The following is a 115,343-nucleotide window of genomic DNA, read 5'->3' as shown; positions in this document are numbered from 1 at the left end:
CTCGGTGAGAAACAAACAGTTTCAAGGCATGAAACAACTAGCTCGCTTAAAAGGATTGAAAAAGAGCTCATGCTTGAAGAGAAAAATCTCTACCGATAAGAAATAATTAAAGCAATAAATCCCTGCTCCAACATTGTGGAACAGGGATTTATTACATTATTATGAGTTGTTTTCTATGATAACTCTGATTACAACCGTTCAATCAATTGTTTACTGGAAAGTTGGTGTATAACTTGAAGCTATTAGCAGGTATAACAACAGGCTGTTCAGAACTGTTAGTCACATTCAATGTTTCACCATTCAATTCATACCAATCTCCCGTGTTACCAAAGTACACACCTGTATTAATCTGTTCATTCTTGAAATTGCCTACTACAACCAGTTTCTTTGTAGTGGATTCCAATCTTAGATAACGACCTTTATCCCAATCGGAAACACTTACTTTCCAGTCTTTGAATGCGTTGTCGCTGAATAAGTCCGGATTATCATTGCGTAATTTCAGCAAAGTGCTATAAGTGTCGTATAATCCTTTCCGATATTGGTCAGTAAGATAATCCCATTTCACAGGCTTGGCATCAGTATTCTTTTCAGTTCCCATTGTTCCATCGTACTTATACATTATGGAATAATCATATCCTAGTTCGCCAAACTGCCAAATCATTTTCGGTCCTGGAACGGTCAGGAAGAAGGCTGCATTTGTTCCCAGTTGTTTCATGCGGATATCAAGACTTGCATTTTGAAGATTGCCAAAAGCAGTTTGCTTGTATGCAACTCTTTCTTCATCATGGCTTTCCATGAAATTAACCCATCCTTCGGCAGGCATTCCGCTATTTCGCATGTATGAAAAATCAGAATTGCTTGATTCTCCCATTCCGGATTGGCAATAGCTTTCATTCATATTATGCCATAGTTTCATCCCTGCTTTAGCCAATTCTGACTCTTCATCCAAATTGCAGAAGTGTTCGAGAATCATCACTGCATTAGGATTGGTCGTATTCACTGTTTTATAGTAATCTTTCAAGATAACAATACGGGAGTCATCTTTGTTGCTTGCCGTTGATTCATTGCTCTTGTTTTGAGTAAATCCTTTGGTTAAGTCAAAACGGAAACCGTCAAACTTATACTCTTCCAACAAGAACTTCAAGTTACGTTTTACAAATTCACGTACAAGCGGCGATTCGTGATTGAAGTCATGGAATACGCTGAATGGATGCGGAGCATCGACATTGAACCACGGATTATTCTTGGCTGTCTTGCTTTCTTTCGAATTCCAATAAAGTTTAGCAAATGGATGACTGCCAGTAGCATGGTTGTAGACTACATCCAGTAATACTGCAATGCCTTGTTTATGACATTCATCAATGAATTGCTTATATTCCTCTTTCGTTCCATATGCTTTGTCCATTGCAAAATAATAACATGGATTGTATCCCCAGCTATTATTCCCGTCGAATTCTTGTATAGGCATCAGTTCAATCGCATTCACTCCCAGACTCTTGATGTAGTCCAAATGTTTAGTAGCCTCTTTGATTGTACCCGTAGCAAGTTCGGAACCTACTTGTGTGAAGTCACGGAATAGTAACTCATAGATTACCATATTGTCAGGATTATCAATCTTGAAGTCGGATACTTGCCAATTGTAGGATGCCGGTTTTGTTTGGAATACGGAGACAATGCCTGTTGTCTTTCCATTCGGATACTGTATGGCACTAGCCGGATAAACTCCTTGTTCTACAAGATATTTATCGTTCGAGCCATCCAGCACTTTTTCACAATAGGGGTCGCCAATACGAACATTGCCGTCTTTTTCACTACCCATGTAATATTGGAAACCATACTCTTTGGCGGGGTCGATGCCTGTAACGGTGTACCACCAGAAGTGTTTGTCGTTATCACGCTTCATCTGATATTCAGTACTAAGTTCCCAATCATTGAAGTCGCCAATGAGACAAGCATAATCCTTGTAATTGTTATCCGTATCCAAATCGTATAGTGCGAAAGTCACAGACGTTCCGTCAGCCGATGGATGGATACCCGCTTCTTCTACTGGGCAGGCAGCTATCTCTACCGGAGCCGGTGTGAAAGTCTTGTCTCCTGTTACTGTGATAAAAAAGTCGCTGGTTTTCTTTTCGTCAGTCAACGCTTCATCATTGCGGAAGAGGATGCAGACATTTTGAATGTTTGCTGCATTTTCCGCGCCAAACCATTCGCGTACTGTCGGGGCAAGTGTAAAGCACCAAATATTATCCGCCACTTTCTCTGCCTTGTATTTATCTTCATTTACCCCCCATTCCGTAGGAACATACATCCAGTCATTGATACCGATGTGAACATATACATCACCTTCATAGCCGTACAAGTCGTCGCCGGCTGCTGCTTTATACCAGATTTTACCTTGCTTGTCGCCCTTGAATTTAGTGGGGTAATTATTGATTCCTTCTACCAATTCTTCGATAGACGGCTCGTGATCCAGTTCGGGGATTTCCGGACCGGTGATTAACATCTCATGGTTTTCGTCGGAACATGCTACTATCGTGAATAGACAGAGCAGCATCCAGAATATATGTTTTATATCTTTTTTCATAATGTATTTTCCATTTATTATTCTTTGATGAGGACTAGTCTACCGTTCAGATAGAATTTGATGGTATAGTTACCGGTTGCGTCCATTGAAATATTATCTCCAGCAAAAGGACTGGGTGTATCTAATGTTCCCCCGAAACTAACACCGGAGTCCCAACTGGAATTGACGCGGAGTTTAAATTCACCCACTGCCATTTCAGTCTTTGCAGTCCAGCATTTTTCTGTTGCATCATAAGTTAATTCTTTGCCGTTTTCCCATCCTCCTGTGGCTGTACCTATAATATCCATAGATGTTATTTCTGTTGCAGAGACGTACTTGTCGTCCAAATTGACTACAATGTAATAAATACCCTGTGGTAAAGATAAGTTTCCACCATCATTTGTCATACCTTCTTTCGAGGTAAAATAGTCATATCCATAATCAAGTCCGCCATTCGAACTATCCGGCCAATAGGGCTGTGCGGTAAACTTAAAGCCACCGTTCAATTCCGACATTCCCCAATAAGCATTGTTTCCTTCTGGCTTATATAAAGTCGGTGCTTGTGAAGGCTTCCATTCCTGATGATTTCCTGGTATCCATAAATGAGGTGCATCCATTGTTTTCTCAATCTTGTAAGTGCCTTCCATCATGTTGATAGAGATTCTAACTGATTTATAATCACCACCGGATATTTTGATAGGATTTGCTGTTTCTGATAAAATGAGATTACCTTCTGGAGCATCGTTGTCAGCATCAACCGCGCCAAGTGATTTGCCTGAGTTGGATTTAATCAGGAAATAGGCATCTTTGGCACCGGTGTTATCTGTAACCAGAGCAGGAACTGTTGTTGTAAAGACTGAATTGGTATAAGGATCACCACTTGTATTAACAAATGCTACATTCTGTTCCCAAGTCAGAGAGCCATTAATATAATAAGCGCTTTCAATAACCGGTGCTTCCGGAGTAACTTTCAACTCATAGCTTTCAGCCGGTGCCGCATATACTGTCTTTCCGACAGCCACGTATGACGTTAATACTGCATTCATGGTACGTTCTACCGGACGGATACCATATATTTGCGCCACTGCATTCTGCAAATCTTCCGTTGCTACGTATCCTTTGTCGTCTACAATTAAAGTCACTTTATTATCTAACTTCATTTTATAGGATAAAGTGGCTTCTTCTTCAACGGCAGGAGCTGTAAATACGGCAACCGCTACGGATTCTTCCTCGACATTTCCAATATTAATCGGGGCTACACCTGTAGCTGTAAAAGTTATTTTGCTGGCAGCTTCTTCCTGTCCGTAAGACTGTGGGGAAGCTACCCCTTCATTAAAATCTTCGTTGCAGGCTGTTAGTGCGGCAGCCAGTAACACGGTTATATATATTGATAATTTTTTCATATCTATCTGCATTTAAGATTAATCTATTTTGCTTTGAAGTAATAGCACTCGTCCAGTTCGTTGAACAGTACAGTATAATCACCCGGTTTGCAACTGATGGTAGCTCCATCAACAAATGAGCCGAATGGGAATACCTCTCCACCCCAAGTCTTGTCGCCGGAAGTAAATTTGGCTTTGCAGCTTGCCGCGATTGTTATGTCGGCATACCATACATGTGAATGCTCCATGGTAACTTTGGTCATGTTTACAGATTCCGAACCATAAATCAATGTGACGGCATCATATTCTGTCGGTTGAGTTTCAAAAGTAGTAGCTTTCATTGTCAGTTTATTTTCAAGCGTATTGAGATGAAGTGTGTACCAGCCGGCCGCATTCACTTTAATATTTTGAGAGTTCTTGTCATTTACCAAATTGGTGAATCCTTCGCTGTCAGCATTTCCCCATTGGTCGTCCCATGCACCGGGAGTAGCCACTACCTTAAATCCTTTATCTGCTGGGATATATCCTGTGTAGGTAAATTCTCCTTTACCAGTATTGGCATCATACGCATATCCTTTTACCAGTGACATCGGGAAATAAGCGGTACCTGCTGCCATTGTCGGATTTCCCCAGGGAACTTCACCGATGAAATCGCCCAGTAAATAATAAGTGGCAGGAACGGCATCAGATATATCCATATAATAAGGTATAACTTTCAATTCAATCGAATTGGAATGTATAGGATACCCTTTATCTCCGATATGTGCGTACAAACGTACAAATACACTCATCGGTTCGCCGTCATAATCATTCTCCGATGTCCAGCCGGCAAGTTTTACGATTGCCTTATTCAATTCCTGTGTGTTGGCATCCACTTTGGCTGATGTAGATATGGAAGGTAGTGTCAGATAAGAGGCGTTTGCCGTTTCCGTTTCATCAGTCCATTTGTCTGTTAAATCCGCTTGCATGGTGTAAGTCACTACGGCAGGGTAGCCATAGTCCGGTTGCGTACAAGTCAACTCGATATTCTTGGATTGATTTAGGTCATAGACGTTGTACGTTGCATTGGCAGGGGTGTTCAATACAAAAGTAGTAGGTTCCTGTATGGTAGGATTTGAGTCCCTGTCATCCTCGCAGGCGGTCAGCAGGGCTGTCGCTACTAGTATGGACGTCAATATATTTATTTTTTTCATATTACTCTGTTTATTTAAAAGTATAACTTCGGTCTGATTTAATACTCGGGATTCTGATCCAGATTTGTATTCGCATTGATATCATTGGCAGGAATAGGATAAATGTTGCGGAACTCTTTTATTTCAGTACCTTGTTTTTCTCCACCTTTCCAATCCCAGTTATAGTCGGTGTGTCCGCCGAAATCGCCGAAACGAATCAAGTCAATGCGGCGGCGACCTTCAAACCAGAACTCACGTGCCCATTCGTCACGGATGTCCGTCAATGTATATGAATCAGATTCGGCGGCGTTCGCACGCTTACGGATTTCATGCATAGCGTCTATGGTCTCCTGAGTAGAAACACCATTGTTGGCACGGATGCTGGCTTCTGCTACAATCAGATAAGCTTCTGCCATACGAAGAAGAGGTATATCCATATCAGGATTATCCGTATCGCTTGTCAGTCCGTTGTCTGCACGGATGTTCGAGAATTTGGCACATGCGAATCCGTCCGTAAAGCTCATATTGTCTCCTGTTGACGTACTTCTCTGCACTCCGCACATCAAGGCACGGTCATCTTTTGCTGCCACTACCATCTGGTCTTCCAATACGGAAGGAGCATCATTTACGTTCGGGAAGAATTTGGCTACCATTGCCTGACGACAATGCGGGCCGCCCCATCCTTGCTTACTTCCCCAGGGATTCATGCCTGTGTCACTTTTGTGCGTACCTGCAATCAAGAACAGCGAACCACCCCAACTCTTGGTTCTCACACCATCCTGCAAAATGGGAAGTATCACTTCCTGTCTTGCCTTGTTGACATTGCTGCCATCATTATCTGCCATGAACAGGTGTTTGTAGACGGGAGCCAGTTTATAGCCGGAACCAATCACTTTTTGGGCATATTCCTTGGCTTTTCCCCATTGAGGCGTGCCGGTATAGACTTCTGCGTTGAGATACATACGTGCCAGCAATAACCAGGCGGCAACACGGTCTACACGGCCGTAAGTCGTTTGAAGCGGCTGTGCCAGTGTGGCGGTGGCGTCGTCACCGATTTCTTTCAACTCTTCTTCAATCTTCGCGAAGAGATCCGCACGTTGTATTTGCTGAGGCTTCTCTGTCGATACTTTATCGCAATAAGGCGGATTGCCGAACATATCCATCAGGTAATAGTTATTCAAAGCACGGATAAAACGTACTTCTGCACGTTGGCGTGTCGTTTCATCATCTGTCAGTCCTTCCGTTTGTTCCAGGAAGTAGTTGCACAATGTGATGTCAAATGTCAGACGGTAATAGAGTCCTGTCACGATTTCATTGGAAGAACTCCAACTGCAATCGGCAATAGTAGCGACACCGGCATCGTTCCATGAATTGACAATCGCTTCATCTGTCATCAATTGGTTGGCACACCAAGTCATACGGTAGAAAGAGGAAGTACCTTCGTCGATGTCGTCCAAGTCACCGCTTCCGTCGGGGCCTTTCTGACCTGTCAGTCCGAGGGTTCCATATATCTTGTTAAAAACGCTTGCCTGGTCGAATGTCATCACTATATTCGGGTCGATAGGAGTCGCATCCAGGTCACCGATACATGAAGTCACGCTGACTGCCAGTAATAGTGAAGCAGCCGATAGGATTGATTTTATATATCTGAATTTCATAATTGGTATTTTTAGTAGGTTTAGAAATTAAGGCTTAAACCGATTAATGTAGTCAGAGGACGCGGATAAATATTGTTATCCAATCCCTTTTCTACTTCAGGGTCAAGTCCTTTGTATTTGGTGATAGTGAATACGTTCTGTACGGCTGCATATACGCGTCCGCCAATCGGAGCGCCGAACAGCTTTTTGAACGAGTATCCCAAAGTGATGTTGTCACATTTCATGAAGGAAGCATTCTGTACGAAGTAATCGGATAATAAGGTGTTGTCTTTCAGGTTCTGGATATTATTTGCCACTCCCATCAACGGACGGTTGTTGAGTGCGCCGAATGAATAGACAGAGGTTGGGTTGCAGTCGGAACCACCTGCTTCGACAGAGTTGTACACATAGTTGTTCAGGCTGGCGCGCAGTGAGAAACTGAAATCCCATGACTTGTATGAAAGACGGGAAGTAAGTCCCATAAGTACGTCGGCTGTCGGCTTTTTGTAGAAGTAGCGGTCGTCGCCGTTAATCGTTCCGTCTCCGTTGCGGTCTACAAATTCGTTCTCGATAGGCTTTCCATTCTCGTCATACACTTGCTGGTAAACATAGAAGGAAGAAGCCGGATGCCCTACGGCATGCGCCATTGCTTTCATATCACGTCCGCCACCGATATTGTCTCCGGCAGCAACATAATAATTTTCGCTATCTCCGGTAGTTAATTTGGTGATTTCGTTTTTGTTGTAAGTGATATTGAAGCCAAGGTCCCATGTCCAGTCGGTAGTTACAACCGGTTTTGAATTAATAGAGAATTCGATACCTGAATTTTCTAATGAACCGACGTTGGACAATACCTTGTTTTTGAAGTTCGTTCCGGCAGAAACGAATACGCTGTTCAGCAAATCGGTGGTCTTGCGATAGTAATAATCCACAGCACCGTTGATGCGGTTGTTCAGGAATCCGAAGTCCGAACCTACATTATAAGTGGTCGTCTTTTCCCATTTCAAGTCCGGGTTGTATGCATTCGGGCGGTAAGTGGTTCCTTCTCCCAGGATAGGATAGTAAGCCCCGTCTTTGTTTGTCTCATAAACAGCCAGATACGGATAGTCGCCCGAATTGATATTCTGCTGACCGGTAATACCATAGCCAAGACGAAGTTTTAAATCAGAAAGTACATCAACGTCTTTCAGGAAAGCTTCTTCTTTCAACTTCCATCCCAAGGCAAAAGACGGGAACAATCCCCAACGGTTGTTTTTGTGGAAACGGGAAGAACCATCCTGGCGTACGGTTGCCGTAAACAGGTAACGGTCCAACAGTGTGTAATTGACACGACCGAAGAAAGATACCAGATAACTTTCCGTAGCCGAACCACTTGAGGTATTGTTGTAACGCTGACCTCTGTTCTCTACCACGTTGTTCGACAGCGGATAGAGTCCCCAATATTCCTGGTCGGACGTATCATGGAAGTGCTGCCATTCATAGCCTGCCATTACATCGAAACGATGTTTGTCGGTAAAATCTTTGCTGTATTGCAGGTAAGCATTCAAAGAGAGGTTGTACTTGTCTTTCTGTTCCCAGCCATAGCTGCCATAATAGTTGTTGGTCGAAGAATAGGGAGAGACATCCGTATATTGCTTACCCGTAGAGAGGTCCATACCACCGTTCACGTGTGCGTGCAAGTCCGGCAAGAAATGAAACTTATAATCCAGTTCCAGATTACCGATTAAAGATTTGGAGATGGCACGGTCGTCCTTTTCTTCCAACAAGGCAACCGGATTACCCGGAGCATTGCTGTTGAAAGTACGTTTCCATGTGTCGTCATTCAAAGAAGAAGCGTCCGTATTCCATTGGAAATATCCGTCGAAATAATATTGATGGTAAGGATCGTCGGAGCGGACGGACTGTGTAGGGTCAAAGCTGACCGCAGAACCTACCGCACTACCGTCAGCGTAGCGGTTCTTGGCAATCATACCTTTCAGGTTGGCATTTACTTTCAGATGGTCTTCAAAGAAAGAAGGAGCCAAGCTGACAGAAGCCGTATAACGTTCGAACTTGGATGTTTTCACAATACCGTTCTGGTTGGTATAACCGAACGATACACGGTAAGGCATATTCTTCAATCCACCGGAAATGGTGAGGTTATGGTCTGTACTTACGGCTGGGCGGAATATTTCTTTCTGCCAGTCGGTGTTGGCATTTCCTAATTTGCTATAAGCTTCGCTGTCTTCTCCCCAAATGTCTTTGATGAAAGAACGGAACTGGTCTCCGTCCATTACGTCGACGGTAGATTTTACAGTGCTGACAGATACATTGCCGTCATAAGAAATGGTAGGACGTGCGCCTGCCTGACCTTTCTTCGTTGTAATGATGATAACGCCATTAGAAGCACGCGAACCGTAGATGGCGGTAGCCGAAGCATCTTTTAATACGGTAAAGCTTTCAATATCATTCGGATTGACCATAGACAGAGGATTGGCCAAACCTTTCACTCCCTTATTATCCATTGCCAGACCGTCGATTACAATCAGCGGGTCGTTTTCTGCAGTCAGTGAAGAACCGCCACGAATACGAATCGTTGCGCCCTCGCCCGGAGCTCCGCCTTTGCTGATAACGCTTACACCGGCAATCTTACCAGTCATCATATCCTGTGCGTTGGTAATCAAACCTTTGTTTAGTTTGTCCGGTTTGATGGCCGTAACCGAACCGGTCATATCGTTCTTTTTCACCGAGCCGTAGCCGATAACGACTACTGCGTCCAGTACTTGAGAATCATCTTCCAATGTAACCATAACAGTAGAAGCCGCTTTCACTTCTGCTGATTTATAGCCGACGAATGAAATGGAAAGAATGGCATCTTTCGGTACATTCAACATAAAGTTACCATCGAAATCAGTTATTGTTCCATTGGTTGTACCTTTCACCAGTACGTTAGCACCGATGACAGGCTCACCCGTTGTGTCTTTCACATGCCCCTTGACAGCTATTTGCTGAGCAAATGCTCCAATGGAAAGGAAGAGTCCCACCAATAATGTGAGCAGGGCTTTTAGTCTTAAGCTCTTTTTCATGTCTCTAATTTAAAGTTATTTTATCAAAATCAAATATATCTCTCTAAAAAATACCTACTGAAAACTATATTCTCCCAATCTTATTCCCTAAAATTTCTTTAGTCCTTTTACTTCCGCTTTATCCTTTACTTCCTTGATACTGATGGCATAACCGCCACCGTTGGCAGCGCGCAAGTTCAGTTTGCTTTTGTTTGTCAGGATACCTTTTTTGATGGTATAAGCTTGCGGATTTTCTTTCCAGTCGGCATCTTTAGCATCCGCATAAACAGTGGCAATGTATTGTTTTCCCGGTGTGAGGAAGTCGAATACCAGTTTGGAAGTATGACCGTTCTCACCGGCTGTACAACCTACATACCAGTCGCCTGTACCTTTTGCCTTACGGGCGATAGTGATATATTCTCCCGGTTCTGCTTCCAGATAGTTTGTTTCGTCCCAGTCGATTGCCACGTCTTTGATGAATTGGAAAGCATCCATGAAACGTTCGTAGTTTTCAGGAATATCGGCAGCCATTTGCAGCGGGCTGTACATGGTCACGTACAAGGCTAACTGGCGGGCGATGGTAGAACGTACCTGTGAATTGTTTGCAGGATTCATCTTGTTACAATGAGTTTCGAAGATACCCGGAGTGTAATCCATCGGGCCGCCGACCAAACGGGTGAAAGGAAGTATAGTTGTGTGATATACTTTGTTTCCGCCGAATGATTCGTATTCGGTTCCGCGTGCGGATTCGTTGCCGATTAAGTTAGGATACGTGCGGCAGATACCTGTCGGGCGGGTTGCTTCGTGAGCATTTACCATGATTTTGTAGTCGGCTGCTTTCGTCACTGCATACAGGTAGTGGTTGTTCATCCATTGTCCGTAGTGGTGTTCGCCGCGCGGAATGATATTGCCTACATAACCGCTCTTTACAGAATTGTAACCGTTGTCTACCATAAACTGGTAAGCCTTGTCCATATGGCGTTCGTAGTTGCGGACAGATGCGGAAGTTTCGTGGTGCATCATCATCTTGATACCTTTGCTCGCTGCGTAACGATGTACTTCTTTTACATCGAAATCCGGATACGGAGTGACGAAGTCGAATACATAGTCCTTGCTATTGCCGAACCAGTCTTCCCAACCTTCATTCCAGCCTTCTACCAATACAGCGTCGAACCCGTTTGCTGCGGCGAAGTCAATATAGCGTTTCACGTTGGCAGTGTTGGCAGAATGTTTGCCGTTCGGTTTGGTTTTAGAGTAATCCGTTTCTCCCAGTTTTACGCTAGTCAGTTCGTCGGTATAAGCCCATGAACCTTTTCCGGTAATCATATCCCACCATACGCCGATATATTTCACAGGCTTCACCCATGAAGCGGCATCTGCGATTTTGCATGGCTCATTCAGGTTCAGAGTGATGCGGGATGCAAGAATATTGCGGGCATCATCGCTGACGATAACGGTACGCCACGGAGTATTACAGGGAGTTTGCAGATAACCTTTGTCTCCTTTAGCATCCGGAGTCAGCCAGGATTCGAATACCATATTTTTGTCGTCCAGATTCAGGTGCATACATGAGTAATCGATGAGAGCAGCTTCGTGAAGATTGATATATAAACCGTCATCCGTTTTCATCATCAGTGCAGTCTGTACGCCTGTCTGTGAGAAAGGAGTCTGAGAAGAGTTCGGAGTAATGGCTTCTTTCATCAAACCTCTGATTTCTGACAGGCGGGAGATAGTGTAATCATATTCCTGAGTGTCATAGTCGCCCGGTATCCAGTAAGCGATGTGGTCGCCTGCCATTGCAAACTGGGAATGTTCTTCTTTGATGATGAAGTAGTTCAGAGATTTCTGCTGCGGGAATTCGTAGCGGAATCCTAAACCATCGTTGAACAACCGGAAACGGATAAGGATAGAACGGTCGTTCATGGGCTGATACAGCGTGGCTGCCAGTTCGTTATAATGATTGTGGATTTCTTTTTCTTCTCCCCATACCGGTTGCCAAGTTTCGTTGAATGTGGAAGTCTTGACGTCTTTCACTTCGAATCCGTTATAAAGATTAGTCTTTGAATCAAGTTTTGTCAGATCCCGGCGGTCTACCCAGTCGAAATCTGTGCGGGTATTATCTTCTTTCTTTAATTCCAGTCCCAGGGTACTTGGTTTGATAACCGTTTTGCCTTTATAAATCAAGTCGTACGTTGGAGCACCTTCTTTGTTAACCTGGAAGGTCATTACTAGATTTCCATCCGGCGAAGTGAGTTTCTGTTGTGCATTCGCTATAAACGAGATACAGAAAAATGCGATAAGCAAAAGATTCTTTTTCATTTTATTTTTATGGTATTAAATTGTGAGCTAACCTATGTTTTTATTCCTTTTGTTTCGGATATTGCAAATGTAGCGACCGTCTGAACTGAGTTTTCCAATTAGAATAAAAATACAAGTTAGTATAAACTTTATTATTTTGATTTATAGCTAAATAACTGCTTGGGTACTTCGGATAAATATAAGTCGTAGTGAACTTCTTTAAAAGGATAAAAGGTATATCCCACGGCTCGGAAGTGTTAAATCCTTTCCTAATTCTACTTTTTTATCTTCCAATACATTGTATGCAGAAGTATCAGGCAGTATTTCCCGGTAAGTATCCAAACTGATAGTCTGTTCCCGGTCTGTTCCATTCAGGAGAACAACGACTGATTTATCACCCTGTTTCCTTTCGTACGCATAGATACCTTTACTCGGTGCGAAGTGTTTCAGTTTTCCTTTGGCTATAACTTCGTTTCCTTTTCTCCATTGGAGCAGTTTCTTCAGATAAGAGAAAGCTTCATTTTGTAGCGGAGTGTGGTTTGCCGCATCGAAGTAATTATGAGTATCATTTTGCCAGCCGCCCGGAAAGTCACAGCGAAGTAATCCGTCACCGTTGGCTTTATCGGCAGCCATCAGGATTTCTGTTCCGTAATATATTTGTGGAATTCCGCGTGTTGTCAGAAGGAACACTAATGCTTGTTTGTATCGGTTCAGGTTTTTAGTATCCGCTTCCGAACGATAAAAACGGGAAGTGTCGTGATTATCCAGGAAAGTCAATAGATTCATCGGGTTGGCAAAGACGATATCTTGCGACAGGTATTCGTAAAGTCGGCACAGTCCGCCGTTCCAGTCGGTTGTTTCCTCATCGAAAGCTTTGTTCATATGTTCCATCAATGGGAAGTCCATAACAGTGGGCAGGTAGGTGTTTTTAGGATAGGTCAGTTTGCTGTCTTTCTGCCAATAAGAGATAAGTACATTGCTGCCTAACCAAGTTTCGCCTACAATATTGAATTTGGGATATTCTTCGTTCACTGCCTTGCACCAATGAGCCATCATGTCAAAGTCCGCATAAGGGTGCGTATCCTGGCGGATTCCGTTAATACCGGCATACTCTATCCACCAGATACTGCTCTGAATCAGATAAGTAGCTACATGGCGGTTCCGTTGGTTGAAATCTGGCATAACCTGGCTGAACCAACCGTCAACTGCTATTTTCTTTTCGTAATCAGAAGCATACGGGTCTAGTTGGGTGGCAGTCTTAAAAGTTGTCTGCACATAGTTGCCTTTGAAGTTGAACCAGTCTTTGGATGGCATATCCTTATATAGATAGTTTTCACTACCGCAGTGGTTGAAAATCATATCCATGACTACTTTCATCCCTTTGGCATGTGCCTGGTCTACAAGGTTCCGGAATTCTTCATTATTCCCAAAGCGGCGGTCTGCCTGATAATAATCAGTGATGGCATAACCGTGGTAAGAGCCTTCCTTCATGTCATTCTCCTGAATCGGATTCAGCCATATGCTCGTCACACCTAAGTCCGCGATATAATCCAGATGCTTTTCTATCCCTTTGAAATCACCGCCATGGCGGGCGAAGGAGTCGTTACGGTCTACTCTGGCTTCCAACATTCCGGAAATTATATCATTAGAAGAATCACCGTTAGCAAAACGATCCGGCATAATGAGATAAAGCACATCGCTAGAGTTGAAACCTTCTATCTGAGAAGAATCCGGCTTTCTTTCTTTGAGTTCATAAGGAATTACAGTCTGTTTTTTACCTTGTTTCAGAATCATGTTGAATGTCTGCGGGGCTGCTTCCGAGATATTCAGATAGACAATCAGATAATTTGGATTTTCTAGCTTGACAACCTCTTGCAAGGTGATGTCTTCGGAAGAGATACTGACTTCTGCAAATGCTATATGTTCTCCATATAGCAAAACCTGCAACTCCGGATTTTTCATACCTGCCCACCAAAAAGCAGGGGCTACTTTTTTTATGACAGTTGCGGCATATACCGGGCTGCAACCAAATAGTAGTACAAGTAAGATTACAAATAGAAAATTCTTTTTCATGGTAACATAGATTTTAAATGTTTGCTCGGCGAACCGATGTTGCAAATGTAGGGGGATAGGGGAAAGCATTTGGGGACTAGAATATAAATATAAATACTTGTGATGCTCATTTTGTTGAAAATGAATGCATTGCTTGTGAAAAGACTATGAGAAAATACAACTAGGAATTAAAATTATTTTGACCGTCTGTTTCATAATCATTACTATATTCATTATATTTGTGACATCTTTAAAAAGTAACCTATGAGAAATATAGCCTATATCTTAGCTTTTCTTTTAGTTTGTCCGACTTTACTGTTTGCGACACAGACGGATGATAATGCGGCAGTCCTTAAAAGACTGGATGATATTATAAATAAGAAAGAGACTTTTCAGGTTCAGAAAGAGAAAGCTATTGATGCGCTGAAAATGCAGCTCGCTCATTCGGTTGCTCCTGCTGATAAATATCGCTTGTATGGTTCTTTGTTCGATGCTTATCTTCATTATCAGGCAGATTCTGCACTTTATTATATAAACAGGAGACAACAGCTTCTCCCCCAACTGACCCGTCCAGAATTGGCAGATGAGATAATAATTGACCGTGCAACAGTATTGGGAGTGATGGGAATGTATATTGAAGCCATGAAAGAACTGGAGAGCATAAATTCGGAGAAGCTGGACAAACAAACATTACTATCCTATTATCAGACTTATCGTGCCTGTTATGGTTGGCTTGCAGACTATACCACTAATAAAGAGGAAAAGAAGAAATACCTGACAAAGACAGATTTATACAGGGACTCTATCATTGGTATAATGCCGCCCGAAATAAACCGTACGATTGTACTGGCTGAGAAATGTATCGTTACAGGTAAGGCTGATACAGCTTTGGTGATGCTCAGCGACGCGTTGAAGGATGCGGTTGACGAACGTCAGAAAGTCTATATCTACTATACGCTGTCCGAAGCATATGGCATGAAAGGCGATATGGAAAAAGAAGTATATTATCTGATATTGACAGCTATTGCCGATTTGGAATCTTCGGTCAGGGAATATGCTTCATTGCAGAAACTGGCACACTTGATGTATGAACTGGGCGATGTAGACCGCGCTTACAAATATCTGAGCTGTTCGATGGAAGACGCCGTAGCTTGCAATGCCCGCCTGCGTTTTATTGAGGTGACGGAGTTCTTTCCTATTATCGACAAGGCTTATAAACTGAAGGAAGAAAAAGAACGTGTGGTTTCACAGGCAATGCTTGTCAGCGTCAGTCTGTTGTCTTTCTTTCTCCTTATTGCTGTTTTCTATTTGTATCGTTGGATGAAGAAACTGTCTGCCATGCGGCGTGACTTAAGCTTGGCGAACAAACAAATGCAGGCAGTAAACAAAGAACTGGAACAGACGGGGAAAATTAAAGAGGTGTATATCGCCCGCTATCTGGACAGATGCGTCAACTATCTGGATAAGCTGGAAACTTACCGTCGTTCACTGGCGAAGCTGGCTATGGCGTCACGTATTGAAGACTTGTTCAAAGCCATCAAGTCCGAGCAGTTTATCCGTGACGAGCGGAATGAATTCTATAATGAGTTTGATAAGTCTTTCCTGAAACTGTTCCCGAACTTTATTACCGCCTTTAATGAACTGCTGGTAGAAGAAGGGCGCATATACCCGAAATCCGATGAACTGCTGACAACGGAACTCCGCATTTTTGCCCTTATTCGCCTGGGAGTGATAGATAGTAACAAGATAGCCCATTTTCTGGGCTACTCTTTGGCGACTATCTATAATTATCGTAGCCGGATGCGTAACAAGGCTGCCGGTGATAAGGACAGGTTTGAGCAAGATGTGATGAATTTGTAATATGGCATCCGGATAATTTCTTCTTTTTTTTCCTACCTTTGTAGACGACTAATCTAATAATAAACTTACTAAAAAATGAAAAAGTTAATCTACACACTGTTCTTTGTTCTTATCTCCGTTGTTGCAAACGGTCAGGCAAAGTACGTATTCTATTTCATCGGGGATGGGATGGGAGTGAACCAAGTAAATGGTACGGAGATGTATCAGGCGGAAATTCAAAATGGCCGTATTGGTGTTGAACCTTTGTTATTTACTCAATTCCCGGTTGCTACTATGGCAACTACTTTCTCAGCTAAAAATTCAGTAACCGACTCTGCTGCTGCAGGTACTGCATTAGCAACAGGCAAGAAGACTTATAATCATGCAATTTCTGTGGGAGAGGACAAGAATGCTATTCAGACTGTAGCTGAAAAGGCAAAGAAAGCTGGTAAGAAAGTTGGTGTAACTACTTCTGTTAGTGTAGATCATGCTACTCCTGCCGCATTCTATGCACATCAACCCGATCGTAATAGATATTATGAAATAGCTTTGGATTTGCCAAAAGCAAATTTTGATTTTTATGCAGGTGGTGGTTTTCTTAAACCGACTACATCTTTTGACAAGAAAGAAGCTCCAAGTATTTTCCCTATTTTTGAAGAAGCCGGATATACAGTAGCACGTGGCTACAATGACTATAAGGCAAAAGCTGCAAAAGCAGAAAAGATGATCCTGATTCAGGAAGAAGGTGCTAATCCATCTTGTTTACCTTATGCTATCGATCGTAAAGAAGGTGATTTGACTTTAGCACAGATTACAGAAAGTGCCATTGATTTTCTTACTAAAGATAATAAGAAAGGGTTTTTCTTGATGGTAGAAGGTGGCAAAATAGACTGGGCGTGTCATGCGAATGATGCTGCTACAGTGTTCAACGAAGTAAAGGATATGGATAATGCTATCAAGGTAGCTTATGAGTTTTATAAAAAGCATCCGAAAGAAACCCTTATTGTCGTTACTGCCGACCATGAAACAGGTGGTATCGTGCTGGGTACAGGAAAATATGAATTGAACCTGAAAGCATTGCAGCATCAGAAACATTCTGCTGACGGACTTTCACAACGTATCAGCGAATTGAGAAAATCAAAAGGCAATAAAGTGACTTGGGAAGATATGAAAACATTCTTGGGCGAAGAAATGGGTTTCTGGAAACAATTCCCTATTTCTTGGGAACAGGAAAAGAAATTACGTGATGAGTTTGAAAAATCATTTGTGAAGAATAAAGTCGTATTTGCTGAAAGTATGTACTCTAAGAGTGAACCGATGGCTGCACGTGCTAAGGAAGTGATGGATGAGATTGCTATGGTAGGTTGGGTAAGTGGCGGTCACTCTGCCGGTTATGTACCTGTATTCGCTATCGGCGCAGGTTCTCAACTGTTTGGAGAAAAGATTGATAACACGGAGATTCCTAAAAGAATTGCGAAAGCAGCCGGATACAAATAAATATTGGTAAAGACATAAAAAACCGGGAGTCCAAAAACTTCCGGTTTTTATATATGTTCTTGTCAATTATGCTTTTACACGTCCTACGTAAGAACCATCGCGAGTGTCGATTTCAATTGTTTCACCTTCGTTGATGAACAACGGAACACGTACGGTTGCTCCTGATTCTACAGTGGCAGGTTTCAGCGTGTTGGTAGCTGTATCACCTTTCACGCCCGGTTCTGTATAAGTCACTTTCATTTGAACCTTGATCGGCATGTCTGCATAAAGTACAGTTTCAGTAGAAGCATCAGAAACAACTTCCAATACTGAACCTTCGAGCAGGAAGTCAACACCATTAATCAGATCGTGAGCGATAGGATGTTGGTCGAATGTTTCCTGGTTCATAAAGATATAATCTTCTCCTTCTTTATACAAAAATTGGTATGGACGACGTTCTACACGTACATCTTCCAACTTTTCACCGATGTTGAAACGGCGTTCGAGAACGTATCCGCTAACTACATCTTTCAGTTTAGTACGCATAAAAGTGTTACCTTTACCTGGTTTTACATGCAGGAATTCTACACAGAAATAGAGCTTTCCGTCCATACGGATACAAGTTCCGTTTTTGATGTCTTGAGCATTAATCATACTGCTATTTTTCTTATTATATTATTGTTATTTAATTGTTTTCGCAGGAATTCGACTGCAAAAGTAATCTAAATCGGTAAAAAACACAAAAACTTTTGAGCAAAAATGAGTTATCTCTTGGTTAATTTAAAAAAAGTGCCTATTTTTGCAGCCCGATTACGTAGAATAATAACATAAAAACAAGATACAGTAATGAAAAGAACATTTCAACCCTCTAACAGAAAGAGAAAGAACAAACACGGTTTCCGTGAGAGAATGGCATCGGCTAATGGTCGTAGAGTATTAGCTGCTCGTCGTGCGAAAGGCAGAAAGAAACTGACTGTTTCTGATGAGTACAACGGACAAAAGTGATAATCACTTGTCATCAGGAAACAAAAAAGGCGGAGAATTTAATCTTCGCCTTTTTTGTTTCTCTGTTTTTCAAGGGGATAGTATGTTAAAAAGCGGTATTGTTTGCTCTTATTTATGACTTTTTGCTTTTCTTTGTGAGATTAAATAAAACTCATAAACGAACATACGCGATGGTAGAGTATATCCGGGACATGAAACCCCGTATCATTATAATAAGGTTGTTGAAATCTATAGGAGTGGGGATTATAGTTGCAGCAATTCTGGCGATGATAAGCGTCTTTGCATAATAGGTAGGGACATTTTTCATCGCCTACTTTTTAAAAGTTCAACTATTTTGTCGTATCTTTGGCGCATATTAACAGCAATGCGTATGACTATTAAAGAATTCTTTTCTTTTAAAACCAATAAATATTTCTGGGTGAATATTATCGCCATGATTGTGGTGATGGTAGTGATGATATTTGGTGTGTTGAAATGGCTTGATATACATACACATCATGGTGAAAGCGTGGTAGTTCCCGATGTGAAGGGAATGACAGTGGAAGAAGCTACGAAGATGTTCCGGAATCACGGTTTGGTATATGTGATTTCTGATACCAAATATGTCAAAGATAAAGCAGCGGGTATCATTCTTGAACTGAAACCGGGAGCCGGTGAAAAAGTGAAGGAAGGACGTACAGTATACCTGACAGTCAATACCCTGGATGTCCCTTTACGTGCCATTCCCGATGTGGCGGACAACAGCTCGCTCCGCCAGGCACAGGCCAAGTTACTGAATGCCGGTTTTAAACTGAATCAGATTCAATTGGTAAATGGTGAGAAAGACTGGGTGTACGGCGTGAAGTATCAGGGACGTCAGTTGGCTGCCGGAGAAAAGATTCCTTTGGGAGCTTCTTTGACATTGATGGTGGGAGACGGCTCCGGTGATATGTCGGAAGAAGAGGACTCGGTTGATGTTTCCGTGGATACGGAGAAACCGGTTACGTCGGAATCATCACCTGCTCAAGATGATAGTTGGTTTTAATAGATAAATAACAGAAACGGACTCGCATGATAGAGGAAGAACTTCCGGATGAACTGGAGAATGATTTGGATGATATAGAACCTGTCGGTGACGAATCCCAGCTTTACGAACACTTCCGCGTGGTTGTAGACAAGGGACAGGCGATGGTCAGAGTCGACAAATATCTGTTCGAACGTATTGTCAATGCTTCGCGCAACCGTATTCAGAAGGCTGCCGAAGACGGATTCGTTATGGCCAATGGCAAACCGGTGAAGAGTAGCTACAAAGTGAAACCGCTGGATGTCATTACGGTAATGATGGACCGTCCCCGTTATGAAAATGAAATTATTCCTGAAAATATTCCCCTTACTATCGTTTATGAAGACCCTTATCTGATGGTTGTGAATAAACCGGCGGGATTGGTCGTGCATCCGGGACACGGAAACTATCACGGCACGCTGGTCAATGCGCTGGCCTGGCACATGAAGGATATACCGGATTATGATGCCAATGACCCGCACGTGGGACTTGTTCATCGCATCGATAAAGATACTTCAGGCTTACTGGTGATTGCCAAGACACCGGATGCCAAAACAAATCTGGGACTCCAATTTTTTAATAAGACTACCAAACGCAGATATCGTGCTTTGGTGTGGGGCGTTGTGGAACAGGATGAAGGAACGATTGTCGGTAATATCGCCCGCAATCCGAAAGACCGGATGCAGATGGCGGTGATGTCCGACCCGACGGTGGGCAAGCATGCCGTTACGCACTACCGTGTATTGGAAAGACTGGGATACGTAACCCTTGTGGAATGTATACTTGAAACAGGACGTACCCATCAGATTCGTGTCCACATGAAGCATATCGGCCATGTATTGTTCAATGACGAACGCTATGGCGGGCATGAGATACTGAAAGGAACTCATTTTAGTAAATACAAACAGTTTGTAAATAATTGCTTTGACACTTGTCCCCGACAGGCTTTGCATGCTATGACGTTGGGGTTTGTGCATCCCGTCACAGGTGAGGAGATGTACTTTACTTCCGAACTTCCGGATGACATGACCCGGCTTATCGAGAAGTGGAGAGGCTATATAAGTAATAGAGAATTAGAATGAAACGCAACATCGCTATCGTAGCAGGAGGGGATACCTCTGAAATCGTAGTTTCCCTGCGTAGTGCACAGGGCATTTATTCCTTTATTGATAAGGAAAAGTATAATTTGTATATCGTGGAGATGGAAGGCCGTCGCTGGGAAGTACAATTGCCGGACGGAAATAAAGTGCCGGTAGATAGAAATGACTTTAGTTTTACGAACGGAACGGAAAAGGTTGTGTTCGACTTTGCTTATATTACCATCCATGGTACGCCCGGTGAGGATGGTCGCCTGCAAGGCTATTTTGATATGATGCGTATACCGTATTCCTGTTGTGGAGTATTGGCAGCTGCCATTACATACGACAAGTTTACCTGCAATCAATATCTGAAAGCTTTTGGAGTGCGCATTGCCGAATCATTGTTGCTGCGCCAGGGACAATCGATTTCTGACGAGGAAGTAGTGGAAAAGATCGGTCTGCCTTGTTTTATCAAGCCTAGTCTGGGAGGTTCGAGCTTCGGAGTTACGAAAGTAAAAACAAAAGAACAAATACAGCCGGCCATTGTTAAAGCTTTCGGAGAGGCGCAAGAAGTACTTGTAGAAGCGTTTATGGATGGAACGGAACTGACTTGCGGCTGCTATAAGACCAAAGAGAAGACAGTTATCTTCCCGCCTACGGAAGTGGTGACGCACAATGAGTTTTTTGATTATGATGCTAAATATAATGGACAGGTAGATGAAATCACTCCTGCGCGTATCTCGGACGAACTGACCAAGCGTGTGCAGATGTTGACTTCGGCTATCTATGATATATTAGGTTGCTCCGGCATTATCCGTGTAGATTATATTGTGACTGCCGGTGAAAAACTGAATCTTCTCGAAGTAAACACTACTCCGGGAATGACTACTACCAGCTTTATTCCCCAGCAGGTGCGTGCAGCCGGACTGGATATAAAGGATGTGATGACCGATATTATTGAAAACAAATTTTAATCACGTGATGGATCTGACAGAGTTTAATGAAATTCGTCCTTACAATGATGAGGAACTTCCTCAAATCTTTGAGGAACTGATTGCCGATCCGGCTTTTCAGAAAGCTGCTACCGGGGCTATACCGAACGTTCCATTTGAACTTCTGGCGCAGAAAATGCGTGCCTGTAAGACTAAACTTGATTTTCAGGAGGCATTTTGTTATGGCATTTTGTGGAAGATAGCGGCAGATCATACCGCCGGGCTGACTCTGGATCATACCGCCATACCGGATAAAAGTAAAGCTTATACGTATATATCGAATCATAGAGACATTATTCTCGATTCGGGCTTTCTCTCTATTTTGTTGATTGACCAGGGAATGGATACGGTAGAAATAGCGATTGGAGATAATTTGCTGATTTATCCCTGGATTAAGAAACTGGTACGTGTCAATAAATCATTCATTGTGCAGCGGGCATTGACCATGCGGCAAATGTTGGAATCTTCAGCGCGTATGTCCCGTTATATGCATTACACCATTTCGGAGAAAAAACAGTCTATTTGGATTGCGCAGCGTGAAGGACGTGCAAAAGATTCGAATGACCGTACGCAAGACAGTGTGTTGAAAATGCTGGCAATGGGTGGTGAAGGTGATTTGATAGACCGTTTGATGGAAATGAATATTGCTCCGCTTGCTATTTCATACGAATATGACCCGTGTGATTTTCTGAAAGCGCAGGAGTTTCAGTTGAAGAGAGACATCGAAGGGTATAAGAAGACGACGCAGGACGATTTGATTAATATGCAAACCGGTCTTTTCGGATATAAAGGCAGGGTACATTTTCAGGTTGCCCCTTGTCTGAATGATGATCTGAAAGAGTTGGACCGTTCGTTGCCGAAACCGGATTTGTTTGCCCGTATCTCTGCTTGTATTGACCGCCGCATTCATCGTAATTACCGGATATATCCGGGAAATTATGTGGCGTACGATTGGCTGAATGGCACGACGGAATTCGGGTCCAATTACACGGAAGAAGAGAAACAACAGTTTATGAACTATATTGAACAACAATTGGCAAAGATCAAGATTCCGAATAAGGATGAGGACTTTTTGCGTGAGAAGTTGTTATTAATGTATTCCAATCCGTTAGTTAATTATTTAGCAGCTTGCCGATGAAAAGAAGAAAATTACATGTTATTTGGTTGTGGGGATTGCTTTTCCTGATGACTGCCTGTGGAGATGATGATTATTATTATCCTTCGGTGAAACTGGAATTTGTGACTGTAGAGGCCGGGGAAGACGGTCGTATACAAACGCTTATTCCTGATAAGGGAGAGGCTTTGCCTGTGGCGGAAGACCGTACGGGTTCTACTATTGCCGCAAATACCTCCAGACGTGTAATGAGTAACTATGAAGTGCTTCCGGATGGAAGTGCGGCTACTATATATTCTTTGCAATCGCTCATTGTGCCGGTGCCTAAGCCGGAAGATGATCCTGTGTATAAAGACGGTATAAAGCAAGACCCGGTAGAGGTGGTCAGTATCTGGCTGGGGAGGGATTATCTGAATATGATTCTGAATCTAAAAGTCAGTACAGGCAAAGGACATACTTTCGGCATAGTGGAAGATGTGTCTGAACTTAAAACAAATGGTATTGTGAATATGTTATTATACCATGATGCGAACAGTGATGAAGAATACTATAATCGGCGTGCTTACATCTCTGTTCCTTTGGCGCAATATATTGATGAAGAGCATCCTGGCCGGACTATGAATATTAAGTTTAAATATTGTACGTACGATAAGGATGGATCTGCGGTAGTATCTGAAAAGTATTGTGATCCCGGGTTTGACTATACTCCTGGGCAGAATTGAATAATAGAGTATATATGTTTAAATTGAATCAATTAATCGTGGGGATATTTTTATTTCTCTCTTCCCTTTTCTCTTGTCAGCAGAAAGGAGATTTTCAATCCATGAATGTAGAGGAATTTGATTCTCTTATTCAGAATGAGGATATACAACGTCTGGATGTCCGCACACTTGCGGAATATTCGGAGGGGCACATCACGAAGACAATCAACATCAATGTGATGGATGATTCTTTTGCTTCAATGGCTGATTCATTATTACAGAAGGATAAACCGGTGGCTGTGTATTGCCGTAGTGGTAATCGGAGCAAGAAGGCTGCGGCAATTTTGAGTGAGAAGGGCTATAAGGTCTTTGAGCTTGATAAAGGATTTAATTCCTGGCAGGAGGCTGGCAAAGAAATAGAGAAATAAGGTAAAGTAAAGAGCGGGCGGTAAGTAATAGCCTGCTTTTATTTTAAATACAATAAGAACAAAAGAACATCTCAATTTTCAAATCCTGTTTTTATATTTATAAGTAGGATTTTAAGGAGATGTTCTTTTGTTCTTATGCGTTGATGGAAAAGGCTTTTCGGCCTCTTTATTTTTCGGTTATTTTAGTCCTTCCAATAGTCTCTTCAGAACGACAGTTGCCGAGATTTCACGATTAGCAGCTTCCGGAATAACGATTGATTGCGGGCTTTCGATCACATCGTCTGTCACAATCATATTTCTGCGAACCGGAAGACAATGCATGAAATAAGCGTTGTTGGTAACTGCCATTTGACGGTCGCTGACTGTCCAATCACGATCTTTACTTAATATCTGTCCGTAATTGTCGCCAGAATAAGCTGCCCAGTTCTTGGCATATATAAAGTCGGCTCCTTCGAAAGCCTTCATCTGGTCGTATTCTACTTTTGCGTTGCCTACAAATTGCGGGGCAAGTTCATAACCTTCGGGGTGGGTGATGACAAATTCGTAATCCGTTGCGTTCATCCATTCGGCAAAAGAATTGGGAACAGCTTGTGGCAATGGACGTGGATGTGGAGCCCAGGTCATGACCACTTTAGGACGTGCTGTTTTCTTGTATTCTTCAATGGTAATCAAGTCGGCAAAGCTCTGCAATGGGTGGCGTGTTGCCGCTTCCATCGAAAAGACGGGACGTCCGGAGTATTGGATAAATTGATTGATAATCGTTTCCTGATAGTCAAAGTCGCGGTTTTCGAAACGGGCGAAAGAACGTACTCCGATGAGATCACAATAACAGCCCATCACCGGAATGGCTTCTAAGATATGTTCCGGTTTATCGCCATCCATAATTACGCCACGTTCGGTTTCCAATTTCCATGCACCTTGATTGATATCTAGTACCATTACATTCATTCCCAAGTTGATTGCAGCTTTCTGTGTGCTAAGGCGGGTGCGCAGACTGGAGTTGAAGAAGATCATCATCAAAGTCTTGTTTCGTCCCAGTTCTACATATTTGAAACGATCTTTTTTAATTTCGAATGCTTCTGCAAGGGCTGATTTTAAATCGCCGATGTCCTGTACGCAAGTAAATTTCTTCATATCATTTATCTTTTAATTCTTAATTTTCAATTAGTTTCGTTCAATACCTTGTTTGATTTTTAACGATAACGGTATCGTCTCAATTTCTTCTCGTTTGCCCGTCTCCTTCGATGACCCATTTGTAAGAGGTGATCTCTTCCAGTCCCATCGGACCGCGCGCATGTAGTTTTTGCGTACTGATTCCGATTTCTGCTCCTAATCCGAATTGCGCTCCGTCAGTGAAGGCAGTAGATACATTGGTGTATACGCAAGCTGCATCCACAATCTTTGTGAATAAGGCTGCACGTTCCTTGTTTTCGGTAACAATACACTCGCTATGTTTGGAGCTGTTTTCCTGAATATGGTCTAAGGCATCTTCGAAGCTTTTTACGGTCTTGACAGCCATTTTATAATCCAGAAACTCTGTGCCGAAACTTTCTGCTTTGGCGTGTTCCAGAAGTTCGGCAGGATAGCGGCCTTCTAATGCTTGATAAGCCTGTGCGTCAGCATAGATAATGACATGGCTGTCTTTTAGTTTCTCGCAAAGCATAGGGAGATCGGTCAGTCTTTTCTCATGTATAATGGTGCAGTCCAGCGCATTACATACGCTAACCCTGCGTGTCTTCGCATTGTGAATAATAGCTGCCCCCTTGTTTACATCTCCAAATTCATCAAAGTAAGTGTGACAGATACCTGCCCCTGTTTCAATAACGGGAATTTTTGCATTCTCGCGTACGAAATGAATCAGGCTGCTGCTGCCTCTGGGGATAATCAGGTCTACGTAACCCACAGCATTCAGCAATGCTGCCGTAGCTTCTCTATCAGCCGGAAGTAGTTCTACAATGTGTGGATTGATATTGAATTTCTTCAATACTTCGTGAATCACACTGATGATAGCCCGGTTGGAACAATCGGCATCACTTCCTCCTTTCAATATGCAGGCATTTCCACTCTTTAGACAAAGGGAGAAAACATCAAAACTGACATTCGGACGGGCTTCATAAATAATTCCTATCACTCCGAAAGGAACGCTGACTTTTGTCAATCTCATCCCATTGGGGCGAACACTTTCTTTCAACACTTTACCCAAAGGAGAGGGGAGTGTCGCTACATTGCGTGTGTCGGCAGCAATGCCTTTTAAACGTTCTTCCGTCAATTTCAACCGGTCGTACTTCGGATCATTTTTGTCCATCCGTGCGAGGTCTTTTTCATTCTCTGCAAGAATGAAAGGTGTTTCTGCAATTGCTGCGTCAGCTACTGCATTTAAAATCTGATTGATGATGTCATCATTCAGCAAGGCTAATTCCCGACTTGCCACCTGTACGGCAGCAAAGGTCTCGTTTAAATTTGTAGTCATTTGCTCCTTTTTTGCATTAAATGGAAAGATAAACTATGCAAATATAGTGAATGATGTGAATAAAACTTGTTGAAAACAGAAATAAATGTTGCTTTTGTGATGGTATATAGATTGTAGAGACATATAGTTCTAATTTCGTATCTCTTTTTCTGATTAGTTGAAAATTCATTTCGGTATAGAAATGAGGTAAACTCATACAATTATAATTCAAAAAAACTTCCGTAAACATTCTCAAGTATACTTATCCCTATGAGAAAAAATACTCATAGGTATGAGAAGAAATACTCATTATAATGAGAACTTTTTCTCATTGCAGTGAGAATATACCCTTGTTAGAATAGGCTGAAACAGTTCATTGCTGTTTCAGAAACAAGCTAATTTTAGTCTAAAATCGGATAAAACAGAAATTCTTATTATTAATTATTCAATGTATAGATAGTCATAATGTACTACCGGTTTCTTTCCATGCTTACCGATTGCTTCTTGCACCTGTTTGGAATCGCAGTTCACCTTTCCAACGCCCACTTGATTTCCTTGAAAGTCCATGATACGCACAATGTCATCTTTCTCAAATTCACCTTCAACGTGAGTAATTCCGATGGGGAGGATGCTGACAGCCTTTTCAGAGTTTAGAACTTCTGTCGCACATTCGTTGATGTGAATTTCTCCTTTGGCAAACCCCTCGCTATGAGCAATCCATTTTTTTACACTGGATACCGGTTCGTTTGAAGGGATAAAACGTGTACAAAGCGTTTCTTTTGGATGCTGAAGCAAATCTACCAGAATATTATCCCGTTTCCCATTGGCAATAATCACTGTAATTCCTTCATCAGCTATTTTGCGGGCAATATTTGTTTTCGTCAACATTCCCCCCCGTCCGAAACTGGACTTCGTTGCCTGAATATAATTGGATAAATCTTTTCCGTGATCGATCTCCCGGATAACAGAAGAACCCGGATCGGCAGGAGAACCATTGTAAATTCCGTCAATGTTGCTTAGGATAATGAGAGCCTGTGCATCCATCATGGAAGCGATGAGCCCGGACAATTCATCATTATCAGTGAACATAAGCTCGCTGACGGAAATTGTATCATTCTCGTTGACAATAGGAATAACATTGTTTTCAAGCATTACCGTCATACAGTTTTTCTGATTCAGATAATGGCGGCGGGTACCAAAACTTTCTTTCGTGGTTAACACCTGACCAACAGGAATACTATGCTCGCGGAAAAGTTCGTAGTAACGGTTGATGAGCTTAGCCTGACCTACGGCAGAAAACAACTGGCGTTGGTCTACACTATCGAGTTTTTTCAGTGGATGCACTTCACTGCGCCCGGAAGCAACAGCTCCCGAAGAAATCAGAATGATTTCCACCCCGGATTTATGTAATTCCGCTATCTGGTCAACAAGTGCCGACATACGGGTAACGTCCAGCGTTCCGTCGCGGCGTGTCAATACATTGCTTCCTACTTTTACTGCGATTCGTGTAAATTCCTGTTTCATTCTTACTAACGATTTGAAAGCACAAATATAGAGCTTTTTGCCGATATGTTACCAAAACAGGCTAAAAAGAATTATCTTTGCAGTCAGATAGAGAAAAGATAAGCAATGAAACATACAAACCCACAAGTAGAACAGATGACCTCTTTCATCGTAATGGATGTGTTGGAGAGGGCGAACGAATTGCAAAAACAAGGCATTGATATTATTCATCTGGAAGTTGGCGAACCCGATTTTGATGTGCCGGCCTGTGTGGCGGAAGCGGCAAAAGCGGCTTATGATCGTCATCTGACTCATTATACACATTCTTTGGGTGATCCGGAACTGCGACGGGAAATTGCCGCTTTTTATCTGCGCGAATATGGGGTAACGGTAGATCCGGATTGTATTGTCGTGACTTCCGGGTCTTCTCCTTCTATTCTTCTTGCATTGATGTTGCTCTGCAATCCGGATAGTGAAGTGATTCTTTCCAATCCGGGGTACGCTTGCTATCGCAATTTTGTGTTGGCTACGCAAGCCAAACCTGTTTTGGTTCCTTTGTCTAAAGAATATCTGCAATACGACATAGAGGCTATCCGTAAGTGTGTGAATCCGCATACTGCAGCTATCTTTATCAATTCTCCGATGAATCCGACCGGAATGTTGTTGGATGAAAAATTCTTGAAGGACGTAGCTGCATTGGGAGTTCCTGTCATTTCAGATGAAATTTATCACGGCCTTGTGTATGAAGGGCGTGCGCACAGCATCCTTGAATATACGGATCAGGCTTTTGTCCTGAACGGATTCTCTAAACGTTTTGCGATGACGGGGCTTCGGTTGGGTTATTTGATCGCACCTAAATCTTGTATGCGATCTTTGCAAAAGTTACAGCAAAATCTGTTTATCTGTGCGTCCAGTGTTGCCCAGCAGGCGGGGATTGCCGCATTGCGGCAGGCTGAACCGGACGTGGAACGGATGAGGCAGGTTTATGATGAGCGTCGCCGATATATGATTGCCCGCCTTCGGGAAATGGGTTTTGAAATAAAAGTAGAACCTCAAGGGGCATTTTACATTTTTGCTGACGCACACAAATTTACTACCGACTCTTATCGTTTTGCATTCGATGTACTCGAACATGCACACGTCGGCATTACTCCCGGGGTGGATTTTGGTACGGGAGGCGAAGGATATGTACGTTTCTCCTATGCAAACTCATTGGAGAATATCCGCGAAGGGCTCGACCGCATCAGTCGTTATCTTTCTCGGCCCGGCTCCTGATAAGTGCGGTGGCCGCTTCGTATTGATCCTCGGTGACAAGAACGGATACGGAAGGAGCGATATAGGGTGCCAGTGTACCCATAATCCCATCTTTGATTACGCAACGGATGTCATTGCTTTCTAGTAGCCCTTTGATGATCTCGGCTTCCCATGGGGATCCGGAGAATACTTCTATTGCTTTGCTATAATCTTCTTCTTTCATGATCTTGCTTATTAGGGGTTATCTACAAATATAACAAAAAAGAGAGAGAATCGGTTACTTTTTTCTTAATTTTTATTCGAGCGTGATGTGTTTTACGCTAATCTGCTGTTTCAGGAAAGTAGAGGCCGATTCTGAAAACTTTTCTTCCGCTTCGGTCGTGTAAAACTGGCAGTTCCCATTCTTCGTGCATTTTGCATCCATTTCGGGATGTCTTTTCAGATAGTCTTTCAGACTTTCCGCAACATACTCGCCTTGCGCAATTACACTGATATGCTCCGGAATATATTGCCGAATTTTGGGTAGAAGTATGGGGAAATGAGTACATCCGAGAATGACGGTATCTATTTGAGGATCCTTCGATAGCAATTGGTTGATGTACTTCCGGATAAAATAGTCTGCTCCTTCGTCCTGTGATTCATTGTTTTCAACTAGTGATACCCACATCGGACAGGCTGTGCCGCTGACCTGGATTTCAGGAAACAACTTGTGTATTTCCAACGGATACGATTCGGATTTGATGGTGCCTGCTGTTGCCAGTACACCGATATGCTGGTTTTTGCTTATCTCTCCGACACACTCTACGGTAGGGCGGATGACTCCGAGCACACGGCGAGCCGGATCGATGCCTGGTAAATCATTCATCTGAATACTGCGCAAAGCTTTTGCGGAAGCTGTATTGCAAGCTAATATAACCAGGTGGCAGCCCATATCAAATAGTTTGTTGACTGCTTGCCGGGTAAATTCGTATACGACCTCAAAAGAACGTGTTCCGTAAGGAGCACGTGCATTATCTCCCAAATAGATATAATCATATTCCGGTAATACTTCTCTTATTTTGTCTAAGATGGTCAGACCTCCGTAACCGGAGTCAAATACTCCGATCGGGCCGGGCGTATTGGATAGATGTTGCTTCATGACACACTTGATTTATATACGCAAATGTACGCCAAAAAAAGGGAAAGAGAAAGAAGTTGATCCTTCTTTCTCTTTCCCTTTTGGTATTTCTTTATTCTTGCTCAGTTCCTATTTGATACCAAGATTTGCTTTTACCTTGCTAGTCAAGTTGATGCTCTGTGATTCGTTTACGTATGGAATCGAAGTTCTTGCCAGGTCGAAGATGTAGATTACCCCTTCAGCAGCGCCTACGGCTTTGATAGCATTGTCCAACTTCTGATAGATAGGAGCCATGGCATCATTTTGTGCTTTCGCCATTTGCTGTTGAGCATCTTGTTGGAATTGCTCTTGTCTTTGCATCATATCTTGCAATTCTTTTTGTCTTCTTTCAGCGATGTTGGGAGGAAGAGAATCCTTAGCGATAGCTTGTTGGAATTCCTGATATTTCTTGTTGAATTCTTCCTGCGTTCTCTGAAGTTCAGCAGTAAGTTGTTTTTCTAAAGTCTGAATGTCATTTTGAGCTTTGGTGAATTCGGGCATCACAGTGATGATTTCCTGTGCATTAATGTGGCCGAATTTCAGGTTCTGTGCAAATACACCCATTGGGAGTGCAAGCAACATTACAAGTGCAATTTTTTTTAACATAGTTCTATAATTTATTTGAATGATTTTTAGTTATTTCCAGCTGCAAATGTATGAAATTAATTTGAATATCCTAATTTTCTTAGGATTTCATCACTAATATCTATGCGTGGATTTGCAAATATTATACCTGTAGCAGAGGCTCTGTCGATAATCAAATCATATCCATGTTGCTGTGATATAGCTTTCACGGCTTCATAAATATCGTCCTGAATTGGAGTAATCAACTTGTCTCTCATCTTGGCTAATTCGCCTTCCGGACCGAAGTAGTTACGCTTCAACTCGGCTGCCGCTTTTTCTTTAGCTACGATTGCATCTTCTGTCTTTGTCTTTTGTGCGGCAGAAAGAGTGGAAGATTTTGCCTGGTAGTCCTGGAACATCTTCTGTGCTTCTTTTGCCAGGGCTTCTACTTCGCTCTGGTATTTCTTCGTAGCTTCTTGCATTTGCTCATTAGCGCTTTGAGCTGCCGGAATATTCTTCATGATATATTCCGTATCGATCAGTGCAAACTTCTGTGCATTTGCCGCCATGCTGACAGCAAACAGCATCATGATTAATAGAACAGACTTTCTCATAACGTTTAGTTTTTGATGATACATTAGAATTCTTGTCCTAAGATAAAGTGGAATTGACTTCCTCCGTATTGTTTAGAACCAAATACTTTATCGAAACCGTAACCCCAGTCAATACCCATCATACCAATCATCGGCAGGAAGATACGAACACCGACACCGGCAGAACGTTTCAACTCGAATGGATTGAATTTCTTGATATCGTGCCATGCGTTACCAGCTTCTAGGAAACCTAACACATAAATGTTAGTACTTGTTTCCAGCATCAACGGATATCTTAATTCAATGCCGAGGCGTGCGTAAGCATAACCTTCAGATCCGTATGGAGTTAATGAGCTGTTTTCGTAACCGCGCAAAGCGATACTTTCAGTTGCATAAGTTGAATAACCGGTCATACCGTCACCACCCACGTCGAATGTTCCGAACGGAGATTTTTTGTATTGGTTGTAGTGACCTAACAAACCGAATTCAGTACGTGTCATTAACACCAGACATTTCGGATGTGCAATCGGGTCCATCAACGGAGTATACGTTTTGCCTTTGAATTTCCATTTGTGGTATTCTATCCATTTATGAAGTTTATTCATGTTGTCCTGGGTAATGCTACCTGTTTCAGGGTTACTATAATATCCCTTATAGTCTTTACCGTCCATCAATGAGTAAGGCGGTGTAAGCTGAACTGACAATGAGAAATCTGAACCTGAACGGGGGAAGATCGGGTTGTCAATAGAGTTACGTGCCAAAGTCAATGAAATGCTAAGGTCATTACATTTTCCATTGGTTACCGGGAAGTATTGCCAGTCGCTCAAGTTGTAGCGTTGGTAAGCTAATTCGGCAGAAAGAGTGAAATAGTCATCCGGCCATTTCAGACGTTTACCCCAACCTACGGAAAGTCCCCACATCTTGATAGACTTGTCCGGGTCATAATAGTTTTCGTAGTTGTTATAGTTACCGTAATTGTACATACCATAACCACCGTAACCACTATACATGCTGTTGTAGTAGTTGTTGAAATAGCTGGAATTGTAGTAACGGCTACTGATGTCTGTTTGTACAGAGAAGAAAGCCGATACAGAGAATGAGTTCGGACGTTTACCGCCAAACCATGGATCGAAGAATGAAATACTGTATGATTGGTAGTATTTAGCATTCGTCTGTCCGCTGATGGTCAATGTCTGTCCGTCACCTTGCGGCAGGATACCACGGTAGTTTTCACCCGGGTGTAACAGGTTGGCTACGGAGAAGTTGGTAAACTTCAAACTCAACTTACCAATGATACCCGTTTGTCCCCAACCGGCAGAGAACTCTACCTGGTCGTTGGCTTTGGAAGTCAAAGGCAAGCCTATGTCAACAGTTCCGTTCATCGGATCCGGTTGAATATCCGGTTGCAGTTTTTCCGGGTCAAAGTGGCCCATTTGCTGGATTTCACGCAAAGAACGCATCAAGTCTTCTTTGCTGAACAGCTGTCCCGGGCGGATACGAAGTTCACGGCGAACGACGTTTTCATACAAACGGTCGTTACCACTGATCTTAATCTTATTGATAGTAGCCTGACGGCCTTCATAGATTCTCATTTCGAGGTCGATAGAGTCGCCTACGATATTTACTTCTACCGGATCAAGGTTGTAGAAGAGGTAACCGTTATTGTAATATAAGTTACCGATAGCATCGTCGTCTGTAGAAACACGCTCATTCAACAACTTCTGGTTGTATACATCGCCTTTCTTCATACGAAGCAGGAAGTTCAACTGTTCCGACGGATAAAGAGTATTACCTACCCATGTCACGTTACGAAGATAGTATTTCTGACCTTCGTCTATATCCAAATATACATCTACTGTCTTTTCATCATATTGTGAAACGCTGTCTTTAACGATCATTGCATCACGATATCCCAGCTCATTATACTTGTCGATGATAAGTTGTTTATCTGCTTCAAAGTTTTCCGGCACGAATTTCTTGGTGCGGAACAAGTTTAGAAGTTTACCTTTCTCATTGGTTTTCTTCATTACTTTTTTCAGCTTGGAAGCCTTGATTGCAGTGTTTCCTGCAATGGTGATTTTGTGTACTTTGATTTTCTCCTTTTTGTCTATATCAATATCCACAATCACCTGATTCTCGCTGGAAGGATCGTCTTTCTGTGCGATGATTACTTCGGCATTTTTGAATCCCTTGTCATCAAAATAACGTTTGATCAATGTTTTGGCACGGTCTACGGTATTCGGAGTAATCTGCATACCTTTTACCATTCCTAGCTTGGCCTCAAGGTCGGTACGTTCTGACTTTTTCACACCGTGGTAGCGTACATCTGCGATACGTGGGCGTTGTGTCAGACTGATTTTTAACCAGATTTTGTTGCCTTCTATTTTCTCGGCTGTGATTTGTACATTTGAGAACAAACCATGACGCCAATAACGTTTGATTGCTCCAGTGATTTCGTCACCCGGCACAGTAATTGTTTGTCCTACCGATAGTCCGGATAGTCCAATCAATACATAGTCTTCATAATTCTTTACGCCTTCGACTTTAATATCTGCTATCTCATACTTTTTGGGTGTTCCGGAGTATAAGATGACAGGTTTTGAGTCTTCATCAGTGTTAGCATTTTGCGCAACGCCTGTTGTCGCAAAGCAGCACAGGCAGACAAACGTTATGAATATAAAGGAAATACGATAATGCATTTATGTTATAATTTGATGTTTCGAGTTATATTAGCTGATCTGTTCACTGGTTTTGCCGAATCGGCGTTCCCTTTGTTGGTATTCCCAAATGGCTTTGTAGAGTTCTTCTTTGTCGAAGTCCGGCCAGAAGGTATCACAAAAATAAAGCTCCGAATAAGCACATTGCCATAAGAGATAATTGCTTAACCGGATTTCTCCTCCCGTGCGGATCAGTAAATCCGGGTCGGGCATAAAATTAGTATCCAGATGAGATGAGATACACTCATCGGTTATTTGCTCGGGAGATATTTCTCCCGTTTTTACCTGCGTTGCTATTTGCCGTACCGCTTCTGTTATTTCCCAACGGGATGAGTAACTAAGAGCTAGTACCATATACATTCCACTATTCTTGGATGTGCGTTCTATACATGACGTCAAACTTTTCTGAACTTCAACCGGTAACTTCTTGAAATCACCGATTACGTTGAAGCGAATATTGTTCTTCATCAGTGTCTCTTCTTCAATAGATTCTAGCAATAGATTCATCAAAGCCGCTATCTCGTCTTGCGGCCGATTCCAGTTCTCGGTTGAGAAGGTATAAAGTGTCAGGTACTTAATCCCCAGTCTGGCAGCATCTTCAGTAATATTCTGTACCGTTTCTGCGCCAGCACGGTGACCGTAAGTACGTTCTTCCCCTCGTTGTTTTGCCCATCGTCCGTTTCCATCCATAATGATGGCTACGTGTTGTGGTATCCGAGTTTTGTCTATTTGTTCTATATAGGACATCTTTTTATTTTAAACGTATACGTTTTTATTTCTTGGCATTTGCCAAATCAAACCATAGCTGATTAAGACGACCACGCCATACCTCTGAATCATGCTCATATGTGCGTGGTTCAGTTGTGGTTGCCTTTGTACTTTCTTCTTTCTCTACCTCTTCTTCAAAACTTGCACTTCCTTTACTAAAGATAATCCATAGATTTTGAGTGTCAGGATCTAGTACCATTGAATAGTTGGTTTTGCCTCTGAATTCAGGATCTACATCGGGATCTGGAGTTCCTCCTTTGCTCCAATCTCTATGGGGGAAAGAGAACTTAGGATTCGCCTTTTTCCAGAATAATCCTTGATTGGAAACATAAATAGAACTGAAGTCTTGACCAAATATGTATACTAAGTCATTATAATATATAATAGATGGTTGAGTGTATTTAGGGCAGTATGCAACAGAGGAAGTAGTTGAGAACTCAACCCATTTGTTTCCGTCATATGCCCATACAATGGTCGTTTCTAATTTACTGTCATCAGCCAAAGTCGCAGTTTCTGTATCTCCTACTAGAAGGACTGAATTAATATTTGTCGAAGACTTATATACTGTATAGGATATATTTTTAGTTGGAAATTTAGATGGCACTTTTCCTCCATTTTCAGCTTTATCCAAAGTCTCTTTTGGTACATCATTTGTTTGATAATAGAAATAGCGTTGGTTATCTGCTCCTTTCTTTATATAACAAATTCTGCTGACATCGTTATTAGTCAATGTGGCTAGTAGCAATTCCACTCCCTCGCCAAACATCGTTGATTCATTCCATTTTTCTCCATCTGCAGATTCATATACTTTACCATCACCATTGGAGGTGGCATATAACATGGTTCTGCTTCTGTTGAATTGGAAGGCAATGATAGAAGTCGGAAGTTTGCCTTTTGGTAATCCCTCTATTTCTTTATACTCCCAACTGCCAAAGTTTGTTAAAGAGTTTTTGTATGCATATAACTTTGTGCCAACTACAGAGTATGTGAGAACTTCACTTCCAAAAATAATAGATTTTTGTTCTCCTACAATTTGGTCATCTATTTTATTCATATATTTCCACCTTAACGAATCCGGATCATAGTCATGCACATTTACTTTGATCTTGTATTCCTTAGTTTGATTAGGAGATATACCCGCTAATGCTTCTGTTGACCATACTTTTATAATAAGTTCTTTCCGAAGATCGATTGAATCATTAATGTTTAAGACAGAATCGTTTCCGCTTTTGTCCTTCATCGTAACGACACCTGATGCCGTTGTTAATGTTTTGATTAAAATCTTGTCAATGATGGTATCGGCATGAACAGGAAGAGAGTCTTCGTTATAGATTTCACGTGATAATTGGTCAATAGTGAATTTATAACTCCCAAGGCCTGCTGTGTCAAGTGCAAACGCATGTATAGTTGCATCCGGGCTATATTCGATGTTATTATCGTCATCAAGACATGACGTTATAACAAATGACACCATGAAAAAACTCGCAATGAATGATAAAAACTTTATTTTCATTTGAAAGATTGTGTTTATTTACAAGTTGCAAAAATAGAAACATTTTTTCCGATAATGAACATTACAGGTAAGTTTTATATAAAATTATAGATAATAACACTGTTTTTATCGACGTAAAACCCCCTGAATAGAACTATCTTAGCTATAATCGACGAACATAATGCCAAATTTGTCTTTCGAAGTGTTCTTCTATCGAATAACTAAAATTATCGTCCATTTGAGGTGCTTTAACACCGGAGTGTAACCGGCTGGGGCACTTTTCGATATAGGCTTCATCCCATAGCTCATTATCAATGAATGATTGCAGCAATTGCCTGCCTCCTTCCACCAATAATGATTGTATCTTTCGTTGATACAATGCTTCCATGATCTGTTTCAATGGGTTATGGTTAAAGTTGATGGTGATATATGTGATGTTCTTTTTTTCTGGCTGTTCCTTTTCAGTAAAGATAAATGTAGGCACGTTGCCATCGAATATTTGTAAATCATTAGGGAGGGATAGCGTGCGATCTAACACAACGCGTATCGGGTTGTGCCCATACCAGTTGCGTACCGTAAGTGACGGATTATCCAATAAAGCAGTTCGCCTGCCTACCATAATCGCATCCGCCTCCGCTCTTTTTTTATGCACTAGCATGGAAGTAAGAGGAGAGGAGAGGACTACCGGTTTTCCGTCTGTACGTTCTATATCAATAAAGTGGTCGGCTGATTCTGCCCATTTCAGTGTAATGAAAGGACGGTGAAGCGTATTAAAAGTGATAAAACGGCGAATCAGCGATTTACATTCTTCCTCTAATACACCGACTGTCACTTCTCGTCCGGCATCCCGTAATTTCTGAATTCCCCGTCCCGCCACTTCTGAAAAAGGGTCTTGACAACCGATAACAATGCGTGGAATCTGCTTCTCTATAATAAGATCGGCACAAGGAGGCGTTTTCCCATAGTGGGAACAAGGCTCCAGACTGACATAAATCGTGGAACGTTTCAATAATGACTCATCTTTGACAGAACGGATCGCATTAACCTCCGCATGCGCCTCTCCACAGCGAATGTGGTAACCTTCGCCGATAATTCGCCCGTCACATACGATAACGGCCCCTACCATCGGGTTTGGAGATACGTTGCATAACCCATTCTTTGCAAGCTCAATGCAACGTCTCATGTATTTTTCTTCTTCCATTTTGGTGCTCTTCGCCATATTATTCTTACTTTTGCACTCCGAAATTGTGAAAATATGAATCGTATCACCGCTTACATTCGCCAATCTTTGCAGGAAATCTATCCACCGGAGGAGGTAAAAGCCCTTTCGATGCTGATTTGTTGCGACATGTTAGGTTTAGATGCGCTCGATATTTACATGGGCAAAGATAAATTTTATCCGAATGCAAACAGCGTGAATTAGAAAACATTATATTCCGTTTACAGAAAAATGAACCTATACAGTACATTCGTGGTATTGCGGAGTTTTGTGGAAGGAATTTTAAGGTTGCTTCCAGCGTGCTGATTCCCCGGCCGGAGACTGCGGAGCTTGTAGAACTAATAGTAGAGGAGAATCCGAATGCTCGTCGTCTATTAGATATAGGTACGGGAAGCGGATGCATTGCGATCTCTTTGGATAAAAAACTTCCGGATGCAGAAGTAGAAGCTTGGGATATTTCCGAAGAAGCATTAGCTATTGCTCGTAAAAACAATGACGCCTTGGAAGCTCGGGTGAGATTTCTACAAAGAGATGTTCTGGCCGATGACTGGGAAAAGATACCGTCTTTTGATGTTATTGTCAGCAATCCGCCTTATGTGACCGAAACGGAAAAGAACGAAATGGACGCTAATGTCCTTGATTGGGAACCGGGGCTGGCCCTGTTTGTTCCTGACGAGGATCCTTTACGGTTTTATAATCGTATTGCCCGTCTAGGAAGTGAATTACTCTTGCCGGGTGGGAAACTTTATTTTGAAATCAACCAGGCCTATGGCCGGGAGACAGCACACATACTTGAAATGAACCAATATCGTGATGTTCGTGTTATAAGAGACATATTTGGAAAAGATAGAATAGTTACAGCTAACCGATGAGTGCACAATTAACTGATGAAGAGGCTTTAAATCGCGTAGCCTCTTACTGCTCCACTGCCGAGCATTGTCGGGCAGAAATAAATGAGAAGTTACAACGTTGGGGAATTGCCTATGATACCATTGCGCGTATTCTTGACCGACTGGAATCAGAGAAGTTTATCGATGATGAACGTTTCTGCAGAGCTTTTGTGAATGACAAGTTCCGCTTTGCCAAGTGGGGGAAAATGAAAATAGCCCAAGGGCTTTATATGAAGAAGATCCCATCTGATGTGGCATGGCGTTATCTGAACGAGATTGATGAAGAAGAATACCTTTCTATTCTGCGTGACCTGCTGGCTTCCAAACGGAAAAGTATCCATGCAGCAGACGATTATGAATTGAATGGAAAGCTGATGCGATTCGCTATGAGTCGTGGTTTTGAACTGAAAGATATTAAGCGTTGTATCGACATTCCCGATGAAGAGGAACAAATTGACTGAAAAAATAAACGGATTCTTCTTTTTATTCTCGTTCAATTTCTGTACTTTTGCGGCAAATAATTAATAGTTAGTTTAGTTATGAAAAACTTAGAGAGACTATTTGCGGAGAAACTGTTGAAGATTAAAGCTATTAAACTTCAACCCGCTAACCCTTTTACATGGGCTTCTGGATGGAAATCCCCCTTTTACTGTGACAACCGTAAAACTCTGTCCTATCCTTCTCTTCGTAATTTTGTGAAGATTGAAATTACACGTCTGATATTGGAACGATTCGGACAGGTGGATGCGATTGCTGGTGTGGCTACAGGTGCTATCCCGCAGGGAGCTTTAGTGGCTGATGCATTGAATCTACCGTTCGTGTATGTTCGTTCTACCCCCAAAGATCATGGATTGGAGAACCTGATTGAAGGTGAACTTCGTCCGGGTATGAAAGTCGTAGTCGTCGAGGATTTGATTTCTACAGGTGGTAGTAGTTTGAAGGCTGTTGAAGCAATTCGTCGCGATGGTTGCGAAGTGATCGGTATGGTTGCAGCTTATACGTATGGATTCCCGGTAGCAGAAGAGGCATTCAAAAATGCGAAGGTGACTTTGGTAACGTTGACCAATTATGAAGCAGTGCTTGATGTTGCTCTTCGTACAGGTTATATTGAAAAAGAAGACATACAGACATTGAACGAATGGCGTAAAGACCCTGCTCATTGGGATGCTGGAAAATAAGATTCATTTTTTGATCAAACATATTTGGTAAAAAGAACTGTTCGGACAATATTTGGCCGGATTGTTCTTTTTTTGTTTTATACTAATAGAAGTTTATGAGTAATTTTGAGAGTAGTGTCAAGGTAATACCTTACAGCCAGGAGCGCGTATATAATAAACTTTCGGATTTAAGTAATCTGGAAGCAGTCAAAGACCGTTTGCCAAAAGATAAGGTGCAGGATTTGAGTTTTGATTCGGACACGTTGAGTTTTAGTGTTTCCCCTATTGGACAATTGACTTTGCAAATTGTAGAGCGCGATCCTTGTAAATGTATAAAGTTGGCAACAACTAACTCTCCTCTTCCCTTTAATATGTGGATTCAACTGGTTGAAACTGCAGAAGAAGAGTGTAAAGTGAAGGTTACTATCGGAATGGATCTTAATCCATTTATGAAAGCAATGGTGCAGAAACCTCTCCAGGAAGGTTTGGAGAAGATGGTTGATATGTTGGCAGTTATTGAATATTAAACTTTTTTTTATGGCACAGAAACTTTGGGAGAAGTCCGTACAGGTAAATAAGGATATCGAACGTTTCACGGTAGGTCGTGATCGTGAGATGGATCTTTATTTGGCCAAGCATGATGTGCTTGGTTCTATGGCTCATATTACGATGCTTGAAAGCATTGGGTTGTTGACAAAAGAAGAACTGGACCAGTTGCTGGTGGAATTGAAGAGTATTTATGCCTCGGCCGAAAAAGGTGAATTTGTGATAGAAGACGGGGTGGAAGATGTACATTCGCAGGTAGAATTGATGTTGACCCGTCGTTTGGGTGATATCGGAAAGAAAATACATAGTGGCCGTTCCAGAAATGATCAGGTTCTGTTGGACTTGAAACTTTTTACCCGTACGCAAATTAAAGAGGTTGCCGAGGCAGTAGAACAACTTTTTCATGTCTTGATCCGTCAGAGCGAACGATATAAAAACGTTTTGATGCCGGGATATACACACCTGCAGATTGCAATGCCTTCTTCTTTTGGCTTGTGGTTTGGTGCCTATGCCGAGAGTCTTATGGACGATATGCTGTTTTTGCAGGCAGCATTTAAAATGTGTAATCGTAATCCGTTAGGTTCAGCAGCTGGATATGGTTCGTCTTTTCCTTTGAACCGTACCATGACGACTGACTTATTAGGTTTTGATTCAATGAATTACAATGTTGTATATGCTCAAATGGGGCGTGGGAAGATGGAGCGCAATGTTGCTTTTGCATTGGCTACGATTGCCGGAACAATCTCCAAATTAGCTTTTGACGCCTGTATGTTTAACAGTCAAAACTTCGGTTTCGTCAAGTTGCCCGATGACTGCACCACAGGATCCAGCATTATGCCTCATAAGAAGAATCCTGATGTGTTTGAACTGACACGTGCTAAATGCAATAAATTGCAATCGCTTCCCCAACAGATTATGATGATTGCGAACAATCTGCCTTCCGGCTATTTTCGTGATTTGCAGATTATCAAAGAAGTTTTCCTTCCTGCTTTTCAGGAACTGAAAGACTGTTTGCAGATGACAACCTATATCATGAATGAAATAAAGGTAAATGAACATATTCTTGATGATGACAAATACCTTCTTATTTTTAGTGTGGAAGAGGTAAATCGTTTGGCACGTGAAGGTATGCCTTTCCGTGATGCATATAAAAAGGTAGGTTTGGATATTGAAGCAGGTAAATTCTCGCATACTAAAGAAGTACACCATACTCATGAAGGTAGTATTGGTAACCTTTGTAATGCAGAAATCTCCGCATTGATGCAGCAAGTGATTGATGGATTCAACTTTTGTGGAATGGAGAAAGCGGAGAAAGCACTGCTTGGAAGATAAAATAAACTTTCGGAGGATAGTTTTTTAAACTTTCCTCCGAAAAGATTTGGCAGAAACAAGTAAACTACTTATCTTTGCACCCGTTGAAAAAACGCGGAAATAGCTCAGTTGGTAGAGCATAACCTTGCCAAGGTTAGGGTCGCGAGTTCGAGTCTCGTTTTCCGCTCTTTCTTTGAAAGGATGCTCGAATGGTGGAATGGTAGACACGAAGGACTTAAAATCCTTTGGCCATTGCGGCTGTGCGGGTTCAAGTCCCGCTTCGAGTACGAGTATTCTTTATAAGGCTTCATGAATCATTGATTCATGAAGCCTTTTTATTTTTATGGGTGTATAATATACATTTTATTTATTTTCTGGAAAGCTCTATATGATAGCTGCTTGGAAGAAATAAACCAAAAAAGAGTTATAATATTTTTTTATTGTGTTATTAATCTTTTATTTTGCTTTTAGATTATGATTTAATGTATAATATTATATTGAATCATTCCTTAGACCTAAATATATGTAATATTTGATTTAACCGCTAACACTGAAAAATACTAGAGAGATGGAGAATAATGACAGGCAGATTGAATTAAAGTTTCAGAGGTTTTTCACTGTAAATTTTCCAAAGGTAAAGAACTTTGCTCAAATGCTGCTAAAATCGGAAGCGGATGCAGAAGATGTGGCTCAAGATGTTTTCTGTAAGCTCTGGTTGCAGCCTGAGTTGTGGCTGGATAATGATAAAGAACTAGACAATTATATTTTTATAATGACTAGAAATATAGTTCTGAATATCTTTAAACATCAACAGGTAGAACAGGAATATCAGTCGGAAGTTATAGAGAAGACTCTTCTTTATGAATTAACAGAAAAGGAAGAGATCTTGAATAACGTATATTATAAGGAGATGTTGATGATTATTCAACTCACCCTGGAGAAAATGCCGAAGCGTCGGAGGTTGATATTCGAACTTAGTCGTTTCAGGGGATTAAGTCATAAAGAAATAGCTGATAAACTCGATGTTTCTATCCGAACAATAGAGCATCAGGTTTATTTGGCATTGATCGAATTAAAGAAGGTACTCCTCTTTTTTATTTTTTTTCTTCTAATATTTTTAAGTAGTATGTATGTAGTAGTTGTATTTAGTGTATAAAGCCCAAAAAAGAAAGAAAAAGATTCATGAAAAATTATATTCAACAACTCGTAGAATTATTCGGCCATAATAGCTATTCAGCCGGAACACAGAAGAAAGTACAACAGTGGTTGGCTGACGAGGATCATGTTGATGAAAAGAATGAGGCTCTTCGTGAGCTATGGAAACAAGCCGGAGAGCAGAAAGTGCCTGATGGCATGCAACAATCAATACAACGAATGCGGCAGAATCTGGGAATGCAGTCTATCACTTCACGTAGAAATTACCAGTTGCTTATATGGAGAGCTGCAGCTATTTTCTTGTTAGCAGTCTCATCCGTTTCTATTTATTTGATGTTGGAAAAGGAACGGCCGGAAAAAGATTTAGTTGAATGCTATATACCGACAGCGGAAATTCGTGAACTTACATTACCGGATGGTACAAATGTCATGCTGAATTCGAAGAGTATACTACTATATCCGGAAAAATTTACAGGAGAGACTAGAAGCGTATATTTGATTGGTGAGGCCAACTTTAAAGTGAAACCGGATAAGAAGCATCCTTTCATTGTAAAGGCCAATGATTATCAAGTTACTGCTTTAGGTACTGAATTTAATGTAAATGCTTATCCGGAAAATAGCGAACTGATGGCTACTTTGCTGGAAGGTAGTGTGAAAGTTGAATTCAATAACTTGCTGTCCAATATTATTTTAAAGCCTAATGAACAGTTGGTATATGACAAACATACGAAAGCGCACAATCTGCGGATGCCTGAGATAGATGATGTGACAGCATGGCAACGTGGGGAATTGGTTTTTAGTAATATGTATCTGGAGGATATTTTTACAAGTCTTGAACGCAAATTTCCTTATGCTTTTGTATATAGCCTTCATAGCTTGAAAAAGAATACATATAGTTTCCGCTTCTCCAAACAGGCGAATCTGGAGGAAGTTATGAAGATTATATCGCAAGTTGTAGGAAATGTAAACTATGTTATCAAGGGAAATAAGTGCTATGTAACTAGTAAAGAATAAATATATTGTAGAACCTTTTAAATTTAATACGTAATGCAAAAAAATACCCGGAAGGAATGGCCGTTCCTCCCGGATATGAAATCAATCTCTTTTAATATTAGCGTAATATTGACGCTATTCTGAATGATCCTAGAATAATAACCAATTAACTAATACTAAAGATGCTACAAATCTACGAAAAAATAGCAGAAAAAATAGCTCATAAGCGGGTCTTTCTCACTTTTTTAAGTCTTATTCTTATACAGACTTTCGCTTTGGCTCAAAATGATAGTAAAATAACTATCCAGCAAAAGAACATCACTGTCATTGATGCCTTAAAAACTGTGGAAAAACAGTCTAAAAAGTCTATAAATTATAGTGATTCCGAATTAAAAGGAAAAGTAATAGCCCAGTTAAACTTGCGGAACGCATCCCTCGAAACCGCACTTGATACCATCTTAAAAGGGACGGGCTTTTCATTCCAGATTCAAGGTAACTACATCATAATAGCTGAAAAGAAGCCTGTAGTTGCACAAACCCTTAAAAATATCAAAGGAAAGGTTACTGATGAAAGCGGTGAACCGTTGATTGGAGTAAATATATCTGTGGATGGTAGTTCTACAGGTACGATTACCGATTTCGATGGTAACTTTACGATCAAGGCGGCAGAGAAATCTATTCTCAAAGTATCTTATATCGGATATGCTGCACAGATAATTCCTGTTTCCAAGAAAGATTTCTATCCGGTTGTAATGAAGCAGGATACAGAAGTGCTCGATGAAGTTGTTGTGACGGCATTGGGTATCAAACGTGCAGAAAAGGCGTTGTCTTACAATGTACAACAAGTCAAGGGAGATGCTCTGACTACGGTAAAAGATGCTAACTTCGTAAACTCGCTGAACGGTAAGATAGCCGGAGTGAGTATAAACAAAAGTGCTAGTGGAGTTGGTGGTGCGACACGTGTTGTAATGCGTGGTGCAAAATCTATTGAAGGTGATAATAATGCTTTGTATGTGGTGGACGGTATTCCTTTGTTCAATACCAATATGGGAAATACCGACAGTGGTATTATGGGTGAAGGTAAGGCCGGAACAGAAGGAATCGCCGACTTCAATCCCGAAGATATTGAAAGTCTTTCTGTTTTGAGTGGTCCTTCGGCTGCTGCGTTGTATGGTAGTAGTGCCGCTAACGGTGTAATTTTGATTACCACTAAAAAAGGAAAAGAAGGAAAACTTTCAGTGCAGTTCTCTTCTTCTTCAGAGTTCAGCAAAGCTTATATGACTCCTGAGTTTCAAAATACGTATGGTAACAAAAAAGATATGTATGAAAGCTGGGGTGAGAAACTGTTGACTCCTACAAGTTATGATCCTAAGAAGGATTTCTTTAATACCGGAACAAACTTTATTAATTCGGTTACGTTGACCACCGGTACGAAATCGAATCAGACTTTTGCTTCTGTTTCTTCTACCAATTCCAAAGGTATTGTGCCTAATAATGAATATGATCGTTTGAATTTCACAATCCGTAATACGGCAACTTTCCTTAATGATAAATTACAACTCGATTTAGGTGCGTCGTATGTGAAACAGAAAGACAAGAATATGGTATCGCAAGGACAATATTGGAATCCGGTGATGGCCGCCTATTTGTTCCCTCGTGGTGAAGACTTTGATGGAATTAAGTCATTCGAACATTTCGATGAAAGCCGTCAACTTCCGGTTCAGTATTGGCCGGTGGCAGATCCGGTATATGCTTCACAGAACCCTTACTGGACTGCTTATCGCAATGTAGCTACGAATGAAAAGAGTCGTTATATGTTCAACGTAGGGTTGACTTATAATATTACCGATTGGTTGAATGCGACAGCCCGTTTCAGAATGGATGACACACATGTATTGTTTGAACGCAAGATTTACGCTTCATCCGACGATAAATTTGCGGAAGGAAAGAAAGGACTGTATGGATACAATAACTATGAAGACCGTCAGGAATATGCCGACTTTATGTTGAACGTAAATAAACATATAGCTGATTTCAGTATTTCTGCCAATGCGGGTTGGAACTATTCTAACTATTGGGCATTGGAGAGAGGATACAAAGGGACATTATTGGGAGTGCCCAATAAATTTGCGGCTTCTAATATCGATCCGGCTAATGGTCGTATCTCAGAAAAGGGTGGTGATAGTCGTGTACGTAATCATGCTGTTTTTGCCAATTTGGAACTTGGTTGGAAGAGTATGCTTTATTTGACGCTGACCGGACGTAATGACTGGAATTCACGTTTGGTGAATACCGATGAAGAATCTTTCTTCTATCCCTCAATCGGTCTGTCCGGGATTATTTCCGAGATGGTCAAATTGCCCGAATTTATCTCTTACCTGAAAGTTCGTGGTTCGTATACGGAAGTCGGTGCGCCTGTATCCCGTTCGGGACTGACTCCGGGTACGGTAACTACCCCTATTGTGGGTGGTGCATTAGATCCTACCGGTATCTATCCGTTTACTGATTTCAAGGCAGAGCGTACAAAGTCATACGAATTTGGATTAAGTCTGAAGTTGTGGAATAAATTAAGTGCGGAGGTAACCTACTATCATTCTAATACATACAATCAGACCTTCTTGGGTGATCTTCCGGAATATACCGGATACAAGCAGATTTATTTGCAGGCCGGTAATGTGGAAAATCGTGGTTGGGAGGCTTCATTAAGCTATTCCGATCAGTTTAAGTTCGGATTAGGAATCTCTTCAACATTGACATTCTCTCGAAATATAAACGAGATTAAGGAGATGGTTGAAAACTATCATACGGATTTGATGGATGAACCGATTAATATTCCGGAGGTTTTGAAGGATGGTGGTCGTGTCATCTTGAAAGAAGGCGGAAGTATCCACGATATTTATGCCAACACCTTCTTGAAGAAAGACCACCTGGGATATGTTGAGGTAAAGAGCGACGGAACCTTTGGAATGGAAAAGGGGGAACCTGTTTATTTGGGAAAAACTTCTCCTGACTTTAATCTGGGATGGAGTAATATGTTGACATACAAAGGCTTTGGACTCGGATTCCAAATCAACGGACGTTTTGGTGGCGTGGTGACCTCTTCTACAGAGGCATTGCTTGATCGTTTCGGTGTGTCCAAACGTTCGGCTGAGGCTCGTGAAGCGGGAGGCGTATTGTTGAAGGGACAAGGTCTGGTAGATGCGAAGTCTTATTATCAGATGACAGGTACGGGAAATTATGAAACTTCCGGTTACTATGTATACAGTGCCACCAATATTCGTTTGCAAGAACTTACCTTTAGCTATACTATGCCTAATAAGTGGTTTGGTAACGTGTTGAAAGATGTTACAGTTTCGTTTATAGCCAACAATCCTTGGATGTTGTATTGCGAAGCTCCGTTCGATCCGGAACTGACTCCTTCCACTAGTACTTACGGACAAGGTAATGATTATTTTATGCAACCGAGTGTTCGTAGCTTTGGCTTCGGTATTAAATTTAAATTATAATACACCTTCTTTATTATGAGAAAAATGAATCATTTTAAACTATTAGCGGTGATATGCGCAATGACGCTATTTGCCTCATGCAATTTTGAAGAAATCAATACCAACCAATTTGAGATGAGCGACGGAGAAGGTGCGATGGATGGTTTTGAAGTCGGAGGGCTGATTACAGCTATGCAACGGACAGTGATTCCCGTAGGCACACAGGCTGATGATACAGATGTTATCAATGAATATCAAATAGCTTATCATCTGTCGGCCGATAATTGGAGTGGATTTTTTGGCGAGAACAACAGTAACGGTTGGAACGCAGGTAGTAACAATACTACTTATTATTTGTTGGACAATTGGATAAAAGCGACCTATACACAGTCTTATACCAATGCTCTTGATCCTTGGAAGAAATTGAAAATAGCGTCCGAGAAAAATGGTACGCCCGAAGTCTTTGCTTTGGCTCAAATTCTGAAGATTTCCGCTTGGCACAAGACACTTGAAAGTTTCGGTCCGATGCCTTATTCTCATGCGGCGGACGCTACAATGAACATTCCGTTCGATTCGGAGAAAGAGGTATATACGGCGATGTTTGAAGAATTGACCTCAGCCATTGAAGAATTAACAGAAAAGGCGGAAAATGGGGTGAATGTAATGGGTGCTTATGATGCGGTATATGCCGGAGATGCTACCAAATGGGTGAAATACGGCAATTCGCTGATGCTTCGTTTGGCTATGCGTGTCCGCTTCGCTGATGCGGAACTGGCGAAAAAGTATGCTACTCAAGCAGTGAATCATTCTATTGGCGTGATGACGGCTAAGGATGATGCGGCTCAAATGAGTCAAGGAGCGGGTATGACTTTCCGCAACAACATTGAATGGTTGGCAGGCAACTATAATGAAGCTCGTATGGGTTCTTCCATCTTTTCTTATCTGATGGGATATGAAGACCCGCGTTTGAGCGTTTATTTTTTGCCGATGGATGGTAATGCCTCTTATGGTGTTGAGGCTTTCGACGGAAAAACGTATCAAGCGGTGCCGGCAGGGCATGCCAATGCGCAGAATGACATCTACAAATCTTGCTCAAAGCCCAATATTCAAAGTGGAACTCCTACATATTGGCTGCGTGCATCGGAAGTTTATTTTTTGCGTGCGGAAGCAGCTTTAGTGTGGGAAGGTTTCGGCAGTGCGGATTCATGGTATAAACAGGGCATTGATATGTCTTTTCAGGAGAATGGTGTGACCGATCCTGTAGACGATTATATGAATTCCAATTTGTCACCTCGGGCATATGTTTTTTCCCATTATCAGTATGGGCAAACACTTTCTGCTCCGTGTGAGACTACTGCCAAGTTTGAAGGAACAACAGAGCAGAAGTTGGAAAAAATTATGATTCAGAAGTGGATTGCTTTGTTTCCTAACGGACAGGAAGCGTGGACGGAATGGAGAAGAACCGGTTATCCGAAGTTGAATGTCATTAAGACTTTGAAAGGAGCAGTGCAAGGCGCAACTCTTGAGGGCGGTATTCGCCGTATGATTTATCCCACCAGTTTTTCTCAGACTAACGAGGGAAAGGCTATTTATGAAGCAGCCTTGAAGTTGTTCAATAACGGTGCAGGTGGCGAAGATAAGTCTTCTACCCGTTTGTGGTGGGATTGTAAGAGATAACCTACATGTATCATTTTAATACAGATGAAGAATATGAAATCATTAAGAAAATTGTTATATATTATTCCATTGACAGGCATGATGGTAACTTCTTGCATGGATGTGGAGAATATTGAGATAGACCATATAGGCGGGTATGCCACAATGAACAATGCGGAGAGTGAGGCATATTATGCCAATCTGCGCGCCTATAAGGCGACTGCTTGGAATTACAATCGTCCCGTAGCTTTCGGATGGTATTCCAATTGGGCGCCTGCTGGAGCTTATCGAAGAGGATATCTCTCTGCTATGCCCGATAGTATGGATTTTGTTTCAATGTGGAGTGGCGCTCCAGGACGTTATGAAATCACTCCGGAGCAGAAGGCAGATAAAGAGTTTGTGCAAAAGGTGAAAGGAACGAAACTGTTGCAGGTAAGTCTGCTTTCTTATCTTGGTAAGGGTGCGACACCAAATTCGGTATACCTCGAAGTGGAAAAACAAGCGGAGGAAGAAGGCTGGTCGGCGGCTCAATTGGAAACGGCGAAGAAACAAGCCCGTTGGAAATATTGGGGATTTGAAGGTCAGTTTGAAAGTGAAAACCATTATGCATGTCTGGCGAAGTTTGCCAAAGCTCTGTGCGATTCTTTGTATGCAAACGAATGGGACGGTTATGATGTAGACTGGGAAATCGGTAGTGGTGTGTTTGATATGGATGGCACATTGAGTCAGAATAAGCATTTGATTCATTTGGTTAAAGAAATGAATAATTACATTGGCCCGAAAAGCGATCCGGAAGGTAAAGGACATAAAATGATCTGTATTGATGGAAATATTTATGGGCTTACCCATGAATTGGATGAGTATGTCGATTATTGGATTATACAAAGTTATGGTAGTTCCAATCCCGGTTTTGATGGTTATGGCGTTGATCCTAAGAAAATAATCTGCACAGAGAACTTTGAAAAGTATGCCACTAATGGAGGTCAATTGCTGAAGCAGGCAGCTGCTATGCCGCGAGAAGGTTATAAAGGTGGAGTAGGAGCTTATCGCTTCGATAATGATTATGACAATACGCCAAATTATAAATGGATGCGTCAGGCTATTCAAATCAATCAGCGGGTTTTCAATGAATGGAAAGCGAAACAAAACGAAGCGGAAAATAAACCGCAGGAATAAGTGGACTTATAAAATTCTAAAACAGTAAAAAGATGATGAATAAACATATATTCTATTATTTGATGGTAGGTAGTATGGCGTTATTGTTGGGCGCTTGCAACGACAGCATGAATGACCTGCTGGAGCCTAAGGTTTATTTCGAAAGCAAGGAATATAATTTCTCGGTGGAAGATGAAATGGATGTAATGACATTTGATCTGGTTTCAAGACTCTCGTCAGCAACCTCCTCTCAGGTAGACGTATCATATAGTGTAGCCGAACCAAGTGTAGTAGCCGAATACAATGCAAAGTATGGCACAAATTATGAGATGCTTGATGTTTCGCAGGTAAAGCTAAGCAGTACGACATCTTCTATTTCGAGTGGAAAATTGTATGCGGATAATGTAGAAGTCGAACTTTCCGGGTTAGAAGCCTTGAAAGCCGGGAACTCGTATGTTTTGCCTATGCGGGTGCATTCGTCTTCGGTGTCGACTCTTTCCGGAACAAACATTGCATATTTCTTTTTCTCCAAACCGTTGAAAATTACCAAAGCTGGTAACTTCAGTAATCACTATATTTCTGTGAAGTTCCCTGTCGGTACTTTCTTCTCGTCATTCACTTACGAAGCATTGATTAATGTGGATTATTTCCTCGATAATAATACGATTATGGGAACTGAAGGTGTGATGATCCTCCGTATCGGTGATGCGGGAGGAGGAATTACTCCTAAAGATTATTTGGAAGTGGCCGGAAGACAGAACTACCGTGTAACGAAACCGTTGTTAACAAATCGTTGGTATCATGTAGCGTTGACTTATGATCAACCGACAGGAAAAACAGGCATTTATGTAAATGGTGAGAAATGGGCTGGTTCAGATTGGGGGATTGACGGTTTTGATCCGAATTCGGATATGGGTTTTTATATTGGTAGAATCTATGGTTTTAAATGGGGTGAACGTCCATTCCATGGTAAAATGAGTGAAGTCCGTGTTTGGAGTGTAGCCCGTACGGAAAATCAACTTAAGCAGAATATGCTGGGTGTTGACCCTGCTTCAGAAGGCTTGGCACTTTATTATAAACTAGACGGATCGGAGACTCAGGAAGGTGGAGTTATCAAAGATGCCACAGGGCGTATAAACGGTACTACAAATGGAATTACTATTAAGACGTTGGATGCTCCGATAGCTATCAATTAATGGAACACACAAATTTGTGAGAGATTTTGCTCTTTGCATTTTTGAATATGAGTGAAAGCCTGCTTACTGAAAAGATAATATTCTTTGGGTAAGCAGGTTTCTTTTATTTATGTTTGTTTTATGAAGAAGTTACTATTTCCCCTGTTTATATCTTTTCCATCTAAATGTTTTTGCCAGTACCTTTATACATATAATTTATGCGGTTCATGTAAACCAATATGTAAACCGGAAAAATACGAATAAAATCTGTTGAATCCATAAAGCGAAGATATTACGGAGAAAGCTTTCTACTGTAATTATGATCTTTTTAGGGAACTTCTCAGATAATGATTGGCGCTGCTTCCAATGACATAAGATTACAGACGAAGGTGGAGATAAAATAGGAGATATTATCTTTGGCAGTTCGATATGTTCTAAGTACATTTGTTTCTGATAAAAGAAATGAATGTTCAAGATGAATATGGAAGAAAGTAATAACGGAAGCAAGAAACTGCAAATACGCAATAGTACGGCTGAATTTCTTATTTTTCAGATAGAGAATAAAGAAGAAGGCATTGAAGTGCTTTATCAGGACGAAACTTTGTGGCTGACGCAGAAGACGATGTCGATATTGTTCGATGTTGATATACGCACAATTAATGAACATTTGAAAAATATATATTCGCAAGGAGAAGTAGATAAGAATACAACTATCCGGAAAAACCGGATAGTTCAAAAAGAAGGTAATCGGAATATTTCTCGTGAAGTTTTTATTTATAGTCTTGATGCCATCATTTCAGTCGGCTATCGCGTCAACTCCGTGCGCGCCACTCAATTTCGGCAATGGTGTACATTTATACTTCGGCAGTTTGCCATTCGTGGATATGTCATTGATAAAAAGCGAATGGAGAACGGATCATTCATCAATGAAGATTACTTTGAACATTTGCTTGCTGAAATCCGGGAAATACGATTGAGTGAGCGACGTTTCTACCAAAAGCTAACAGATATTTATGCTACCAGCATAGACTATAACCTCAATGCCCCGACCACACGTTTGTTTTTCAAAAAAGTCCAGAACAAAATGCACTATGCAGTTCATGGACACACGGCGGCAGAACTTATTGTAGAGCGTGCCGATGCAGAGAAGGAACACATGGGACTAACTACCTGGGAGAAAGCTCCTAACGGAAAGATTGTAAAAACAGATGTGTCGATAGCAAAGAATTATTTGAAAGAAGAAGAACTGGAGTCAATGGGACGGTTGGTCAATGCTTTTCTGGATTTGGCAGAAGACCGGGCAAAGCGGCATATTCCTATGACAATGGAAGATTGGGCAAAACGTATAGATAAATTCTTGGATAGCGATGACCGCCCCATATTAAATGATTCAGGAAAGATGTCTGCCGAACAAGCGAAAGATTATGCAGAAACCGAATTTGAGAAATACCGTATCTTTCAGGACCGTGTGTTTCAGTCTGATTTCGACAAGTTGAATACAACTCGAAGTAATACAAAGTAAGATTTACGACATACGCGGGTAAAAGGTGATGTTAGACTTTGATTTGGCGGAAATGTACGGAATAGAAAACAGGGTGCTAAAACAAGCTGTTAGACGTAATTTAAAAAGGTTCGAAGGTGAGGACTTTATGTTTGAACTCACGAGGGACGAACTTTCAAGATCACAAATTGTGACCTTGAACAAAGGAAGAGGCAGCAATTTTAAATATATGCCTTTTGCTTTTACGGAACTAGGCGTAGCAATGCTTAGTAGTGTTCTAAACTCTGATACTGCTATTGGAATAAACAGGGGTATAATGCGTGCTTTCGTTGCGGTTCGTCAGTTACTGTTAAACCCGCCGACCGATCCAGTATATGAACTTCAAAACGAAGTCAAGGAACTAAAGGAGTACATAGAGGAAGTATTTGCAGACTATAACGACATCAATGACGACACTCGGACGCAGTTAGAATTAATAAATCAGACGTTAGCCGAATTGCAGGCGCAAAAGGCTTTAGCAGATAAGCCGCGTAATCCTATCGGCTTCGTTACTCCCAAGAAGAAAGAGTAAATAGGCGGTCCGGTTGTTCCGTTGGCTATTCGTTGGTTGCTCTATTGGTTACATGGAGAGTTGGATGCAAATACAACTATTTAGAAAAACTTAATAGCTCAACAGAAAGGTGGAAGACAAGTATCCTGGAAATTTGAATCTCATAATGATTTGTACCTGTTTTATTGTCATACTGTCAGGAATACATTCAAGTGAATGAATATCAACGTTCTATCACCTGACAATAACCATTGATAATAGGCTGACAATAAAATATCCCGACTTTTATTGTCAGCCTTACTTTTATCTCTTATGATAGCTTTATTACCTGATAAACAGTACCTTTATAAGTATGCTTCGAAGGAATACCGCATTTTTGCAGCAATCTCCCGAAGTGGTATACTTTGTTATCAGACAATGACATACCGCTTTTCTTCTTCAGATAATTCAATATTTCGACCGGAGTAAGAAATTCCCCTTCCTCTTTCGTTTGCGCAGTCTTGAAATACTGGTAAAACAATTGCAACATAGCCGGTGTCTGCTCAAACTCACGGTTGTTTTCCGTCATAATCTGCTCATCCTCACTGTCAAACCAGTAGCGTTCGCCATGATGAATCTCGTGCATGGCTTGTGCATAAAGCTGTTCATAATCTATCGGCTGTGTAGTGTCGATGTTTCCCGTCACTTCAATACAAATGAAACGGCGGCTTCCCGAAGGATCAGTCAACAAATCCTTCTGATTGCTTGTGCCGATAAATGAAGCATACCGTTGCAATTCAAGTACCGAGCGACCGTGCGGTTTCCGTAGATTGACCACAGGCTTTTGAAGAATATGTTTCAGAAATCCCTGTTGTGGCAGAGTTATCTGGTCAAACTCATCGATATTGATGAGCGCAAACCGATTCAGATACAGTTCTGCATCCCGTTTATGGCTGAAATCAATGCTGTCTGTATAGTAAGCGCGAAGCGCAGGCGGAATCATTTCACGGCAGAAAGTTGATTTATGAGTTCCTTGTCGGCCCACTAATATGGGCGACGTATTGTTTGCGTGCATTTTATCTACTCCTCTCCAATGTGAAACCATATTCAGGAACCAACGGTGGAATAGCAATTCCCAATGCGGATTTTTGCAAGGAACCCTGTTTGCCAAAGCATGAATACGGTCTTTGCCGTCCCAATGAGGCAGATGAAACAGGAATTCTTCCAACGGATTGTAGATCGGCACACGGTTGGAATGTAAGTATCGGTCTATGTCCCTGTCCCATACGCCAATACCTTCGGATTGGGCATCAAGCATGATACTGTTTTGTGCCCGTTTGTCAATAGGATGAAAATAAAACTGAAACGAGAAACGCTCCCGGTATTCCACTTCCCCGATCTGCGTATTATAACGGAACTCATAACGACGGTTCATAAATTCGTCCATCTGCAGGCTAAGGCGTTGCTCTTTAGTCAGGCAGCTGCTTTTGGGCACTCCCTTACATTCTTTGTATACGTTTCTTATCATCTCGCGTATCAGCATCGGATTTTTTCTTTTGTAATAACGCATGATGGTTCGTCGGGTTACCTCCTCTTCCGGGATGCCGGAGTAGTAACAATTTTCGGCAAGCGGGACTACTAACGTTTGCAAATCATGATCGTTCCGATGCCAGTCTGTTTCTATTTCTTCGAATGTCTTCCGCAATGCCGCTTCATAAAGCAATGCTACTGTATCTTCCGTGTCATACCCCGGCAGTGCTCGATTCAGTGGAGATGCTTCAGTGCTCGATTTCTCATGATAAGTCATCTCGCCGGGCATACCGATGGGTTGTGAAAGATAGAAAGGGACAGGGGTGGGACGGTAAATCAAGTCCGGATCATAGCTAAGACGTGAGAATTGTTCCAGTTTCGGCTCTTTCAATAGAATGTTGAAGGGAAGTTGAGGCTGATAACATTTAATGGCAAGCCGGTAAGCATGTGCCTGAAACACTTCGGCTTCTTCCGTTGTTTGCGGTAAAGTGCCGTCCGGACGGGTGAAGCAAGTCCATATCTTGACGCTTTTACCACTTGCTCCCATAAAAGCCAGCATTGTTTGGGGAAGTTCGGCTGCCTTTTGCTTCACGATTTCCACTTCTGTCTTTCCGGCTAGCGGACCGATGGTCAGTTCTACAATGCCATTGTAGGTTTTCATTCGCTTCACTCCGTTCACTCGTCCGAAGGCTGCTGCGGGAATCACTCGTGGTAGTTTGTTGGCGAGGGAACAAGGCTCGTCGGGTAGAACAAAATGCAGGGCCTGACGTAATCCGGTTACCGGGCGGAGCTTGGTTTCTTTTTTCATTTTTTCTATCAGCAGGTCGATGTCTGTCACGCTTAGTGCCTCCGTATCTCCGTTTTCCCTGATTTGTGTAATCTTCATTTTTCTTCTCTTGATATTTAATGAGAGTAAGTGTTTGTTATTGGTTTCAAAGGTACGGATAAGGTACTTGTAAAACAAACTATTTGCGCTTTATCGCGATAAAGAATGTGCTTTCTTGTTATACTCTATTCAAGAAGGCGGACTTGAAACATTAACAAGTAAGTAAAGATATGCTCGCCACTGTGTATTGTTGCATAAAGACACCGTTATTCGTACGTTAACTTACCGGTATTGGTAGTTCGCCACGGCCGTGACGAGATCTTCCCACGGCCGTGGTAGGAATTCGTCACGGCTGTGGAAAGAAGTTACCACGGCCGTGGGAAGGTAAAGATACCGTAGCTTTAGCTGAACAATACTGCTGCTTTAGCCGAACAATACTGCTGCCTTAGCTGAACAATACTGTTACTTTAGCAGAACAATACCTGCTTCTTTAGTGAAAGATACCAGATGCGCAGCATTCATTTAACGGGGGCGACATTCGCTTCGTAGCGAGTTTATATTTCTTATACGCTCTTTGCTAATATTGAACTTCTTCTCTTTCAATACAAAACTTCCTGTATTTATTTCCGTATTTCCACTTTGTTTCGAAAAAAAAGCATATCTTTGTCATACGCTTTCTGTTCATCAGCGTGGTGAAAACAGGTAAGAAGCGTTATTTATTTTGAAATAGGAATATTATTGCATTATCCCTCGTCCTTGAAATCTAGCAAGTTTCTGTCCGTAGAGGGGTGGTTCAACAGATATTCCACGTGAACGGTCGTATATCAACATATTGATGGAAGATGTGTTATATATAAACGATTAGCGTGGATGTCTGTTGTTATCATTATCTTATGGACGGGTTTGCTAGGCCTCAAGGACAGATAATGATTCAACAGCATTCACGCTTTTATTGTACCCGGTTGGTTTCATGATCCTTATAAATCCCCAACCCCAATCTCCTGTCCGCCCGGAATACAAAAAGCGCGAATGTTTGTTGAATCAACATCAACAGAGCACTATTTATTCCTTGTTGTATAACAAATTAAAAACAAACACTATGTCACAATGGATTAGCATAGAAGCGGCAGCCGAGAAATACCGACTCGAAAAAGAGTATATCTGGCTCTGGGTGGAAATGAAAAAAATCACAGTGTCTTATGAGAACGATACAGTTTCCATAGATGATGATAGTATTCAGCAATTCATAAAACGGACTAAGCTGGGAATTACGTCTGAATATATCGATGAGTTAGAGCAACTTTGCATGGAAAAAAACAAAACCAGCAGATTGTATGCTTCACTTTTGAATATGCGGGATCAGGAATTAATGGCAATTAGAGGACAAAGTTCGCGACTGGACGGTTTATGGAAAATGGTGGAGGAACAATACGAAAGACTGCGCTCCTTCGAGAAGAATTCTATGTCGGACAACGCTATTTGTAGCAACTGCTGGATCAGAAAGATATGCAGGAGATTGAAACGAATTCTATAATTCTGCCGTGAATTTAATCTATTAAATAACAGGCTGACAATAAAAGTACGATCTTTTTATTGTCAGCCTATTGTCATAGCTTATTGTCAGGGTGCAATGAGTTACTAGTCACCGTATTATCCAGCGAAAACTCCTGCTGACAATAAGAACCCTCCAATTTATATGTAAACCTAAAACCTATGAAACTTTTCTGTTATTAATTACACGCATGGCCGCAGTATAGTATTCGCAAGGAACAGAAATCAAAATACTGTTTAAACCATTGTCTTTCATTGAAACCTGGATATAGGCTGCATTCAATAAACTTTTTACGCTGGCTACCTCCCAAGGACTACCAGCAAAAACATTGACTTGAGAAATCTTTCTACTTGTAATCATGATCTTTATAGTGTGTTTTTGTTTTTACTGCGACAAAGATAAGAGAGAAAAGCAACATAGAGGTGTAATATTGTTTCATATATAGTATACAAATGATTCATTGAATCAGGATTTGTATTAATTGACCAGTTTGTAGTATGATTCACATAAGAAATCCTCCTTCGGTTGCCAAAAGACAAGTGAAGGAGGATTTTATCGATAAATAGGTGCTTTTTTACTTATTTCTTATCGTTTTCGCGAATCTCCACCCGGCGGATCTTGCCGCTGATTGTCTTAGGTAGCTCTTCTACGAACTCGATGACACGCGGATATTTATAAGGAGCAGTCACTTTCTTCACATGATTCTGTAATTCCTTAATCAGTTCTTCTCCGGCACGTGCTTTATAGTCTTTGGATAGAACAATCGTAGCTTTTACTACCTGACCGCGAATCTCATCGGGTACTCCGGTAATAGCACATTCCACAACAGCCGGATGAGTCATCAACGCACTTTCCACTTCGAATGGGCCGATGCGGTAACCGGAGCTCTTGATTACGTCGTCTGCGCGACCGACAAACCAAAGGTAGCCGTCCTCGTCTTTCCAGGCAACATCGCCGGTGTAATAAATACCATCGTGCCAAGCTTCGTGAGTGCGTTCCGCATCCCGGTAGTATTCTTTGAAAAGTCCGAGAGGTTTACCTTTGCTGGTGCGGATTACAATTTGTCCTTGCTCACCGGCTTCAACAGAGCGGCCTTCATGGTCGATCAAGTCTACATCATATTGAGGATTCGGCAGCCCCATGCTTCCCGGTTTCGGTTCCATCCAAGGCATGGTGGCGATGGTGAGGGTTGTTTCTGTTTGTCCGAAACCTTCCATCAGTTTGATACCCGTCAGTTTCTTGAAAGTTTCGAATACGGCGGGGTTCAATGCTTCTCCGGCAATGGTGCAGTATTTTAGTGAAGATAAATCAAACTTTGTCAGGTCTTCGTGAATCAAGAACCGGAAGATGGTAGGAGGCGCACAGAGAGAGGTGACATGGTATTCCTGGATTTTTTCCAGAATAGCTGCCGGGGTAAACTTCTCGTGGTCGTAGACGAAGATATTGGCTCCGGCAATCCACTGTCCGTAGAGTTTTCCCCATACCGCTTTTCCCCAGCCGGTATCGGCAATGGTGAGGTGAAGACTGTTCTCGTTCAGGTTGTGCCAAAAACTACCGGTAACGATATGACCTAACGGATAAGTAAAGTCATGTGCCACCATCTTAGGTTCGCCGGTAGTGCCGGAAGTAAAATACATCAGAGAGATGTCATCATTAGTATTCGCATGGCGCGGACGTACAAACGGAGCAGCATTTTCGATACCCTGATGGAAATCTTCGAAGCCTTCCGGGATTTCCGGACCGACACTGACTAACTTTTCAACAGTGGGACATTCGGAAAGGGCCTCTTTGATATGTTGCAGGATGATTCCTTCGCCGGCAGCTACGATCATTTTGATGTCGGCAGCGTTGCAGCGATAGATAATATCCTTCTTGGTCAGCAAGTGAGTAGCCGGAATAACGGTTGCTCCTAGTTTGTGAAGAGCGATGGTGCTATACCAGAACTCATAACGGCGTTTCAGAATCAGCATCACCATGTCGCCACGGCCGATACCCAGGCTCTGGAAGTAAGAAGCGGTCATGTCCGTAGATCGTTTCATGTCGGCAAATGAGAATTGGCGACTTTCGCCTTTGTCATTTGTCCAAAGTAAAGCGTTCTTGTCAGGTTGTTCGGCAGCCCAGGCGTCTACTACGTCATAGCCGAAGTTGAAGTTCTCCGGGACGTTTATTTTCAAGTTTTTGATAAAATCCTCTTGTGAACTGAAAGAGGTCTGTGATAAAAATCTTTCTACCATGATGTTATGGATTATGTGAATGAAGAATGAAGAATGAAAAATGAAGAATTTTTCCATGCGTATTATTTATACAGTGCAACATAATTCTTCATTCTTCATTTTTCATTCTTCATTTTTTTATTATTACATAATTACTGCCAGAAAACGTACTGTTTTGCCATCGAGCGCTTTCATGCCATGTGGAAGTTTAGAGTTAAAATAGATACTGTCGCCTTGGTTGAGGATGATTTCTTTGCCTTCGATGTTGATAAGCATACGTCCTTCGATGACAAGGTTGAATTCTTGTCCGTTATGTTGGTTATAATGGATTGGTTCGTCGTTTGCTTTCGGTTCAACAGTGACGATGAACGGATCGGCGGTACGGTTCATGAATCCTGAAGCCAGTGATTGGTATTTATAAGCTTTGGTACGTTCGATGCTGACTCCTTTGCCGGCACGGGTCACGAAGTAGCTGCTCATTTTAGGCTCTTCACCAAACATCAGGGCGTCGAGAGCTATATTATACGTGCGGGCTATTTTTTGTAACATGCTGACAGAGATATCGTAGTCTCCGGTTTCTGCAAGTCGGTATTCTTCGGCAGAGATGTCGCTGTCGCGGGCGATATCCTCTGCGGTCAGTTCCAGTACATCACGTAATCCGCGGAGGCGTTCTGCGATCTGTTTAATTTGTTCATTCATACAAGTGGTTCGTATTTTTATGATTAATAATTCTATGGTATTATTTGGAGGCTTTCATGGCTTTGATGATAGCGGAGGTGAATCCGTTGTGTTCCAGTTCATTGATCCCCTTGATTGTGATTCCGCCCGGAGTGGTGACCTTGTCGATTTCTACGCTGGGGTGGGTGTCGTTGTTCTGAATCAGTGCGGCTGCTCCTTTTAAGGATTGTGCTATCATTTGCATGGCATCTTTGGGACGAAGTCCCATTTCGATTCCGGCTTGCATGGCTGCCTGAACGTATTTCAATACGTAAGCGATACCGCAGGAGGTCAATGCGGTGGCTGCCGCTATTTTATCTTCGGGGATAAGCATCACTGTTCCCATCTCGCTAAATAACCGGAGGATGAAGTTGTCTTGTTCATCATTCGTGTTGCGCGCGGCAACAAGCGTCATGCTTTCCAGTTCGCTGATAGCGGTGTTCGGAATCAGACGGAACATGGGCATTTCCGGTGCTACGACATAATGAGCCAGTTCTTCAAAACTGATGCCGGCAGCTACGGAGATGAGTATCTGTTTGCTTTTTAATTTCAACTCGCGCATCACCGATTCCATAAACCACGGTTTGACGGCAAGGATGACAATGTCTGCTCCTGTGGCTGCTTCCAGATTATTGTTGGTGGTGGAGATACCCGGAAATTCTTTTTTCAGTTTCTCTAGTTTTCCGGCACTGGGATTGGATACAATGATATCCGAATCGTCTATCAGACTTCCTTTTGCCAGGCCACGGGCTATTGAACCGCCCATGTTTCCTGCACCGATAATGGCTATTTTCATATACGCTTGTTTTTAATGAGTTGTTACAGACAAAGGTAACAGTTAATTACGAAAAAACAAAAAGCAGCCAGAATAAGAAATAAATTTCTAATAAAGGCTGCTTTTATCGTTGGCTGTTTATTAATCAAATGAGCGGTTAGAGTACTTTTTTGAACCGGGCGAGGAACTCTTTCGCTTCCTCCATGCTGAGACAGAGAGGAGGTAACAGGCGAAGTACATTCGTGCCGCTTGCTCCGGTAAATACATGCTCGTCATAGATGAGACGGCTGCGTAGTTCCTTGATCGGTTCTTCAAATTCGAGGCCGATCATTAGTCCGCGTCCGCGCACTTCTTTGATTTGCGGGAATTTTTTCAGCTCTTCCAGTAAGTAATCACCTACTGCCTTAGCATTTTCTACCAGATTTTCCTGTTCAATGACATCCATCACAGCGAGAGCTGCCGAACATGCCAGGTGATTTCCTCCAAAAGTAGTTCCCAACTGGCCATATACCGGTTTAAACATCGGGCTGATTAAGACACCTGCCATTGGAAAGCCGTTACCGATTCCTTTGGCTACAGTGATGATATCCGGCTTAATGTCATTATATTGATGAGCGAAGAATTTACCGCTACGCCCGTATCCGCTCTGAATTTCATCGAGAATCAGGATCGTTCCTGTTTCGCTGCAAGCTTTGCGGAGTTCCTGCATAAATTCGGTGGTTGGTATCTTGATACCGCCTACACCTTGTATTCCTTCAATGATAACAGCGCATGTGTCTCCTTTAGACAATTCTTGTTTCATCGCTTCCATATCGTTGAGCGGGAGATAGGTGACATGACCGTTATTGTTGATAGGGGCGATAATGGAAGGATTGTGGGTCGCTTCTACCGCCAGAGACGTCCGTCCGTGAAACGCCTTATTGAAAGATACGATTTTGGTACGTCCGTTATAGAAGGAAGCCAGCTTCAAAGCGTTTTCGTTCGCTTCGGCTCCACTGTTAATCAGAAACAGGCTGTAGTCTTCGTAACCGGAAATCTTGCCCAGTCGTTCGGCTACCTCTTGTTGGAGCTTGTTGATGACGGAGTTTGAGTAGAAACCAAGTTTAGCCACCTGGTTACTTATCATTGCTGTATAGTGAGGGTGTGCATGTCCGATAGAGATAACGGCATGGCCTCCGTAGAGATCCAGATATTCCGTTCCGTTCTCATCCCATACTTTGCAACCGTTGCCCTTGACAATGTTGATGTTATATAAAGGATATACGTCGAATAATTTCATAATTCTTTGTTTTTAAAAAGCTGAAGGCTTCAGACGTAGTCCTACGGTTTCTTCCAGATTGAACATCAGGTTCATGTTATGAACCGCTTGTCCGCTGGCGCCTTTCAGCAAATTGTCGATACAAGAGATAATCAATAGTTTGTCACCGTGTTTCTCCAGATGTATCAGGCACTTATTAGTATTAACGACTTGTTTCAAGTCAATATTCTTGTCTACGATGTGTACAAAGGAGTCTTTTGCATAATATTCCTCGTACATACGAACGATTTCTTCCAGTGCTACTTTGGTTTTGACTACCATCGTTGCAAAGATACCACGGGCGAAATCTCCACGGTATGGAATGAAGTCGATCTCCGCATCGAAACTGTTTTGCAGCTGTTTCAGTGATTGCTTGATTTCCGGAACATGCTGGTGCTCGAATGCTTTGTACACACTCATATTGTTGTTTCTCCAACTAAAATGACTGGTAGCACCCGGTTTCACTCCGGCTCCCGTACTTCCTGTAATGGCATTTACCATTACATCATCCGTCAGCATCAGATTCTTGGCAAGCGGAAGCAAACCGAGCTGGATGCAGGTTGCAAAACAACCGGGATTGGCTACGTGCTTTGCCGTACAAGTGGCACGGCGGTTCAGTTCCGGCAGGCCGTAGATAAAGTCGTGGTCGTCGCTCATAATGCGGTAGTCCATCGAGAGGTCGATAATCTTCAGGTCTTCCGGTATGTTGTGACTTTCCATGAATTTCTTTGTATCGCCGTGGGCGGTGCAGAAAAAGAGAACGTCGATTTCGTCCAGAGGTAACTGGTCGGTGAATCTTAGATCTGTTTCTCCATACAAGCCTTCGTGTACGTCGGTAATTCTGTTTCCGGCATTACTGCTGCTGTTGATAAATACGATTTCAGTTTCCGGATGGTTGAGCAGCAGACGGATTAATTCGCCTGCTGTATATCCTGCGCCACCAATGATTCCTGCTTTAATCATATCTCTTCGTCTTTGTGGTTATTATAGTAAACACGTAGCGGAGTAGAAGTGACTTTGATAAAGCCTTTGGCGTCTTCGGCTGTCCAGCCTTTCTGCATTTCACCGTATTCTCCGAATTTAGTCTTCACCAGATCGTCTTCCGATTCTACACCTACGGTAGAGAAGGAGAGAGGGCGAAGCTCGAGGATAGCCGTACCGTTTACGTTACGCTGGCTTTCCTGCAACATCGCTTCGATGTCACGCATCACCGGTTCGAGGTATTGGCTTTCGTGGAGGAACATACCGTACCAGTTGGCAACCTGGTCTTTCCAGTATTGCTGCCATTTGCTCAATGTATATTTCTCAAGGAAGCGATGGGCGCCGATAATCAACATCGGGGCTGCTGCTTCGAATCCTACACGGCCTTTGATACCGATAATTGTATCACCCACGTGCATATCACGGCCGATACCGTATGCTGCACCAATCTCTTCCACTTTCTGGATGGCTTTGATCGGGTCGTCAAACTTCTCGTCGTTGACAGCTTTCAGTTCCCCTTTTTCGAAAGTCAGGCGGAGCTGTTCGCTGCCTTCTTTTTCAACATGTTTGAGGTAGGCTGTTTCCGGGAGTCCTTGCGCAGAGTCGAGGATTTCGCCGCCACAGATAGAAGTACCCCACAAACCTACATTATAAGAGTATTTCAGTTTGGTGAAGTCCGCGCTGAAACCATGTTTGTTCAGATAATCAATTTCTTCCTGACGGCTCAATGCCATGTCACGGGTCAATGTGATGATTTCTACATTGGGAGCCAGTACGAGGAAAGTCATGTCGAAACGGATCTGGTCGTTACCTGCTCCGGTAGAACCGTGTGCGATGGCATCCGCACCGATTTCATTGGCATATCGTGCGATGGCCAGTGCCTGGAAAATACGTTCGGAACTAACAGAAATAGGATAAGTACCGTTACGCAGCACATTTCCGAAAACCATGTATTTCAGGCTCTTTTCGTAGTATTCCTGGGTAACGTCCAGCGTCACGTATTTCACTGCTCCCAGTTTATAAGCATTTTCTTCGTTTGTTTTCAGTTGTTCTTCGCTGAAACCACCCGTATTGGCACAAGCTGCATATACTTCGTAACCTTTTTCTTTGGCGAGGTACATGACGGTGAACGATGTGTCCAGTCCGCCGCTGAATGCCACCACTACTTTTTTCTTCTTTTCTTCCATAGTGCTGTATCTTTTAAATGTTATTTCTTTCTTGTTCTTTTTTGATGTTCCGCGGCTCTGTCGGATCGTACAGCATGGCTGTGCAGATGCAGAACTTGCGGTTTTTCGCTACCAGAATATCATGGTTGATACATCCTTCGCATCCTTTCCAGAAAGCTTCGTCGTCTGTCAGTTCGTTGAAGGTGACAGGTACATAACCCAGTTCGGTGTTCATTTTCATGACAGCTGCTCCGGAGGTCAGACTGAATATTTTTGCTTTCGGCCATCGGAGACGTGCCAGTTGGAAAGAAGCCTGTTTGATACGTTTTGCCAGTCCTAATCCACGGAAATCGGGATGAACGATCAGACCGGAAGTAGCCACGTACTGCTTGTTTCCCCATGATTCGATGTAGGTGAACCCGGCAAAAGTATCGCCACAAAGAGCAATAATCGCCTTACCTTCTTTCATCTTTGTCGCTACGTATTCGTGTGTGCGTTCCGCAATTCCTGTTCCTCGTACGGCGGCAGCATTTCTGATAGTTTCCAAAATAGTGTCAACGTAAACCTCATGTGAGGCGTCGGCTACCATAACATCTATTTGTTGAGTGTCCATTTCTTTATTATATAATAATAGGTATAATTATTCGATATTGGGAATGATGAGTGACAGAAGCTGACGTATTTTGCTGATGGCAACTCCTTCACGCAACACCAACATGATTGTATCGTCACCGGCAATGGTTCCGAGAATTTCGGTGAACTCATTGTTGTCGATGTCATAAGCCATGCTGCTGGCATAACCGGGACGGGTGCGGATAACGGCGATGTTACCGGAGAACTGCAAAGAGATAAATCCGTTATTGCGTAACATGTCGCCGGCACTCTGGTCGGTAGAACGTTTATACATAATGTTATTCGGCAGTACATATACATACTTTCCGTTCATACTGGCAGCCTTGGCTACTTTCAATTGTTTCAAGTCGCGGGAGAGGGTGGCCTGTGTCAGTTCGAAGCCTTCGCGGTTCAGCTCTTGCAACAGTTCTTCCTGCGAACCGACCTCCTTGCTCGAGATAATCATTTTGATGGCGTCTAACCGATTTGCTTTCTTCTTCATTGTATAATTATTCTAAGAATGGCGCAAAAGTATGCATTATTTTGGAAAAAAGATGCATAAAACCAAAGTTTTTTTGCATAAAAGTGAAAATACTTTAGAAAGGGATAGTGATATAATCAGGATATATGTGGGTATATGTAACAAAGTTGTTTCTTTATTGCTTCATTTTGTGCTGACTTTTTTTATTGTCTATTAAAAAAGATGCAATTGTTTGTTTAGGGATTTTTAAATATATAAATTTGTAAAGTGAATAAGGAGACAAATCGTATGATAGATGAAGATATTGAGCTTTATTCTCTTTTTAGAAAAGGAGATAGAAAGGCTTTTGATACTTTATTTTTGAAGTATTATTCCATACTATGTGCCTTCGGGAAGTACTATATTCCTATAGAAGATGCTGAAGAAGTTGTTTTGGATATCATGACATGGCTATGGGAAAACAGAGAATTCCAGATCATAGAAACTTCTTTGCGAAGTTATTTGTTTATGGCGGTCAGAAACAGATGCTTGGATTTAATAAGTAAGAATCAGACAAAAAGACGTTGTTATGAGCATATGTTTGCTAAAGAAATGCAGACAAGTTTTGAAGATCCTGATTTTTATGTAGTGGAGGAATTGATGGCGAAAATAGAAAAGGCCGTGATGCGATTGCCGGACTCCTATCGTATAACTTTTGAGATGAGCCGTTATCAAGATAAAACATATAAAGAGATTGCGAAAGAATTAAACGTTTCCATAAAATTAGTGGAGTATCGTATCCAGCAAGCATTGAGACTTTTACGTGTAGAACTAAAAGACTATTTACCGTTGATTACAATCATATTCCCTTATTTTCTCTAAGGATAGCCGATTCGTTTTTGAGTCTTAAAATAAAAATGCAGCTTTTAATTAAAAAAGTTGCATTTTTGTTTAGGGGCTAATTGAAGTATTCCGTCTTCTTAATAAAATGAACATAAAAGATGATGGAATTACATGAAAATATAGATGAGGCTCTTTTACTCCTTTATTTTTCCGGTACACTAGGAGAGAAAGAAAAAGAAGAGGTAGAAAATTGGATTTCCCTCTCTGAAGAGAACAGAAAAATAGCTAAACAGATTTGTTACATACACCACGTAACAGATATAATAGATACCGTGAAGCAGATAGATCCTAAACAGGCATTGGTGAAGCTGGATAAGAGATTGTCAAAAAGGAAGAAAATAAACTGGTGGGAATGGGGGATAAGAGCAGCAGCTGTGTTATTTATTCCTTTATTCTTATCTTTCTTCTATTTTGTATTTAATCAAGATAAAAATTATGATCGTTATGTCGAAATTCGGTCTAATCCGGGGATGATGACAAAAGTGGAGTTACCGGATGGTACTTGGGTATGGCTGAATTCTGCTTCTTATCTAAAATATCCAGTGTCTTTTGAAGGAGAATATCGAAAGGTTGAATTGCTCGGAGAAGCTTATTTTTCAGTACAAAAGGATAATGGACGGAAATTCTTAGTCGATGTAGGAAAGGGGATTGAATTAGAGGTTTTAGGTACTGAATTTAACGTGGATGCTTATCCGGATGATAAGTTTGTAGCTGCTACTTTGGTGACAGGTAGAGTAAAATTCCATTGTCAGCAGAAAGGCAGGGAGGTTACTTATAGTATGCAACCCGGACAGAAGGTGATTTATAATTTATTGGATGAGAAACTTTTGTGTACAACTACTTTTGTTGAATCTGATATTGCTTGGAAAAGTGGAAGGATCATTTATCGAGATACTCCTCTTGAAGATGCTTTAAGAACTTTGAGCAAGCGTTTTGACGTAGAGTTCCGTATTGTTAATCCATTATTAAAGAAATATTGCTTTACAGGTACTTTTATTAATCAACGTCTGGATAAGATCTTGGAACACTTCAAAATAGCTTCAGGGGTGAGATACAGATATCTTGAATCGGCATTGGACAACGGTGTTGTGAAAGAGAAAACAATAATAGAAATTTATTAAACAAAAAAGAACTATGAAAACACTCCCTCCTTAAACAAAAAATATGGGAAAAATATAGCACTATTCTTCCCATATAAAAAATCATTTAGCCTTACTTGTTTGCCGACAAGTGTAGTTAACTTTATTTTTAATTTAAATCACAACAAATTTATGCAAAAACATTGTAGTATCCAAATTCTTGGGATTAAAAGGCTACTGAAAGCAACTTTAAAAGGAATTCCATTGCCTATGAGATTATTAATTATTATGCTATGTGTTTCGATAGGATGCATTCGTGCGACAAATACTTATGCGCAAAATGCGATCCTTGACTTGAAAGTCAATAATCAAACGATTGAAACCGTCTTGAAAATAATAGAATCGCGGACTGACTTTGTATTCTTCTTTAACAGTCAGCAGGTTAATGTACATAAACGTGTCTCTATTAATGTCAATAAACAGAATATTTTTAAAATTCTAGATGAGGTTTTTAAGGGAAGTGACGTTGTTTATTCAGTGCTTGATAAAAGCATAATTTTGTCTAGTAAAAGATTTGCGCCTGATGGAAATTTGAAGAAGATTACAGGTAAGGTCGTTGATACGAACGGTGAACCGTTGATTGGTGTTACAATTGCTCTGAAAGGAAGCAATAGAGGAACGGTGAGTGATGTAAACGGAAATTTTTCTTTAAACGGAGAAGAAGGAAAGCTTAATGTGTTGAATATCTCATATATTGGTTATAAAGACCAACAGGTAAAAGTTGAGGATGGTAAAACTTTGATTATTACATTGGAAGAGGATACCAAGGTTTTGGAAGAAGTAGTTGTTGTGGGATATGGTACACAGAAAAAAATCAATTTGACGGGTGCTGTTGCTGTGGTTGACGATAAACAAGTAATCGGACGTTCGGCCGATAATTTGTCTAAACTACTTCAAGGAGCTGTTCCTAATATGAATGTTACTGTTTCTAACGGTCGTCCGGGACAGGGTGGTAGCATAAATATTCGTGGTATCAATTCTATCAGTAGTAGTGCCACGCCTTTGATATTAGTTGATGGTGTAGAAGGTACTATCGATGCAGTGAATCCCAATGATGTGGAGTCTATTAGTGTATTGAAAGATGCTTCTTCTGCTGCTGTATATGGGGCTCGTGCAGCTTATGGAGTAATTTTGGTTACAACAAAATCTGGTAATGATGATAAAACACGTGTTTCTTATAACGGACGTTATAGCTTTGGCTCACCTACAGTTTCCAGAGATTTTGAGACTCGCGGTTATTATTCGGCGGCTATCAATGATATGTTTTATTCTACCTATCAAGGTTCTAACTATACGAATTATAATGATGAAGATTATTATGAAATGTGGATCCGGCGTAATGATAAAACGGAAAATCCGGAACGACCGTGGGTGGTTATCAAAGATGGTGAATATAAATATTATGGTAACTTTGATTGGTATAACTACTTCATGGATGAGTCTCGTCCTACATGGGAACACAATATTAGTGTCAGTGGTGGCAATAAGAAAGTGCACTATTTCCTTTCCGGTGCTTATTATGATCAGAAAGGAGTTATTCGGAAAAATATGGATAGTTTCACTAAATACAATTTCCGTTCCAAGGTAAGTATTGAGATTGCTCCATGGTTGAAGATAAGTAATAATACGTCATACAAAAAGGATTCTTATCCATTTCCGGGGCCAGGTGCTATTAACAATCTTTTTGATGCGATAAGTAAGCATGCCTTAGCTTCTATTGTTCCAATCAATCCGGATGGTACATATATGGGGAATGCAACAGTTATTACAGGAGGATATCGCCCTGCTAATGATCTTAGTGCAATTCTTGAATACGGTAAACACAAGAATGAGGATACTAATTACTTTTTTAATACCACCTTTGAGGCGGTAATGACACCTGTTAAGAATGTAACGGTGACGGCTAATTATTCGTTTGCTCAACATGAATATACGGCAATGAATCGTAGTGCTAATTATCCATATTCACGTGTACCCGGAGAAGTTCTTTGGAAAACAGATGGTTATGGCCTTAATACTCTTTATGAACGTTCTAATCATGATTGGTTTCATTCATACAATATTTATGGAAATTATACAAATACATTTGCCGATGTGCACCATGTAAGTGCAACTGCCGGTGTCAATTATGAAACTAAATTTTTTAAAGACATCAAAATACAACGTAATGATTTATTGTCCGAAGATTTAACTGATTTTAATTTAGCTAATGGTGATGAAATGAGTATTGCGGGTGGTAAAAATAGATATGCTCTTTTCGGTCTTTTTTATCGTTTGAATTATGACTATAAAAATAGATATTTATTTGAATTTAGCGGACGCTATGATGGTAGTTCACGGTTTGCCCGGGGACATCGCTATGGCTTTTTTCCTTCAGTTTCTGCCGGGTGGAGAATTAATGAAGAAAAGTTCTTTGCACCATTACGTAAACAAATTAGTAATTTGAAATTACGCTTTTCTTTGGGAGCATTAGGAAACCAACAAGTCGGATATTATGACTATTTGCAGACTATATCTTCTGGTGGTACAATTTCTTATGCTTTTGGTGATAAAAATAAAGCGTCAGGTGCTAGTATCTCTGCTCCGAATGCTTCTGATTTCACTTGGGAAACGGTTGTTACAAAAAATATCGGTTTGGATCTCGGACTATTGAATAATCGTTTGAATATGACGGCTGATATATATGTACGTGATACGAAAGATATGTTGATGGCTTCCAAGGATCTTCCGAATGTATATGGTGCTTCTTCTCCAAAAACAAATGCTGCTAACTTACGTACGAAAGGTTGGGAAGCATCGATTAGTTGGAATGATTCTTTTAATCTAAAGGGAAAAGCGTTCCATTATTCTGTCGTACTAGGCTTGGCTGATAATACGACTAAAGTGACAAAGTATAACAATGATAACAAAACATTGGGCACTCCATATGAAGGACAACAACTGGGAGAGATTTGGGGATATGTTGTTGATGGTCTCTTCAAAACTGATGAAGAAGCTGAAAACTATCCGGTAAATCAGAGTTACGTAAATAATATATTGAATATTTCTGTAAAATCTCAAGGTCTCCATGCGGGGGATGTGAAATATGTGGACTTGGATGGCGATAATATTATTTCTCCTACTTTATCGGCAAACGATGTGAAGGATCAGAAAGTGATTGGAAATTCTTTACCAAGATATACATATTCTGTCAGATTAGCTGCAGATTGGAATGGAATTGATTTTTCTGCTTTGTTGCAAGGCGTCGGTCGCCAACATTGGTATCCCAATGGTGAAACTAGTCTGTTCTGGGGTCCCTATGCCCGTCCTTATTGTACTTTTATTCCGAAGGATTTCTTGACAGATGTTTGGTCAGAAGATAATCCGGATGCTTATTTCCCACGTCCGAGAGGCTATGTGGCATTGGATGTTAATCCACGTGAGTTGTCTAAACCTAATACTCGCTATTTGCAAAATGTGGCTTATTGCCGTCTTAAAAATGTAACAGTCGGTTACTCTTTGCCACGTACTTGGCTAAAGGCTTTGCATATGGAACGTGTCAGGGTTTATTTTAGTGGAGAGAATCTTTTTACATTCAGCCCTTTACATAGTAATTATATTGATCCGGAACATGCTGGGGCTTCTACGAGCTGGAAAAGTGGTCATACGAACGTGACTTCTTATCCAATGAGTAAGACCTATTCATTTGGAATTGATGTGACTTTTTAATGGAAAATAAAAACTAGGATAATATGAGTAGTATAAAATATAAAATATGGATGCTCTTGCCTCTGATGGCAATGATTTCTTGTGAAAGTATTTTGGATAAATTTCCGGAAGATAAAATTACACCGGAAACATTCTTTACAACAGAAAACGAGTTAGAATTGTATTCAAACAATTTCTATGTCGCTTGTATTTCGGGTACAGGAGTGTTTAAAGATTACGGTGATGTAATTATTCAGCCTATCTTGGAAAAAGCGATTAGCGGGCAACGCACTATACCTGAAACAGATTCTAATTTCGATGGTTGGGGTTGGGGAGCCCTTCGTGATATTAATTTCTGCCTGGAGAACATTTATCGTTGCCAGAATGAGGAAGTACGGAATCATTATGAAGGTTTGGCACGTTTTTTTAGAGCTTATTTTTATTTTGTAAAGGTGAGGCGTTTTGGAGATGTGCCATGGTATGATTATGTGATTGGAAGTGCTGATACGGAAGCTTTGAGTAAACCTAGAGATTCTCGTGAGTTTGTAATGGGGAAAGTATTGGAGGACATTGATTTCGCGATTGATAATTTGAGAAAACAAAAAGATGTATACCGGGTGACTCGTTGGACTGCTTTGGCTTTAAAATCCAGAATTTGTTTGTTTGAAGGTACATTTCGAAAGTATCATGGTTTGAATGATTGGGAAAAGTATCTTCGTGAATGTGCATCCGCATCGGATATCTTTATCAATGAGAGTGGTTATACAGTTTATACGGCAGGTTCTACCCCTTATTTCAATTTATTTGGCTCTTTGAATGCTGAACCCACGGAAATAATCCTGGCGAAAGATTACAATGCAGCTTTGGGATTGACTAATATTGTACAGGCATTTTGCAATTCTCCTGGTGAGGCAAATTCAGGTGTGACAAAGCGTTTTGTTAATTCTTATCTGATGAAAGATGGTTCTCGTTTTACAGATAAGAGTAATTATGAGACTATTGGATTTGTGGAAGAGATGAAAAACCGTGATCCGCGTCTGACACAAACGATTCGTGCAGCAGGATATGTACGTGATGACGGGAAAAAATATCTGCCAAACTTTAAGTTGGCAAAATTAGGGTATCATCTGAAGAAGTACGATTGTGGAGTTAAATATGATATGTCTTCTGAATCTGATTTGCCATTGTTTCGTACAGCCGAAGTTTATTTGAATTGTGCGGAAGCAAAAGCAGAATTGGGGACATTGACTCAGGATGATTTGAATAAAACAATTAATAAGCTAAGGGCTCGTGTAAATATGCCGAATTTATTAATGGCAACAGCAAATGCTAATCCGGACCCTTATTTGAAGGAGTGGTATCCGCACGCGGAAAGTGACGATAATCAGGGGATTATCCTTGAAATTAGACGTGAACGCGCTATAGAACTGGTAATGGAAGGCTTTAGATATTATGATATCATGCGTTGGAAGGAAGGTAAAATATTTGAAAAACCATTTCTTGGTATTTATTTTCCCGGTCCGGGTGAATATGATTTGGACGGTGATGGAACGAATGATGTTTATCTGTATTTGAGTACTGATAAAGGAAACTCTTCTTGTGTAGATCAGTTTGAGATAGGTGGTGAACTTAGCTTGGATCATGAGACAAGTGGTAATTTGATTATTCATCAAAGTATCAAAAGAGTATGGAATGAGGACAAGGATTACTTGTACCCGATACCAACAAAGGATCGTGTTTTAACCAATGGAGCATTAACGCAGAACCCGGGTTGGAATGATGGACTTATTTTTTAATTTTAAATGGAGAAAATAATGAAAATGAAATATTTATATATGTCTTTTCTATTGGCGTTAGTCTATAGTTGTAGTGACTCTGGAGATAATTCAGATTATAGCGAAATGTTGAAAAAAGATTTCAACCAAGAAATTAAATGGGATGTGGATTCATTGGCTCTTATGAGAGCATCTTGGGAAAAAACGGATTTAGGTAACGGGGCAGCTGTTTGTACGGCACAAGCGAGCATGTGGGGGACTACCCAAAGCGTTTCTTATGTGGTATATCCGACGACTATGTTTTCTACCAGAGTTGCTGTATGTGATACTCCTGCCAAAACTAGTATGATTGCTAAAGATAAAAAAGCATTGTTTGCTATCAATGGCAGTTATTCTATTTCCGGAAATCCGTCTACATTTACTATGGTGGATAAGGTGGTGAAGGTTGCGTCTACGATCGAATCTGCCAGTAAAGTGAACGGAGTGATTGCTATTGATGCGGAAGGTTCTGTAGATGTGAAGTCTTGTACGTTTTCAGATTATACGGATGTGGAAGATGAATATGAATCAGCTTTAGCATCAGGTCCAATGTTACTTATGGAAGGGAAAGTGTGTTCGTTTCCTCAAGATGCTATTTATACACAACGTATGGCTCGGTCTGTGATTGGGATAACTGCTCAGGGAAAAATGATGCTGCTTACTATTGATGGTGCTATAACGGGAAATGCTGATGGTGCAACACTTGAGGAGGCAGCTTTTATTGCCAAAACATTGGGGATGAAGAATGCGGTTTGTTTGGCTGACGGAAGTTCTTCCACGCTATGGACATCAGGTAAAGGCGTAGTGAATCATCCGGTTGGAAATGGACAGTATGATCATGAAGGCGAAGGTACAGTGTCTACTGTGATCTATGTTGCAGCTTCTTCTTTATTTGACGGTGGTGATGGAACGGTTGATAATCCTTATTTGATTAGCAATAGGAATCATATGAGGAACATGATGTCTGTTGTAGAACTTGATAAAACTTATTATTTCGAAATGACGAATGATGTTGATATGACTGGCATTGACTGGAAACCGCTGAATACGGGTGAGCCTGTTGACCGTTTTGATATAAAGATTCATTTTGATGGTAAGGGACATACGATTAGGAATTTACATTGTGAGATCAGTTCTCGGTACGCCAGTTTCTTTGGGGTAATGAATGGTTCATGTCGTAATGTGCGCTTTGAAAATGCGGAAGTTATTGGATATGGTTCTTCTTGTACGGGTATTGTTGCCGGTTATTTGGGAACAAATGCTTTGGAGTGTTTGATTGAAAATGTATATGTGTCTGGTACTGTAAGTGGCATACAGCAAGTGGGTGGTATTGGTGGCATTTTTGCTAAAGGTACTGTACGGAATTGTTATGCAGATGTAAAAGTAATCGGGTCTTCTCGTGCCGGTGGTATTGTTGCTGAACCAAGGAATGCTGTAGTTGTTGAAAACTGTTTTGCGACAGGAACTCTTTATAGTACAGGAAATGCAGGTGGTATTGCCGGAGGACTTAATGGCAATAATCCTACAATAAAAGGTTGTATCGCTTGGAATGAACAGATTGATGGTGAACCTGTATCAGGACGTGTTATTGGATGGCAGTCAAATACCTATACGAAGGCTACGGATTGTTATGCGAAAAAAGATATGATTATCGCATGGGGACCCAACAAAGGTATGACGGGGGCCGATGCTAATACTGCCGGAACTTATGATTGGGGTAACAATAAAACTGCAATTTGCCATGGTATTACTACGGAAAATAGTGTAGATGCTGCTAAGAAAATAGGTTGGTCTACAGATATATGGGATCTTTCAGGCGTAACTCCATTATTGAAATCTTTTAATGATAAGTAATGATACGAATAGGGAATCTATATGTTTATTTAAAAAATTATATTATGAAGTTTACGAAGTTAACAATTGCTTTTTTATCCGTATTTTTTTGTCTAGTTGTCGCTTGTGGAAGTGATGGGATCAATGATGACCCCAAAACACCGGATGTTACAGAGCCGGTAACACCAAATGAACCGGACGAACCGGACAACCCTTCCGTTGTAAAAGTTCCGACTCTACAGAAGAATGTCCAAGATGAATGGAAAATTGATTCTATCGATGATGGTTTTATTTATTATAACTATGAACGGTATGACGATGTGAGTAAGGCTCAACAGATTGTAAATGTGCTGGAAATTGATTTACTTTCCAATAAGTACAAAGTTGAATTTACATATAATAATGGAGATTCTCTTTCAACTACAGCACAAGTACGTGGGGCTATTGGTGGTATTAATGGTGGGTATGAACAGGAAGCTATTTATATTCGTATCAATGGAACTAATATCTCTGAAGTGACACTACCGGAGGGACATTTACGATACTGGAAACATGATGGTGCGCTTTATTCGGATGGAAAATCTGATATTGGAATTATATATGGCGGCAGAAATGGAAAGGCTGCAATTGATACATATAAACAACATTCTGCAAAGTATTTGTTAGCTAGTGCCCCCACACTGATTGACGATTACAATCCGTTAGGTGAAACTTTTGTTGGTAATTATACTATGGAACAATTGGAGTCTTTTGACTATGAAGATTATCGCAGACATCAAGGAGTACGTCATCCTCGTACGGTGGTTGCTGTGACAGAGGATAAAGATTTGTTGTTAGTCACTATTGATGGGCGCTGGGCTGGTAAGGCGGAAGGTATGAGCGCAAAAGAAGTAACCTTATTCCTCAAAAAGCATTTCAATCCTCAATATGCACTTAATATGGATGGTGGTGGATCTACTACTATGTATGTGAAGGGGAAAGGAGCGGCAAAAACAGATGTTGTCAATTATCCTACTGATAATGGAGTCTTTAACCACTATGGACAACGTCGTGTAACAACTCATATTATAGTAAAAAGAAAGTAGATCTTAATCATTTCATCATAAAATAGGTATTTTATATATTGTAAACGGTATAAATCCATTTAGCAAAGATGGCTTTATACCGTTTATTAGTACCTATACAGAGGTGTAGGGAAAATGTGAATCTGTTTATATTTGCAATTGTATTGTGTCTTTTGTCTTTTGTGTCAAAATGTATACCCTTTCAATCAAAATACATAAGGAAAAGGAGGAGGGAATCGCCTATCTTTGCCATGTAGGTAAATGGATACCTTAAATATATAGACAGAATACCATGAAACAAAACTTTTTTGCAATCGACCTGGGCGCAACGAGCGGCCGTACAATCTTAGGAACTTTCATTGAAGGCGGATTAAATCTGGAAGAGATTAATCGCTTTCCTAACCACCTGGTTGAAGTAGGTGGACATTTCTATTGGGATATTTATGCATTATATCGTCATATTCTTGACGGGTTGAAGTTGGTTGCTCACCGTGGAGAGTCCATTGCTTCTATCGGTATCGATACCTGGGGAGTGGATTTTGTATGTGTCGGAAAAGACGGTAACTTGCTTCGCCAGCCTTATGCATATCGTGACCCGCATACAGTAGGAGCACCGGAGGCTCTTTTCTCCCGTATTTCCCGTAGCAAAGTGTATGGTAAAACGGGTATTCAGATTATGAATTTTAATTCACTTTTCCAATTAGATACTTTACGTCGCAATCACGACAGTGCGTTGGAGGCGGCAGATAAAATTCTGTTTATGCCGGATGCGTTGAGTTATATGCTTACCGGAGAGATGGTGACGGAATATACGATTGCTTCGACAGCCCAGCTGGTGAATGCACAGACACGACGTTTGGAGCCGGAGTTGCTGAAAGCGGTAGGATTGAGTGAGAAGAATTTCGGCCGTTTTGTATTCCCGGGTGAAAAGGTGGGAGTATTGACGGAAGAAGTGCAAAAGATAACCGGACTGGGTGCAATTCCTGTGATTGCGGTAGCCGGCCATGATACCGGTTCTGCTGTTGCTGCCGTTCCGGCATTGGATCGCAACTTTGCTTATTTGAGTAGCGGAACCTGGTCACTGATGGGAGTTGAAACGGATGCTCCGGTGATTAATGCTGAAACGGAAGCGTTGAACTTTACCAATGAAGGTGGTGTGGAAGGAACTATCCGTCTATTGAAGAATATCTGTGGAATGTGGTTGCTGGAACGTTGCCGTCTGAATTGGGGAGATACAAGTTATCATGAATTAATCAGTGAGGCGGATGCTTGTGAACCGTTCCGTAGTCTGATTAATCCCGATGATGACTGTTTCGCGAATCCTGCGGACATGGAAAAAGCTATTACAGAATATTGCCGGGCTACCGGACAGTCGGTTCCCGAGAAACGCGGACAAGTAGTGCGTTGCATCTTTGAAAGTTTGGCTTTGCGTTATCGCCAGGTGTTGGAGAATTTGCGTTCACTTTCTCCCCGTCCGATTGAAACATTGCACGTGATTGGCGGAGGTAGCCGGAATGATTTGCTGAACCAGTTTACTGCCAATGCGATAGGAATTCCTGTGGTAGCCGGTCCATCTGAAGCGACAGCTATCGGTAATGTGATGATTCAGGCAATGGCAGCAGGCGAAGCGACGGATGTTGCCGGTATGCGCCAGTTAATCAACCGCTCTATCCCGTTGAAAACTTATCAGCCGCAAGATACGGAAGTTTGGGACGCGGCTTATATCCATTTTAAAAATTGCGTTCGGAAATAAATAGAACGATCGACAGAATAATCATTTTTAAAACTAATAGAATATCATGAAAAAAGAAGAACTGATTCAGAAAGCGTATGAAATTGCTGTGGAACGTTATGCAGCAGTAGGTGTAGACACCGAAAAAGTATTGAAAACTATGCAGGATTTTCATCTGTCACTTCACTGCTGGCAGGCTGATGACGTTGCAGGATTTGAAGTACAGGCCGGTTCATTGACCGGAGGTATTCAGGCAACCGGTAATTATCCGGGCAAAGCTCGTAACATTGATGAACTGCGTGCTGACATCTTGAAAGCTGCTTCTTATATTCCGGGTACTCATCGTCTGAACTTACACGAGATCTATGGAGATTTTCAGGGGAAGGTGGTAGACCGTGATGAGGTAGAACCGGAACATTTCAAGAGCTGGATCGAATGGGGTAAAGAACACAACATGAAGCTTGACTTTAACTCTACCTCTTTCTCTCATCCAAAATCAGGTGATTTGTCACTTTCTAATCCCGATGAAGGCATCCGTCAGTTCTGGATTGAACATACAAAACGTTGCCGTGCAGTTGCAGAAGCAATGGGTGAAGCACAGGGTGATCCGTGTATCATGAATCTATGGGTACATGACGGAAGCAAGGATATTACGGTAAACCGTATGAAATATCGTGTATTGCTGAAAGATTCTTTGGATCAGATCTTCGCTACCGAATATAAGAATATGAAGGATTGTATCGAATCTAAAGTGTTCGGTATCGGTCTGGAAAGCTATACAGTAGGTTCTAATGACTTCTATATTGGTTATGGTGCTTCTCGTAACAAGATGATTACGTTGGATACCGGTCACTTCCATCCGACAGAAAGTGTAGCCGATAAAGTTTCTTCACTGTTGCTTTATGTGCCTGAATTGATGTTGCACGTAAGCCGTCCGGTTCGTTGGGATTCAGACCACGTTACTATTATGGATGACCCGACTATGGATCTGTTCAGCGAAATCGTCCGTTGCGGTGCTCTGGATCGTGTACATTATGGTCTTGACTATTTCGATGCATCTATCAACCGTATCGGTGCTTATGTAATTGGTAGCCGTGCTGCACAGAAATGTATGACTCGTGCTCTGCTCGAACCGATTGCCAAATTGCGCGAATACGAAGCAAACGGACAGGGATTCCAGCGTCTGGCTCTGCTCGAAGAAGAAAAAGCGCTGCCTTGGAATGCTGTTTGGGATATGTTCTGCTTGAAGAACAATGTTCCTGTAGGTGAAGATTTCATTGCAGAAATTGAAAAGTACGAAGCCGAAGTAACTTCTAAACGATAAGTTATGGAAATTTTAATCGGCTTATTGATTATAGCCATCGGTAGCTTTTGCCAGTCCAGTTCTTATGTGCCTATTAAGAAGGTAAAGGAATGGAGCTGGGAAAGCTTCTGGTTAATACAAGGTGTATTTGCCTGGTTAGTGTTCCCGTTTCTGGGTTCACTACTGGGTGTACCCCAAGAGAGCAGTTTGTTCGACTTGTGGGGAGCGGGAGGTGCTGGAATGAGCATCTTTTATGGTATATTGTGGGGAGTAGGAGGTTTGACTTTCGGACTTTCCATGCGCTATTTGGGGGTTGCACTGGGACAGAGTATCTCATTAGGGACTTGTGCCGGTTTCGGAACCCTTCTTCCGGCTCTTTTTGCAGGTACAAACTTGTTTGAAGGTAACGGGCTGATTCTTTTGTTGGGTGTTTGCATCACGTTGGCAGGTATTGCTATTATCGGGTATGCCGGTAGTTTGCGTGCGCAAAACATGAGCGAAGAAGAAAAACGTGCTGCTGTAAAAGACTTTGCATTGACAAAAGGGTTACTGGTTGCACTCCTGGCCGGTGTCATGAGTGCTTGCTTCGCTTTGGGACTGGATGCAGGAACACCTATCAAGGAAGCTGCCTTAGCCGGTGGAGTGGAAGGACTTTACGCCGGTCTCCCGGTGATTTTCCTGGTTACATTTGGCGGGTTCCTGACAAATGCAGTTTACTGCCTGCAACAGAATGTGGCTAATAAATCGATGGGTGACTATGCTAAAGGAAAAGTATGGGGCAATAATTTAGTTTTTTGTGCGTTGGCTGGCGTATTATGGTACATGCAGTTCTTCGGACTGGAAATGGGTAAGAGTTTCCTTACGGAAAGTCCGGTATTGCTGGCTTTCTCCTGGTGTATTTTGATGGCATTGAATGTCACATTTAGTAATGTTTGGGGAATTATTCTGAAAGAATGGAAAGGTGTGTCAAACAAGACCATAACTGTGCTGATAGCTGGTCTGATCGTACTTATCTTCTCATTAGTGTTCCCAAATTTGTTTTAAAAAATTTAGGTGTGGATTACATGGATTACGCGGTTTTTTTATAACTTGCGACGAAATCAGTGTAATCCATGCCTAATTAAAATTATATATAGAATGAAATCAATTTTAGAGAATCGTCCGGGACTTGCCAAAGAAGTAAACAAGGTAGCAGAAGTTGCCGGATACTTGTGGCAGAAAGGATGGGCTGAACGTAACGGTGGTAATATCACTGTTAATATCACAGAGTTTGTAGACGATGAAATCCGTCAGATGAAACCGATCAGTGAAGTTAAATCTATCGGTGTGACTCTTCCTTATCTGAAAGGATGTTATTTCTATTGCAAGGGAACGAATAAGCGCATGCGTGATTTAGCTCGCTGGCCAATGGAGAATGGTTCGGTAATCCGTATTCTGGACGACTGTGCCAGCTACGTAATTATTGCGGACGAGGCTGTGGCTCCGACATCGGAATTGCCTTCTCACTTGAGCGTACATAATGACCTGTTGAGTAAAAACTCTCCTTATAAAGCATCTGTACATACACACCCGATCGAACTGATTGCCATGACACATTGTCCGAAGTTCCTGGAAAAAGATGTGGCTACTAATTTGTTATGGAGTATGATTCCCGAAACAAAGGCATTCTGCCCGCGTGGTTTGGGTATCATTCCTTATAAATTGCCTAGTTCTGTAGAATTGGCGGAAGCTACCATCAAGGAATTGCAGGATTATGATGTTGTGATGTGGGAGAAACATGGTGTATTTGCAGTTGATTGCGATGCGATGCAGGCGTTCGATCAGATCGATGTACTTAATAAATCGGCTCTCATCTATATCGCAGCGAAAAATATGGGCTTCGAGCCGGATGGTATGAGTCAGGAACAGATGAAAGAAATGACTGTTGCTTTCAATCTGCCTAAATAAAACAACAAATAGCACAACCATGAATCGAATTATTTTAAACGAAACTTCTTACTTCGGTGCCGGATGCCGAAGTGTGATTGCTGTGGAAGCAGCTAGACGTGGCTTTAAGAAAGCCTTTTTTGTAACAGATAAAGACCTTATCAAGTTTGGTGTGGCTGCTGAAATCATTAAAGTATTTGATGAGAACCAGATTCCTTACGAACTTTATAGCGATGTAAAGGCTAACCCTACTATTGCAAATGTGCAAAACGGTGTGGCAGCTTACAAAGCTTCCGGAGCCGATTTTATCGTTGCTTTGGGTGGTGGCTCTTCTATCGATACTGCCAAAGGAATCGGTATTGTTGTGAATAACCCGGATTTTGCGGATGTGAAGTCTCTGGAGGGTGTAGCTGATACCAAACACAAAGCTGTACCTACCTTTGCACTGCCTACTACTGCCGGAACGGCTGCCGAGGTAACTATCAATTATGTGATTATTGATGAAGATGCCCGTAAGAAGATGGTTTGCGTAGACCCGAACGACATCCCTGCCGTGGCTATCGTAGACCCCGAACTGATGTACTCAATGCCGAAGGGGCTTACTGCCGCTACCGGTATGGATGCTTTGACACATGCCATCGAAAGTTATATTACTCCCGGTGCCTGGGTAATGAGCGATATGTTCGAATTGAAGGCTATTGAGATGATTGCACAAAATCTGAAAGCAGCCGTAGACAATGGTAAAGATGTGGCAGCCCGCGAAGCAATGTCGCAGGCACAATATATTGCCGGTATGGGATTCTCGAATGTCGGTTTGGGAATAGTTCATTCAATGGCTCATCCGTTGGGTGCATTCTATGATACTCCTCACGGGGTAGCTAATGCCTTGCTGTTGCCGTATGTGATGGAATACAATGCTGAATCTCCGGCAGCTCCGAAATATATCCATATTGCGAAAGCAATGGGAGTGGACACTACCGGAATGAGTGAAGCGGAGGGCGTTAAAGCTGCTATTGAAGCTGTGAAAGCACTTTCTATCAGCATTAATATCCCACAGAAATTGCATGAAATCAATGTGAAAGAAGAAGACATTCCTGCATTGGCTGTAGCTGCTTTCAATGATGTTTGTACAGGTGGTAATCCTCGTCCTACTTCGGTAGCGGATATTGAAGCCTTGTATCATAAAGCATTCTAAATCTCGTCATAGTAAAGTTTGTTTTTATATAAACATCCGGGGATACTTGAAAGTACACTCCGGATGTTTTTTTATACCCTTGCATGTGTTTTCTGAAAATAATTCCTATTTTTGTCCAACTCAATTACATGAAAACACTCTGATATGATCGAGGATAATAGTTTGGGATTGGAATTTAAATATCTGATTGTAAATGACATGGACCGTAAATTCGGGCTGTGGGTGAATACCGTCGGCTATCAGTCTATCCCTCCTGATTCACCTTATCCATTGAAAGAGCATCCCTCCGGTTACTTTTTTAATGCGGAAAAAGGAAGGGTGCTTCGCGAATATCAGTTGGTCTATATCACAAAAGGGCGTGGTTTGTTTTCATCCGATTCCACTTCTGAAAAGCAGGTTTGTAAAGGCCGGCTGATGGTATTGTTTCCCGGGCAATGGCATACTTACCGCCCGTTACGGCAGACTGGTTGGACGGAATATTACATCGGCTTTGAGGGGCCAATGATAGATGCCATCGTTAATGATGCTTTTTTGTCGCAGGAGCAGCAAATATTGGAAATCGGTATTAATGAAGAGTTGGTTTCCTTGTTCTCCCGTGCTCTTGCTGTAGCTGAAGCGGATAAGATTTCCGCGCAACAATATCTTTCCGGGATTGTGCTCCACATGATAGGTATGATTCTTTCTGTCTCCAAGAATAAAGTTTTCGAGATGAGTGATGTGGATCAGAAGATAGAACAGGCGAAAATCATCATGAATGAAAATGTTTCCGGTAATGTAGATCCGGAAGAGTTAGCAATGCGGCTTAACATCAGTTATTCATGGTTTCGACGTGTTTTCAAGGAGTATACTGGTTATGCTCCTGCCAAATATTTCCAGGAATTGAAACTCCGTAAAGCCAAACAAATGTTAGTAGGAACTTCCCAATCAGTGAAAGAGATTTCTTTTTTTCTGGGTTTCCAGTCTACTGAATATTTTTTCTCTTTTTTCAAGAAACGTACAGGGCTTACCCCGTTGGAATATCGTTCGTTCGGACGGGAAGAATAAAATAGGGTGAAGTCTATATCTATCAGTTATTTTGCTCTGATTTTGGGAATATCATAAAAACTGTTACTTTTGTGACGAGATTAATGTGTGCTATAAACCATCATTCTTGATATGCGCGAACAAAGACTATCTAAGATCCATTTTTTTATTCTGCTATCTCTTTTTGGATTTGTATTTCCACTCCGGTCACAGGAATACAAGTTCAGAACATTGGGTGTGGAAGATGGATTGTCGCAAATAACGGTGAGCGATATTTGCCAGGATGAGAAATCGCGTATATGGATTGCCACTCTGGACGGGCTGAATTGTTTCGATGGCAATCACATCAAAGTCTTCAACCACTTTCATAACGACTCTATCAGTTATGGTAATTTATATGTGACTCAAATGGTGGAAGACGGTCAGGGAAGTCTTTTCCTGTTGACCTCTACCGGACTTTTCCAGTTCGACCTTGAAACAGAAAAATATTATATTCTTCCGGTGACTTCTCCCTCCACTCTTGCCAAAGGAAAGACGGGAGTGTGGATTGCAGAAGGAGGGAAACTGTTCTTATACGATAAGAATACCCGCCTCTTGAAACCGATGTATGCCGATTTGCAGCTGCCGGATAGTGGCCCGACGATGGTGGAAGGTTCCGAAGGAAGTCTCTGGATTGCTTTGAAAGAGGGTGGGGTGATGCGTGTAGATACTTGCGGATCGATGTCACTTCACTTGCCCGGAATTAAAGTGATGAAACTGATAAAAAGTAACGACCAGAATATCTGGATTGGTTCGCAGGATCAGGGCGTTTTCTGTTTTTCACCTCAAGGTACGATCATACATCACTATGAATATAATGATAAGAGTGTTTACACGGTTCGGGACGATATGGCGAGAGCGTTATGTCAGGATTTGGAAGGGAATATATGGGTAGGCTACAGAAGTGGATTGAGTAAGATTGAAGTGGCTACCGGGAAAATATTCCATTATCAGGCTGATCCTAACCGGGTGGGTGCTATGTCCAATCGTTCGGTGACGTCTCTTTATACCGACAAACAAGGAACTGTTTGGGTGGGGACTTATTGGGGAGGGGTAAACTTCTTCTCTCCGGAATATCAGCATTTTGTGCATTATCATGCTTCGGACACCGGATTGTCTTTTCCGGTGGTCGGTGCTATGGCAGAAGATAAAGTCGGAAATATCTGGATTTGTACGGAAGGAGGGGGATTAGATTTATATCAACCGGAACAGGGAAAGTTCAAGCATTTTAATGCGCATACGGGATATCATTTCAGTACGGACTACCTGAAAGATGTTGTTTTTGATGAGGCTAATAATTGCTTATGGATTGCAGCCGACTTTACCAATAAGGTGAATTGTTTTCATCTTAATAACTATCGGAATGATATCTATAATCTCGAACCGCTTGGAGAAGAAAGTGTCGGAGAAGCCCTGTTTGCCTTGGCGGATACTCCTCGTAAATTGTATGTCGGGACAACATCCGCTATTGTGAGTTTGGATAAACAGACCTTGAAATCCGAGGTGTTGTTTCATCAGAAGGAACTGTTTACACATAATTATAACACCCTATTGCTTGATTCGAAAAACAGATTATGGTTTGCTGCCGACGACGGTTGTGTAGCCTATGTGATTGATGAAATGCGGTTTGAAACCTATAGGATAAGTCTGAAGAAACGGGTCAGATCTCAAAAAGAGTTGGTCAATGTTATCTATGAAGATCGAAAGGGAAATATTTGGGTAGGGACACATGGCAACGGACTTTTCTTGCTGGATAAGAAAGAACGTTTGTTTCGTTTACATACTCCTGAAAGTGTGTTGTCGGGAGAAAATATCAGGGTACTGGGGGAAACCCCTTCCGGGAATTTATTGATTGGTACCGGGCATGGATTGTCAATGCTGGAACAGAAAGAGGGGAAAGTGATAAACTTCAATTCTAAAACCGGATTCCCGCTGACTCTTGTGAACCGGAAATCCATGCATGTATCCCGCAACCATGATATTTATATGGGAGGAGCTACCGGATTGGTAACCATTCGTGAAAGTAGTCTGTATTATCCTCCGAAAATATACGATCTGGAGTTGGCTCATTTGTATGTCAACAACAAAGAGATAACAACAGGCGATCAAACCGGTATTTTAAATAAATCCTTTGCCTATACCGGGCGGATCAAATTGAATTACTTGCAAAATGTGTTTTCTATCGGTTTCTCAACAGATAATTTTCTGCATATAGGCGGTGGTGAGGTAGAATATCGGTTGATGGGGTATAATGATGAATGGAGCGAGAACCGTCTGGGAAATGACATTACTTATACAAATATCTCTCCGGGTGATTATGTCTTTGAGATCAGGCTGAAGAACTTCCCGGAAGTAATCAGATCGCTGGATATAACGATTACGCCACCTTTCTATGCTACTTGGTGGGCCTATACTATTTATGTATGCGTGATTCTGACTATTCTATTCTTCATCGTGAGAGAATATAGAATCCGTCTGTTCCTGAAAACTTCATTGGATTTTGAACTTCGCGAGAAACAATACATTGAAGAGATGAATCAATCCAAACTTCGTTTCTTCACGAATATCTCGCATGAAATCAGAACTCCGATCACTCTTATCCTGGGGCAGGTTGATCTGTTGCTGAATTCCGGCAAATTGTCTACCTATGCTTATTCGAAACTGTTGAATATACATAAAAATGCAGGTAACCTGAAATCATTGATTACGGAGTTGCTTGATTTCCGGAAACAGGAGCAGGGACTTTTGAAACTGAAAGTTTCTCAATTTGACTTATATTCTTTGCTCAAAGAGCATTATGTATTGTTTAAGGAGTTGGCTGCTAACAGGAATATTTCGTTTGTTTTGCATGCCGACTGCGAGCAATGCCTCGTGTGGGGAGACCGGATGCAAATACAGAAGGTGGTTAATAACTTGCTGTCTAATGCTTTTAAATATACTTCAGACGGTGGAACTATCCGTATGGAATTGGCTGATGGAACGGAGGAATGTATGTTTTCCGTTTCCGATAATGGTGCGGGAATATCCGAGGAAGACTATGTTAAGATATTCGAGCGGTTCTATCAGGTTGAGAATATAGGACAGTATGGAGGAACTGGTATCGGGCTGGCTTTGAGTCAGGGTATTGTGAAAGCCCACCAGGGAGATATAACAGTAGAAAGTCAGCTGGGAAAAGGTTCTTGTTTTAAGGTCACTCTGAAAAAAGGGGATGCTCACTTTGATTCTTCTGTCGCCCGGGTTGAACCGGAGCAGGATAAGGAATATATTTATTATTCGGAAGACAAAGAACTGCTGGTTAAAGAGGTGCAGTCAGCCCAAAGTGAAAGCGGGACTACTGACTGTAAATTACTGGTGATTGATGATAATGAAGAAATCAGAAATATCCTTGTAGATATCTTTTCTCCATTGTACACGGTTGAAACTGCAAGTGATGGTGAGGAAGGGTATGAAAAAGTAAAAATGATGCAGCCTGATCTGGTTATTTCGGATATTATGATGCCCGGAATGCCCGGAACGGAATTGTGTGCCAAAATTAAGAACAATATTGAAACTTGTCATATCCCTGTCGTTCTTCTGACTGCCCTTAGTGCGCCCGAACGTGAGTTGGAAGGATTAAGAATTGGAGCGGATATTTATGTGGTGAAGCCATTTAATATGCGGCGGCTGGTGATGCAATGCAATAATCTGATTAATACCCGCAGACTTTTACAGAATAAATATGCCCATCAGCTGGATAGCAAAGCGGAGAAGATTGCAACGAATGAACTCGATCAGAGGTTTATCGAACAAGCGACACAGGTAGTGGAAGATAATATGGAAAATCCCGAATTCAGTGTAGATGTCTTCTCACGTGAGATGGGGGTGGGACGTACTGTCTTATTCCAGAAGATAAAAGGTATCACGGGAAGTACGCCAAATAATTTTATCATGAATCTGCGTCTGAAAAAAGCGGCATATTTTCTGCAGAATTCTCCGGAAATGAATATATCGGATATTGCTTACCGGTTAGGATTTGGAAATCCTCAATACTTCAATAAATGCTTTAAAGAACTTTTTGATATTGCTCCTACGCAATACCGAAAAGCTCATAATACCTCCTCCGAACCCTCTGTGAAGTGATTAAAATAAGTCATCTGAATTTTTAGACTAGATAAAACGAACAATTCGATAGGGTGCAATATATTCAAATGCAATACTTTTGTGGCGTTGGATAATGCCAGCTTGTACTTGAGTTTTCTTTGGTTAGGTGTGTCCGCACACACTTTCATTTGGTAGACCGGGTACTGTGTAATCTTTATTCTAATATAATAATTATTGTGTAGTATTATGAAAGACAAATATCCATATAATAAATAAAATATAACATCTTATTGGAGAGAATCAATATATTTTCCCCAATTAATTAAGTAGTGAGTAAAACCTTGATAATTAACCAATTTAATTTTATTCTAGTTATGAAAAATTTGCAGAGTAGGACAAAAGTGCGGTTGCTTCAGTCGTTCCTTTTGATTTCCTTGAGTCTCTTTTTCCTTGTCAATCCGGCTTATGCTCAAGGCGGGTTTGCAGTGAAGGGAGTTATTGTGGATAAAACAGGATTTCCTTTGCCTGGCGCCAATGTGATGGAAAAGGGAACATCTAATGGAACAATTACAGATTTAGATGGTAATTTCTCATTGAATGTTTCGAAGAAGGGAGTTACTTTGACTGTATCATTCATGGGATATACCCCTAAAGATGTGGTAGTGAAAGATAAAACAATGAATATTACGCTTGAAGAGAACTCTAAGTTATTGGACGAAGTAGTGGTAGTGGGTTACGGTACGATGAAAAAGCGTGATGTAACAGGAGCTATTACTTCCATCTCAAGCGAGGCCATTGAGCAAAAAATGGCTACTAATGTTTTTGAAGCATTGCAGGGTACTACTGCCGGTGTACAGGTGGTGTCCGGTTCCGGACAGCCCGGTGAATCTTCTTCTATCAAAATTCGTGGTACTTCCACGTTCTCTGCCGAAGGTGTGACTCCTCTTTATATTGTAGACGGTGTGCCTTTGGAAAGTATCGACGGTATCAATACGAATGATATCACTTCTATGGAGATTTTGAAGGATGCCGCTTCTGCAGCTATCTACGGTTCGCGTTCGGCGAACGGTGTGATTATTATCACTACCAAAAGTGGGCAGGAAGGTAAAGCCCGTATTGATATCAAGTATAATCACTCGTGGGGTACATTGTCTCACAAGGTTCCACAGGCAAACCGCAAGGAACGTTTGTTGTACGACCAGTATCGTAAAGAGTATTTTGAAACATACGGCGGAGGTAATCCGGATGAAAGTAGTGATATACTGAATGATCCGTTGAACTCTTTCTTTAATGTGGATAACGATTATCTGGACATGATTACAAGCACTGCACAAAAAGATCAGGTGGATATCAGTGTAGGTGGTGGTACAAAGAAATTGAAATATTTCATCAATACCGGTTATTATAATGAGAAAGGTATTATTTCCAATACAGGTTTCCAGAGACTAAATACTCGTATCAACTCCGATTATTCACCGACAGACTGGATGAATATGGGTAGCCGTATTTCTTTGACTTATTCTAAAAAGAAAGGTCTGAATGAAGGTACTTTATTGAGCGCAGTGTTGACTCGTCGTCCTTATTTCAATACTTATTATCCGGATGGCTCTTTGGTCGGAGTGTTTAACGGTCAGAAGAACCCTATTGCGCAGGTCAATTATACCACCGACTTTACTGATTCTTATAAGGCTAACTTCTTCCAGTTCTTTGAAATCAAATTCAACAAGTATTTGAAGTTCAGAGCCAATATTAATGCCAACTTCTATCTGGATAAACGCAAAAAACTCGAACCGAGTCTTATCACCGATGAATGGCAGAAACAGAATAAAGGTTATTCTTATAATTACCTGAACTGGAACTGGATGAATGAAGACATCCTTACTTATGCACGCAAAATAAAAGATCATAATTTTACGGCCATGGTAGGTGTTAGTGCACAGCAGTGGCGTTATGAAAACGAAACATTTGTGGGAATAAACTCGTCTACAGATTTTATCTATACAATGAATGCTTTTGCCGCAAACCTGGATTTGTCATCTACAGGCTCCACATTAAGCAATCACTCTATGGCTTCCATTTTTGCCCGTGTGACTTATGATTATAAAGGAAGATATTTGCTCAATGCCATTATGCGTCGTGACGGTTCTTCTCGTTTTGCCAAAGAGAACAAATGGGGTAATTTCCCTTCCGTATCTGTGGGATGGCGCTTCTCGGATGAGAAATTCATGAAATTCTCGAAAAAGTTTCTCGAAGATGGTAAGATCCGTGCAAGTTTCGGTATCACGGGTAACGAAGCAATCGGCAACTACGACTATATCTACTCTTATTCTCCGAATTCTATTTATGACGGAGTGGGTGGCGTTATTCCGACTCGTATCGGTAAAGACAATCTGAAATGGGAGGAAACTAAACAATTCAACCTTGGTTTGGACTTGAATTTTTGGAATAGCCGTTTGACAATCACTGCCGATTATTACGATAAATATACAGACGGTTTGCTGGCAAACTACCAATTGCCTAAAGAATCCGGTTTTGCATATATGAAAACCAATGTCGGTGAAATGAGTAACCGAGGCTTTGAAATAGCTGTTACCGGTGATATTATCCGCACGAAGGACTGGAAGTGGAATGCTTCTTTCAATATCTCCAGAAACATCAACCGTATTGAGAAGCTGTCTGAAGGTAAGGCATATATGGAAGGTGATATCTGGTGGATGCAGGAAGGTGACCGTGTGGGTGACTTCTACGGATTTAAAAGCGCCGGTGTCTTTGCATACGACGAATCGAATGCTTTCACTGATAAATGGGAACAGCTGACTCCGGTGTTTGAGAATGGTGTATTCCAGTACAAATATTTGTTGGATGGAAAGGAATATGCAGGTAATATCCGTCAGAAAACGTTGCCGAACGGCAAACCGTTCCGTGGGGGAGATTACAACTGGGAGGAACCGGAAGGAACCCGTGACGGTGTGATTGATGATAATGACCGTATGGTGATCGGTAATGCCATGCCTGATGTAACCGGTGGTTTGAATACAACGGTGACTTGGAAGAATTTGAGTTTATACTTAGGATTCTATTATTCATTGGGAGGACAGATTTATAATGCAGCCGAACATAATCGTAATATGTTCAAATACACCGGAACTACTCCTTCACCGGAAGTCATCCATAATATGTGGTTGCATCCGGGTGACCAGGCAATCTATCCGCGTCCGTATAATGATGATTACAACAATGCCCGTATGGGTAACTCGTTCTATCTGGAAGATGCTTCATTTATTCGTTTGCAGAACATACGTGTAGCATACGATCTTCCTGAAAACTGGATAAAGAAGCTGATGTTGAAGAATATAAATATCTACGCTTTTGTAAACAACGCCTTGACATGGACCAACTATTCGGGATTCGATCCTGAATTCTCTACCAACAATCCTCTGCAGGTAGGTAAAGACTCTTACCGTTATCCGAGAAAGAGAGAATATGGTATTGGTTTTTCTGCAAACTTTTAATTGAAGATATCGTATGAAGAATATAAAATATTTTGTTGGAGCTGTATGCCTGGCTCTATCATTGAATAGCTGTTCAGACTTTCTGAATGAGGAACCGGTGAGTGAGATCCCGGCAGGTGACATGTGGCAGACCGCCCGCGACGCTAAGGCAGGTATAAATGAAATCTACGGACTGTTGCGTTCCACTTTACGCGAGAATTATTTTTACTGGGGTGAGTTCCGTTCGGATAACGTAGCTCCCGGAGCACCAGTGATGGCCGATCAGGCACGTGTGATCAACAACCTGATGTCTACGGACGAGAAATGTGCGAAATGGACGACCTTGTATCAGATGATTAACCAGACCAATCTGGCCATCAAATATGTTCCTAATATCAGTATGCCTGATGTGGCAGACCGTAATGATTACCTCGGACAAGCGTATGCGTTGCGTGCTCTGGCTTATTTCTATGCTATCCGTGTCTGGGGAGACGTACCTTTGTTTATAGAACCTACTGAAAAGTATTCGGAGGCTATCTATAAGGAACGTACAGATAAGAATTATATTCTGGAACATGTTATTCTTCCTGACCTGAAAAAGGCGGAAAGCCTGATTAACCGTAATAAGAATTACGAACGCAAGCGTATTTCTATCTGTGGCGTATGGGCTATCATGGCGGACGCTTATATGTGGGCTGAAGAATATAATCTGGCTGACCAAACCATTGATAAAATGGCAACTATTGCCTCCAAAAAGGGTGGACGCTTTGTAGACTTCGAACCTAACATTGCTACTTGGCATACCATGTTTACAGAAGAACTGAACAATAAGCCTTCGGATGATACGCCCGAAAATGATGAATATAACTCCAGAGAGTTAATATTCCTTGTTCATTTCAACATGGATGAAGTCGGCACGAATGGTTACAGTTATATGTATCAATGGTTTTCCGGTTCAGGAAACCGTGCGGCAGTTATGTCCGACAAGTTTATGAGCATCTTTGATGAAAAGGATATGAAAGGTGATTTGCGCAAAGATTATACGGTGAAGAATTACCAGAATGGAAATGAATTGCGTAAATATATGGCAGGTGACATCAGTAACTCTTTGAATAAGACATGCGAAGTAGCCTATCCAATTTATCGTTACACAGATATGATGTTGTTGCAAGCAGAAGCTCGTGCTCATCAGGGAAAATGGGGTGAAGCTTTGGATTTAGTAAAAACTGTACGTGACCGTGCCGGATTGAACACGTTGACTGAAAATGATTTTGCTTCTGAAGACGAAGTCGTTAATTATATATTGCGTGAACGGCAAGTGGAATTAGCCGGCGAAGGACGCCGCTGGTTTGACTTGTTGCGTACCGGAAAGTGGAAGGAAGTGATGAAACCGATTAACGGAATGGAACAGGACGGAAACGAACTCTTCCCGATTCACTATTCACATATCTTGGAAAATCCGAAGATTGTGCAGAACACGTATTATGGTAATACTAACAACTAAAAAAGGTAGAAACAATGAAAAAGACAATATTATATAAGACCCTTTTCTTTTGTTGGGCGATATTGGCATTGACCGGCTGTGACCTGGACTTGCAGAAGAATTATGATTATGAGCCTTCGGTGGATGATCCGTATGTAAAAGTGACAGCGTGGGAATATTTCCAAGATCACAAAGATATGTTCTCGGAGTTGATAGCAGCTATTGAGTATACAGGTCTGAAGGACTATTATACCCAGACTGACAATAAATATACTTTTCTGGCTTTGAATAATGCAGGTATGCAGTTGTATCGTGAAAATGAATTTGCAGGTGCAGCATCCATTACCGATTGTGATAAAGAGAAAGTAACGAACATGTTGCTTTATCACATTGTAGACGGTGAATATAGTTCTTATGGACAGTTGCAGGTGGAACCGATGTTCGTATTGACGATGCTGAAAGGAGAGAATGGACTGATGACAATGTCTGTATGGAAAAACCCATGGCAGGCTGCAGTAGGTAAGATTCTGGTGAATCAGACCGGAAGCAACGGGAAATCTCCACAGCGTCAGGCTAAGACTAGCAACATTCTGCCGACGAACGGTGTGATTCATATATTTGAGAACTATTGCAAATATTCCAAATAACCACAGTTAATTAAAAAGAGAACTAATTATGATTCGTAAAATATATACCTTATTAATACTAGGACTTTGCCTGGGCTTTGCTGCCTGTAGCGATGATAATGATGGTCTGGATCCTAATGCGGCTGCTCCTGTGATTAAATTCCCGATGGAACAACTGGATGTGGATTTAAATAAAGTAGATAATCTGCCGGTAGTGGCTGTCATAAAGTCGCAGGCCGGACTCCAGAGTGTGACAATGAAATTGCAGACAGTGGAGGGGGTGACCGAATATAAAACGGTGACTGAATTTTTTAATCCCAATTCTTACAGCTTGTCTGAAAATCTGGAATACAATGCAAATTACGAAGCCTTTATCATTGAGGCTACGGATAAATTGAATCATGTTACGAGCGGAACTTTACCAATTGCTGTTACCGATGTAATGGCACGTCCTGTCATAACATTCGACCCGGAAGAGATTATATATGATGAAATGGATGAGAATCCGGTAATGCCTCGTACTACTTTTAAAATTGTTTCGGAAGCAGGTTTGAAGAAAGTGGAAAGATTCTTGGTCTCTACGGACGGACAAACACCGAAAGGCAGTGATATACTGAATGGCGACAAAACGTATGAGCACGATGAACTGATAGAATATAAAGAAGGCGATAAGGGCTTTAAAGTGAAAGCGGAAGATATCTATGGTAATATCACAATTTCTACTTTGCAGGTGTCATATAAGACTGTTCCGGTTCCTGTATTGACTTTGGGTAAAGAGCTTATTACTACTGATGAAGGAGTAGATACGGAAGTTCCGATGCACATCGAATCCGTTCGCGGTGTAAAACAGGTAGCTATCTTCCGGGTGGAGAATGGAGTAAGTACAGAGATTTTCCGTGAGCAGATAGTGGGCGATAACAAGAATTTTGATTATAAGCCTAAGGTGCAACTGACAGAAGAAACATCTCAACTCAAGGTGGTTGTTTCTGATGGTCGGGAAGGCAAGGAAGTTATAGGGATCGTAAAGACCTATGTGAATATGGAAGTTGTCCAACTTAAGGTTGGCAGTCATGTATTGGCCAATGCCGAACCGTTCGCTCTGATTTCGTTGAATGATATGAAAACGTATTCGGTAGATGAAGCTATCTCCAGTGTGGAAAGTGCTAAGAATGTTGATATAAAGTTCTTTATAAATTCTGCTAATAGTGTTCTTTCTTTCCGTTTCTATTCGATGGAGAATGTAGATAGCAAGAATAGTCTGTATAAAGGATCGGGCGGAAAGTCCTTGAGCAATCTGCCGGCTAAGAATATGACAAAATTTGTGTTATTCCCGGCAGGCTTTGATTACGATGCGGCTTCTCGTTCTTCTATTAAGAATGAATATTTGGCCGGAAGTGCCGATCAGAAAGTGTATATGACAATTGATAACTTTGTCGGCAGTGTGATTGGATTTAAGACTAGTGGTAATTCAAGTGCCGGTGGAGAAAGATACGGTGTCATGAAGGTACTTGATGTCTCCGGAAAGATGGATAATAATACGACCAAACAGATAGCAACGGTTGAAATCAAATTCCCTAAGAAGAAGTAAGCAGGGTAGTATTACCTACCGTCTGAAGTCTTAATAGAAAACTTCTTTTCTATTAAGACTAAACTTCCCTTTCATTGGGAATAAAGTTGTTCTCTGTCCGATACAAACTATAAACGAAGCTTCCGTTTTTATAAATGCAAGTTGCGTTTATAAAAACAAAGATTTCAATTATAAAAACAAAGCTTTCGTTTATAGTTTATGTTAGGGATAAAAGAAGTTTGCAACAAGGGGGAAGGGAGTTCTCTCCTTGTAGAGAATAACTTTTCTATTAATAGCCAACGCGAGAGTTAGTAACAGCTATCCGGTGAACCGTAGATAGAGTATACGAAAGATGCGACTGATAACAAATACGATGGTTAAGTAATAATGTGCAGTAGCTGAAAGTAATATGAGAAAACATATAATATATAGGTATTTCCTCTTTTTATCTTTGGTCGGACTGATGCAGTTGACGTTTAGCTGTTCCTCCTCTTCCAACGAAATAGAACCTTTGAAACCGGAAGGAGAAGATACTCCTTTGGAAAAAGATGAATATACTTTTATGAATGTAGAATACCGGAAGTGGCAGAACGGAACTTTCCAGGCATGGACAACGGCAGATTCAAGGGAAACACGTACCATTGATAATATGAATTGGTATACTCCCTCTTCGGGTTATAGCCGGACTGCATGGGGAGGACGAATCGGTTTGCAACCTTCATCTGTGGTTGGAAAAGAAGGCTTTTTCCGAGTGGCTTATTGTGGAGGCCGTTCTTATTTGCTCGATCCGGATAATGGAGCTGTTATCATTCATGGAATTCAGCATGTTCGTCCGGGAGAATCTACTGCTCATAAGAAGGCTTTCGGTACTCGATACGGTAGTGAGGCGCAATGGAGTGAAGAGACTGGCAAACTGTTAGCAGGCAATCATATAAACTATATTTCGTATGGCTCGAACCGTATTGAAGTATTTCCTGCTGCAGTACGTGGTAACTTGTTGACCCCTAAAACGCAAAAGATTGCTTATGCAGAGAATCTGTATCTGCTTCGTACCTTTATGTGGGATATGAGTAAGAATTTGGGCTACGCGTTTGATGATGACAAATATAATCGCTTAGTTCTTCTTTTTGAACCCACATTTGCTACGTACATAGATCGTCTCGTACAAGAGAAGTCAGCTTTATTTGCCGGTGACCGGCATTTTATAGGTTTCTATCTTGACAATGAATTGCCATTTGCCAGTTATCAGAATGCTGACCCTTTGCGAGGAATTGATCTGAAACATTTCTTGTCTTTGCCCGAACGCTATAAAGCTGCTCGTGAGTATGCAGAAAAGTTTATGCGGGATAACGGTATAGCTTCTACCGGAGTGATAACCAAGAAAAATCAGGAAGATTTCCGGGGGATGGTTGCTGATTATTATTATCAGTTGACCACCGCTACCGTCAGACGATATGATAAAGAGCATTTGATATTGGGAACACGTCTGCATGATTGGAGTAAATATAATCAGAAAGTGGTGGAAGCGTGTGCTCGTTATTGCGATCTTGTTTCCGTCAACTATTATGCACGTTGGCAACCGGAGGCAGATTTCTTGGCAAACCTGAAAGTCTGGTGTGGAGCGAAACCTTTTTTAGTTTCAGAATTCTATATAAAAGCGGAAGATGCCAGTTATCAGGGAACTGGATATGCTAATACTGAAGGAGGTGGCTGGTTGGTGCATACACAAAAAAATAGAGGTGAGTTTTATCAGAACTTCTGTCTTCGTTTGCTTGAAACTCGAAACTGTGTAGGCTGGGTACATTTTGAGTATAATGATGGTTACGATTCTAACGGAAAAGCTTCTAATAAAGGAGTGGTTTCCATCGAATACGAACCTTATGAATCTTTTCTGTCGCACATGCGGCAGTTGAATCTTTCAGTTCATTCATTGATCGATTATAACGATACAAAATCGGTTCAATAGATTGACGGAAACTTTAAATAGACAAATTGAATATTTAGAATTAAAATAGTTATGACCATGAAGAAGTTTAGTTTATTTGCAATCCTTTTAGGATTTAATATAGCTTTGGGAGCATGTTCCGATGATGATGCCGCTCCTGTAGTAAAAAATGAAATCTTTCAACTTCCGGAAAAGGCTTATGTACTGGCGGAACAATCCAGACGGGCTATTGTCATCAGAGATGCGGAGACGCACCGCAATATTTGGAGTTGGGATCCTTATACAGCCTGTGTTCCTGCTGCACAGCAGGGTTGGTTTGTTAATCCGAGTGAAGTAAAACCGGTTTTCAATAGACGCTATATCTTGATGACTGCCTCCGGCGGAGCTGTGGCTTTAATCCGTTTGTCCGATCATAAATTAATGTTCTACGCAAATTGCGGACAGAATCCCCACTCTGCGGAGGTATTGCCCGATGGAAATATCGTGACGGCAGAATCTAAATCCGGTGAAATCAATACCTTTGTGGTTGACACGGTTAAGGTATTGGGAGCAAAAGCTAATACGGTGAAGTTGGGTAATGCGCATAATGTTGTTTGGGATAAGAAAAGATCGTATCTTTATGCTACAGCTACCAAAAAAGAGGGAGTGACTGCATTATTCCGTTTTAAGTACGATGGCAACCGGAGTAATCCCAAGTTAATAAATCAGACTACCCTTTATACATTCAGCAATGAATCGGGTGGGCATGATTTGTTCCCGGTATATGGTGAAGAAGATAAATTATGGCTTACTGCTGCTTCGGCTGTCTATAAGTTTGATTTGACTGGAGTTACCGACGCTACGACTAATGACTCTACCGAACCTACTTGCGAGAAAGTTTACAGCATAGCCGATATAAAAAGTATCTGCAACGGACCGGATGGAATCCTGATGTTGAAACCGACTGAAGAGTGGTGGGCAGAAGGACTTGTAAATGAGAAGGGAGAAGAACTTTTCAAAATGGACGGAGCCAAGATTTATAAAGGCCGTTGGATGATAGACAATCTTTTCAGTTATCCGGAAAAGCATGATTTCGTGTTGAGTGAGGACTGATTAAGTATGGTGGAAGATTGATTAAGTACATAAGTTGAATAATTAAGTTTGGAACAATGAGGAAACTTCTTCTTTTTTTATTGGTATCTATCGCATTACCGGCCTTGGCGCAGAATGGAAAGAAAGTGTATGCCGACTTCCACGGTGTACGTTACACCCGGCAGCATGACGGAAAGTTGGGCCGTTGGGAAATGTATGCCGATACGGAAAAATCAAGTACCGGAAGGAAGTCGCTGTGTTATAATGCCGATCTGATAGATAGTGAAGGGCGGCATGAGATAGCGGCAGTGGCTTATCCCCAAGTCGGAATGCAGTCCAATCTCGATCCCGATTATATCGAATATCAGATATTGTCGGCAAAAGCGGCTAAGATAGATGGATTCTTTATCGAATGGGGGTTCAAGCCTCACGAAAATGACATCTTGCTGCGTGAGATGCAGAAAGTGGCAGCAAAGTATGACTTTGAAATCGGCGTAAACTGGTGCGACGGTTGGTTATATTATGACTGGATTACGAAGATTTATCCGGAAGTTAACACCCGTGAGGCAAAGACCGAATACATGGCTAAATGTTATCAATATCTGGTAGATAGTGTCTTCACAGGTCCGACTGCTCCTATGGTGAAAGGAATGCCTGTTTTTTATCATTTCGGTCCCGGAGCGAAAGTCGATGAATACAAGAAAGTGTTATCACAAGTGAAGTTTCCGCAAGGAATGAGGCAGCCCGTTGCCTTACGCCGTTGGGCGGATTGGGGAAAACTGGAAAATGATAAATACATTCCCGTCACCCGCAGTGATGATATGGATGCTTGGGAAAAAGTGGGAGAAATACCGACTGCATGGCTTCCTGCCCGTGTCCGTACAAGAGATCAGGCACATGCCGAATGGGATAATTACGCCACTCAGGATGATGTTATTGAGTTTATGAAACCTTTCCGTGATTCAATTTGGCATAGTAACAATCCTGCTTATACCATTAAGTCGGGATTTGCCATGCCGGGAATGGATAACCGGGGCTGTGCAGGCTGGGGACGTGGACACTTCTATTATATCCCTCGTAACAATGGAGAAACTTATCAAAGTATGTGGAAGTTCTGTATGGCAGAGAAGGACAGCCTGGACATGATGTTTATCGCTTCGTGGAGTGACTATACCGAAGGACACGAAATAGAGCCGACCATTGAAAACGGTGACCGTGAACTACGTACGACTTTAAAGTATGCAGCGGAATTCAAAGACGAACAGGCGGACGAGCGTGGATTAACCTTACCTTTAATGCTTTTCCGGCTGCGAAAAGAAGCCCGTTTCCTGGAAAAGACGAAGATGGACGTATCCGCTTGTCAACGTTCGCTCGATAAGGCGGCATTGTTGATTAGCCAGGGACGTTATCCGGTGGCGATAGGCTTGTTGTCACAAATAGAAAATGATGTCAAGACAGCAAAATCCGCTTTGGCGGTTGAGATGATGCGTTTGCGTGAGTCGGACATGAAGATTCAGGGAAAGCGAAAATCCGGTGGTTACAATGCCGAAGAAACTCTCTCTATCTCTTTGCCCAAAGAGCTGGTTTCCAAATTACAAATGAATAACTATGTAGGGTATCTCTATTTTGAATACCTGGACAAGGGAAATGAATCTCTTTTTATACGTTCATCTACACAGCGCGAACCGAAAGAGCCGTTTAAAATTGTATCCCGGATACGTACCGACAATACAGGTGAATGGAAAAGCGCAAAAGTAGAATTGTATAAGGATAATATCATGAATGGATTCAATATGCCTACTTTCTATTTAAAAGGAAATGTCGTAGTTCGTAATTTGTCATTGGGTTATACGATCTACTCAGTCAAATAAATGCATGGATGAAGAGTTTTAATTGGTTATTAGTTTTATCTGTACTATCCTGCATCGGATGTTCCTCTCCGGTTCATGAAGACGGTAGGGGATGTGCTTTCGTATCTGACAGTATTCAATATCGGGTCGAGTTTATGTCGGCGGGGTGCGTGCGGATTCTGTCTTTTCCCGAAGGTGATACGCTGGTAACAAAAAGATTGGTGGGTGATTCGGAAAAGCCGGCTTTCAAAGATTATAAATGGGAAGATACGGGACAGAAGCTGCTCTTTCGCACCCGTGAACTTTCCGTAGTTTTTGATAAGGCAGATGCGGCTTTCATTTTTCAGGAAACATCCACAGGTAAGTTATTACTAAAAGAGAAAGGGGATAGAAAGGCACGGAACTTCAAACGTTCGGTTGCCGGAGGTGAACAATGTCTCGAAGTCACTCAACGCTTTGTTCCTACCGAGGATGAGGCCATTTACGGACTGGGACAGTATCAGAATGGAATCATGAACTATCGGGGGAAATCTGTACTTCTGTTACAGGCCAATATGGATATTGTCAATCCGTTCCTTATTTCGACCAACGGATACGGTGTCTTATGGGATAATTATTCTTCTACGAAGTTTGAAGATACGAAGGAGGGCTACTCATTTACTTCCGAAGTAGGTGATGCCTCCGACTATTATTTTGTCTATGGTAAGAATATGGACGAAGTCGTTGCCGGTTATCGGGAATTGACGGGGGACGTGCCGATGTTTGGAAAATGGGTGTATGGCTTCTGGCAGTCCAAAGAACGTTATAAGTCGTTCGATGAATTGAAGGCAGTCGTTAAAGAATACCGTAAACGGGGAATTCCGTTGGATAACATTGTGCAGGACTGGGAATATTGGGGAGACAAACCTCATTGGAACAGCCTGACCTTCCATCCGGCAAACTTTAATCATCCCCGTCAGGTTATTGATGAACTGCATCAACAGGACCATGTTCATTTTATGCTTTCCGTATGGCCCGGATTCGGACCGGAAACGGCTGTCTATCAGTCTTTGGATTCTATCGGTGCATTGTTTAGTGAACCTACATGGGCAGGTTATAAGGTTTTTGATGCCTACAATCCTGTCGCGAGGGATATTTTCTGGCAATACCTCAAGAAAGGACTCTATGATATGGGTGTGGATGCTTGGTGGATGGATGCAACGGAACCATCTTTCCGGGATGGATTCACACAGTTGAAGCAGGAAGAAAAGACCAAATCGGCAGGTAATACTTATCTGGGTAGCTTCCACCGTTATCTGAACACTTATTCTTTAGAAATGCTAAAGGACTTCTATCAACGCCTGCGCGCCGAGAGCGATCAGAAGCGTATATTTATCCTAACTCGTTCCGCCTTTGCCTCGCAACAGCATTATGGTACAGCCGTATGGTCGGGTGACGTTTCGGCTTCATGGGAGAATATGCACAAACAACTGGTTGCCGGCTTAAACTTGTCTATGTCCGGTATTCCGTATTGGACTTCCGATACGGGAGGATTCTTTGTCACAGAACGGGATGCAAAATATCCCGACGGACTGAAAAGTAATGATTATAAAGAGTTATATTCCCGTTGGTTCCAGTTTAGCGCATTTACTCCTATCTTCCGTGCTCACGGTACGAATGTGCCGCGTGAAATTTGGCAATTCGGTGAAGAGGGGACATTATCTTATGATAATCAAGTGAAGTATATTTATCTGCGTTACCGTCTGTTGCCATACATTTACTCAATGTCCCATCAGGTAACCGCCAATAATTATACCATGTTGAGAGGTTTGGCAATGGATTTCACAACAGATACCCGGACATTTGATATTGATAATGCCTATATGTTCGGTACTTCCTTATTGGTGCGTCCGGTATTTCATCCGCAATCGGAAGAAAAGAACATCTGTATTTATCTGCCGGAACATAGCGGTAAATATTGGTATGACTTCTGGACCGGAGAAGCTTTTGAAGGAGGAAGAGAACAAATGCAGACAAATATCCTCGACATACTTCCGCTCTATGTGAAGGCTGGTTCTATCTTGCCTTTGGCAGAAGTGAAACAATATGCGATGGAATATCCCGATCGTGAACTGGAATTGCGTATCTATGGAGGAGCGGATGCTGCTTTTTTATGGTATGAGGATGAAGGTGATTCCTACCGCTATGAAGAGGGTGTATGTTCGAAAGTGCCGATGCAATGGAAAGATTCGGAACGGACATTGACTATTGGACTGCGTGAGGGAACTTATCCCGGTATGCCGGAACAAATAAAAATGCATGTGAAATTATATCTGCCTGAAGGTGTAGCTCTTGATAGCAAAGAGTGCGTCTACACAGGTAGAGAAAGTAAAATAAAGTTTTAATTATAAGTATATATCGATTATGAAGAAGTTTCTCTATATTTTTATTCTATTGTTTATTGTGGGATGGGCACAGGCGCAACAGCGTGTGGTATACACAATCAACGACGGATGGAAATTTACAAAAGGATCTCCGTTTGAAGCGCAGCTGGCCGGCTGTGACGACTCTTCTTGGGAGACGGTCAATATACCTCATACATGGAATAATAAAGATGCAGACGACGAAACTCCGGGATTTTATCGGGGACCGGCTTGGTACCGGAAACAATTGTTTGTAGATAAAAGCCAGGAGGGACGTCAGGCAGTGATCTATTTTGAAGGAGCCAATCAGGAAGTACGATTCTATCTGAACGGTCAGTTCGTGGGAGAACACAAAGGAGGGTATACCCGTTTCTGTTTTGACATCACTTCCCATTTGCGTTATGGACAGGAAAACCTGTTTACCATTTATGTGAACAATGTCTATAATCCGAATATTCCTCCCTTATCTGCCGATTTTACTTTCTTTGGCGGTATCTACCGGGATGTCTATCTGCAGTTTATGAATCCGGTGCACATTGCAACGAATGATTATGCTTCGTCAGGAGTTTATATCCGTACACCCGAAGTGAACAACTCCGCAGCCTCGGTAGAAATTACTACATTACTGACGAATAATACACTCCAACCTGCAGAAATCAGGGTGGAAAATGTAATCTGCGATGCGGATGGTAAGGAAGTGAAAAAGACTCATGCGGAAATAAAGCTGGCATCCGGTGAAACAAAGACAGACATCTCTAAAAAGATAAAAATAGATTCGCCCCGTTTGTGGGATATAGACGATCCTTATCGGTATATGGTATATACGCGTATTCTCGATAAGAAAAAGGGTACTTTGCTGGATGAAGTGGTGAATCCGTTAGGCTTGCGCTGGTTTAAATTTGATTCGGAAAAGGGCTTTTTCCTGAATGGCAAAGGACGTAAACTAATCGGAACTGCCCGGCATCAGGATTATTTTCAGAAAGGAAATGCCTTGCGCGACGAGTTGCATGTACAGGATGTACTACTGTTGAAAGAGATGGGAGGGAACTTCCTGCGTGTGTCACATTATCCCCAAGATCCTGTAATCATGGAAATGTGTGATAAACTGGGTATTGTGACTTCGGTTGAAATCCCCGTTGTCAATGCTGTTACGGAAACTGAAGAGTTTTTGCAGAACTCCGTTGAGATGGCTAAAGAAATGGTACGTCAGGATTTCAACCGCCCTTCTGTTATGATTTGGGGGTATATGAATGAGATTTTTCTGCGTCGCCCTTATACCGAAGGCAAGCAATTGGAAGATTACTACCGCTTTACTGAAAAAGTAGCCCGTGCCTTGGAAGCGACCATCCGCGAGGAAGATCCTTCAAGATATACCATGATGGCTTATCATAATATGCCTCAATATTACGAAGATGCCCATCTGACCGAAATCCCGATGATTCAGGGATGGAACTTGTATCAAGGCTGGTATGAGCCGGATATCAATGAGTTTCAACGTTTGCTCGACCGTGCCCATAAGGTATACAAGGGAAAAGTGTTGATGGTTACGGAATATGGACCGGGAGTAGATCCGGGACTTCATTCCTACCAGCCGGAACGTTTCGACTTCTCACAGGAATATGGTTTGGTGTATCATAAACATTATCTCCGTGAAATGATGAAACGTCCGTTTATTGCCGGTTCCAGTCTGTGGAATCTGAATGATTTTTATTCCGAATCCCGTGTCGATGCTGTTCCTCATGTAAACAATAAAGGAGTTGTCGGATTAAACAGGGAGAAGAAGGATGTTTATTGGTTTTATAAGACAGCTTTGTCACGTCGTCCGATACTTGTTATAGGTAATCGGGAGTGGAAAAGCCGTGGGGGAGTGGTGAATACTGCACAGAAAGAATGTATTCAGTCTGTTCCTGTATTCTCCAATGCGGAAGAAGTAGAGCTGTTTGTGAACAATAAAAGTCTGGGAAAGAAAAAGGTAGAAGATAATTATGCCTTGTTCGACGTACCGTTCGTTGGTGGAGAGAATCTCCTGGAAGCAGTTGCCGTGGCTGGTGATAGCAAATTGCGGGATATGCTCCGGATTCAGTTCCAGTTGGTAGGCTCACAGTTGAAAGACGAAGCAATTCCATTTACGGAAATAAATGTAATGTTGGGTTCTCCGAGATATTTTGAAGACCGTACAGCAAATGTAGCATGGATTCCCGAGCAGGAGTATAAGCCCGGTAGCTGGGGATTTGTAGGCGGAACTTCTTATCGTCGTAAAACAGGATTCGGCAGTATGCTTGGTTCGGATATTGACATTCTGGGAACGGATATGAATCCAATCTTCCAGACTCAACGTGTTGGAATAAAATCTTTTAAAGCTGATGTACCGAATGGAGAATATTCCGTATATTTGTACTGGGCAGAATTGGAGTCGGACAAAGAGAGGGAAGCGTTGGTTTATAATCTGGGAGCTGACTCGGAACAGACGTTTGCCGGAAACCGTAGCTTCGGAATTTCAATGAATGGAACGACTGTTTTGGATGATTTCAACATAGCTCGTGATTACGGATATGCCCGTGCTGTTATCAAGAAATTTGTAGTAACGGTGAAGGATGGAAAAGGATTGAGTGTTGACTTTCATAAAAAAGAAGGAGAACCTATTCTGAACGCTATCCGTATTTATAGAAACTATTAATCATAAACACTGTCAATATGCTTAGGTCTATTTATTTACTGTCTTTTCTCCTCCTGCAATCTTTATTTGCTTTTGCCGGGAATGTAAAGGAGAATGTTCCGTCTTCTTTTGACTTGTATGTATGCATCGGACAATCCAACATGGCGGGGCGTGCAACATTAACTCCGGAAGTCATGGATACCCTCCAAAATGTGTATCTATTGAATGATAAGGGGAATTTTGAACCGGCAGTAAATCCTCTCAATCGTTATTCTACAGTTCGGAAAGATTTGTCAATGCAGCGTTTGGGACCGGCTTACGGCTTTGCTAAAGAGATGGCCCGACAAACGAAACGTCCTGTCGGGCTGGTAGTAAATGCGCGTGGAGGCTCATCCATCAACTCCTGGCTAAAAGGGAGTAAAGACGGATATTATGAAGAAGCTCTTTCCCGGGTTCGGATTGCAATGAAGCAGGGAGGTGTTTTGAAAGCAATCCTTTGGCATCAGGGAGAAGCCGATTGTTCGAATCCGGAAGCGTATAAACAGAAACTGATTTCTTTGGTGAAAGACTTGCGGGAAGATCTGGACATGCCGGATCTACCGGTTGTTGTAGGACAGATTTCACAATGGAACTGGACGAAAAGAGAAGCAGGTACAGTCCCCTTTAATCAGATGATTAAAAAAGTTTCTTCATTTATTCCCTATTCCGATTGGGTATCATCGAAAGGATTGGGATGGTATAAAGATGAGAAAGACCCTCATTTTAATACGGAAGCACAACTGTTATTAGGAAAACGTTATGCGAAAAAGATACTGAAGTTTTATAAACATCAATAGGATACCCTTTTTCGAAGGAACATAAAAGCCGGCTGATCCCTCATGAATCAGCCGGCTTTTGTATGGTGAATAACTAAATACTGCCTTGTTGATAGAAAAGGAGTCTATATGCTTAATTGTCTTGTTATAAGCAAATTAACCTGTTAATAACTTTGTTGATATCCTTGTTGATAACTGAAATTAGGTTGTGAATAAAACCAGTAAAGAAGAGTCGTCATAAAAAAGAAGAACCGCATTTCTGCGATTCTTCTTATCTTTAGTTGCGGAGATCCGACTCGAACGAATGACCTTTGGGTTATGAGCCCAACGAGCTACCAACTGCTCCACTCCGCGATGTTTAACGGGTGCAAAGGTACGGCTTTTTTTGAAACAAACAAATAATTTGCTGAATATTTTTCGAGTAAATCATCATTTTTTTCTTATTTAGTTGAGAATGAATGAAATAATGATGAAACTTTTTCTTAGCACCTATTAATATACAAATGTTAATATTCTCTCTATTTTCTTGTATGGTCTAAAGAAAAGAATTACTTTTGCTCAAAATATTCAGCAATGTGCAATTTGTAACCTATGACCGTATCCAAGACAAAAGCCAAATTAGTAGATGTAGCCCGTCAGCTTTTTGCGAAGATGGGAGTAGAAAACACAACTATGAATGATATCGCTCTTGCTTCTAAAAAAGGTAGACGAACGCTCTATACTTATTTTAAAAGTAAGGATGAAATTTATTTGGCTGTTGTGGAATCGGAATTGGATATTCTGTCGGATATGATGAAGCGGGTGGCCGAGAAAAATATCTCACCGGACGAGAAATTGTTGGAGATGATATATACCCGGTTGGACGCGGTAAAAGAGGTGGTCTATCGAAACGGAACATTGCGTGCTTATTTCTTCCGTGATATATGGCGGGTGGAAAAAGTTCGCAAGAAGTTTGATGCAAAGGAAGTCCAGCTCTTTAAAGCCGTTCTTCTGGAAGGACAGGCAAAAGGAGTTTTCCATATTGACGATGTGGAGATGACTGCCGACTTGATACATTATTGTGTGAAAGGAATTGAAGTTCCTTATATTCGAGGCCATATAGGTGCACATCTGGATGAAGATACAAGAAATAGATATGTGTCCAACATTGTGTTTGGCGCACTGCATAGAACAGAAATTTAATTAAATAACTTTTAGTATGGGATTATTAGACGGAAAAACAGCCATTGTAACCGGTGCTGCTCGCGGTATTGGTAAGGCTATCGCTCTTAAGTTTGCTGCCGAAGGCGCAAACATCGCATTTACTGACCTTGTCATTGACGAAAATGCAGAAAATACAGCTAAAGAATTGGAAGCAATGGGCGTGAAAGCCAAAGGTTACGCTTCTAACGCGGCTAACTTTGAAGATACTGCAAAGGTCGTTGAAGAAATCCACAAGGACTTCGGACGGATCGATATATTGGTAAACAATGCCGGTATCACTCGTGACGGTTTGATGATGCGCATGAGCGAACAGCAATGGGATATGGTAATCAACGTGAACCTGAAGTCAGCATTTAACTTCATCCATGCTTGTACACCTATCATGATGCGTCAAAAAGCTGGTAGCATTATCAATATGGCCTCTGTTGTAGGTGTTCACGGAAATGCAGGACAGGCTAACTATGCTGCTTCTAAGGCAGGTATGATTGCATTGGCTAAGTCTATCGCACAAGAGTTGGGTTCTCGCGGCATCCGTGCCAACGCTATCGCTCCGGGATTCATCCTGACAGACATGACAGCTGCTCTTTCTGACGAAGTAAGAGCTGAATGGGCAAAGAAAATACCTTTGCGTCGTGGTGGTACTCCTGAAGATGTGGCAAACATCGCTACCTTCCTGGCTTCTGATATGTCTTCTTATGTATCAGGTCAGGTGATTCAGGTAGATGGTGGTATGAATATGTAATCGAACAGAATGACTGTTGTATACGAAGACAACCATATCATTGTAGTCAACAAGACCGCTTCCGAGATTGTCCAGGCAGACAAGACGGGGGATACGCCGCTTTCGGAGACTGTAAAACAGTATCTGAAAGAGAAGTATCAGAAACCCGGAAATGTTTTCCTCGGTGTGACACACCGGTTGGACCGCCCCGTAAGCGGTCTTGTTATTTTTGCCAAAACGAGTAAGGCATTAACAAGGCTCAACGAAATGTTTCGCACCAGTGAGGTGAAAAAGACTTATTGGGCGGTTGTGAAAAATGCTCCGCAAGAACCGGAAGGTGAACTGGTACATTTTCTTGTACGTAATGAAAAGCAGAACAAAAGTTATGCATACGACAAAGAAGTGCCGAACAGCAAGAAAGCGATCTTGCATTACCGGTTGATCGGTCATTCGGAGAATTACTATTTGCTCGAAGTCGATTTAAAAACCGGACGTCATCATCAGATTCGTTGTCAGCTGGCAAAAATGGGATGCCCTATCAAGGGAGATTTGAAATATGGCTCTCCACGCTCCAATCCGGATGGGAGCATTTGTCTGCATGCCCGGAGAGTACGGTTCATACATCCTGTCTCAAAAGAACTGATAGAGCTTGAAGCTCCTCTTCCCGAAGGGAATTTATGGAAAGGATTCGCCATAGATTAACACGGATTTCCACAGATTCATTTATTATGTTATTTAGTAGACGGTACGCAGTTTTTCTGTGGAAAACCGTGTAAATCTGTGGTTGGAACTTGCCAAAAGAGTAAACCTGCCTGCCATTTTTCTTGTAAACTCTAGCGACAGTTAGTTAATTCCTAAATAGGTAGTATATTTGCATCATTCGCTAACTATAATTTTCAATCATACCAAAGAAAAATACGAATGAAGGCATTTAAACTACTTGCACTTACTTCTTGTGTCTTGCTTACAGCGGGAAATGGAGTAGCGCAACAGAACTATTCAAAAAGTGAAGGATTATTGCAGTACGTCGATCCGTATATCGGATCCGGTTATCATGGACACGTCTTTGTTGGGACGAGTGTTCCGTATGGAATGGTACAGCTGGGTCCTACCAATATCCATAAAGGTTGGGACTGGTGCTCGGGTTATCATTATTCCGATAGTATTTTAATTGGCTTTTCACATACCCATTTGAGCGGTACGGGCTGTACTGACTTATGTGATATTCTCATCATGCCATTGAATGAGATCCGTACTCCCAGAGGCAATCAGGATGATATACGTGATGGGTATGCTTCCAGATATTCTCATGCGAATGAAATCGCCCGTCCCGAATATTACTCTTTGCTTCTCGACCGTTACAATATCAAAGCCGAGTTGACAGCTACAGATCGTGTAGGCTTCCATCGTTATACTTATCCTGAAGGAAAACCGGCTTCCATATTAATCGACTTACGTGAAGGAAACGGATCGAATGCTTACGACAGCTATATCCGTAAGGTAGATGATTATACAGTAGAGGGTTATCGTTATGTGAGAGGCTGGAGTCCTTCCCGCAAAGTTTATTTTGTGTTGAAAAGTGATAAGAAGATAGAGCAGTTTACTGCCTATGACGATAATGCTCCGCAACCTTGGGACCAACTGAAAGTGGCATCGGTGAAGAGTGTCCTTACTTTTGGCAACGTGAAAGAAGTGAAGATAAAAGTCGCTCTTTCTTCTGTCAGCTGTGACAACGCAGCGATGAACCTGCAATCCGAACTTACTCACTGGGATTTTGATAAGGTGGTGGATATGAGTGCCGACCGATGGAATAAGCAACTGGAGAAGATGACAGTAGAGACTGATGATGAGGCTTCCAAACGTGTATTCTATACCGCCCATTATCATACTATGATTGCCCCTACGCTTTTTTGCGATGTGAATGGAGAGTATAGAGGGATGAATGACATGATTTACACAGACCCGAAGAAAGCCAACTATACGACTCTTTCTTTATGGGATACCTACCGTGCATTAAATCCTTTGATGACTATTACTCAACCTGAAATGGTTGACCATGTAGTCAATTCGATGATTTCCATCTATCGTCAGCAGGACAAACTCCCTATCTGGCCTTTGATGAGTGGAGAGACCGATCAGATGCCGGGGTATAGCTCCGTGCCGGTGATTGCCGATGCATATCTGAAAGGATTTACCGGGTTCGATGCGGAAGAAGCATTGCAAGCAATGATAGCTACAGCTACTTATGAAAAGCAGAAAGGAGTACCTTATGTAGTCAAAAAAGGCTATATCCCTGCCGACAAAGTTCATGAAGCTACTTCCATAGCCATGGAGTATGCAGTGGACGACTGGGGAATTGCCGCTATGGCACGTAAGATGGGAAAGACAGAAGATGCTGAAACATTCTCAAAACGTGCTCATTATTACAAGAACTATTTTGATTCTTCTATCCATTTCATTCGTCCGAAACTGGAAGACGGCTCTTGGCGTACTCCTTACGATCCGGCACGTTCCATCCATACTGTTGGAGATTTCTGTGAAGGAAACGGATGGCAATATACTTTCTTTGCTCCACAAGACCCCTATGGGCTGATTGCCTTGTTTGAAGGTGACAAACCTTTTACAACGAAGCTTGATGGTTTCTTTACCAATACCGACAGTATGGGGGAAGAAGCATCGAGCGACATAACCGGATTGATCGGACAATATGCACATGGAAATGAACCGAGCCATCATGTTGCTTATCTTTACGCGTATGCCGGTGAACAATGGAAAACGGCGGAAAAGGTTCGTTTTATCATGAGCGATTTTTACACAGACCAGCCGGACGGTATCATCGGTAATGAGGATTGTGGCCAAATGTCTGCCTGGTATCTTCTTTCATCTATGGGACTCTATCAGGTGAACCCGTCGGATGGTGTATTTGTTTTCGGTAGCCCTTGTTTTAAGAAAGTAGAAGTGAAGGTACGTGGTGGTAACACTTTTACTGTAGAAGCACCCAATAACAGCAAAGAAAATATCTATATCCAGAAAGTGTATTTGAATGGCAAGCCTTATGATAAGAGTTATATCACTTATCAGGATATAATAAATGGCAGCACATTGAAGTTTGTAATGGGGAAAAAGCCTAATAAGAATTTTGGTAAGGCTCCGGCAAACAGACCGGTTGTTTTGAATAAGATAAATGGATAAAGATGGCTTACTTATAAAAGACAGCTAATTGTTGAAAGGAGGAAGAAGCCTCCGACAATGAAAGAATAAAGCTGGTTCTCAATATTCAATTCAGTTTTCAATAGGTATTATAAGGCTTTCCGATTGTAGCATTTAATTCTGCTTCGGAAAGCTTTATTTTATACTAGAAACGGCTGAAAAGCAAATCCTTAACAAGAACTTACTGTTTTCAGCCGTTTTGGGGAATATAGTTTTAAGAAATAAGTTAGTCCTGATTACATCTTTCCTTTAAAAAAGAATGTAATCAAGACTCTTTTTATAACTATGGAAGCGGATCAGCTTTTGCCGGTCGTTTCGGATCATAAACGGCTACTCCTACTTTGGAGTCAGCACAACCATAATACAAATACCATTTGTTTTTGAAGTAGACCATTCCTTCTATAAATACGGTTCCATCCACATATTGCCCACTCTTTTCAAAGCTATCCATCGGACGGAAGAACGGTTCATCGAGACGGGTGATAAAGCGGGTAGGATCATTGGCGTCGAAGAGTGCTTGTCCGGCAGCATAGACATTGGCGGTATAGCGTTTGTCACCTCTTCCTGAATGGTTCTTACCATTATAAAGAAGGACAATTCCTTTCGGAGTGTAGATAGCTGGAGGCCCACATTCGGTGAGATGGCTGTCGAAGTAGCCGTCACGGGGAGAAAACAGCTTTTTTAGGGAGCCGTCAATGTTGACAATCGGTGTCCAGTGGATTAAGTCATCGGAAGTAGCTGCGAATACATGCTCCTCTCCCCAGTACATAAAGTATTTCCCGTTGACTTTCTTGATAACCTGTTTCCCTTTAACAACTTCGGTCAGGATAGAGCCGGACTTACAACCCAGGTTGAAGAACTTTCCATCAAATGCTTTGGCAAAAGCAGGACCGTGTTTTGTCCAGTCTTTTAGGTTGCGGGAGGTCGCTACTGCCAGGCGAGGTACATGGCGATTCCATTGGGTGTACATCATTACATATAATCCGTCATCGGTTACGGCAATTCGTGGGTCTTCGCAGCCGCCGGGCCATTCCAACTCTTTTTGTGAATCATTATCCGGATAGAATACAGGAGTCTTTTCCCGTTGGAAATGTGTGCCGTCGGTAGAAGTGGCATAACCGAGGCGGGAAGTCCGGTGTCCGATACCGACACCTGATTTATCCTCTGCACGGTATAACACGACAATCTCACCATTGTAGAGTGTAGCAGCCGGATTGAATGTATCGTTCGATTCCCACGCAATAGAATCTTTGGTCAATGGACAGTAAAACTTAGTGTTTTCTATAGGAGATATTACCGGATTGACATTCTTTGGACGTTCGAAACCACAGAAAGCCCAATCGGGTAATTTGTTCTCTTTATGATTGGAAGACTGTCCGTAGGCAGTACAGGTCATCATGGTTGTAGTAAGTAGGAATAAAAAAGTTGATTTCATATTGTTCATATTATATGGGTCATTTATTTTTTAGGAGTCATATACTCCCTACATATAAATTGGAAAATAAATAAAATGCTGTCATCTGTCACCTGATTGGGCATAAATGATTGATTATAAATATACTGCAGTGTGACAGCATGATGTGACGGCAAGGTGACGACAACTTTGCTGTCACCTTGTTGTGAAAGCAAGGATTTTATTGTTTCTCTGCTATGTGGGCACTTATTTTTCTATCCGGAGCGGTATTCAAGGATTATCAGACTATTACGGAAGAGAGAGTTTCAGTACTTGAAACTAAAAGTTCTATTGCTTGAAACTTTTGTTTCGTCAGCGGGAAACTTTAGTTTCATCGGTGAGAAACTCTAGTTTCTCTTACTTGAAACTGTGGTTTCAAAGGCGTGAAACTAAAGTTCTTCAACCTTGAAACTACTTTGGAAGCGTAAGCTTCAAGGTTAGAAACAGTTATCTCATAAGCGGGAATACAATAAAAAACATAATAGAAGACTATTGGATACTATTCAGTAAGTCTACTTTTCCTTCATTTACGAGTTTTAGGATTAGTTCTCCGAATAGCGTATTTTGCCATGCAAACCAGGAACGAGTAAAGTTCTTCGGGTCGTTCTTGTGGAAAGATTCATGCATGAACCCTGTTCCGGCATCCGTATCCATTAGCATTTTGATGCAGGTCTTGATTTCTGCGTCGTTTTGACTGGTGAATGCTTTCATCATAATACTCATGGGCCAAATCATGTCATATCCGATGTGCGGACCGCCAATTCCTTCGCCGGCAGTACCTTTGAAGAAGTAAGGATTATCTTCGCTCCATACAAACTTACGGGTATTCTGATAAATAGGATCGTTCACTTTCACATCTCCAAGATAAGGCAGGGCAATGAGACTCGGCACATTGGCATCATCCATTAACAGTTGGTTGCCGAAACCATCTACTTCGAAAGCATAGATTTTGCCATATTTCGGATGATTGTAAACCGCATACTTTTTCAGGGCTGCTTCCACTTCGTTCGACAGTGTAGTACATTCTTTAGCTAAATCAGGTTTCTTGTTGACTGTATTCAGAATCTCGGCAGCTTTGCGCAATGAAGTTACAGCAAAGAAGTTGGACGGAACGAGGAACTGGAAAGTTGTAGCATCATCCGAAGGACGGAAAGCAGAAGCAATCAGTCCGACCGGCTTTACAGGATTACCCCAGCCGTCGTTGGTCATCGTATCGAGTGCACGTTCCGTTTTGCGTTGGAAACGATAAGGACCTTTCGGATCTTCTTTTCGTTGCTGTTCCTTAAACGTTTTCAAAACCTTGGCGATGGCTGTAAGCCATTCGTCGGAGAATATACTGGCGTCTCCCGTCGTCTTCCAGTAATGATAAGCGAGACGGATAGGATAACAGAGCGAGTCGATTTCCCATTTGCGTTCGTGCAGTTCGGGCTTCATGTCCGTAAGGTCGCTCATCCATTCGCCGCCTTCGGAATTCATGTTGAAAGCATTGGCATACGGGTCGATATTGATACACTTGAACTGACGTTTGATAACGCCGGCGAGCATTTTTTTCAGTTCTGCGTCTTTGTTGGCGAGTTGCACGTAAGGCCATACTTGTGCACCCGAATCGCGCAACCACATGGCGTGGATGTCACCTGTATAAACAAACGTATCGTCTTTACCGTCAAAATGAACAGTAGTATCCAGTGTGTTCGGGAAACAGTTTTCGAACATCCATGCTAAGCGGGCATTCGTCAGCAGTTGCTTGATATGCGCAATCTGTTGTTCCACAGCTTGTGAGACAAACAGACGTTTCGATGTTTCCGGACGGTTCGTCTGATAGTTGTTGATTTTGGTATTATCTTGTTGGATGACAAAATCACTGTTCGTTATAGCCTGCATATTGCTAGCGCCCAAGAGTGCTATGGACAAACAAAAGGCTTTAGTTATATTCATGGTAATAGTCTTTTTTTGTTGATTAGTATTGATTATGAAAGTGTTGCGGAGAAGAAGTGTTAAATCTCTGCAAAGAATTCAATAAGACAGGCATTGTCGAGCAGCCATTTATACTGCTCCTTGTTATGTCCCGACCAATCCCTGCCTAATAATCCGTTTTCATCCCGGTAGTTTTCCCAGGCGTGAAGCGCATTTTCCACCATCGCATTGACATACGCCGGATTCTTGTCAATCTTATACAGAGCTTTCAGTCCTCTGAATAAGATCACGTTAAACCAGGCCATGTCTTTATGTACTTTGACAGTCGGGTCTTTCTTATCGGCTTTTGTGCGGAAAAAGGCATCTGTTCCTGCGGCTGTCTGCTGTGCATCGTGCAAATACTGCTCATCTCCCGTTTCCTCATAGAGCAATACACCCGCCTGAATCATCTGTCCACTGTTGTAGGCGTATTTCTCTTTGGAAACTTTCCCTTTCAAGTTGATGTTATCCCAGTAAAGATGGTCGGTAGGGTCGCATAGATGCTTTTTTGTCCAGGCATACGTCTCTTTTGCTTTTTTGAGGTATTTGGCATTCTTCGTCAGCCGGTACAACTTGACACCGAGCACAGTAGACGGTGCATTGGAACAAGTATGCTTCGCTTCCTTCTGCTGTTCACACCAAAAGATGCCACCGCCTATCTCATCGCTCCATCCACTGTAGATATATTGATACAATGCAACGGCTTTTTCCAAAGATGCAGGCTTGTGAGTCAGTTGGTAATAATCGCAATAGTCCAGTGCAATCCAGATGTTATCGTCATAATAACGTCCGTGCTGCCCGTACTTGGTGGGGTATGACTGATAACAGGCCGGCAAGCGACTGTTATCCCAATACTGCTCCATTCCCGGTAGAATTCTTTTCTCGAGAATCTTTTTGTACTTCTTGTTTCCGGTCGCTTTGTATAAAGCCACACAACCCGACATCATCCCGGAATACGGCCATAGAAAAGAAGCCTTCAGCGTTCCGTTCTGCTGCGTTCCGCCCGCCAGATAAGTAATTTTTTGGTCGGGATTGACAGGATACGTTTCTGTTAGTAGTCCGTCATTCGTCTGATAGAGATTCAATACATTAGATAGAATCGAGTCGGCAATAGAAAGATAACGGGTATTTCCCGGTGTCTTTCCCACTGCGGAAGTAAGGCAAAATAACATACAGGCTACAAAACATATATTTCTCATAGGAATATCGGGTTGTGTGGTGAAACTTTCAGGTTATAACTAGATACAAAGATTATTTCTGCTGACGCTGGTCGAACTCCAGTTCCACCTTTACGGGGAAATGGTCTGAAGGAGTGCGCGCCTGATAAGTCTTGATGTCGATTTCTTCCGGGCAATCGTTCGCCTGCTTCTTTTCTCCCTTGCCTACGATGCTGCGGTAAGTATCAGTCAGCACACCATATCTTTTCACTTGGAAAGACGGAGAAACGAATATATGGTCGATACGGCTTTCCGTAAAGCTGTTCGGGTCGAAGTCGTTGAACGTGCCGTTGATAGCATAGCGGAAGCCGGCCTTCTCGTAAGAGTCGCACAACACCCCTTTGCTCACAAAAGCATCATAAGACTGGTGGGTCTGGTCGACATTGAAGTCTCCCGTCAGGATGGCCGGAAGCTCTTTGCCTTTGCCAAGTTCTTTCATCTTGTCCTGCACGAGGAATGCACTTTCCACACGTGCCTTCTTGCCGATATGGTCCATGTGCAGGTTGAAGAAAAGGAATTCGAAGCCGGTATCTTTGCATTTGAAGTGTCCCCAACTGCAAATACGCGGCAACACGGCATCCCATCCTTTGCTCGGCACGTCGGGAGTTTTCGACAACCAAAAATCACCTTTCTCTATCACGTCAAACTTGTCTGTGCGATAGAAAATAGCAGAATGTTCACCTTTCTCTTTGCCGTCGTCGCGACCTACACCGATATAATC

83 protein-coding genes, 3 tRNA genes and 1 pseudogene (1 of these 87 only partly in view) are annotated in these 115,343 nt (G+C 41.8%); 53 read left to right on the top strand and 34 right to left on the bottom strand.

From position 1 onward, the window contains the following. Window positions 1-202: 202 nt before the first annotated feature. From BSCG_RS10340 to BSCG_RS10370, 7 genes are all read right to left on the bottom strand, one after another. A complete protein-coding gene (locus BSCG_RS10340) occupies window positions 203-2,584 on the bottom strand; it encodes an alpha-amylase family glycosyl hydrolase (protein WP_008776438.1) in 2,382 nt (793 codons plus the stop codon). A 17-nt stretch (window positions 2,585-2,601) separates the two neighbouring features. Beyond that, a complete protein-coding gene (locus BSCG_RS10345) occupies window positions 2,602-3,966 on the bottom strand; it encodes a DUF5115 domain-containing protein (protein WP_008776437.1) in 1,365 nt (454 codons plus the stop codon). 23 nt (window positions 3,967-3,989) lie between these two features. After that, window positions 3,990-5,138, bottom strand: coding sequence for a SusE domain-containing protein (locus tag BSCG_RS10350; RefSeq protein ID WP_008776436.1), 1,149 nt, complete (start codon window positions 5,136-5,138; stop codon window positions 3,990-3,992). A gap of 38 nt (window positions 5,139-5,176) precedes the next feature. After that, window positions 5,177-6,775: a RagB/SusD family nutrient uptake outer membrane protein gene (locus BSCG_RS10355; protein WP_008016762.1), complete on the bottom strand. Its 1,599-nt coding sequence runs from the start codon at window positions 6,773-6,775 to the stop codon at window positions 5,177-5,179. 20 nt (window positions 6,776-6,795) lie between these two features. Next, a complete protein-coding gene (locus tag BSCG_RS10360) occupies window positions 6,796-9,819 on the bottom strand; it encodes a SusC/RagA family TonB-linked outer membrane protein (RefSeq protein ID WP_008776435.1) in 3,024 nt (1,007 codons plus the stop codon). Window positions 9,820-9,906: 87 nt separating this feature from the next. After that, window positions 9,907-12,117: a glycoside hydrolase family 97 protein gene (locus tag BSCG_RS10365; protein WP_008776434.1), complete on the bottom strand. Its 2,211-nt coding sequence runs from the start codon at window positions 12,115-12,117 to the stop codon at window positions 9,907-9,909. Window positions 12,118-12,315: 198 nt separating this feature from the next. Next, on the bottom strand, window positions 12,316-14,169 hold the full coding sequence (locus BSCG_RS10370; protein WP_008776433.1) for a glycoside hydrolase family 13 protein: 1,854 nt from the start codon (window positions 14,167-14,169) through the stop codon (window positions 12,316-12,318). Between the two features lie 243 nt (window positions 14,170-14,412). Between BSCG_RS10370 and BSCG_RS10375 the strand changes: the two genes are divergently transcribed. Continuing rightward, a complete protein-coding gene (locus BSCG_RS10375; protein WP_004312987.1) occupies window positions 14,413-16,008 on the top strand; it encodes a DUF6377 domain-containing protein in 1,596 nt (531 codons plus the stop codon). 75 nt (window positions 16,009-16,083) lie between these two features. Further along, the gene (locus tag BSCG_RS10380) at window positions 16,084-17,484 is read left to right on the top strand and encodes an alkaline phosphatase (RefSeq protein ID WP_008776432.1); all 1,401 of its coding nucleotides are present in this window, start codon (window positions 16,084-16,086) and stop codon (window positions 17,482-17,484) included. Window positions 17,485-17,550: 66 nt separating this feature from the next. Here BSCG_RS10380 and efp read toward each other — a convergent pair whose 3' ends face one another. Beyond that, on the bottom strand, window positions 17,551-18,117 hold the full coding sequence (gene efp, locus BSCG_RS10385; protein ID WP_008776431.1) for an elongation factor P: 567 nt from the start codon (window positions 18,115-18,117) through the stop codon (window positions 17,551-17,553). A 192-nt stretch (window positions 18,118-18,309) separates the two neighbouring features. On the opposite strand from efp, the gene rpmH reads away from it, so the two are divergent. The 7 genes from rpmH to BSCG_RS10425 all read left to right on the top strand — a co-directional run bounded on the left by rpmH (window position 18,310) and on the right by BSCG_RS10425 (window position 23,824). Next, window positions 18,310-18,468 carry a 50S ribosomal protein L34 gene (rpmH, locus tag BSCG_RS10390; protein WP_004299762.1) on the top strand — a complete coding sequence of 53 codons (159 nt, stop codon included), beginning with the start codon at window positions 18,310-18,312 and terminating at the stop codon, window positions 18,466-18,468. A gap of 370 nt (window positions 18,469-18,838) precedes the next feature. Continuing rightward, window positions 18,839-19,492 (top strand): PASTA domain-containing protein, encoded by a 654-nt coding sequence (locus tag BSCG_RS10400; protein ID WP_008776429.1) that lies wholly within the window; start codon window positions 18,839-18,841, stop codon window positions 19,490-19,492. A gap of 26 nt (window positions 19,493-19,518) precedes the next feature. Continuing rightward, window positions 19,519-20,592, top strand: a complete 1,074-nt coding sequence (locus tag BSCG_RS10405; RefSeq protein ID WP_008776428.1) for an RluA family pseudouridine synthase — start codon at window positions 19,519-19,521, stop codon at window positions 20,590-20,592. Continuing rightward, complete coding sequence (locus tag BSCG_RS10410) at window positions 20,589-21,563, top strand: D-alanine--D-alanine ligase (protein ID WP_004312992.1); 975 nt, start codon at window positions 20,589-20,591, stop codon at window positions 21,561-21,563. The genes BSCG_RS10405 and BSCG_RS10410 overlap by 4 nt, the downstream gene beginning before the upstream one ends. A gap of 7 nt (window positions 21,564-21,570) precedes the next feature. Further along, window positions 21,571-22,719, top strand: a complete 1,149-nt coding sequence (locus BSCG_RS10415; RefSeq protein WP_008024464.1) for a 1-acyl-sn-glycerol-3-phosphate acyltransferase — start codon at window positions 21,571-21,573, stop codon at window positions 22,717-22,719. Then, window positions 22,716-23,417: a hypothetical protein gene (locus BSCG_RS10420; protein ID WP_008024467.1), complete on the top strand. Its 702-nt coding sequence runs from the start codon at window positions 22,716-22,718 to the stop codon at window positions 23,415-23,417. Before BSCG_RS10415 ends, BSCG_RS10420 begins: the two co-directional genes overlap by 4 nt. A 14-nt stretch (window positions 23,418-23,431) precedes the next feature. Next, on the top strand, window positions 23,432-23,824 hold the full coding sequence (locus BSCG_RS10425; RefSeq protein WP_004312995.1) for a rhodanese-like domain-containing protein: 393 nt from the start codon (window positions 23,432-23,434) through the stop codon (window positions 23,822-23,824). A gap of 177 nt (window positions 23,825-24,001) precedes the next feature. On the opposite strand, the gene BSCG_RS10430 is transcribed toward BSCG_RS10425, so the two are convergent. From BSCG_RS10430 to proB, 3 genes are all read right to left on the bottom strand, one after another. Further along, window positions 24,002-24,958 carry an acetylornithine carbamoyltransferase gene (locus BSCG_RS10430; RefSeq protein WP_008024468.1) on the bottom strand — a complete coding sequence of 319 codons (957 nt, stop codon included), beginning with the start codon at window positions 24,956-24,958 and terminating at the stop codon, window positions 24,002-24,004. Between the two features lie 79 nt (window positions 24,959-25,037). Next, a complete protein-coding gene (locus tag BSCG_RS10435) occupies window positions 25,038-26,294 on the bottom strand; it encodes a glutamate-5-semialdehyde dehydrogenase (protein WP_008776426.1) in 1,257 nt (418 codons plus the stop codon). A gap of 420 nt (window positions 26,295-26,714) precedes the next feature. Beyond that, window positions 26,715-27,797: a glutamate 5-kinase gene (proB, locus tag BSCG_RS10440; RefSeq protein ID WP_008776425.1), complete on the bottom strand. Its 1,083-nt coding sequence runs from the start codon at window positions 27,795-27,797 to the stop codon at window positions 26,715-26,717. A gap of 105 nt (window positions 27,798-27,902) precedes the next feature. Between proB and BSCG_RS10445 the strand changes: the two genes are divergently transcribed. Beyond that, window positions 27,903-29,051 (top strand): pyridoxal phosphate-dependent aminotransferase, encoded by a 1,149-nt coding sequence (locus BSCG_RS10445; RefSeq protein WP_008776424.1) that lies wholly within the window; start codon window positions 27,903-27,905, stop codon window positions 29,049-29,051. Here BSCG_RS10445 and BSCG_RS10450 read toward each other — a convergent pair. The 8 genes from BSCG_RS10450 to ribD form a co-directional block, all read right to left on the bottom strand. Then, complete coding sequence (locus tag BSCG_RS10450) at window positions 29,020-29,253, bottom strand: DUF2007-related protein (RefSeq protein WP_004313000.1); 234 nt, start codon at window positions 29,251-29,253, stop codon at window positions 29,020-29,022. The genes BSCG_RS10445 and BSCG_RS10450 overlap by 32 nt on opposite strands. A 72-nt stretch (window positions 29,254-29,325) precedes the next feature. Continuing rightward, window positions 29,326-30,168 carry a glutamate racemase gene (gene murI, locus BSCG_RS10455; protein ID WP_008024472.1) on the bottom strand — a complete coding sequence of 281 codons (843 nt, stop codon included), beginning with the start codon at window positions 30,166-30,168 and terminating at the stop codon, window positions 29,326-29,328. 108 nt (window positions 30,169-30,276) lie between these two features. Beyond that, window positions 30,277-30,792, bottom strand: coding sequence for an OmpH family outer membrane protein (locus BSCG_RS10460; RefSeq protein ID WP_004310501.1), 516 nt, complete (start codon window positions 30,790-30,792; stop codon window positions 30,277-30,279). Between the two features lie 56 nt (window positions 30,793-30,848). Beyond that, a complete protein-coding gene (locus tag BSCG_RS10465; protein WP_008776422.1) occupies window positions 30,849-31,364 on the bottom strand; it encodes an OmpH family outer membrane protein in 516 nt (171 codons plus the stop codon). A gap of 23 nt (window positions 31,365-31,387) precedes the next feature. Then, window positions 31,388-34,042 carry an outer membrane protein assembly factor BamA gene (gene bamA, locus BSCG_RS10470; protein WP_004313003.1) on the bottom strand — a complete coding sequence of 885 codons (2,655 nt, stop codon included), beginning with the start codon at window positions 34,040-34,042 and terminating at the stop codon, window positions 31,388-31,390. 30 nt (window positions 34,043-34,072) lie between these two features. Next, entirely contained in the window at window positions 34,073-34,807 is a 735-nt protein-coding gene (locus BSCG_RS10475; protein ID WP_004313004.1) for an isoprenyl transferase, read from the bottom strand. A 25-nt stretch (window positions 34,808-34,832) separates the two neighbouring features. After that, on the bottom strand, window positions 34,833-36,341 hold the full coding sequence (locus BSCG_RS10480) for a DUF6242 domain-containing protein (RefSeq protein WP_008645183.1): 1,509 nt from the start codon (window positions 36,339-36,341) through the stop codon (window positions 34,833-34,835). A gap of 142 nt (window positions 36,342-36,483) precedes the next feature. Continuing rightward, the gene (gene ribD, locus BSCG_RS10485; RefSeq protein WP_032849588.1) at window positions 36,484-37,539 is read right to left on the bottom strand and encodes a bifunctional diaminohydroxyphosphoribosylaminopyrimidine deaminase/5-amino-6-(5-phosphoribosylamino)uracil reductase RibD; all 1,056 of its coding nucleotides are present in this window, start codon (window positions 37,537-37,539) and stop codon (window positions 36,484-36,486) included. 36 nt (window positions 37,540-37,575) lie between these two features. Between ribD and prmC the strand changes: the two are divergent. From prmC to BSCG_RS10560, 15 genes and pseudogenes are all read left to right on the top strand, one after another. After that, window positions 37,576-38,411: pseudogene (prmC, locus tag BSCG_RS10490) on the top strand (peptide chain release factor N(5)-glutamine methyltransferase). Beyond that, window positions 38,408-38,890 (top strand): regulatory protein RecX, encoded by a 483-nt coding sequence (locus BSCG_RS10495; RefSeq protein WP_004299786.1) that lies wholly within the window; start codon window positions 38,408-38,410, stop codon window positions 38,888-38,890. The pseudogene prmC and the gene BSCG_RS10495 overlap by 4 nt, the downstream one beginning before the upstream one ends. Window positions 38,891-38,968: 78 nt before the next feature. Next, the gene (pyrE, locus tag BSCG_RS10500) at window positions 38,969-39,607 is read left to right on the top strand and encodes an orotate phosphoribosyltransferase (RefSeq protein WP_004313008.1); all 639 of its coding nucleotides are present in this window, start codon (window positions 38,969-38,971) and stop codon (window positions 39,605-39,607) included. Between the two features lie 95 nt (window positions 39,608-39,702). Beyond that, on the top strand, window positions 39,703-40,113 hold the full coding sequence (locus BSCG_RS10505; protein ID WP_008024483.1) for an SRPBCC family protein: 411 nt from the start codon (window positions 39,703-39,705) through the stop codon (window positions 40,111-40,113). A gap of 10 nt (window positions 40,114-40,123) precedes the next feature. Beyond that, window positions 40,124-41,464, top strand: a complete 1,341-nt coding sequence (gene argH, locus BSCG_RS10510) for an argininosuccinate lyase (RefSeq protein WP_004305025.1) — start codon at window positions 40,124-40,126, stop codon at window positions 41,462-41,464. Between the two features lie 93 nt (window positions 41,465-41,557). After that, window positions 41,558-41,630, top strand: a tRNA-Gly gene (locus BSCG_RS10515). A gap of 16 nt (window positions 41,631-41,646) precedes the next feature. Next, window positions 41,647-41,730: transfer RNA gene (locus BSCG_RS10520), tRNA-Leu, on the top strand. Between the two features lie 281 nt (window positions 41,731-42,011). Then, window positions 42,012-42,599 carry an RNA polymerase sigma-70 factor gene (locus BSCG_RS10525; protein WP_008776418.1) on the top strand — a complete coding sequence of 196 codons (588 nt, stop codon included), beginning with the start codon at window positions 42,012-42,014 and terminating at the stop codon, window positions 42,597-42,599. 26 nt (window positions 42,600-42,625) lie between these two features. Then, window positions 42,626-43,612, top strand: coding sequence for a FecR family protein (locus BSCG_RS10530; protein ID WP_008776417.1), 987 nt, complete (start codon window positions 42,626-42,628; stop codon window positions 43,610-43,612). 161 nt (window positions 43,613-43,773) lie between these two features. Next, window positions 43,774-47,097, top strand: a complete 3,324-nt coding sequence (locus BSCG_RS10535) for a TonB-dependent receptor (RefSeq protein WP_008776416.1) — start codon at window positions 43,774-43,776, stop codon at window positions 47,095-47,097. Between the two features lie 15 nt (window positions 47,098-47,112). Continuing rightward, entirely contained in the window at window positions 47,113-48,753 is a 1,641-nt protein-coding gene (locus tag BSCG_RS10540; RefSeq protein WP_032849587.1) for a SusD/RagB family nutrient-binding outer membrane lipoprotein, read from the top strand. Between the two features lie 33 nt (window positions 48,754-48,786). Next, a complete protein-coding gene (locus BSCG_RS10545) occupies window positions 48,787-49,908 on the top strand; it encodes a glycoside hydrolase family 18 (protein ID WP_004310491.1) in 1,122 nt (373 codons plus the stop codon). 32 nt (window positions 49,909-49,940) lie between these two features. Continuing rightward, window positions 49,941-51,083, top strand: coding sequence for a DUF1735 and LamG domain-containing protein (locus BSCG_RS10550; RefSeq protein ID WP_008776414.1), 1,143 nt, complete (start codon window positions 49,941-49,943; stop codon window positions 51,081-51,083). A gap of 445 nt (window positions 51,084-51,528) precedes the next feature. Then, the gene (locus BSCG_RS10555; RefSeq protein ID WP_008024497.1) at window positions 51,529-52,584 is read left to right on the top strand and encodes a virulence RhuM family protein; all 1,056 of its coding nucleotides are present in this window, start codon (window positions 51,529-51,531) and stop codon (window positions 52,582-52,584) included. Window positions 52,585-52,612: 28 nt separating this feature from the next. After that, window positions 52,613-53,134, top strand: a complete 522-nt coding sequence (locus BSCG_RS10560; RefSeq protein WP_008024499.1) for an ORF6N domain-containing protein — start codon at window positions 52,613-52,615, stop codon at window positions 53,132-53,134. A 289-nt stretch (window positions 53,135-53,423) separates the two neighbouring features. Here the strand turns inward: BSCG_RS10560 and BSCG_RS10565 are convergent, their stop codons facing one another. After that, the gene (locus BSCG_RS10565; protein WP_008776411.1) at window positions 53,424-55,508 is read right to left on the bottom strand and encodes a BT4734/BF3469 family protein; all 2,085 of its coding nucleotides are present in this window, start codon (window positions 55,506-55,508) and stop codon (window positions 53,424-53,426) included. Between the two features lie 1,039 nt (window positions 55,509-56,547). Here BSCG_RS10565 and BSCG_RS0127570 point away from each other — a divergent pair. Beyond that, on the top strand, window positions 56,548-56,982 hold the full coding sequence (locus BSCG_RS0127570) for a hypothetical protein (RefSeq protein WP_004305010.1): 435 nt from the start codon (window positions 56,548-56,550) through the stop codon (window positions 56,980-56,982). A 177-nt stretch (window positions 56,983-57,159) separates the two neighbouring features. Here the strand turns inward: BSCG_RS0127570 and BSCG_RS10570 are convergent, their stop codons facing one another. From BSCG_RS10570 to BSCG_RS10610, 9 genes are all read right to left on the bottom strand, one after another. Further along, window positions 57,160-57,360 (bottom strand): DUF2007-related protein, encoded by a 201-nt coding sequence (locus BSCG_RS10570; RefSeq protein WP_008776408.1) that lies wholly within the window; start codon window positions 57,358-57,360, stop codon window positions 57,160-57,162. Between the two features lie 218 nt (window positions 57,361-57,578). Next, complete coding sequence (locus BSCG_RS10575) at window positions 57,579-59,234, bottom strand: AMP-binding protein (protein ID WP_008776407.1); 1,656 nt, start codon at window positions 59,232-59,234, stop codon at window positions 57,579-57,581. 123 nt (window positions 59,235-59,357) lie between these two features. Beyond that, window positions 59,358-59,912, bottom strand: a complete 555-nt coding sequence (locus tag BSCG_RS10580; RefSeq protein WP_004313803.1) for a helix-turn-helix domain-containing protein — start codon at window positions 59,910-59,912, stop codon at window positions 59,358-59,360. Window positions 59,913-59,952: 40 nt separating this feature from the next. After that, window positions 59,953-60,726, bottom strand: a complete 774-nt coding sequence (proC, locus tag BSCG_RS10585) for a pyrroline-5-carboxylate reductase (RefSeq protein WP_008776406.1) — start codon at window positions 60,724-60,726, stop codon at window positions 59,953-59,955. 136 nt (window positions 60,727-60,862) lie between these two features. Continuing rightward, on the bottom strand, window positions 60,863-61,984 hold the full coding sequence (locus BSCG_RS10590) for an aspartate aminotransferase family protein (RefSeq protein WP_008776405.1): 1,122 nt from the start codon (window positions 61,982-61,984) through the stop codon (window positions 60,863-60,865). Between the two features lie 12 nt (window positions 61,985-61,996). Further along, window positions 61,997-62,965, bottom strand: coding sequence for an N-acetyl-gamma-glutamyl-phosphate reductase (argC, locus tag BSCG_RS10595; protein ID WP_004313800.1), 969 nt, complete (start codon window positions 62,963-62,965; stop codon window positions 61,997-61,999). Next, window positions 62,962-64,170 carry an argininosuccinate synthase gene (locus BSCG_RS10600; protein WP_004310468.1) on the bottom strand — a complete coding sequence of 403 codons (1,209 nt, stop codon included), beginning with the start codon at window positions 64,168-64,170 and terminating at the stop codon, window positions 62,962-62,964. The genes argC and BSCG_RS10600 overlap by 4 nt, the downstream gene beginning before the upstream one ends. A 13-nt stretch (window positions 64,171-64,183) precedes the next feature. Further along, a complete protein-coding gene (locus tag BSCG_RS10605) occupies window positions 64,184-64,762 on the bottom strand; it encodes a GNAT family N-acetyltransferase (protein ID WP_004299851.1) in 579 nt (192 codons plus the stop codon). A 27-nt stretch (window positions 64,763-64,789) separates the two neighbouring features. Beyond that, complete coding sequence (locus BSCG_RS10610) at window positions 64,790-65,263, bottom strand: arginine repressor (protein ID WP_008776404.1); 474 nt, start codon at window positions 65,261-65,263, stop codon at window positions 64,790-64,792. A 267-nt stretch (window positions 65,264-65,530) separates the two neighbouring features. On the opposite strand from BSCG_RS10610, the gene BSCG_RS10615 reads away from it, so the two are divergent. The 23 genes from BSCG_RS10615 to BSCG_RS10725 all read left to right on the top strand — a co-directional run bounded on the left by BSCG_RS10615 (window position 65,531) and on the right by BSCG_RS10725 (window position 104,886). After that, the gene (locus BSCG_RS10615) at window positions 65,531-66,103 is read left to right on the top strand and encodes an RNA polymerase sigma-70 factor (RefSeq protein WP_004299858.1); all 573 of its coding nucleotides are present in this window, start codon (window positions 65,531-65,533) and stop codon (window positions 66,101-66,103) included. A gap of 119 nt (window positions 66,104-66,222) precedes the next feature. Beyond that, entirely contained in the window at window positions 66,223-67,245 is a 1,023-nt protein-coding gene (locus tag BSCG_RS10620; protein WP_004299860.1) for a FecR family protein, read from the top strand. A 150-nt stretch (window positions 67,246-67,395) separates the two neighbouring features. Then, window positions 67,396-70,971, top strand: coding sequence for a TonB-dependent receptor (locus BSCG_RS10625; protein WP_004299861.1), 3,576 nt, complete (start codon window positions 67,396-67,398; stop codon window positions 70,969-70,971). Between the two features lie 23 nt (window positions 70,972-70,994). Beyond that, entirely contained in the window at window positions 70,995-72,746 is a 1,752-nt protein-coding gene (locus BSCG_RS10630) for a RagB/SusD family nutrient uptake outer membrane protein (RefSeq protein WP_008776401.1), read from the top strand. 24 nt (window positions 72,747-72,770) lie between these two features. Continuing rightward, window positions 72,771-74,618: a phosphodiester glycosidase family protein gene (locus BSCG_RS10635; protein ID WP_225450262.1), complete on the top strand. Its 1,848-nt coding sequence runs from the start codon at window positions 72,771-72,773 to the stop codon at window positions 74,616-74,618. A gap of 44 nt (window positions 74,619-74,662) precedes the next feature. After that, complete coding sequence (locus BSCG_RS10640) at window positions 74,663-75,682, top strand: phosphodiester glycosidase family protein (RefSeq protein WP_004322169.1); 1,020 nt, start codon at window positions 74,663-74,665, stop codon at window positions 75,680-75,682. Window positions 75,683-75,953: 271 nt separating this feature from the next. After that, the gene (gene rhaB / locus BSCG_RS10645) at window positions 75,954-77,414 is read left to right on the top strand and encodes a rhamnulokinase (RefSeq protein ID WP_008776399.1); all 1,461 of its coding nucleotides are present in this window, start codon (window positions 75,954-75,956) and stop codon (window positions 77,412-77,414) included. 46 nt (window positions 77,415-77,460) lie between these two features. Then, window positions 77,461-78,717: an L-rhamnose isomerase gene (locus BSCG_RS10650; protein WP_008776398.1), complete on the top strand. Its 1,257-nt coding sequence runs from the start codon at window positions 77,461-77,463 to the stop codon at window positions 78,715-78,717. Between the two features lie 3 nt (window positions 78,718-78,720). Continuing rightward, window positions 78,721-79,740 carry an L-rhamnose/proton symporter RhaT gene (rhaT, locus tag BSCG_RS10655; RefSeq protein ID WP_008776397.1) on the top strand — a complete coding sequence of 340 codons (1,020 nt, stop codon included), beginning with the start codon at window positions 78,721-78,723 and terminating at the stop codon, window positions 79,738-79,740. Between the two features lie 93 nt (window positions 79,741-79,833). Beyond that, window positions 79,834-80,643 carry a rhamnulose-1-phosphate aldolase gene (rhaD, locus tag BSCG_RS10660; protein ID WP_004304990.1) on the top strand — a complete coding sequence of 270 codons (810 nt, stop codon included), beginning with the start codon at window positions 79,834-79,836 and terminating at the stop codon, window positions 80,641-80,643. Between the two features lie 19 nt (window positions 80,644-80,662). Next, window positions 80,663-81,817 carry a lactaldehyde reductase gene (gene fucO, locus BSCG_RS10665; protein WP_004304988.1) on the top strand — a complete coding sequence of 385 codons (1,155 nt, stop codon included), beginning with the start codon at window positions 80,663-80,665 and terminating at the stop codon, window positions 81,815-81,817. A gap of 144 nt (window positions 81,818-81,961) precedes the next feature. Beyond that, the gene (locus tag BSCG_RS10670) at window positions 81,962-82,861 is read left to right on the top strand and encodes an AraC family transcriptional regulator (RefSeq protein WP_004304986.1); all 900 of its coding nucleotides are present in this window, start codon (window positions 81,962-81,964) and stop codon (window positions 82,859-82,861) included. A gap of 111 nt (window positions 82,862-82,972) precedes the next feature. Next, the gene (locus tag BSCG_RS10675) at window positions 82,973-86,998 is read left to right on the top strand and encodes a two-component regulator propeller domain-containing protein (RefSeq protein ID WP_008776396.1); all 4,026 of its coding nucleotides are present in this window, start codon (window positions 82,973-82,975) and stop codon (window positions 86,996-86,998) included. Between the two features lie 335 nt (window positions 86,999-87,333). Next, complete coding sequence (locus tag BSCG_RS10680) at window positions 87,334-90,471, top strand: SusC/RagA family TonB-linked outer membrane protein (protein ID WP_032849585.1); 3,138 nt, start codon at window positions 87,334-87,336, stop codon at window positions 90,469-90,471. A gap of 13 nt (window positions 90,472-90,484) precedes the next feature. Further along, a complete protein-coding gene (locus tag BSCG_RS10685) occupies window positions 90,485-91,954 on the top strand; it encodes a RagB/SusD family nutrient uptake outer membrane protein (protein ID WP_008776394.1) in 1,470 nt (489 codons plus the stop codon). Between the two features lie 14 nt (window positions 91,955-91,968). Continuing rightward, entirely contained in the window at window positions 91,969-92,580 is a 612-nt protein-coding gene (locus tag BSCG_RS10690) for a fasciclin domain-containing protein (protein ID WP_004304976.1), read from the top strand. A gap of 28 nt (window positions 92,581-92,608) precedes the next feature. Next, complete coding sequence (locus BSCG_RS10695) at window positions 92,609-94,147, top strand: hypothetical protein (RefSeq protein ID WP_008776393.1); 1,539 nt, start codon at window positions 92,609-92,611, stop codon at window positions 94,145-94,147. Window positions 94,148-94,535: 388 nt separating this feature from the next. After that, the gene (locus BSCG_RS10700) at window positions 94,536-96,092 is read left to right on the top strand and encodes a hypothetical protein (protein WP_032849584.1); all 1,557 of its coding nucleotides are present in this window, start codon (window positions 94,536-94,538) and stop codon (window positions 96,090-96,092) included. 57 nt (window positions 96,093-96,149) lie between these two features. Continuing rightward, window positions 96,150-97,163, top strand: coding sequence for a DUF6528 family protein (locus tag BSCG_RS10705; RefSeq protein WP_004310453.1), 1,014 nt, complete (start codon window positions 96,150-96,152; stop codon window positions 97,161-97,163). 56 nt (window positions 97,164-97,219) lie between these two features. Further along, complete coding sequence (locus BSCG_RS10710; protein ID WP_032849583.1) at window positions 97,220-99,013, top strand: glycoside hydrolase family 71/99-like protein; 1,794 nt, start codon at window positions 97,220-97,222, stop codon at window positions 99,011-99,013. Between the two features lie 8 nt (window positions 99,014-99,021). Beyond that, window positions 99,022-101,376, top strand: a complete 2,355-nt coding sequence (locus BSCG_RS10715) for a TIM-barrel domain-containing protein (protein ID WP_008776390.1) — start codon at window positions 99,022-99,024, stop codon at window positions 101,374-101,376. A gap of 19 nt (window positions 101,377-101,395) precedes the next feature. Next, window positions 101,396-104,071, top strand: coding sequence for a glycoside hydrolase family 2 TIM barrel-domain containing protein (locus tag BSCG_RS10720; protein ID WP_004299901.1), 2,676 nt, complete (start codon window positions 101,396-101,398; stop codon window positions 104,069-104,071). A gap of 17 nt (window positions 104,072-104,088) precedes the next feature. After that, window positions 104,089-104,886, top strand: coding sequence for a sialate O-acetylesterase (locus BSCG_RS10725; RefSeq protein WP_008645237.1), 798 nt, complete (start codon window positions 104,089-104,091; stop codon window positions 104,884-104,886). A 260-nt stretch (window positions 104,887-105,146) separates the two neighbouring features. Here the strand turns inward: BSCG_RS10725 and BSCG_RS10730 are convergent. Then, a tRNA-Met gene (locus BSCG_RS10730) sits at window positions 105,147-105,219 on the bottom strand. Window positions 105,220-105,456: 237 nt separating this feature from the next. Between BSCG_RS10730 and BSCG_RS10735 the strand changes: the two genes are divergently transcribed. The 4 genes from BSCG_RS10735 (at window position 105,457) to BSCG_RS10750 (ending at window position 109,981) form a co-directional block, all read left to right on the top strand. Continuing rightward, entirely contained in the window at window positions 105,457-106,047 is a 591-nt protein-coding gene (locus BSCG_RS10735) for a TetR/AcrR family transcriptional regulator (protein WP_004299903.1), read from the top strand. 16 nt (window positions 106,048-106,063) lie between these two features. After that, window positions 106,064-106,810 (top strand): 3-oxoacyl-[acyl-carrier-protein] reductase, encoded by a 747-nt coding sequence (gene fabG / locus BSCG_RS10740; protein WP_004299904.1) that lies wholly within the window; start codon window positions 106,064-106,066, stop codon window positions 106,808-106,810. Between the two features lie 9 nt (window positions 106,811-106,819). Beyond that, window positions 106,820-107,491 carry an RluA family pseudouridine synthase gene (locus BSCG_RS10745; protein WP_004299905.1) on the top strand — a complete coding sequence of 224 codons (672 nt, stop codon included), beginning with the start codon at window positions 106,820-106,822 and terminating at the stop codon, window positions 107,489-107,491. 219 nt (window positions 107,492-107,710) lie between these two features. Next, the gene (locus BSCG_RS10750) at window positions 107,711-109,981 is read left to right on the top strand and encodes a GH92 family glycosyl hydrolase (RefSeq protein ID WP_004313027.1); all 2,271 of its coding nucleotides are present in this window, start codon (window positions 107,711-107,713) and stop codon (window positions 109,979-109,981) included. Window positions 109,982-110,282: 301 nt separating this feature from the next. Here the strand turns inward: BSCG_RS10750 and BSCG_RS10755 are convergent, their stop codons facing one another. From BSCG_RS10755 to BSCG_RS10770, 4 genes are all read right to left on the bottom strand, one after another. Continuing rightward, window positions 110,283-111,443, bottom strand: a complete 1,161-nt coding sequence (locus BSCG_RS10755) for a glycoside hydrolase family 130 protein (RefSeq protein WP_004313028.1) — start codon at window positions 111,441-111,443, stop codon at window positions 110,283-110,285. 498 nt (window positions 111,444-111,941) lie between these two features. Continuing rightward, window positions 111,942-113,387: a glycoside hydrolase family 125 protein gene (locus BSCG_RS10760; protein WP_004299909.1), complete on the bottom strand. Its 1,446-nt coding sequence runs from the start codon at window positions 113,385-113,387 to the stop codon at window positions 111,942-111,944. A gap of 59 nt (window positions 113,388-113,446) precedes the next feature. Then, window positions 113,447-114,604 (bottom strand): glycoside hydrolase family 76 protein, encoded by a 1,158-nt coding sequence (locus BSCG_RS10765; protein WP_004313030.1) that lies wholly within the window; start codon window positions 114,602-114,604, stop codon window positions 113,447-113,449. 52 nt (window positions 114,605-114,656) lie between these two features. Beyond that, window positions 114,657-115,343, bottom strand: partial view of an endonuclease/exonuclease/phosphatase family protein gene (locus BSCG_RS10770; protein ID WP_004313031.1) — the 3' portion only. The gene runs 264 nt beyond the window's last position; only the last 687 of its 951 coding nucleotides appear in the window; its start codon lies off the right edge, out of view — the gene reads right to left on this strand; the stop codon is at window positions 114,657-114,659.

The sequence above is a fragment of the Bacteroides sp. 2_2_4 genome (assembly GCF_000157055.1).
Taxonomy (GTDB): domain Bacteria; phylum Bacteroidota; class Bacteroidia; order Bacteroidales; family Bacteroidaceae; genus Bacteroides; species Bacteroides ovatus.
This window is presented reverse-complemented; position numbering and strand designations above follow the sequence as displayed.

Coding starts and splice junctions, on each gene's coding strand:
- BSCG_RS10340 (WP_008776438.1), bottom strand. CDS start 2,584: ATGAAAAAAGATATAAAACATATATTCTGGATGCTGCTCTGTCTATTC.
- BSCG_RS10345 (WP_008776437.1), bottom strand. CDS start 3,966: ATGAAAAAATTATCAATATATATAACCGTGTTACTGGCTGCCGCACTA.
- BSCG_RS10350 (WP_008776436.1), bottom strand. CDS start 5,138: ATGAAAAAAATAAATATATTGACGTCCATACTAGTAGCGACAGCCCTG.
- BSCG_RS10355 (WP_008016762.1), bottom strand. CDS start 6,775: ATGAAATTCAGATATATAAAATCAATCCTATCGGCTGCTTCACTATTA.
- BSCG_RS10360 (WP_008776435.1), bottom strand. CDS start 9,819: ATGAAAAAGAGCTTAAGACTAAAAGCCCTGCTCACATTATTGGTGGGA.
- BSCG_RS10365 (WP_008776434.1), bottom strand. CDS start 12,117: ATGAAAAAGAATCTTTTGCTTATCGCATTTTTCTGTATCTCGTTTATA.
- BSCG_RS10370 (WP_008776433.1), bottom strand. CDS start 14,169: ATGAAAAAGAATTTTCTATTTGTAATCTTACTTGTACTACTATTTGGT.
- BSCG_RS10375 (WP_004312987.1), top strand. CDS start 14,413: ATGAGAAATATAGCCTATATCTTAGCTTTTCTTTTAGTTTGTCCGACT.
- BSCG_RS10380 (WP_008776432.1), top strand. CDS start 16,084: ATGAAAAAGTTAATCTACACACTGTTCTTTGTTCTTATCTCCGTTGTT.
- efp (WP_008776431.1), bottom strand. CDS start 18,117: ATGATTAATGCTCAAGACATCAAAAACGGAACTTGTATCCGTATGGAC.
- rpmH (WP_004299762.1), top strand. CDS start 18,310: ATGAAAAGAACATTTCAACCCTCTAACAGAAAGAGAAAGAACAAACAC.
- BSCG_RS10400 (WP_008776429.1), top strand. CDS start 18,839: ATGACTATTAAAGAATTCTTTTCTTTTAAAACCAATAAATATTTCTGG.
- BSCG_RS10405 (WP_008776428.1), top strand. CDS start 19,519: ATGATAGAGGAAGAACTTCCGGATGAACTGGAGAATGATTTGGATGAT.
- BSCG_RS10410 (WP_004312992.1), top strand. CDS start 20,589: ATGAAACGCAACATCGCTATCGTAGCAGGAGGGGATACCTCTGAAATC.
- BSCG_RS10415 (WP_008024464.1), top strand. CDS start 21,571: ATGGATCTGACAGAGTTTAATGAAATTCGTCCTTACAATGATGAGGAA.
- BSCG_RS10420 (WP_008024467.1), top strand. CDS start 22,716: ATGAAAAGAAGAAAATTACATGTTATTTGGTTGTGGGGATTGCTTTTC.
- BSCG_RS10425 (WP_004312995.1), top strand. CDS start 23,432: ATGTTTAAATTGAATCAATTAATCGTGGGGATATTTTTATTTCTCTCT.
- BSCG_RS10430 (WP_008024468.1), bottom strand. CDS start 24,958: ATGAAGAAATTTACTTGCGTACAGGACATCGGCGATTTAAAATCAGCC.
- BSCG_RS10435 (WP_008776426.1), bottom strand. CDS start 26,294: ATGACTACAAATTTAAACGAGACCTTTGCTGCCGTACAGGTGGCAAGT.
- proB (WP_008776425.1), bottom strand. CDS start 27,797: ATGAAACAGGAATTTACACGAATCGCAGTAAAAGTAGGAAGCAATGTA.
- BSCG_RS10445 (WP_008776424.1), top strand. CDS start 27,903: ATGAAACATACAAACCCACAAGTAGAACAGATGACCTCTTTCATCGTA.
- BSCG_RS10450 (WP_004313000.1), bottom strand. CDS start 29,253: ATGAAAGAAGAAGATTATAGCAAAGCAATAGAAGTATTCTCCGGATCC.
- murI (WP_008024472.1), bottom strand. CDS start 30,168: ATGAAGCAACATCTATCCAATACGCCCGGCCCGATCGGAGTATTTGAC.
- BSCG_RS10460 (WP_004310501.1), bottom strand. CDS start 30,792: ATGTTAAAAAAAATTGCACTTGTAATGTTGCTTGCACTCCCAATGGGT.
- BSCG_RS10465 (WP_008776422.1), bottom strand. CDS start 31,364: ATGAGAAAGTCTGTTCTATTAATCATGATGCTGTTTGCTGTCAGCATG.
- bamA (WP_004313003.1), bottom strand. CDS start 34,042: ATGCATTATCGTATTTCCTTTATATTCATAACGTTTGTCTGCCTGTGC.
- BSCG_RS10475 (WP_004313004.1), bottom strand. CDS start 34,807: ATGTCCTATATAGAACAAATAGACAAAACTCGGATACCACAACACGTA.
- BSCG_RS10480 (WP_008645183.1), bottom strand. CDS start 36,341: ATGAAAATAAAGTTTTTATCATTCATTGCGAGTTTTTTCATGGTGTCA.
- ribD (WP_032849588.1), bottom strand. CDS start 37,539: ATGGCGAAGAGCACCAAAATGGAAGAAGAAAAATACATGAGACGTTGC.
- BSCG_RS10495 (WP_004299786.1), top strand. CDS start 38,408: ATGAGTGCACAATTAACTGATGAAGAGGCTTTAAATCGCGTAGCCTCT.
- pyrE (WP_004313008.1), top strand. CDS start 38,969: ATGAAAAACTTAGAGAGACTATTTGCGGAGAAACTGTTGAAGATTAAA.
- BSCG_RS10505 (WP_008024483.1), top strand. CDS start 39,703: ATGAGTAATTTTGAGAGTAGTGTCAAGGTAATACCTTACAGCCAGGAG.
- argH (WP_004305025.1), top strand. CDS start 40,124: ATGGCACAGAAACTTTGGGAGAAGTCCGTACAGGTAAATAAGGATATC.
- BSCG_RS10525 (WP_008776418.1), top strand. CDS start 42,012: ATGGAGAATAATGACAGGCAGATTGAATTAAAGTTTCAGAGGTTTTTC.
- BSCG_RS10530 (WP_008776417.1), top strand. CDS start 42,626: ATGAAAAATTATATTCAACAACTCGTAGAATTATTCGGCCATAATAGC.
- BSCG_RS10535 (WP_008776416.1), top strand. CDS start 43,774: ATGCTACAAATCTACGAAAAAATAGCAGAAAAAATAGCTCATAAGCGG.
- BSCG_RS10540 (WP_032849587.1), top strand. CDS start 47,113: ATGAGAAAAATGAATCATTTTAAACTATTAGCGGTGATATGCGCAATG.
- BSCG_RS10545 (WP_004310491.1), top strand. CDS start 48,787: ATGAAATCATTAAGAAAATTGTTATATATTATTCCATTGACAGGCATG.
- BSCG_RS10550 (WP_008776414.1), top strand. CDS start 49,941: ATGATGAATAAACATATATTCTATTATTTGATGGTAGGTAGTATGGCG.
- BSCG_RS10555 (WP_008024497.1), top strand. CDS start 51,529: ATGTTCAAGATGAATATGGAAGAAAGTAATAACGGAAGCAAGAAACTG.
- BSCG_RS10560 (WP_008024499.1), top strand. CDS start 52,613: ATGTTAGACTTTGATTTGGCGGAAATGTACGGAATAGAAAACAGGGTG.
- BSCG_RS10565 (WP_008776411.1), bottom strand. CDS start 55,508: ATGAAGATTACACAAATCAGGGAAAACGGAGATACGGAGGCACTAAGC.
- BSCG_RS0127570 (WP_004305010.1), top strand. CDS start 56,548: ATGTCACAATGGATTAGCATAGAAGCGGCAGCCGAGAAATACCGACTC.
- BSCG_RS10570 (WP_008776408.1), bottom strand. CDS start 57,360: ATGATTACAAGTAGAAAGATTTCTCAAGTCAATGTTTTTGCTGGTAGT.
- BSCG_RS10575 (WP_008776407.1), bottom strand. CDS start 59,234: ATGGTAGAAAGATTTTTATCACAGACCTCTTTCAGTTCACAAGAGGAT.
- BSCG_RS10580 (WP_004313803.1), bottom strand. CDS start 59,912: ATGAATGAACAAATTAAACAGATCGCAGAACGCCTCCGCGGATTACGT.
- proC (WP_008776406.1), bottom strand. CDS start 60,726: ATGAAAATAGCCATTATCGGTGCAGGAAACATGGGCGGTTCAATAGCC.
- BSCG_RS10590 (WP_008776405.1), bottom strand. CDS start 61,984: ATGAAATTATTCGACGTATATCCTTTATATAACATCAACATTGTCAAG.
- argC (WP_004313800.1), bottom strand. CDS start 62,965: ATGATTAAAGCAGGAATCATTGGTGGCGCAGGATATACAGCAGGCGAA.
- BSCG_RS10600 (WP_004310468.1), bottom strand. CDS start 64,170: ATGGAAGAAAAGAAGAAAAAAGTAGTGGTGGCATTCAGCGGCGGACTG.
- BSCG_RS10605 (WP_004299851.1), bottom strand. CDS start 64,762: ATGGACACTCAACAAATAGATGTTATGGTAGCCGACGCCTCACATGAG.
- BSCG_RS10610 (WP_008776404.1), bottom strand. CDS start 65,263: ATGAAGAAGAAAGCAAATCGGTTAGACGCCATCAAAATGATTATCTCG.
- BSCG_RS10615 (WP_004299858.1), top strand. CDS start 65,531: ATGATAGATGAAGATATTGAGCTTTATTCTCTTTTTAGAAAAGGAGAT.
- BSCG_RS10620 (WP_004299860.1), top strand. CDS start 66,223: ATGATGGAATTACATGAAAATATAGATGAGGCTCTTTTACTCCTTTAT.
- BSCG_RS10625 (WP_004299861.1), top strand. CDS start 67,396: ATGCAAAAACATTGTAGTATCCAAATTCTTGGGATTAAAAGGCTACTG.
- BSCG_RS10630 (WP_008776401.1), top strand. CDS start 70,995: ATGAGTAGTATAAAATATAAAATATGGATGCTCTTGCCTCTGATGGCA.
- BSCG_RS10635 (WP_225450262.1), top strand. CDS start 72,771: ATGAAATATTTATATATGTCTTTTCTATTGGCGTTAGTCTATAGTTGT.
- BSCG_RS10640 (WP_004322169.1), top strand. CDS start 74,663: ATGAAGTTTACGAAGTTAACAATTGCTTTTTTATCCGTATTTTTTTGT.
- rhaB (WP_008776399.1), top strand. CDS start 75,954: ATGAAACAAAACTTTTTTGCAATCGACCTGGGCGCAACGAGCGGCCGT.
- BSCG_RS10650 (WP_008776398.1), top strand. CDS start 77,461: ATGAAAAAAGAAGAACTGATTCAGAAAGCGTATGAAATTGCTGTGGAA.
- rhaT (WP_008776397.1), top strand. CDS start 78,721: ATGGAAATTTTAATCGGCTTATTGATTATAGCCATCGGTAGCTTTTGC.
- rhaD (WP_004304990.1), top strand. CDS start 79,834: ATGAAATCAATTTTAGAGAATCGTCCGGGACTTGCCAAAGAAGTAAAC.
- fucO (WP_004304988.1), top strand. CDS start 80,663: ATGAATCGAATTATTTTAAACGAAACTTCTTACTTCGGTGCCGGATGC.
- BSCG_RS10670 (WP_004304986.1), top strand. CDS start 81,962: ATGATCGAGGATAATAGTTTGGGATTGGAATTTAAATATCTGATTGTA.
- BSCG_RS10675 (WP_008776396.1), top strand. CDS start 82,973: ATGCGCGAACAAAGACTATCTAAGATCCATTTTTTTATTCTGCTATCT.
- BSCG_RS10680 (WP_032849585.1), top strand. CDS start 87,334: ATGAAAAATTTGCAGAGTAGGACAAAAGTGCGGTTGCTTCAGTCGTTC.
- BSCG_RS10685 (WP_008776394.1), top strand. CDS start 90,485: ATGAAGAATATAAAATATTTTGTTGGAGCTGTATGCCTGGCTCTATCA.
- BSCG_RS10690 (WP_004304976.1), top strand. CDS start 91,969: ATGAAAAAGACAATATTATATAAGACCCTTTTCTTTTGTTGGGCGATA.
- BSCG_RS10695 (WP_008776393.1), top strand. CDS start 92,609: ATGATTCGTAAAATATATACCTTATTAATACTAGGACTTTGCCTGGGC.
- BSCG_RS10700 (WP_032849584.1), top strand. CDS start 94,536: ATGAGAAAACATATAATATATAGGTATTTCCTCTTTTTATCTTTGGTC.
- BSCG_RS10705 (WP_004310453.1), top strand. CDS start 96,150: ATGAAGAAGTTTAGTTTATTTGCAATCCTTTTAGGATTTAATATAGCT.
- BSCG_RS10710 (WP_032849583.1), top strand. CDS start 97,220: ATGAGGAAACTTCTTCTTTTTTTATTGGTATCTATCGCATTACCGGCC.
- BSCG_RS10715 (WP_008776390.1), top strand. CDS start 99,022: ATGAAGAGTTTTAATTGGTTATTAGTTTTATCTGTACTATCCTGCATC.
- BSCG_RS10720 (WP_004299901.1), top strand. CDS start 101,396: ATGAAGAAGTTTCTCTATATTTTTATTCTATTGTTTATTGTGGGATGG.
- BSCG_RS10725 (WP_008645237.1), top strand. CDS start 104,089: ATGCTTAGGTCTATTTATTTACTGTCTTTTCTCCTCCTGCAATCTTTA.
- BSCG_RS10735 (WP_004299903.1), top strand. CDS start 105,457: ATGACCGTATCCAAGACAAAAGCCAAATTAGTAGATGTAGCCCGTCAG.
- fabG (WP_004299904.1), top strand. CDS start 106,064: ATGGGATTATTAGACGGAAAAACAGCCATTGTAACCGGTGCTGCTCGC.
- BSCG_RS10745 (WP_004299905.1), top strand. CDS start 106,820: ATGACTGTTGTATACGAAGACAACCATATCATTGTAGTCAACAAGACC.
- BSCG_RS10750 (WP_004313027.1), top strand. CDS start 107,711: ATGAAGGCATTTAAACTACTTGCACTTACTTCTTGTGTCTTGCTTACA.
- BSCG_RS10755 (WP_004313028.1), bottom strand. CDS start 111,443: ATGAACAATATGAAATCAACTTTTTTATTCCTACTTACTACAACCATG.
- BSCG_RS10760 (WP_004299909.1), bottom strand. CDS start 113,387: ATGAATATAACTAAAGCCTTTTGTTTGTCCATAGCACTCTTGGGCGCT.
- BSCG_RS10765 (WP_004313030.1), bottom strand. CDS start 114,604: ATGAGAAATATATGTTTTGTAGCCTGTATGTTATTTTGCCTTACTTCC.